Source organism: Pseudomonas sp. GL-R-19, assembly GCF_019956375.1.
In the GTDB taxonomy this organism is placed as follows: Bacteria; Pseudomonadota; Gammaproteobacteria; order Pseudomonadales; family Pseudomonadaceae; genus Aquipseudomonas.
Genome location: NZ_JAHBDJ010000006.1, coordinates 1 through 115343 on the forward strand (window position 1 = coordinate 1; position 115343 = coordinate 115343).

Sequence of the window (115343 nt, forward strand, 5' to 3'; positions counted from 1 at the left end):
GGACACTTTTCCCCGGGGGTTGGGGGGATGGTGGGGAAATTGCCCCGAACGCCGGTCAGGCATCGAGCAATCGGGTCACCGCGTCCAGTGCCTGGAAACGGCGTTCGGCCCAATCTCCCTGCAGTACTTGAACCGGTTGTGCGTGGCGCTCGAGCCAGGCCAGGGTCTGCTCGAAAAATGCCTGGCGCTCACTCAACCGGGGCTGGCAACGCTGGCCATCATCCTTCCAGTCGACCTGTTCCGGCGACAGCAGCAAGTGCAAGTCGTAATGCCGGGCCAGTAGCGCTTGTTCGATCCAGGCGGGGCAGTCGCCAAACAGGGTTTGGCTCCAGAGGATATTGCTCAGCAGGTGCGTGTCGAGGATCAGCAAAGACGGTTGTTGCGCCCGCGCCTGGTCTTCCCATGCCAATTGACCGCGGGCGATGTCCGGAATGTCGGCCAAGGTGGTGTCCCGCGGATTCTGCTCGATGAACAAGCGCACATACTCGTCGACCAGAATCCCGCCGAAACGCAGTTGCAACTCGGCCGCCAGCCAGCTTTTACCGCTGGATTCGGGGCCTGTGAGCACCAGGACTTTCATGCGTGCAATGCCGGATCGGCGCGCCATTCGCGCCAGCCCTGCACGGCGATCACGGTGAACAACCCGTACAGGGTGGCGGTCAGGTACAGGCCTTTATAGATGAACAACCCGACGAAAATCACATCCAGGGCGATCCACAGCGGCCAGCACTGGACACGTTTTTGCGCCATCCAGACTTGCGCCACCTGGCTGAATCCGGTCAGCGCCGCATCGAGCCAGGGTTGGGCAGCGTCGGTCCAGCGGACCATGACCGCCCCCAGCAACAGGCTGCCGAGTGCGCCAATGGCAAGGCTCAACGCCACGGACCGAGTGTCGAGCCGACTGACTTCGCGGCCATGGGTCGTTTCACCCATCCGCGTCCACTGCCACCAACCGTAAAGCTGCAAGGCGGCATAGACGACTTGCAGCAGCATGTCCGAATACAGCTTCACCTCAAAAAAGATCCAGCTGTAGAGCAACACCATGACCAGGCCGATGGGCCAGCACCAAGGGTTCTGTTTGACTGTCAACCAGACGGCAATGACACCGAGGGCGGCGGCAAACAGTTCAAGCCCGGACATGGAGGCTCCTTGGGAAAATCGAAAAGGGCACGGATTGTAACCGGATCGGCACGGAGATTCCTGTAGGGAGATGTGGACCTGTGGGAACTTGCTCCGGGCGGCGATCCGACGATGGACGCCAGGACGCCGCGGTTTGTCAGGTTCTGCGCATTATCGTTGGCGTTTTTTCGCGAGCGAGCTCGCTCCTACAGGAGGTGTTCATAACGCGGTCACTGCGGATTCTTGTTCCTGTCATAAACCATTGCCAGCATCCAGCCACGCGTTGCCGCACGCGCCTGAGCGAGCGGCGGCCGATAACGCGGCAGCGCCAATCGGACTTGTCTGGTAGGATTTCGGCCCCGCGCGGATAAACCCGAATCAGGATTGTTTTTTCACAGGATTTTTACGGTTCTGTGGTGATCCTTGATGCGTGGGGCTTCAGCTACGCTGATCGCAATCAAGGCTTTTGAAAAATACTAACGGGGCATGCCAATGCGCATAGCCTTTTGGGGGATTGATGGATTTTTGGACCGCCTTTCAGGCATTGATTCTTGGGGTTGTAGAAGGGCTGACCGAATTCCTGCCCATTTCCAGTACCGGCCACCAGATCATCGTGGCCGACTTGCTCGGCTTCGGGGGCGAGCGGGCGATGGCGTTCAACATCATCATTCAGCTGGGTGCCATCCTGGCAGTGGTGTGGGAGTTTCGACGCAAGATCTTCGACGTGGTCATCGGTCTGCCGACCCAGCCGGGCGCTCGGCGCTTTACCGCGAACCTGTTGATCGCGTTCTTGCCGGCCGTGGTGTTGGGCGTGATCTTCGCCGATTTGATCCACGAATACCTGTTCAACCCGATCACCGTGGCAACGGCGCTGGTCGTGGGCGGGATCATCATGTTGTGGGCCGAGCGCCGTCAGCATGAAGTACACGCCGAAACGGTGGATGACATCACTTGGAAAGATGCCCTGAAAGTCGGCTTCGCCCAATGCCTGGCCATGATTCCGGGCACTTCGCGTTCGGGCTCGACGATCATCGGCGGGTTGCTGTTCGGCCTGTCGCGCAAGACCGCTACCGAGTTCTCGTTCTTCCTGGCGATGCCAACCATGGTCGGCGCAGCGGTGTACTCGGGCTATAAATACCGCCACCTGTTTGTCCCGGCGGATTTCCCGGTGTTCGCGATCGGTTTCGTCACCGCGTTCGTCTTCGCGATGATCGCGGTCCGCGGGTTGCTCAAGTTCATCGCCAACCACAGCTATGCGGCGTTTGCCTGGTATCGCATTGTGTTCGGCCTGATCATCCTGGCAACCTGGCAATTCGGTTGGGTCGACTGGAGCGCGGTCAAGCCGTGAGTGACTCAAGCGCGCGCAATAACCCCGGGCGCCAGCCCGGGGGACAGATCCGCCATTCACGGTTGAAGTGGCTGGTGTTTGCAATCCTGTGCGCGTTGCCGCTGTCGGGTTCGGTGTCGTCATGGCTGCACGGGGAGTCGCTGATTCCCCTGGCGGCCTACGGCATCGTCAGCGTCGTGACGTTTTTGCTGTACTGGAGCGACAAGCGCAAGGCTCGCGCCGAGCAATGGCGCACGCCAGAGAATGTCCTGCATGCGCTGGAGTTCGCCGGAGGCTGGCCCGGTGCCTTGCTGGCCCAGCAAGCGTTTCGGCACAAAACCCGCAAAGTCTCGTACCAGTTGGTGTTCTGGATCATCGTGCTACTGCACCAGGTGTTCTGGATCGATCACCTGTTCCTCGGCGCACACCTGTTCGCCTTGTTCTGATCAACAAGGCCCTAAAGCAACAGTCCGACTTGAGTGCGCTTTGGCAGTCTGCTCACCACCAACTGGTGGGAACGCTGCAGCAATCCCTGTAGCTCTTCGCTACCGAGCGGGTAGGGCGTTTCCATGATGATCCACTGGGCGCGCGCCAGATAAGGCGCCGGATGAATCCCCGGTCGGTCGCAATGGCCGAGAAACAGATCCTTGTCGACCTTGAAGGCCAGGGAATCACCCCGCAGGCCCTGCAACGCGAACATCTTGTTCCCGGCAATCGAAAACACCCGTACGCCTCCCCATTTATAATCTTCCCGCGCTCCCGGCAGGGCGAGGCAAAACTTCGCGACATCCTCTTCGCTCATCCGTCCGGCTTTCATAACAATCGTTCCCCACAGGCATTGAAGGATTCGACCAAATGGTCAATCCAGGCGCGTACCGCCGGCATCACCCCGCGTCGATGAGGATAGACCGCTTGCAGCCAGCCACCGGGCAATGACCACTCGGGTAGCAACTGCACCAGCGAGCCGTTTTCCAGCTCCTGCTCGCAATACATCATGGGCAGCATCGTAAAACCCAGACCGGAGAGGGTGCTGGCCTTGCGCACGATAAAGTCATCGATACCCAGCCGGGCCTCGAGCGCGAGTTCACAACTTTTGCCTTTTTGATCCAGCAGGCGGATGTGCACCAGGCGGTCGGGCTCCAGGGCGCCGAGCACCGGCAGGCTTTTCAGATCCTCGGGGTGGTTGATCTCACGGCCAACGAGGAAACCGGGGCTGGCGACCATCAGCATCTGCGCCTGACGTAGCCGGCGGGTGACCAGCAGCGGGTCTTCGTCGCCCAGTTCGCGCACACGCAGGGCCACGTCAATGCCTTCGTTCACCAGGTCGACCCGGCGGTTGAGCAGCATCACCTCCAGCTGGACTTGTGGAAACCGTTCCAGAAAGTCGCTGATCACCCCCGGCAATATTTCGTGGGCCAGCCCGACCGGGCAGGACACCCGCAAACGCCCGCGGGGCTCGCTGGACATGCTGGCGACGGCCTCGTCGGCCATTTCCGCCTCCAGCAGCATCGCCTGGCAGTGCCTGAGGTAGCGCTCACCCACAGCGGTCAATTTCAGTTGTCGGGTGGTGCGTTGCAGCAATCGTGCGCCGAGGCGCTCTTCCAGTTCGGCGATGCGTCGTGACAATCGGGACTTGGGGATGCCCAGCAAACGCCCGGCTGCCGCGAAACCACCGGCTTCCACCACTTTGGCGAAGTAATACAGGTCGTTGAGGTCTTGCATGATGTGAACCTGATTGTTCTATCTGTGAGACGAACTATCGCATTATTGCCGTCTAATCAGCTATTGGTTTCGTCTGTAGGATTAGTCCCATCAGATCGCCCTTGTGGGCGATCCTCACTTGGAGATCCCACATGAAACTGCTGCATATCGATTCGAGCATCCTGGGCGACAACTCGGCTTCCCGTCAGCTGAGCGGCGAAGTCGTCAAAGCCTGGCAAGCCGCCGAGCCTACTGCCGTGGTGACCTATCGCGACCTGGCCGCCGACGCCATCAGCCACTTTTCCGCCACTACCCTGGTCGCCGCCGGCACCACCGCTGAACTGCGCAATGCCGCACAACAGCATGAAGCCGAACTGAGCGCCTCGACCCTGGCCGAATTCCTGGCTGCCGATGCCGTGGTGATTGCCGCACCAATGTACAACTTCACCATCCCGACTCAACTGAAGGCCTGGATCGACCGCATCGCCGTCGCCGGTCAGACCTTCCGTTACACCGAAGCCGGCCCTGAAGGCCTGTGCGGCGGCAAGAAAGTGGTGATCGTCTCGACTTCCGGTGGCATGCACGCCGGTCAGGCAAGCGGTGTTGCCCACGAAGAATATTTGAAGCTGCTGTTCGGTTTCATCGGCATCACCGACATCGAAATCGTCCGCGCCGAAGGCCTGGCTTACGGTGACGAGGTGCGCAACAAAGCCATGAGCGCTGCTCATGCGCAAATCAGCGAGCAATTGTTCGCCGCTGCGTAAGGCTTGCGTAAAGAACTCAACCGTTCCGGTACAGCCCAAAAAAACTCTGTATTCTGGTTACGCAAGTACCAGCTACGGAGTTTTTTGTTTCTGGTCGTTTCAGATTATGGCCCGACTTATGCAGTCAAGGGCTTACGTCTCAAGTCCGGTAACAGGTGGGGCATCCCATGGTGCGTCTTTGTGCAACTTTGCTGATTTGCCTGCTCAGCAGCCTGAATACAGTGCACGCCGCGCCTGCGCCGCATCCTCACTGGAGCGTCGGCTTCCATGAGATGACTTTTCTCGACCCACTGGACCTGCAGCCGATGCGCGCCATCGCCTTCTATCCGTCCAGTGATTGGGAGCACACCAGCAAGCTCGAGGGTTACACCGTCGAAGCCGGGGAGGACACCAAAGTCGCCCTTGGCCGGTTCCCGATGCTGATGCTGTCCCACGGTAACACCGGCACCCCCTTGGCCCTGCACGACCTTGCCACGTCGCTGGCGCGAAAGGGTTTTGTCGTGGTGGCGGTGATTCACCCCGGTGACAACTCCAGGGACCACAGCCGACTCGGTACCTTGAGTAACCTGTACGGCCGGCCGATCCAGATTTCCGAAGCCATTACCGCTACCTTGGGCGATCGTATGCTGTCGCCGTTCGTCAATGCCGAGCAGGTAGGGGTCATCGGTTACTCGGCCGGTGGCGAGACCGCATTGATTCTGTCCGGTGCGACCCCGGACCTGGATCGTCTGCGCCGTTATTGCCAGGAGCGCCCGGATGACCGCGATGCCTGCAACACCCAGGGTGAACTGATTGTCGACCGCGACGACCTGCAACCGGTGGCCGATCCTCGCGTCCACGCCTTGATGCTGATGGCGCCTTTGAGCCTGAAGTTCGGCCGCCACACCCTGGCCGATGTACATGTGCCGGTGCTGCTTTACAGCGGCGATGGCGACAAGCTGGTGGCTGTCGACAAGAACGCTGCGGCACTGGCGCGCAAACTGCCGACAGCGCCTGACTTCAAGCTGCTGGCCGGGGCAGGGCATTTCGTGTTCATGGCGCCGTGCAATGACGAGCAGATCGTGATCATGCCCGCGCTGTGCACCGATGCCGATGGCGTCGATCGGCAAGACATACACCGCAATTTGATCTCTGAAGCCGGAAGGTTCTTCTCGCGCACCCTGGGCAGAGCGACCCGGGCGGGGATGCAAACCGCCGATCAATAATGTGCGCGCGGCCCTGTAGGAGCAAGCTCGCTCCTACAGGTCACTGCGACGCTTGAGTAGCAGGGTCAACCCCAACCCCGTCACCGACAACAACGCCGCACTGAAGAAAATCCACACATAACCCAGGTTCAACGCCACTGCGCCCATCAACGGGCCGGCGATGGCCAGCGCCAGGTCAAAAAACACCGCATAAGCACTCAAGCCCGCGCCACGGCTGGAGTTGGGCACCTGTTTGATGGCCTCGACACCCAGCGCCGGGTACACCAGGGACAGGCCGAACCCGGTCAGGCCGGCGCCAATGAGCGCATACGCGGTCGAAGGTGCCAGCCATAGCAGTACCAGGCCAACCGTCTCGATGCCCATGCAGGCAATGGCCGACGTGAACCCGCCGAATCGGCTGATGGCGGAAATGAACAGCAGTCGCGACAGAATGAAACACACGCCAAACACAGTCAGGCAGTAGGCCGCGCCGGTCCAGCCGCGATTGAGATAGTACAGGGTGATAAAGGTCGTCAGGGTGCCGTAGCCAATGGACGCCAGGCTCAGGCTCGCGCCAAACGGCGCAATACGTCCAAACACCGCCCAGAACGGCAGGCGCTCACCGCGTACCACCGGCACCGAAGGCTTGTTGCGAATCAGCAACAGTGCGGCCAGGGCCAGCAGCGACAGGGCAATGCCCAGGCTGGCGAAACCGAGCTGTTGCACCATCACCACACCCAGCGGCGCACCGATGGCAATCGCCCCATAGGACGCGATGCCGTTCCAGGAAATCGACCGCGCGGTATGCTCGGCACCGACCTGGCCCATGCACCAACTGATGGTGCCGACGCCGATCAATCCTTGGGCGATCCCCAGCAACAGGCGCCCGGCGATCAGGATCAGCAGGCTGAGCAAGGGAAAGCCTTGCAACAGGGTCGACAGCAAGGTCAGCACGCCGCTGAGCACAATCCCCGACAAGCCGTAGATGATTGCGCGCTTGGTGCCAACATTGTCGGACATCCGCCCGGCCATGGGCCGGCTGAGCAGGGTGGCGAGGTATTGCGAGCCGATGGTCAGCCCGGCCACGATGGCGCTGAACCCGAGCTGCTCGTGGACATAACCCGGCAGTACCGCAATCGGCAAACCGATGCAGAGGAAGGCGATGAAGGTATAGAAGACGATGGAGACGATCTGCAGCGTGATCGCCATGGAGCTTTGCGGGGCAATTTGCTGCACAGACATGAGGGCTCGTTCGCGGGCGGCGGTGGGAGACCTGCATCATGGCGCGGCGATGGGATAAAAGGAAGCAGGCTAACTAAATGTCGCTGTTCTTGAGGGCCTCTTCGCGAGCAGGCTCGCTCCCACATGTTGGAATGCATACCCCTGTGGGAGCGAGCCTGCTCGCGAATGATTTAGCACCAACCAAAAGTTGGACTCTAAATGCAAAAAGCCCCGTCACCAGGACAGGGCTCTTCAATTGAAGCTTGCCGCTAAAGGTTTGTAGCTACCCTTAGAACACCACACCCTGGCTGCGCAGGTAGTCGTCGTAGGTGCCGCTGAAGTCGGTTACGCCGTTAGGGCTCAACTCGATGATGCGGGTGGCCAGGGACGATACGAACTCACGGTCGTGGCTGACGAAGATCAGCGTGCCCGGATAGTTCTCCAGCGCCAGGTTCAGCGACTCGATGGATTCCATGTCCAAGTGGTTGGTCGGTTCGTCCATCACCAGTACGTTCGGCTTTTGCAGGATCAGCTTGCCGAACAGCATGCGACCTTGTTCACCACCGGAAATCACCTTGACCGACTTGAGGATCTCGTCGTTGGAGAACAGCATCCGGCCCAGTGTGCCGCGAATGATCTGCTCGCCCTGGGTCCACTGGCCCATCCAGTCGAACAGGCTGACGTCGTCTTCGAAGTCGTGGGCATGGTCCTGGGCGTAGTAGCCCAGCTCCGCGCTTTCGGTCCATTTCACGGAACCGGCGTCCGGGGTCAGCTCGCCCATCAGGGTGCGCAGCAGGGTGGTCTTGCCGATACCGTTCGGGCCGATGATCGCCACGCGCTCGCCGGCTTCGACGGTGAAGCTGAAGTTCTTGAACAGGGTCTTGCCATCGAAGCCCTTGGACATCTGCTCGATGGTCACGGCCTGGCGGTGCAGTTTCTTGGTCTGTTCGAAGCGGATGAATGGGCTCACGCGGCTCGATGGCTTGACTTCGGCCAGCTGGATCTTGTCGATCTGCTTGGCACGGGACGTGGCCTGCTTGGCTTTCGAGGCGTTGGCCGAGAAGCGGCTGACGAAGGTCTGCAGTTCGGAGATCTGCGCTTTCTTCTTGGCGTTGTCCGACAGCAGTTGCTCGCGGGACTGGGTCGCCGCGGTCATGTACTCGTCGTAGTTGCCCGGGAACAGGCGCAACTCACCGTAGTCCAGGTCGGCCATGTGAGTGCAGACGCTGTTAAGGAAGTGACGGTCGTGGGAAATGATGATCATGGTGCTGTTACGCGCCTTGAGGATCGTTTCCAGCCAGCGGATGGTGTTGATGTCCAGGTGGTTGGTCGGTTCGTCGAGCAACAGCACTTCCGGATCGGAGAACAGTGCCTGAGCGAGCAACACCCGCAGTTTCCAGCCCGGAGCCACTTCGGACATCGGACCGAAATGCTGTTCCAGGGGGATACCCAGGCCCAGCAGCAGTTCACCGGCACGGGATTCGGCGGTGTAGCCATCCATTTCGGCGAACTCGGTTTCCAGCTCGGCCACGGCCATGCCGTCTTCTTCGCTCATTTCCGGCAGCGAGTAGATGCGGTCGCGCTCGGCCTTGACCTTCCACAGCTCTTCGTGACCCATGATCACGGTGTCGATCACGTTGAATTCTTCGTAGGCGAACTGGTCCTGGCGCAATTTACCCAGGCGCACGTTCGGTTCCAGCATGACCTGGCCGCCGGACGGCTCGAGGTCATCGCCGAGAATCTTCATGAAGGTCGACTTGCCGCAACCGTTGGCGCCGATCAGACCGTAACGGTTGCCACCGTTGAACTTGACCGAAACGTTTTCGAAGAGCGGCTTGGCGCCGAACTGCATCGTGATGTTAGCTGTAGAAATCAAAGGTTTTTCCTGCGAAGCATTCAGAGTAGCCAGGGTTGCGGCAGTACCGCGCTTGACCCGAATCAAAGTGCGCTGAAAGCGGGTTTTCCCGTCATCAGCGAAGAGGCACGTAAAGTTTGGCGGCAATTGTACTGGTCTGGCTCTTTAAACGATAGGGCGTTGAGACCACTGCAACGCTTTGGCGGATTTTGCGGACACATTTTCGCAGTTGCAGGTTAACCATTGGTTACAAACTGTGGCTAAAATGCCATCCATCAGCCGAAAACCGACCATCGGCAAGGCTTGATGGCACTAAGGGGCCGCTGTTTCGTAACCAGTCGCTGCACAAGACCCGGGAGGGCGCAGCTTGTTTACTTCCGATCTGTGACGATTTCCGTGAAACTCATCATTGCCGTTATCTACGTTGTCTGCATTGCGTATGTCCACCTGCGCGGTCAGGTGCGCCACAAGCTGGGCCGCCAGTTGAGTGATCACTCGACGTTTCTGGCGCCGATCAATTGCTTTCTTTATCTGTTTTCGAAAATCCCCAACAAGCCTTATCTCGACCCGGCCGACTTTCCCGACCTGAGCCCGCTGCAGGCGCATTGGGAAGAAATTCGTGCCGAAGGCCAGAACTTGCTTCGCACCGGCGAGATCAAGCGCTCGAATCAATACGATGACGTCGGTTTCAACTCGTTTTTCAAGACCGGCTGGAAGCGCTTCTATCTCAAGTGGTATGGCGACAGCCACCCGTCGGCGATGAAACTCTGCCCGCGTACCACTGAGCTGGTACAGGGCATTGGCTCGATCAAGGCGGCGATGTTCGCCGAGCTGCCCCCGGGCTCCAGACTGGTGCGCCATCGCGATCCGTACGCCGGTTCGTACCGTTATCACCTGGGCCTGGAAACCCCCAACGCTACCGGCTGCTACATCAATGTCGATGGCCAGAACTACCATTGGCGCGATGGCGAAGCGGTGATGTTCGATGAGACCTACATTCATTACGCAGAGAACACCACGCCGCACAATCGCATCATCTTGTTCTGCGACGTCGAGCGGCCGATGAAATATCGCTGGGTTGTGGCATTCAATCGCTGGTTCAGCCGCACAGTCATGTCGGCGGCAGGCGCGCCGAACGAGGCGGGCGACAGGATCGGCGGGCTCAATCGGCTGTTCAGCAGGATCTACAAGGTTCGCCTGCACGGCAAACAACTGAAAAAGCGCAATCGCACGCTTTACTACCTTGCAAAGTGGTCGATCTTTGCCGGGCTGCTGGCGGTCTTTATTCTGATTTGAGGGGGGTGTTCGGGCTGCTGATGTCATCGTCGGAACATCCAGCCTGTTACATCTTGCCGGGGAGGTTTTTGTTAACAAAACCGAACCCCGGGCGTAGCGTGGTATCGAAGTCCTTATCCACGCGACGTAGAGAGGCACCCCATGAACCGATACGTGTCTGGCGCCATTGTGCTGGCCTTGAGTGCCATATTGGGCTCTCTGGCCGATGCCTCTGCTGCGTTGCAATTGGCCCAGAACCTGCCGGGCCGCACCAACAACAATCCTTACAACAGTCCGATCCACCGGGCCAACCCCAACAGCATGCAAGGCACTCAACCCAGCGCCCCGGCCATACGCGGACCCAATACCGTGCCGGTCCAGCGCTCGCCGACACTGGACAACGGTGGCATCGGTAATCGCTATCCCGACCGGACCGCTCCCGCCAGCCCTCCGAAATTCATTCCCAATCCTGCCCCGCGAGACACCGGCAGCAACAACCGTTGAGTAGCAGGCATCACCTCTGCCCGCCATTTTTCACCAAACCTCATGTCTATCGGAAAAGGAATCCAGAATGTTGCGCAAAAACCTCTTGGCAACCCTCTGTGCCAGCGTATTGATCAGCACCACTGTTCCTGTGCTTGCCGCACCCGCCTGGACGATGAAAAGCGAAGCAGGCACCCTCGAGGTCACCCCCGTCGTGACGGGGCTGGAGCACCCATGGGCCCTGGCATTCCTGCCGGATCGTAAAGGCATGCTGGTAACCGAACGACCCGGCAACCTGCGATGGGTGACCGCCGACGGCAAGCTGTCAGCGCCGCTCAATGGCGTGCCAACGGTCTGGGCCAAGGGGCAGGGCGGCTTGCTGGACGTGGCGTTGTCACCGGATTTCAAGCAGGACCGGACGGTCTATCTGTCCTATGCCGAAGGGGGTGGTGAGGACAACAAGGCCGGTACTGCGGTGGGGCGCGGCCGGCTCTGCGACGATATGACGGCGCTCAAGGACTTCCACGTGATCCTGCGTCAGGAACCCAAACTCTCGGTGGGCAACCATTTCGGCTCGCGGCTGGTGTTCGATCGCGACGGCTACCTGTTCGTGACCCTGGGGGAAAACAACGACCGCCCGACCGCCCAGGACCTCGACAAACTGCAGGGCAAAGTGGTGCGGATCTACCCGGACGGCACGGTGCCCAAGGACAACCCCTTTGTCGGCCAAGCCAACGTGCGCCCGGAGATCTGGTCCTACGGGCAGCGCAATCCGCAAGGCGCGGCGCTCAACCCGTGGAACGGCACACTCTGGGAAAACGAACATGGCCCCCGGGGCGGCGATGAAATCAACATCATCGAGCGTGGCAAGAACTACGGCTGGCCGCTGGCGACCCATGGCATCAACTACTCCGGTCTACCGATTCCCGAAGCGAAGGGTGATACCGTCGAGGGCACCGTTGCCCCGAACCATGTCTGGGAAAAATCCCCGGGCCTGAGTGGCATGGCGTTCTACGATGCCGACCGTTTCAAGGCCTGGCAACGCAACGTGTTTATCGGCGCGTTGGTCAGCCAGGAACTGATCCGCCTGGAGTTCGATGGCGACAAGGTCGTGCACGAGGAGCGTTTGCTCGGTGAGTTGAAAAAACGCATTCGCGATGTGCGACAGGGGCCGGATGGCTATTTGTATGTGCTGACCGATGAGGAGAACGGTGGCGTTTACAAAGTCGGGTTGAAGTTGCCGGCTGACTAAAGGCATCTACAAAAACTTGCCATTGACTTGCTACCACCGCCCGGCTAATTTCGAGCCATGACTTCCACCGTATTGCGCTGCCAGCCAAGCATTATTACCGCCATTCCTCATTTGGCGGGCTAGCTCACGACTGCAGCACCCAACCCGCCCTTGAGGCGGGTTTTTACTTTCTGTCTCCCGGGCCCCGATCAACGTCAGGAGACGACCATGAGTTTTACAGCCGATCAACAAGCCCTGCTTGAGCGCTACGTGAAAAAAATCCTTGTCGCGCCGGTGTATGAACTGGCTGTGCGCACGCCGTTGCAAGCGGCGCCGGCCTTGTCTGTAGCCTTGGGTAATCAGATCCTGCTCAAGCGCGAAGACTTGCAACCGACCTTTTCCTTCAAGATCCGCGGCGCCTACAACAAGCTGGTGCAACTGAGCGAGGCGCAAAAGACTCGTGGTGTGGTCACGGCTTCTGCCGGCAATCATGCGCAGGGCGTGGCGCTGGCGGCACGGGAATTGGGGATCAACGCGACTATCGTCATGCCCTGCACGACGCCGCAATTGAAGGTCATCGGGGTGCGCAGTCGCGGCGCCGATGCGGTGTTGCACGGCGAAAGTTTTCCGTTTGCACTGGCCTATGCGCTGGATCTGGCCCGGGAAACCGGTCGCACCTTTGTTTCGCCCTTCGACGATCCGCAAGTGATCGCGGGGCAAGGCACGGTGGCCATGGAAATCCTGCGCCAGCATCAAGGGCCGCTGGATGCGATCTTCGTGCCGGTGGGTGGCGGGGGGCTGATCGCAGGCATCGCCGCTTACGTCAAATACTTGCGGCCCGAGGTGCGCATCATCGGCGTCGAGTCGGAGCATTCCGCGTGCCTGCAAGCCGCGTTGCTCGCCGGTGAGCGAGTGATCCTGCCCAGCGTCGGCACCTTCGCCGACGGGGTGGCGGTGGCGCAGATCGGCGCTTACGGGTTTGAGGTGTGCCGGTTTTGCGTCGATGAGGTGGTGACGGTCAGCAACGATGAGCTTTGCGCTGCGATCAAGAATATCTATGACGATACCCGCTCGATCACCGAACCTTCCGGCGCGCTGGCGGTGGCCGGGATCAAGAAGTACGTGGCACAGAGCGGCGCTCGTGGTCAGACCCTGGTCGCCATCGACTCGGGTGCCAACATCAATTTCGACAGCCTGGGGCATGTGGCCGAGCGAGCTGCGTTGAGTGGCGCTGCGGCATGAGTCTCGGGCAGGCCGACAGCGGGCGCCGCAAGCGGGCGCCGGATGGCCGGGTTATTCCTGAGTGGCTTTCTCGACCTTGTTCGACGCCGACCAGATTCGGTAGCGCACTTCGATGTCCTTGGGTACGTACAGCACGAGCGGCAGCTTGCTGTTGTAACGCAGCAGGAAGCCGTCACCGACCACCGGTACAAAGTCCTGCTTGCGCGTGCCGTTCGGGCAGGCCATCAGCGTGCTCATCGGGCCAATGACGTTTTCCAGGCGATAGAACGGGTAGCCCCAGCCTTCGAGGTTCTTCTCCTCGAGAATACCGCCCAGACGCGGGTTATTGCAGTCGACGGTCATCATCTTGCCGGCCAGGATCTCGACCTGGAAGTCGTTTTCCCGGGGCTGTGGCGCGAGGTGGATCACCTGGCGGGTAAACCCGCTTTCGGCCTTTGGATAGGGCGCGGTGTCTTCGAGTTTGGCGGCGTGTGCCAGGCCCGTCAGTCCGAGAGCGAATAACCCGAGTGTCGCGTGTGCAGTCAAAGAACTCATGGTTGCCTCCTTGCTTGAAGTGAAGGGCGGCATTCTCACTGCCGTGTGCAGTGAAAGCAAACCTGCAGCGCCCAGCATGCAAATTGCACGGTCACAAGGGGGGCTTTTTTGCAAACTGCATGACAGGTTCAACGGGTGAATTGCCTAAACCCTTGAATTGCCGATGAGCTGCACGGCGAAATTCAGGGCATGCCTTATGCTGTAGCTGTCCTTGAGGCTTGCCGGGATTTCATATGAGCGAGCATTGATCGTTTTTGGCAGTCTCACATAGGAGGGAGTCGCCATGTTTCTTTCTGCCTTGGAACTTCGCAACATCATCGAAAGCAGTTTTCTGCCCAAACGCTGCCAGTGCACGCTGTCACCGGATCTGTCGATGACCGTCAAGGTCTATGCCGACGGGCAAACCGATCACCTGGATCTATTGGTCACTGGCATTGATGCTTCCGGGCTCAATGGTTGCCGGGAAATCAACGAGTTGATTACCCAACTGCGTTCCAGACAGCATCACGTAGAGGTCGAGCCGCACTCGATGCTGGGCAAAGCGCTTTAACCTGCGGTTTCGAGTTGCACCGACACGCGCCGGGTCTGGAAGAACGCCAGGCCCAGTGCCAGCTCAACGGCAGCCGCCAGCAAATCAGACTTTTCGGTCAGCCCTGATTCTCGCAGGCGTCGGAAAGTTTACGGTAGGTAATTTCTGCGGGTTTTCCTGTGTCATCGATGTACTTCATCTCGGCATTTACCACTTTGCACTCAAGGGTGTCCGGCTCGGTCAGTGAAATCACTTTGCTGACATGCAATGGCATGCCGTAGTGATAGGGCACGGCTTGAGAGTCAGTGGTGTCATTGGCCTGAGCCAGGCCGGCAAACGCGGTGCAGGCGAGGGCGGCGGTAACCAGCAGGGTGCGAGTGTTCATCAGCGATCTCCGGTGCGGACGGAAAGTCAGTTCGATGTGTGGCTTGTCGAACCTGCCGCACTGGGCGTCAGAACAGTCTGAGGGCGTGCGGTCCAGTGAAGTGTTGGACCGCACGGTTAAACGAGGGTTAACCCGGCTTAAACGCCGCCTGTCGCGGATGCGCGATCCTGTGTATCAGTTAAGACCATCGGGCGCCTGATGGAAAGTCATCGCGAACAAGGGTGGACACAAATACAGTGAGCGACCCGCAACCCTGTGGGAGCGAGCTTGCTCCGGGCGGCGATCCGACGATGACGTCCTCGAACTCAACGCAAATCCAGTTGCTTGCGATAAGGCAAATCCGGCCCGGTCTTGCTGCACGTCAGCGCCGCCGCCTGGACCGCGAACTTCAGCATGCGGTCGATCTGCTCGCGGCCAAGTTGCTTCACACCCTCCACTGAATCCAGCTGCTGTTCGGTCAGCCAGGTAATCAGCGCCGCCTGAAAGGTATCGCCCGCGCCCACAGTGTCGGCGATTTTTACCTCACAGGCAGAAGCCGACCACGAACCGTGAGCCTGGCTGAACACGCTGGCGCCTTCGCCACCCCGGGTCAGGAACACCAGCTGACAACGGTGCTGCAACCAGCCTTCGATCACCCGCGCCGGGTCCTGGTCGGGATACAGCAAATGCAGGTCCTCGTCGCTGACCTTGATCAGGTCAGCCAGCTCCACCAGCGTCGCGATCCGCGCACGCCACAGGTCAATGTCCGGCTGCGGATTCAGGCGCACGTTCGGATCGAGGCTGATCAGGCGCTTGCCGCTTTCCCGGCGCACCAGCGCCAATAGGGTGTCGGCAATCGGCTGCACCACCAGGGAAAACGAGCCGATATGCAGGCCGCGCACCTCAGGCCCGAGTGCCGGCAGGTCCTGCGGTTGCAATTGTCGATCCGCGCAGCCTTCGCCACGGAAGCTGTACTGCGGCGAGCCATTGGCCCCCACGGCGACCATCGCCAGGGTGGTCGGCGCGGCAAAATCCAGCAGGTAGTCCTGGCACACGCCTTCATCTTGCAACACTTGCAGCAGGCGCCGGCCCAGGTAGTCGGTGGACAACCCGGCCAACAGTGCCGCGTCCACGCCCAATCGGCGCAAGCCCACCGCCACATTGAACGGCGAACCACCGGCAATGGCTTTGAAGTTCACTTTGGAAGCCAGACCGCTGGCGTCGTTTTCACTGAAAAAATCGAACAGCGCTTCGCCACACACCAAGTACATAGTTGTTCACTCTTCAAAGGGTTGCGACATGCTGTCGATAGCGTTCATACGCCTGCTGACAGGCGTGTACATTGTCGGCGACCGGCAGGGTTTCACTGGCCGGATCGAGTTTCACGCAGCGCTCGCACAAGTCCGCCAGGCTGTGTTCGTGCCGGTTCGCCCGGGATACACACCAGGCCGCCTGGATCGCCGCACCGAGAGCCGCGGCCTCGCTTTGTTCGGTGCAGATCACCGGGGTGTTCATGGTGTCGGCGACGATCTGCCGCCACACCGCGCTTTTCGAACCGCCGCCGATCAGCCGAATGCTGCGAGTTTGCAAGCCATTGCGGCGTAGCAGGTCCAGTCCGTAACGCAAACCGAACGTCGTGCCTTCGACCACCGCGCGGCACAGGTTGGCCCGGGTCAGGTTGGTCATGGTCAGGCCCGACAGGCTGCCGCTGGCGTGGGGCAGGGCGGGCACCCGCTCCCCGTTGAAAAACGGCAGCATGCAAACGCCTTCGGCACCGATCGGCGCCTGGGCAACGAGCTCATTGAACTGGTCGATGTCGAGGTCCAGCAGGTCACGAATCAGGCCGGTGGCATTGGTCAGGTTCATGGTGCAGATCAAAGGCAGCCAGCCACCGCTTGAAGAACAGAACGTGGCGACTGCGGCATCCGCAGCGACGTTCGGTTGATCGGCATAAGCGTACACCGTACCCGACGAACCGAGGCTCATGGTGATCACTCCGGGCTGGATGTTGCCGGTGCCAATGGCGCCCATCATGTTGTCGCCGCCGCCACTGGACACCAGTGCCCGCGGGTTGATGCCCAGGTGTTCGGCAATGCCCGGCAGAATCGTGCCGACCGCTTGGTGGGCATCGATCAACTCCGGCAGGGCGGCTTGCAGGCGTCCGCTCGGGTCGATGTCCCGCAACAATTGCAAATCCCACTGGCGCGTACGCACATTGAAATACCCGGTGCCCGAGGCATCGCCGTACTCGCTGCAACTGCGGCCGGTGAGCCAATGGTTGAGGTAGTCGTGGGGCAGAAGGATGCGGGCGATGCGGGAAAATACCTCGGGATGCTGCTCTTTGGTCCATAGCAGTTTGGACAGGGTGTAGCCCGGCGCGATGACCACGCCGAGGCGTTCCAGCGAAGCTTTTTCGCCACCCAGATGGGCCAGCAGGCGGTCATTTTCCGGGGTGGTTTCGGTGTCGCACCAGAGCTTGGCTGCACGCAATACCTTGCCCTGATCGTCGAGCAGCACCAGGCCATGTTGCTGGCCGGAGACGCCAATGCCGAGGATCGACTGGCCGTCGACTTTAGCCGCAAGCAAGGCGCGGCGGGTGGCGGTGGTGAAGGCTTCCAGCCACTGCTGGGTGTCCTGTTCACGGCGGCCATTGGCGCCGCTGATCATCGTGTGGGCGGCCGCTCCCTGACCGAGCACTTCGCCACTGGCCGCGTCTAGGATGATGGCTTTGGTGCCCTGAGTGCCGCAGTCGATGCCGAGGAAGAGTTGTCGGGTTGTCATGCAGGATCCTTCGATATCAGTAAACCCTCTTCGCGAGCAGGCTCGCTCCCACAGGGGGCTGAGGTGATCATCCGTTTTGCGGTTGAAACACAGTCAATGTGGGAGCGAGCCTGCTCGCGATGACGGCAGTTGCTACACCACCGACCTCAAGCCAGCACCCGTTCCAACGTCCGCGATACACCCACCTCGCGCAAACTGTTGCAACACCACTCGAACGCCGCGACAAACTCCGCCGAGCGGGGAATCGCCGTACCAAAAATCTCCTCGACCGCCAGCAAACGCTGGGTAATCAACGCATCATCGGCCACCAGCGTCTGGCAGAACGCTGCGCGCGGGTCCGGTATCGAATAGGTCTCGCCATGCTCATCCACGCCCTTGAGGTATAACGCCCACGCCGCCACCACCAACGCCGCTCGCTTGGTCTCGCGGCCATCGGCGATCAAGCGGTTGATGGTTGGCACGGTGAATTTCGGAAACTTCGACGAGCCGTCCGAACACACCCGTTCAAGTTGATCGGCAATTGCCTGATTGGAGAAGCGCGTCACCAGGGTGTTCTTGTACTCGGCCAGGTCAATTCCCGGCACCGCCGGCAGCTGCGGCGTCACATCCAGGTCCATGCAGGCGCGCATGTAGCGCACGAACAGCGGGTCGTTCATGGTCTCGTGAACGAAGCGATAGCCCTTTAAAAAGCCCAGGTACGTCAGCGCCAGATGACTGCCGTTGAGCAGCTTGATCTTCATTTCTTCGTAGGGCGTGACGTCGTCGGTGAACTGCACGCCAACCTTTTCCCAGGCCGGGCGACCGTTGACGAACCTGTCTTCCAGCACCCATTGCAAAAAGGGTTCGCAGACCACCGGCCAGGCATCGTCCAGCCCATGCTGGTCGGCCAGTTGCAAACGGTGTTGGATGCTGGTCATCGGCGTGATGCGGTCGACCATGGCGTTGGGGAAACTGACGTTGGCGTCGATCCAGTCGCGTAATTCGCCGTCGTGCAAGGTGGCGTAGGCCAGCAGAGCCTTACGGGTGACGGCACCGTTGTGCGGCAGGTTATCGCAGGACATCAGGGTGAAGGCCGGCGTGCCGGCGGCGCGGCGCCTGGCCAGTGCGGCACAGAGGAAACCGAACACGGTTTTCGGCGCCTCCGGGTGCGCCAGGTCATGCTGGATCTGCGGCAAGTGCGCCATGAACTCGCCGGTGCTGTCGTCGATGCAGTAACCGCCTTCGGTGATGGTCAGCGAGACGATGCGGATCTCGGGGCTGGCCAGTTTGTCGATCAACGCCTGGGCATCGTCCTCTGCCAGCAACATTTCGCGAAGGGCGCCAATCACTCGCACTTCGGTGTCGTCGTTATCACCAAGCTCGAACAAGGTAAACAGGTAGTCCTGCTCCTTGAGATCGTCACGGGCGCGGCGGTCCTCGGCACGCAGGCCGACACCACAGATTGCCCAGTCCAGCGCCTCTCCGGTGTTCATCAGTGCATCGGTGTAAAACGCCTGATGGGCGCGATGGAAACCGCCGACGCCGATGTGCGCGATGCCTTGGCGGGTATCGCCCAACGCGTAGGCGGGCAGGACCACTTCAGGCGCGAGGCGGTTGAGGTTCTGTTTGTTCAGTTTCATCTCAGGCTCTCTGAAATCAGGCAGCAGCGCGCAGCGGGCGGGTCAGTGCCACGCCGTCGGCATCGAATAAATGGCAGTGTTGCGCATCCAGGTGCAGGTTCAGGGTTTCGCCATAACGGCTGGCCAGATCGCCGCGAACGCGCAGGGTCAGGGCTTCGCCGGACGAAGTCAGGACGTGGCAGAAGGTGTCGCTGCCCAGGCGTTCGCTGACATCGGCGGTGACCTGCAAGGTGCAGTCGCCGGGTTTGGCCAGTTCCAGATGCTCGGGGCGGATGCCCAGCGTCACCGCCGCCCCGACGCTCAGATGCCTGCCGCTCAAGGGCAGGCTGATGCGGGTACCGGCGTCCAGTTGCACTTCGCAGCCCTGGCTGTCGGTGCGTGTGACCTTGCCTTTGAGAAAACCCATTTTCGGCGTGCCGAGGAAACCGGCGACGAACAGGTTGGCCGGTTGGTGATAGAGATCCAGCGGCGAGCCGACTTGCTCGATCTTGCCGCCATTGAGTACGACCACTTTGTCGGCCATGGTCATCGCTTCGACCTGATCGTGAGTCACGTAGATCATCGTGGCTTGCAGTTCTTTGTGCAGGCGCAACAGTTCCAGGCGCATCTGCACGCGCAGGGCGGCATCGAGGTTGGACAACGGTTCGTCGAACAGGAAGATTTTCGGGTTGCGCACGATGGCGCGGCCAATCGCCACGCGTTGGCGCTGACCGCCGGACAGTTGCTTGGGCTTGCGCTCCAGCATCGGCCCCAGTTCGAGGATGCGCGCCGCTTCGCTGACCTTTTTCACCACCTCGGCCTTCGCCACGCCGGCCAGGTCGAGGGCGAACGACATGTTCTTGCGCACGCTCATGTGCGGGTACAGGGCGTAGGTCTGGAACACCATCGCCAGGTCGCGCTTGGCGGGGCTCACTTCGGTGATGTCGCGGCCATCGAGTTCGATGGTGCCGCCGCTGACTTCTTCCAGCCCTGCGATCAGCCGCAGCAACGTGGATTTGCCGCAGCCCGACGGGCCGACGAAGACCACGAATTCCTTGTCGTTCACTTCCAGGTCAATGCCCTTGATGATGGAAAAGCCTTCGAAGCCTTTTTGCAGATTCTTGATTTTCAGGTTGGCCATGGGAATGGGCCTCCTTTTATTTTTCTGTAGGAGCGAGCTTGCTCGCGATAAATTTGTAGGCGGCGCGTTCTTCCTGTCGGCACGCGTTATCGTTCACGTCCATCGCGAGCAGGCTCGCTCCCACAGGGATCGCATCAGGTCGGCGATCTTCATTTCACGGCGCCGAACGACAGGCCGCGTACCAGTTGTTTCTGGCTGATCCAGCCGAAGATCAGGATCGGCGCACAGGCCAGGGTCGAGACGGCCGACAACTTGGCCCAGAACAGCCCTTCGGGGCTGGAGTAGGAAGCGATCAATGCAGTGAGCGGCGCGGCTTTCGACGAGGTCAGGTTCAGCGACCAGAAGGCCTCGTTCCAGCACAGGATCAGCGACAGCAGCACCGTGGACGCCAGACCGCCCTTGGCGATCGGCAGCAGCACGCGAACCATTTCCTGCCACAGCGTCGCACCGTCCAGGCGCGCGGCTTCGAGGATGTCCTTGGGGATGTCCTTGAAGTAGGTGTAAATCATCCAGACCACGATCGGCAGGTTGATCAGCGTGTAGATCACGATCAGTGCAACGCGCGTATCGAGCAGGCCGAAACTCTTGGCCAGCAGATAGATCGGCATCAGCACGCCCACCGGCGGCAGCATCTTGGTCGAGAGCATCCACAGCAACGTGCCTCTGGTGCGTTGGGTTTCGTAGAACGCCATGGAGTAGGCCGCCGGCACCGCGATCAGCAGGCACAGGGCTGTGGCGCTGAAGGAAATCACCACCGAGTTCCAGGCGAAACTGAAATAGTCGCTGCGTTCGTTGATGTGCAGGTAGTTTTCCAGCGTCGGCATGAAGATGAACTGCGGTGGCGTGGCGAAGGCATCGATTTCGGTTTTGAAACTGGTCAGCACCATCCAGAAGATCGGGAAGAAGATCAGGATCGCGATGGCCCAGGCCAACGTACCGAGCAGCAGGCTTTGCAAGCGACGGGATTGTTGAAGAGTCATGGCAGGCCTCAGGCTTTGTCGGTCAGGTTTTTGCCGATCATTCGCACCAGAATGATCGCGGCGATGTTGGCGATGACCACGGCGATCAAGCCGCCCGCCGAGGCCATGCCAACATCGAACTGCACCAACGCCTGGTTGTAGATCAGGTACGCGAGGTTGGTCGAGGCGTAGCCGGGGCCGCCGTTGGTGGTGGTGAAGATTTCGGCGAACACCGAGAGCAGGAAGATGGTTTCGATCATCACCACCACCGCAATCGGCCGTGCCAGGTGTGGCAATGTCAGGTGCCAGAAAATCGCGATAGGCCCGGCACCGTCCAGGCGCGCGGCTTCTTTCTGTTCCTGGTCGAGGGACTGCATGGCGGTCATCAGGATCAGGATCGCGAAGGGCAGCCATTGCCACGAGACAATGATGATGATCGACAGCAGCGGGTAGTGCGCCAACCAGTCCACCGGTTGCGCGCCGAACAGCTTCCAGACGTAGGCGAGAATCCCCGACACCGGATGGAAAATCAGGTTCTTCCAGATCAGCGCGCCCACCGTGGGCATGATGAAAAACGGCGAGATCAGCAGCACCCGCACGATGCCGCGACCGAAAAACTCACTGGCCTCCAGCAAAGCACTGATCAGCACGCCGAACACCACGCTGATCAGCAGCACGCTGCCCACCAGCAACAGCGTGTTGCTGGCGCCGGGCAGGAAGCCCGAGTCCGTCAGGAAATAAGAGAAGTTCTCTAGCCCGACAAATTCGTTTTCACCCGGATTGAGCAGGTTGTAGCGGATGGTCGAGAAGTAGAGGGTCATGCCCAGGGGCACGATCATCCACAACAGCAGCAATGCCACCGAAGGGCTGACCAGAAACCAGCCTGGATTGGTCACGCGGCGTTTGCGCTGCGGTTGGGCAATGTCCATGTGAGCTTTGGCAGTTGATGTATTCATGGTGTTAAACCGATTGGAACGAACAATGAAGATCCCTGTAGGAGCGAGCTTGCTCGCGATGGAGTGTCAGGCACGACGGCGTCAACTGACACACCATCGCGAGCAAGCTCGCTCCTACAGAGGGCGTGCGAAATTACTTGGGATAACCCGCGCGCTTCATTTCGCGTGCAGTGGTTTGCTGGGCCGCCGCCAGGGCCTGGTCGACCGTGGTCTGGCCGATCAACGCCGCAGAGAAGGACTTGCCGACCTGGGTACCAATGCCCTGGAACTCGGGAATGGTCACCAACTGGATGCCGATGTACGGCACAGGTCTGGCGCCCGGCTTGCTCGGGTCCGCGGCCTTGAGTGAATCCAGCGTGACCTTGGCGAACGGCGCAGCGCTCATGTACGCCTCGCTGTAGGTCGAGGCCCGGGTGCCCGGCGGCACGTTGGCGATGCCGTCTTTTTCCGCGACCAGTGCGCTGTATTCTTTGGAGGTGGCCCAGGCACTGAAGGTTTTCGCCGCGTCCTTGGCCTTGGAACTGGTGGGAATGGCCAGCGCCCAGGAGTAGAGCCAGGCCGAGCCCTTGTCAGTGACCTGATTCGGCGCATAGGTGAAACCGACGTGATCGGTGACCTTGCTCTGGGCCTTGTCGGTGACGAACGAGCCGGCGACGCTGGCATCGACCCAGATTGCGCATTTGCCGCTGTTGAACAACGCCAGGTTTTCATTGAAACCATTGCTCGAGGCGCCCGGCGGGCCAGATTTCTTCATGGTGTCGACGTAGAAGTTCAGCGCGTTTTTCCACTCGGGGCCGTTGAATTCCGGCTGCCACTGTTCATCGAACCAGCGAGCGCCGTAGGCGTTGGCGACGGTGCTGATCAGCGCCATGTTCTCGCCCCAGCCGGCCTTGCCCCGCAGGCAGATGCCGTACTGTTCCTGCTCGGGTTTGTTCAGTTTGGCGGCGAATTCACCGATCTGCTCCCAGGTCGGGCGCTCGGGCATGCTCAGGCCGGCGTCCTTGAACAGGTCGGTGCGGTAGTAGGTGATCGAGCTTTCGGCGTAGAACGGCAGCGCATACAGCGAGCCTTTGACGGACAGGCCTTCGCGCACCGACGGGAACACATCGTCGAGGGCGTAGCTGGCCGGCAAATCCTTCATCGGCTCCAGCCAGCCCTTGGCGCCCCAGAGTGCGGCTTCGTACATGCCAATGGTCAGCACGTCGAACTGGCCGCCCTGGGTGGCGATGTCGGTGGTCAGGCGCTGGCGCAGAACGTTTTCTTCGAGCACCACCCAGTTGAGCTTGATGTCCGGATGCTCGGCCTCGAAGGTTTTCGAAAGCTTTTGCATGCGGATCATGTCGCTGTTGTTGACGGTGGCGATGGTCAGGGTCTGGGCGCCGAGACTGACGCTACTGAGGGTCATGCAGGTGAGGGCAAGCAGAGCTTTTACAGAAGGTTGCATCGTGCACTCCTTTTCTGCACCCAATGGGTTACAGAAGGACAGTTATTGTTTTTGTGTCTTCCTGCGCAGGGAAGAATCTGTGCTGATTACAACCTTCAACGGCGGGCGAGACAAATCATCCATCGCACTTTGATCGATACTTTTTTGCACTCGAGTTTAGGGCGGTAGACACAAGGAAGGGCTTTTCAGCGAAGGAGGGGTATTGAATCCGTACAGGTTTTATAGCTTTTAGCAGAATTTGATTTTTAACCCAGGTTTTGCTCGGTCAGTCGCTGCACCACCAACCGCCGGTAATGCGACGGCGTCATGCCCTTGAGTTGCTGGAAGCGCCGGTTGAAGTTGGAAATATTGTTGAAGCCCGACTCGAAGCACACGTCGGTCACCGGTTTGTCGCCATCGGCCAGCAACTCGCAAGACTTGCTGATGCGCAGGCGATTGACGAATTCGATGAAATTGCGTCCCGTGGCCTGCTTGAATACGCGGCTGAAATAAGTCGGTTTCATGCCCAGATGATCGGCGACTTCTTCCAGCGTCAAGTCCCGGGCGTAGTGGGCAAAAATGTAATCGACCGCCCGGTTGGTGCGGTCGATGTTGTGCTCGTCGGCCAGTTGTGGCGTCGTGGCGCCAGAGAGCAATTGGTAATCGTCGGTGGCGGCGAGCAACTCCAGCAGGATGAAAAAGTGCCCGAGCCGGGTGACGCCGCTGGTATCGGCGATGCGCTGCATCAAGTCCATGACCTGGGCGATGGTGTGCTTGCAGCGAAACTCGATGCCGTATTGCGCGCGCTCCAGCAGCGGCGCCAGGGTCTTGAGTTCGGCAAACACCTGATAGCCGCTGTCGAACAACTCGTCGGTGAAGTTGACCAGCATGTCGCGCTTGGGCACCACTTCGTCCTCGGCCACCTGGCTGATCCAGTTGTGGGGCAGGTTGGGGCCGGTCAGGAACAGGGTTTGCGGATAGAAGTTGCCGATGTAATCGCCAATGAACACCTTGCCGGAACTGGCGACGATCAGGTGCAACTCGTATTCCTTGTGGAAATGCCAGCGCACCAGCGGGCAGGGAAAGCCATGCTGGCGGTAGATGATGGACAACCCGTTGTGGTCGTCCATCAATTCATAGGACGGATCGGTGACTCTGGCGGTGCGGGTCATGTCAGGGCGCTTGTGTAGTTATCCCGCCCTGATCATGCCTCCAGCCGGATGGATAACGCTACTACCGCCTGCGCCTACTCCTGATTAAGCCGATTCTTCACCTCGATCCATTGCGCCATGTATTGAGTACTTTTGTGATGGTGATGGCGCAACATGCTGCCGGTAAAGTTATCTCGCCGAATGTCGGACAGGTGCCGCTGACAAGCAACCAGCCGTTCAATCAACGCCGGGCCATGAATGGACGGTTGGTAGCGACTGGCCAACAAATCGCGGGCTTGATTCTGGGCGCTCAACCACAGGGCCTTGTCGTTGTGCAATTGCACCGCGCGGGCTGCGAACTCTTGAGCCGTACAGGTCACGGCTCCGGGCCAGCTCTCCTCGTCATGCATGGCCTCGGCACCGATAGGCGTCGTCACGTTGGGCGTGCCACAGAGCATCGCATCGACGATTTTGCCCTTGATACCTGCGCCAAAACGCAAGGGCGCCAGGCACACCCGCGTCGCCGACATCACCTGCAAGGCGTCCTCTGCCCAGTTCATTACGTGGAACCCCTGCGCAGCGTTATGTAGCGCAGTGGCCTTGGGTGGCGTGTAGGCACCATAGATATGCAATTGAGCGCTGGGCAATTGCTCGCGAATCAGCGGCCAGATCGCGGTTTTCAACCAGAGCACCGCATCCCAATTGGGCGCATGGCGAAAGTTGCCGATATGCAGAAAGTGCGCCCGGTCTTCGAACGCTACCGGCGCATTGGCCGCAGGTTCGACCATCAATGGGCACCAATGCAACAAGTTGCGGGGAATCCTGAACTGCTCGACCAGCAATTGGATTTCCACTTCGGAAACCATCAGCGTCAAATCACAACGATAAAATGAGGCGATCTCGCGCTTTGCCAGATCGGTGTTGGCCATGTGTTCAAATTCTTCACGCGCCGCCTGGGCGAACAGGCCGCTGAAGTCATTGTTGTCGTCACTGGTTTTCAAACGCTCCTTGAGGCGTTGATGCCGGCCATGCCTGAGGCTTTGCAGGTCGCAACTTTCGAGCACGCGCAGGGCATCGGGACAATGCTTCTCGACCCGCCAGCCGAACTGTTCCTCCATCATGAATTGATCGAACAACACGATGTCCGGCGCCAGTTCGCTGATGAACTCATCGAAACTGCTGTTGTTCAGCTCGATCGGCACTTCGCGAATGCCCAACGCCGTCAGGTCTGCGCGTTGTTCGCCGAAGCCCGCCGGGCTGCTGAACGTGATGTCCCAGCCTTGTTGCAGGAAAACCTCGAGGATTTGCATGACATGCCCGCTGGCCGCGGAAGAGCGGGGCTCGGGCCAGACGTAACCAATGACCAGGACTTTGGTTGCGCGGGGCTGAATCATTGGCGGGAATTCCTTGAAGCGGATGCAGGGCAGGGATGAAAAACGCGGCGCATTAAACCACAGCAGGACGCGGGGTCAGGCCGAGGATGCTGTTAACTTTGTCGCGCAACTGATCGATGGAGAACGGTTTGCCGATCACGTGCATGTCTTGAGGCACTTCGATGGTTTCGGCATAACCGCTGGCAAACAGGATCGGCAAGGCTGGACGTAAAACACGTGCTTCATTGGCCAGTTCGCGTCCATCCATCTCTGGCAGGCCCACGTCGGTCATCATCAGATCAATCTGTTGGGTCAAGTCCTTGAGCTTCTCCAGCGCCGGTTCGCTGCCATCGGCCTCAAGCACCTTGAACTCCAACTCCTCCAGTACGTCGACGATCAACATGCGCACGATGGCATCGTCTTCGACGACAAGGATGGTAGAGCCGTTGGCAGATGACATAGTGAGATTCCCGATAAAATTGGCATTGCCGGTCGCTGGAAATCACCGTCCTCTTACATGAGTGAGTGGCGGATCCCGACAAGTTCCCAACGCGATGCAAAAAAGAACCGGGCGCAGGTCAGGCAAGGATAACCTACCACTTTGCGTGGGCGCAGCAGAATGTAGGACCTTGCGCGAAACCATGTCAGAAAATTGGATCAAGGCGCCAGTTCTGGGGCAAACTCCTTGCACTTTGACAGTTCGACAAGGCCTGACCCATGCCCTCCGCGTCCTCGGTTGATGAGCAACGATTTCGTAAACTCCTGAGCCGCAACATCGGCCTGCCATTGGGTCTGGGTCTTATCAGCGCGGTGTTCTTCGTTTCGCTGATCAGCTATTTACTGTTGACGATCCAGTGGGTGCAACACACCGACCGGGTGATCAATAACGCCAATGAAGCGCTCAAGCTGACCGTGGACCTGGAAACCGGGATGCGCGGTTTCCTGCTCAGTGGCGACGAACATTTCCTCGATCCCTACGAAACCGCCAAACCGCGAATCGCCGTGGCCCTCAACACCTTGCTCGAGCTGACCGCCGACAACCCGCTGCAGACTGACCGCGTGCTGCGGTTGCAGGCCTTGCAGCTGGAATGGGCCAGCTACGCGCAATCGATGATCGATTTGCAGCGCAGCAGCGGTGACTATCGCGCCGTGGTCAAGGCGGGGCGCGGCAAACGCCTGACCGATGAAGTTCGCAAGCAATTCGAGGACGTGATCGACTCCGAGCAACAACTGCGCACCGCTCGCAGTGAAGACGTGCGGCGCACCACAGTCTGGAGTATCAGCCTCTATCTGTTGTTCATTGCCGGCGTCAGTGGCTTGCTGGCGTATGTCGGGCGCCGCGATTTGCTCAAACTTTCGCAATGCTACGGCGTCAACCTCGCTGCCCAACAGGCCAGCGCCCATCGCTTGGAACAGCAAGCCTGGCTGCGCAACGGTCAGACTCAACTCGCCGGGCAGGTGCTGGGACAGTTGAGCCTGAGCCTGCTGGGACGCAATATTCTGCAATTTTGTGCGCAGTACCTTGGCGCCGCCGTGGCAGCTATTTATGTGCGCGAAGACCACGGCGGCCTCAAACGCATCGCCACCTACGGGTTTTCCCGTGAGCAAGAAGAGCGCGAGCAGCAGATTTACAGCGAAGAAGGCATTGTCGGCCAGGTGGCGCAACAGGCGCGGTTGATTCGCCTGGACGAGGTACCGGTCGATTACTTCAAAGTCAGCTCCGGCCTCGGCGAAGGTTTGCCACGCAGTGTGCTGGTGGTGCCAACCAGTGATGACGAGCGGGTCAATGGCGTGATCGAACTGGGCTTTCTGCGCTCACTGACGGACCGTGATGTTGAATTGCTTGAGCTGATTGCCGGCAACATCGGCACCTCGATCGAGGCTGCACGCTATCGTCAGCGTTTGCAGGAGGTGTTGGCCGAAACCCAGCAACTCAACGAAGAATTGCAGGTTCAGCAGGAAGAGCTCAAGGCCGCCAACGAAGAGCTCGAAGAACAGTCACGGATTCTCAAGGAGTCCCAGGCACACCTGGAAATCCAGCAGGTGGAGCTGGAGCAGACCAACGAACAACTCGCCGAACAGGCACAAGCACTGGCCGAGCAACGCGACGCCATGGAGCTGAAGAATACCGAGCTCAATCAGGCCCGGATCCAGCTCGAAGAACGTGCCGTAGAGTTGCAGCGCTCGAGTCAGTACAAGTCCGAATTCCTCGCCAATATGTCCCACGAGTTGCGCACGCCGCTGAACAGCTCATTGATCCTGGCCAGGCTTCTGGCGCAAAACCCGGAGGAAAACCTCAGCGCCGAGCAGGTCAAATTCGCCGAATCGATCTACTCCGCCGGCAATGACTTGCTCAACCTGATCAACGACATTCTGGACATTTCCAAGGTCGAGGCCGGCAAGTTGGAGATCCGTGCGCAGAACACCAGCGTGGCGCGTCTGGTCGAAGGCCTGCGCGGTCTGTTTCAGCCGTTGGCGTCGGACAAACAGCTGGATTTCCAGGTGGATGTGCAGGACGGCGCGCCGCTGATGCTGTTCACCGACCGCCAGCGCCTGGAGCAGGTGCTCAAGAACCTGCTGTCCAACGCCGTGAAATTCACTGAAAGCGGTAGCGTGTGCCTGTCCGTCGCCACGGTGCCGAACGACGGCATCGCGTTCAGCGTCCGTGATTCCGGAATCGGCATTGCCGCGCAGCAGCACGCCAGCATTTTCGAGGCGTTCCGGCAGGCCGATGGCACCACCAGTCGGCGTTATGGCGGCACCGGGCTGGGCTTGTCGATCTCCCGTGATCTGGCGGCCTTGCTCGGCGGCTCCATCAGCGTGAGCAGCACACCGGGGCAGGGCAGTGCGTTTACCCTGGTACTGCCGCAGCAGTACAGGGAACCGGGTGAAGTACCTGTCGCACCGATGCGCGCCGAGACGATGGCGGCGGTGCCGAACGTAATGCCACCCGCGCTGTCGCCACTGCTGGCCGAGGTCAACATTGCGCGGTTCGACGACGATCGCAACAACGGTCCGTTCACCAGCCGCTGCATTCTGGTGGTGGAAGATGAGCCGAATTTTGCGCACATCCTCTACGACCTTGCTCATGAACTGGGTTATCAGTGCCTGGTGGCCCATGGTGCCGACGAAGGCTACGACCTGGCCAAGACGTTCATCCCCGACGCGATCCTGCTGGACATGCGCCTGCCGGATCACTCCGGCCTGACCGTGCTGCAACGCCTGAAGGAACACGCCGAAACCCGGCACATCCCGGTGCACGTGATTTCGGTCGAGGACCGGGTTGAAGCCGCGATGCACATGGGCGCCATTGGCTATGCGGTCAAACCGACCTCCCGCGAGGAACTCAAGGACGTTTTTGCGCGAATCGAGGCCAAGCTGACCCAGAAGGTCAAGCGCGTGCTGCTGGTCGAGGACGACGACTTGCAGCGCGACAGCATTGCCCGCCTGATCGGCGACGATGGCCTCGAGATCACTGCCGTTGGCCTGGCGCAGGCGGCACTGGACCAGCTGCGGACCTCGGTTTTCGATTGCATGATCATCGACCTCAAACTGCCGGACATGCTCGGCAATGACCTGCTCAAGCGCATGTCCACCGAAGACCTCTGCTCCTTTCCACCGGTCATCGTCTATACCGGGCGCAACCTGACCCGGGATGAAGAGGCTGAACTGCGCAAGTATTCGCGTTCGATCATCATCAAGGGCGCACGCTCGCCAGAGCGGCTGCTGGATGAGGTGACGCTATTTCTGCACAAAGTCGAATCGCGGTTGTCCCATGAGCGGCAGAAGATGCTCAAGGTCTCTCGCAGCCGTGAAAAGGTCTTCGAGGGCCGCAATGTGCTGCTGGTGGATGACGATGTGCGCAACATTTTTGCCCTCACCAGTGCGCTGGAGCAAAAAGGCGCAGTAGTAGTCATTGGTCGCAACGGCCGCGAAGCGATTGAACGATTGAATGAGGTGCAAGACATCGATCTGGTGTTGATGGACGTAATGATGCCGCAGATGGATGGTTTCGAAGCCATTGTTGAAATCCGCAAGGACCCGCGCTGGCGCAAGCTGCCGATCATCGCGGTGACGGCCAAGGCCATGAAGGACGACCAGGAGCGCTGCCGGCAGGCCGGCGCCAACGATTACCTGGCCAAGCCCATCGACCTGGATCGCCTGTTTTCGCTGATTCGTGTGTGGTTACCGAAGGTGGAACGTATCTAGTGAAGCGCAATTTTTCAGTGGAGCGAAACAGCGAGATCGAATTGCGCTTGTTGATCGAGGCGATCTACCTCAAGTACAGCTACGATTTTCGCGATTACTCCGGCGCTTCGATCAAGCGCCGGGTCAACCATGCGTTGAGTCAGTTCGAGTGCAATACCATCTCGGCGCTACAGGAAAAAGTCCTGCGCGACCCCGCCGCGTTCATGCAATTGCTGCAATTGCTGACCATTCCGGTCAGCGAGATGTTCCGCGATCCTTCGCACTTCCTGGCCATCCGCAAAGAAGTGGTGCCGCTGCTGCGAACCTACCCTTCGCTCAAGATCTGGATCGCCGGATGCAGCACCGGTGAAGAAGTGTATTCGATGGCCATTGTGCTGCGCGAAGAAGGCTTGCTCGACCGCACGGTCATCTACGCCACTGACATCAATCCGCGCTCGCTGGAAAAGGCCAGGCAAGGGATTTTCTCGATGGAGAATGTCCGCGCCTACACTGCTAATTACCAGCAGGCCGGTGGCCAGTGTTCCTTTGCCGACTACTATACGGCGGCCTATGGGTACGCAATTTTCGACAAGACCCTGCGCGAGAACGTAACCTTCGCCGATCACAGTCTCGCGACGGACAGCGTTTTTTCAGAAACCCAATTAATTTCATGTCGTAACGTACTGATTTACTTTAATAAAAAACTTCAGGATCGGGCATTCGGATTGTTTCATGAGTCTCTTTGCCATCGCGGTTTCCTGGTGTTGGGCAGCAAGGAAACCCCGGAATTCTCAGCCTTCGGCCATCAGTTCGAGCCGCTGGTCAAACTGGAACGGATTTACCGAAAATCATGAAAAGTGCAACGAACTCGCCGGCGATCGTAGCGATCGTGATCGGTGCCTGGGCCGGTGGCATCGGCCGTCTGCCTGTCGAGCTGGAACCAATCGCATGCTGAGTAATATGCAGGCCAATCTGCTGATCGTCGACGATCTGCCGGAAAATCTGCTGGCGCTCGAAGCGTTGATCAAGCGTGAGGACTGCATCGTGTACAAGGCACTGTGTGCCGACGAAGCCTTGTCCCTGCTGTTGCAGCACGAATTCGCCATGGCCATCCTCGATGTGAAGATGCCCGGCATGAACGGCTTCGAGCTGGCCGAGTTGATGCGTGGCACGGAAAAAACCAGGAATATTCCGATCGTTTTCGTCAGCGCTGCCGGACGTGAACTGAACTACGCGTTCAAGGGCTATGAAAGCGGTGCCGTGGACTTCCTGTACAAGCCGCTGGACATCCTTGCGGTCAAGAGCAAAGTCAATGTGTTCGTCGATCTGTATCGCCAGAGCAAGGCGATGAAGGAACAAGTGCTGGCCCTTGAGCAAAGTCGCCACGAACAGGAGACCCTGCTCAAGCAACTGCAAAACACCCAGCTGGAACTGGAGCAGGCGGTGCGCATGCGCGATGACTTCATGTCCATCGTCGCCCATGAAGTGCGCACGCCGCTCAACGGCCTGATCCTTGAAACCCAGCTGCGCAAGAAGCACCTGGCCCGGGACAACGCCGCCGCCTTCACCCTGGACAAGATGCACGCCATGGTCGACCGCGACGAGCGGCAGATCAAAAGCCTCATACGCTTGATCGAAGACATGCTCGATGTCTCGCGCATTCGCACCGGAAAGTTGTCGATTCGGCCAACGTGCTTCGATCTTTCGGCACTGGTGAGCGAGTTGTTGCAGAATTTTTCCCGGCAGATCGACGCCGCCGAGGCGTCGGTCACGCTGGATGCCGAGCAACCGGTGATCGGAAATTGGGATGAATTTCGTATTGAACAGGTGATTTCCAACCTGTTGACCAACGCCTTGCGCTACGGGGCCAAGGGCCTGGTCTCGGTGAAAGTCTACAGTGAAGAGGGTCGGGCGCTGGTGGACGTGCAGGACCAGGGGATCGGTATCAGCGAAGAAGACCAGGAGCGGATTTTCCAGCAGTTCGAACGGGTATCGGCCAAACATATCGGTGCCGGACTGGGCCTGGGATTGTTTATTTCAGAACAGATTGTCGCCGCCCATGGCGGTACTATTACGGTCCAGAGCAGGATTGGCGAAGGCGCCTTGTTTCGCGTTTGTCTGCCGCTGCAGGAAAACAGCCAGATAAACGCAACCTCTGATCGACCCCACGGTCGTATCAGCAGCAATTGACCGAGCAAAGGCTTCCCATGAGCGAAGATGCACAAGATGTAGTACTCGTCGTCGAGGACGATCCCTCGATTCTGATGGTGCTGTCCGCTTATCTGTCGGGCGAGGGTTACCGCGTGTTGCAGGCGGAAAACGGCGAGCAGGCTTTTGAAATCCTCGCGAGCAAACCGCACCTGGACATGATGATCACCGACTTTCGCCTGCCCGGCGGCATCTCCGGCGTGCAGATCGCCGAGCCCGCCGTGAAGCTGCGACCGGAACTCAAGGTGATTTTCATCAGCGGCTATGCCCAGGAAATCCGTGAGACCGACAGCCCGATTACGCGCAAGGCACCGATCCTGGAAAAACCCTTCGATCTGGATAAATTGCAGGAATTGATGCAGGACATGCTTTCGTAAGCATTCAGGCGCTGATCATCTCCCAGACCTTCGCCGTCAACAGATCGAAGGTAAACGGCTTGGCAGATCATCTGCATGCCCGGATCGAGAAACCCGCCGCGCACTGCCGCGACGGTCTGCCTGTTGCACTTGACCCTCGGCCGGGACGACGGTTAAACGAAATGTCAGTCGAGGTCAAAGCCCCTGCTGCAACGCCGGATCATCGGGGTTCATCTGTTCGAGTTGGGCCAACAGGACCTGTACGTTTTGCAGTTGGCCGCTTTCCTTCCAGTAATTGATCAATAGCACCCGGGCCTTGCGGTCGTTCGGGTGGCGCTGGACGATTTCCTGTAATTGTTTCTGCGCCGCTTCCAGTTCCTGCTCACCGTGTAATGTGGTGGCCAGGTCGTAGCGGTAATCGCGGTTATTGGGCTCGAGTTCAACGGCTTTGGACAGGCCGAGCAGGGCGAATTCACTTTGGTCGTGATGCAGCAGCCAGAGCCCCAGGGCATGTTGCAGGTAGGCCGAATCGGGTTGTGCCTGGAGTTGCCTGGCCAACAACTGCCGGGCGGCGTCGTTTTGGCCCTGTTTATCCAGTACTTCGATTTGCAGCACCAGCGCCGGCAGGTTGTCCGGTGCCAGGCGCAGGGTATTGTCCAGCGCCTGTTGCGCTTGCTTGAGCTCGGCGTTGTGCAGGTGCAGCCGGGCCAGTTGGTATTGGTTTTCGCCGCTTTGCGGCTCGCTCTTGAGCACTTGCTCCCAGGCATCGATGGCTTGCTCCAGCGGCCCGAAATACAAGCCGAGTTCATCCGGGGACAAACCCAGCAGTGCGTTGATGGCGGCCAGCCGCACGCTTTGTTCGCTGTCATCGAGCAATGGCCCCAGCAGCAGACTGCGCTGGCCGCTCGGTACCAGGCCGCTGATACTCCTGATCGCAGCGATACGGACCTCGGGCGATTCGTTCTGCAGGTCGGCATTCGCCAGTTTCAGGGCCACCGAGCTTGGATAGTTGGGCAGCTCGGCATGCAACCAGACACGACGCTTGGGGGACAGGTCCGGACGGCCCAATTGCTGATAGAGCAGCCGTGCGGCACCGGGTTGACCACCCCGGGCTGCTGCCAGTGCTTCGCTGTAGCCATGTTGTATGGCTTCGGGAACCACCGGGGCGGTATCGCGCAGGGGAACCCACGCAAGACCGATGACGAGCAGGGCGAAGAGGCTGATAAACAGATAGCGGCGGGACTTGGGCATGCAGGAATCCGGAAGCTGGCGAGCTTTTGCAAAGGTCGCCAGCTTCGGTCAGGCCAGGCTTTGAGTCAAACCTTGACGACGCTCACTGACGATTCAATGGGCCTGCAAACGGTGTCGACAGCAAAACCTGTCGAGGCCCCGTAGCAGTGACTACGCTTGCTGGAGGTGTCTCGACGAGTGTTCCCATGCAAGCGTTGCTGCAGTACTTCAAGGCCATGCTCAACCCCGGGCCCGGGGTGTTGCTGTTTGCCCTGCGAACCATCGCGGCCGGTTTGTTGACACTGTATCTGGCGTTTTTGTTCGATCTGGATCAACCCAAGTGGTCGATCATGGCCGTGGTCATCATCAGCCAGCCACTGGGCGGCATGGTGCTGGCACGCAGTTTTGGCCAGGTCATCGGTACCACCATGGGGGCGGTCGTGGCCGTGGCAATCATGGCGATATTTGCGCAGGCACCGTTGCCGTTCATCACCACCCTGGCCCTGTGGCTGGCGCTGTGCACCGCCGGTGGCACGCTGTTGCGCTACACCAGCTCCGGAGCATTCGTGCTAAGTGGCTACACCGCCGTGGTCATCGCATTGCTGGCGATTCCCGATCAGGACGGCACCTTTTTGCTGGCGGTGACCCGCCTCACTGAAACCTTGCTGGCGGTCGCCTGCGTGTGCGTGGTCAGCCTGCTTACCGCCAGGCCCGAAGCCGTGGCACGGGACTATTTCGCGAAGATCGATCAAATCACCCGGTTGCTGGCCACCCATGCCAGCGCCGTCATCCGCACCGAAGAGAGCGAAGCGGATTTCCAGCAGCGGCAAATGCAGCTGTTGGGGCAAATCAGCGGCCTGGAAGGCGTGCGCCGGCACATGTATTACGATGCACCGCGCTTGCGCAGTGCCAACGGACTGGTGCAACTGTTGGGCAATCAATTGGTGTTGTTGACCGCGCGGTTGACCGCCTTGCGCCACCAGCGGTTGTTGTTGACCGAGCGCTGGGAGGGCGAGTTGCCTGAAGAAATTCAACGGCTGCGTGCAGAAGAACTGGCCTTTCTCGATGAACTGGCGCGGGAGGGGCGTTCGCTGTCCAGTGAAAAGCGCCATCATTTCACGTCGCTGCAACAACGCTTCGATGAGCTGGCCTACAGGGCCGAACAGTTGACCGAACCGCTGCCGGCCACCTTGCGCTCGCTGGCCTGGTCGTTGCGCTGGGAGCAAGCTCGCCTGCTGCAGCAGCTTGAGCAGATTCTGGAGTTGAGTGATGCCATCCAGAGCGGTCGACCCGCGAGCAGCGTGTTTCGTGGGCGGGAAAACCCGCTGCACCTGGACTTCACCCTGGCGACCATGAATGCCGTCCGGGCTTTTTCCGCGCTGTTGATCGCCGGCCTGATCTGGATCGAAACCGGCTGGGACGGTGCGCGAGGCGCAATGGTGCTGGTGGGCATCCTGTGTTCGCTGATGTCGACGTTTCCCCGGCCGCTGCTGGCCGTGCAAAGCTATGCGCGGGGGTTCGGGCTGGCGCTGGTGGCCTCGGCACTGCTTCAGTTCATGTTTGTGCCGATGATCAGCAATTTCGAGATGCTTGCCTTGTTGCTGGCGCCCTTGCTCTACGCCGTTGCGGTGGGCCTGGCCAGTCCCGCCACTACGGGTACCGGCATTGGCCTGGGGCTCACGACTTTTCTGTTGCTCGGCCCGTTGAACGTGGGGATTGGCCAGAACACCGCGATCCAGTGGTTCGAGTTTGCCGGGGCTTATACCTGCGCGACCGTGCTGGCGTTGAGTGTGTATGTGTTGATCTTTCCGTTCATGCCGGATTTGCGCATGCGCCGGCTCCACAAAGAGAACTGCGAGCAGGTGTACGCCTTGCTGAAAACCTCGGCGACCGATGAACAGCAGTTTGCCTTCGAGAGCCGGATGGTCGATCGCCTGACCATGATGCTGGGGTTGCTGCCGGCGACCCGGGAGCCACAATCGCGTGAGCGGTTCCAGGTCAGTCTGGCCTGCATGGCACTGGGTATCGCCTTGAATCAGCTCAGGCAGCAGGGGCAGAACAACGCTCTGCTAAGTCCGGATCTGCAAAGTCGCCTGTTTTCGACAGTGCGGGAAACGGGGAGGCTGGTCGCCGGTCGGCCCGGGGTCGAAGTGGCGCAGGTGCTCGATAGCCTCCACACCCTGGGCGACGAGCTGGATGCCCTGCATACCGATGTTCATGAGCACTTGTGGTCGGTGTTCCGTATGCGCGTGGCGCTGTTGATCGTGGTGTCGTTCGTCGAGCGCTATCGTGGCTACTTTCAACCCGCAGGCCTTGAAGGAGACCCTGTCCTTGCCCATTGATCTGGAAGTGGGTGGTGCCTACCTGCCCCCGATTGCTCAGGCGCTGCTGCTGGGCGTGCCGATTTTTCTGCTGCTGGACTGGACGTTGCGGCGCCTGGGTGTGCTGCAGTTTGTCTGGCACGAAGCGCTGTTCGAAGGCGCGCTATACGTCTGCGTCTGCGCCACGTTGATCCTGGTGATGGGAGTCTGATGCCTTGAAGAACATCCTTTCCCGACTCACGACGCTGGCGGTGGTACTGCTGGCCGTTATCCTGGGCTGGTTCGCGTGGGAGCATTACACCCGCGCCCCCTGGACCCGGGATGCCCGGGTGCGTGCCGATGTGGTGACCTTATCCGCCGACGTTTCGGGGCGAATCGTCAGCCTGACCGTGCAGGACAACCAGCATGTGAACAAAGGCCAGGCGCTGCTGGAGATCGATCCGGCGCGTTACATCCTGGCGGTGGAGCATGCCAAACGTGCCGTTGAGGTGGCGAAAGCCTCGCTCGGGCAGGCCCAGGCGACCATTACCGCCAGCGAAGCGTTGCTCAAACAACGTCAGAGCGAAGAGCATCGGCGGCGCACGCTCAAGGATCGCTCGGCAATTTCCGGCGAAGAGTGGGAAAAAGCCAGCACCGATGTGTCGGTGGCCCAGGCTGACTTGCTGCGTAATCAGGCCAACCTGGTGTTGGCCCAGGCTAACGTGCAACTGGCCATTGCGGCCTTGACCCAGTCCGAGCTCGATTTGCAGCGTACCCACGTCATCTCCCCGGTGACCGGATATGTCACCAATCTGCTGACCAGGGAGGGCGACTACGCCTCGGCCGGCGGTCCATTGCTGGCGTTGGTGGACAGCGATTCGTTCTATGTCAGCGGTTACTTTGAAGAAACCAAGTTGCCGCGGATCGGGGAGGGCGACCGGGTCAGGATCGAGTTGATGAGTGGCGAGACGTTCGGCGGCAAAGTGCAGAGCATTGCCTTTGCCATTGCCGACCGGGAGAACCTGCCGGGCGGCCGCTTGCTGGCGAATATCAACCCCAGTTACACCTGGATCAAACTGGCGCAGCGGGTGCCGGTGCGGATCGAGATCGATGCCGGCTATGCCGGTAAAGACAAATTGCGCGCCGGGACCACCGCGACGGTGACCGTCCAGGAACACCCCTGATCCCTGTAGGAGCGAGCCCGCTCGCGATGGTGGTCAACGATGACGCGGGCAGCCTGAATTAACGCGGTGTTCTCTGGTTCTTCGCGAGCAAGCTCGCTCCTACAAGGGATTTACGTTGCCTGGAAAAGGCAAAAAAAGCCCCGCGACCGGACGCAGGGCAAGGAAATTGGTTGGTTGCGGCCAACCAAAGGAGCATCTCAAAACATCGGGTCAGTTGCTGGCGACCGTCTCCGGCTGCCAGCCACCGCCAAGGGCCTTGTAGATCGCGACGATGCCGCGATACAGGTCGACTTCAGCCTGGGCCTGGGTGTCTTCGGCCGCCAGGCGTTCCCGTTGAGCGTCGAGCAGCACAAGGAAATCGGCTGTGCCTTCGCGGTAACGGATCTCGGCGAGATCGGCTGCGGAACGGCTGGACTCGCTCTGGCGAATCAGCGAAATCAGACGCTGTTGGCGTTTGCCGTAGTCGCTGAAGGCGTTTTCCGATTCTTCCAGGGCCAGCAACACTTGCTGCTCGTAGGTCGCCAGGGCGCCTTCGGCATCGGCGTCGGCGCCGCGCAAACGGGCCTTCACACTGCCCAGGTCAAACGCCGCCCAGGTGATGCTCGGGCCGAGCGCCCAGGCGTTGGCCGCCGAGGAGCCGATCTGCGAACCGCGCCCGGCCGTAAAGCCAAGAAAGCCGCTGAGGCTGACCCGCGGGAACAGATCGGCCTTGGCCACGCCGATACGCGCCGTGGCCGAGGCCAGTTGGCGTTCGGCACTGCGAATGTCCGGACGGCGTTGCAACAGTTCACCCGGATCACCGATCGGCAATGCCTTGGCAATCGCCGGCAGGTCTTTCGGGCTCAGGTCCACGGTCAGCTTGTCCGGACGTTCACCCAGCAGGGTGGCGATACGGTTTTTCTGCCGAATCTGCTCGGCCTGCAATTGCGGCACGCTGGCTTCGACCGATGCCAGTCGCGCATCGGCACGCTCCACATCGAGCTGATCGCCGACGCCGGCATCCCGCAGGCTGATGGTGATCTTGCGCGACTCCTGCTGGTTCTCCAGGTTGGCCAGGGCAATCTTCTCCCGCAGTTGCGCGCCGCGCAGTTGGCCATAGGAATCCACCAGTTCGGCAATCATGGTGACTTGCAGTTGGTACAGATCGGCCTCGAACGCCTGTTGCTCGGCGTTCGCCGACTCCAGGTTGCGCTGGATGCGGCCGAACAGATCGATCTCCCACGCCATGTCCAGGCCCAGGTCGTAGCGTTCGCTGTTGACCCGGTCGGTGGTCTGGCCGGGAATCTGGCCTTTGCCCAAATCACTGCTGACGCGGCTGGTGATGGTTGGCATGGCGTCGTTGCTGACGTCATCGCGGATCGCCCGCGCCGCTTTCCAGCGGGCGAAGGCGACGCGCAAATCGCGGTTGCCTTGCAGCGATTGCGTCACCAACTGGTTGAGGGTCGGGTCTTCGAACTGTTGCCACCAGATGCCTTCGAAACGCGAGCGGTCAAAGTTTTTCTGGCCGGCGGCGCCATCGGTGGCGGCCGTGATGTGGGCCGCCTCGGTGGTTGGCGTCTTGTAGTCCGGGCCGACGGCACAGGCACTCAGGGCCAGTACCAGCAGGCTCGGCAGGAAGGCTTTCAAACTCATCAGTGCGACTCCAGCTTCAGGGCGGCCTTGGCGGCTTTGCGCGTTTGGCCGCGCTCGACAAAGTTACGAATCAGTACGTAGAACACTGGCGTCAGCAACAGACCGAAGAAAGTCACCCCGAGCATCCCGGAGAACACCGCCACACCCATGGCGTGACGCATTTCGGCACCGGCACCGCTGGAGAACACCAGCGGCACAACACCCATGATGAACGCGAAGGAGGTCATCAGGATCGGCCGCAGACGCAGACGGCAAGCTTCCAGGACCGCCGCCAGCGGGTTGAGGCCTTCCAGTTGCTTGTCCTTGGCGAACTCGACGATCAGGATCGCGTTCTTACAGGCAAGCCCCACCAATACGATCAAACCGATCTGGGTAAAGATGTTGTTGTCGCCACCGGACGCAATCACCCCGGTGATGGCCGACAGCAGGGTCATCGGTACGATCAGGATCACCGCCAGTGGCAGGCTCCAGCTTTCGTATTGAGCTGCCAGTACCAGGAACGCCAGCAGCACGCAGAGCGGGAACACGAACAGCGCGGTGTTGCCGGACAGAATCTGCTGGTAGGTCAGGTCGGTCCATTCGTAGGTCATGCCGTTGGGCAGTTCTTCCTTGAGCAGTTTCTCGATGGCTTTTTCGGCCTGGCCGGAGCTGTAGCCGGGGGCTGCCGCACCGTTGATTTCAGCGGTGATGAAGCCGTTGTAGTGCATCACGCGGTCCGGGCCCGAGGTGTCGCTGACCTTGATGAAGGTCGCCAGCGGGATCATCTCGCCCTTGTTGTTACGCACCTTCAACTGGCCGATCTGGTCGGATTCGAGGCGGAACTGTTGTTCGGCCTGAACGTTGACCTGATAGGTGCGCCCGAAGCGGTTGAAGTCGTTGGCATACAGCGAACCCAGGTAAATCTGCAGGGTGTCGAAGATGTCGCTGACGGCCACGCCGTGGGTCTTGGCTTTTTCCCGGTCGATGGCGGCATCGACCTGGGGCACGTTCACCGTGTAGCTGGTGAACAGGCCCGCCAGTTCCGGAACGCTGTGGCTCTTGGCAATGATGTTCATGGTTTCCTTGTACAGCTCTTCGTAGCCCAGGTTGCCCCGGTCTTCGATTTGCAGGCGGAAACCACCGATGGTGCCCAGGCCCTGTACCGGCGGCGGCGGGAAGATCGCCATGTAGGCTTCCTGGATGTTCGCGTACTGGCCGTTCAAGGCACCGGCGATTGCCCCTGCGGACATGCTCGGGTCTTTACGCTCGTCGAACGGTTTGAGGGTCACGAACACGATGCCGGCGTTCGGGCTGTTGGTGAAGCCGTTGATCGACAGGCCCGGGAAGGCCACCGCGCTTTCCACGCCCGGCTGTTTCAGGGCGAGGTCGGACATGCGCTTGATCACGTCTTCGGTACGGTCCAGGCTCGAGGCATCCGGCAGTTGCGCGAAGGCCACCAGGTATTGCTTGTCCTGGCCGGGGACGAAACCGGTCGGGGTGCTGGAGAAACCGAAGAAGGTCAGGACCATCAGGCCGGCATACAGCAGCAAGGCGATGCCGCTTGAGCGGATCACACGGGCAACGGTGCCGACATAACCATGGCTGGCTTTTTCGAAGAAACGGTTGAACGGACGGAACAACCAGCCACCGAAAATCTTGTCCAGCACCTTGGAGAAGCGGTCTTTCGGTGCGTCATGGCCCTTGAGCAATACCGCGGCCAGCGCTGGCGACAGGGTCAGCGAGTTGAAGGCCGAGATCACCGTGGAAATTGCAATGGTCAGGGCGAACTGCTTGTAGAACTGGCCCGTCAGACCGGAGATGAACGCCGCCGGAACGAACACCGCACACAGCACCAGCGCCGTGGCAATGATCGGGCCGGTCACTTCACGCATGGCGCGTTTGGTGGCCTCGACCGGGGTCAATCCGAGTTCGATGTTCCGTTCGACGTTTTCCACCACCACGATCGCATCGTCCACCACGATACCGATCGCCAGCACCAGGCCGAACAACGACAGGGCGTTGAGCGAGAAACCAAACAGATGCATCACGGCAAAGGTACCGATCAGCGAAACCGGCACAGCCACCAACGGAATGATCGAGGCGCGCCAGGTTTGCAGGAACAGGATCACCACCAGCACCACGAGGATCAGCGCTTCGAAGAGGGTGTGAACCACCGCCTCGATGGAGCCGCGCACGAAGATCGTCGGGTCATAGACGATGCTGAAGTCCATGCCTTCGGGGAAGCCCTTCTTCAGCTCGGCCATCTTGGCCCGCACTTCGTTGGAGATTTCGATGGCGTTGGAGCCAGGGCGCTGGAAGATCGGGATCGCCACCGCCGGCTGGTTGTTCAGCAGCGAACGCAGGGCGTACTGGCTGGAACCCAGTTCGACGCGGGCGATGTCTTTGAGGCGAGTGATTTCACCGTTGTCGCCAGAGCGAATGATGATGTTCTCGAACTCTTCCTCGGAGACCAGACGGCCCTGAGTGTTGACCGACAACTGGAAGCTTTGCGCATTCGGGGCAGGGGGCGCCCCCAAGGCACCGGCAGCCACCTGGCGGTTCTGTTCGCGGATGGCCGTCACAACGTCGGTCGCGGTCAGGTTGCGCGAAGCGGTCTTGTTCGGGTCGAGCCACACACGCAGCGAGTAATCGCCCATGCCGAACAGTTGCACGTCACCGACACCGCCCAGCCGCGCCAGTTCATCCTTGATGTTCAGGATCGCGTAGTTGGACAGATAGAGCATGTCGTAGCGTTTGTCCGGCGAGGTCAAGTGCACAACCATGGTCAGGTCGGGCGACGCCTTGTCCACGGTGATACCGATGCGCGTCACTTCCTCGGGAAGTTTCGGCTCGGTCCGGGTCACGCGGTTCTGCACCTGCACCTGCGCGTTGTCCAGGTCGGTACCCAGGGCAAAGGTGATGGTCAGGGTGATCTTGCCGTCGGCGGTCGACTGCGAGGACATGTACAGCATGTTCTCGACACCGGTGATGGCTTGCTCCAGCGGAGCCGCCACGGTTTCACCGATGACTTTCGGGTTGGCGCCCGGAAAGTTGGCGCGAACCACCACGGTTGGCGGCACGACTTCCGGGTATTCGCTGATCGGTAACTGGAACAGCGAGATCGCACCGGCGATCAGGATCAGCAGCGACAGCACCGCTGCGAAGATCGGACGCGAAATGAAGAATTGGGAAAAATTCATCGTAAAAATCCCTTAACCGCGTGGGGTCGTGGCAGCCAGTTTCACAGCCGTGCCCGGCGCAACCCTGGCAGGCGCGACTTGGGGCAGGTTGCTGGCTTCCAGCGCTTGACGTTGTTGTGCGAGTGCCGCGAGGGTTTGTTCGCTGGCCATCGGAATCACTTCAGGGGTGACCGGTGAACCAGGGCGTACCCGCTGCAGGCCCTTGACGATGATGGTGTCGTCCTTGTTCAGGCCGTTGCGCACGATGCGCAGACCTTCGATCTTCGGACCCAGTTCCACCGCGCGGTAGGCGGTCTTGTTATCGCCATCCAGCACAATCACGAACTTCTTGCCCAGGTCGGTGCCGACCGCTTCGTCGTTGATCAGCATGGCGCTGTAGGTGCCGCTGCCCACCAGTTTCAGGCGTGTATACAGGCCCGGGGTGTAGCTGCCATCGCTGTTGTCGAACACGGCGCGACCACGGATGGTGCCGGTTTTCGGGTTGACCTGGTTGTCGACGAAGTTCATCACGCCCTGGTGCGGGTTGCCGTCCTCGTTGGACAGGCCCATGTAAACCGGGGTGGTAGCGCCGCGCTTGCCCTGGCGAGCGAGCTCGGTGTACTTGAGGAACACACGCTCATCTGCGTCGAAGTAGGCGTACACCTTGTCGGTGGAAACCACGCTGGTCAGCGGGGTGGTGTCGGCCGTCACCAGGTTGCCGGCGGTGATTTCGGCACGGCTGACGCGGCCGCTGATCGGTGCGGTGACGCGGGTGAAGCTCAGGTTCAGCTTGGCCAGGTCCAGTTGCGCTTGCAGGGCACCGACGGCGGCACGTGCTTCCTGGGCGGCGCTGGTACGCGAATCGGCCAGCTCGGCGGAAATGGCGTTGCTGGTGCGCAGGCGCTCACCGCGCTGGGCTTCGTTTTCGCTGCGGGTAGCATTGGCGCGCGATTGTGCAACCAGGGCTTCGAGGCGGCGGACCTCAGCCTGGAACGGACGCGGGTCAATCTGGAACAGCAGGTCGCCTTTCTTGACCAGGGCACCTTCAGTGAAGGCCACTTCATCGATCTGGCCTGAGACCCGTGGACGAATCTCGACGGTTTCCGGTGCTTCGAGGCGCCCGGTGAATTCGTCCCACTCGTTGACCGGTTGTTCCAGCACCTTGGCCACGCTGACCTTGGCCGCTGGCATGCTGGCGGCGGTCTCCGGGGCCTTGCCGCAAGCGCTGATCACCACTACGGCCAACAAAGCCAACGGGAAGCGCAAATGTTTGAATGACTGTTCCATGGATGCATCCGCCAATGTGTTGAGATTGGCGAATGATGCGCGGCGGGTTTGTATCTCACGAATCGAATGGGGCGAAGGTAACTATCATTCGGAATGATATGAGACCCCAAGTTAGCTCTCTAGCCTGCACCTTACGCAGAGGTCTATCAATCAGGTCGATGGCAATTCTTTGTTGCCGAAAAAGCATCAATCAGTCTTGAAACAGAGGTGTGGCCTTCGCGAGCAGGCTCGCTCCCACACTGGATCTCATTAGCCATTGGTTTAACGGGGTCCAACTGCCTGCGCTGTGCCAATTTCGTCACCGCCAATGCCCAAACCCATCAAGTCATAACGCCTCGGATAGACCACTCTGACCGGTCTGTCCAAGGAGATGACCATGATCCGACTGACCCTGATCGAAGCCCGTGAGTTGGCCGAATCGATCTTGTTGCACAACGGTTTTAATCTGGCCCATGCACAAGCGGTGGCGGCGACGGTGGTTGTTGGCGAACGTGATGGCTGTGCCTCCCACGGTTTGTACCGGATTCTGGGGTGTGTGAATTCCCTGCGGGCCGGCAAGGTGTCAGCCGATGCCGAGCCACAGGTGATCGACCAGGCGCCGTCGATCGTGCGGGTGGATGCTGGCGGTGGGTTTTCACAGTTGGCGTTTCAGGCGGGGTTGCCGTTGCTGGCGCAGAAAGCCCAGGCCAACGGCATTGCCGCGTTGGCAATCAACCGCTGTGTACATTTCTCGGCGCTGTGGGTGGAGATCGAGCAATTGACTGCCGCCGGTCTGGTGGCACTGGCGTGTAATCCGAGCCACGCCTGGGTGGCGCCGGCTGGAGGACGACTGCCGGTGTTCGGCACTAATCCCATTGCCTTCGGTTGGCCGCGTGCGGGGCAAGATCCGTTTGTGTTCGACTTCGCCACCAGCGCGATTGCCCGTGGTGATATCGAACTGCACCGGCGTGCCGGCAAGGCGATTCCCGAAGGTTGGGGCGTCGACGCCCAAGGCCAGCCGAGCACCAACGCCAACGTGGTGCTCGACAGCGGCGCGATGCTGACGTTCGGCGGGCACAAGGGTTCGGCGCTGGCGGCGATGGTGGAGTTGATTGCCGGGCCGCTGATTGGTGACCTGACCAGTGCCGAGTCGTTGGCTTACGACGCAGGCAGCAAGTCGTCGCCGTACCATGGCGAGTTGATCATCGCCCTGGACCCTCGGCGCTTTCTGGGGGACGCCACTGAAGAACATCTGGCCCGGGCTGAAACGTTGTTCCAGGGCATTGAAGGGCAGGGCGCACGCTTACCGTCGCAACGACGTTACGCGGCGCGGGTACGCAGCCTGGTGGAAGGCGTGCAAATTCCCGAGGCGCTATACAACGACCTGAAAGCACTGCTGGCTTGAATGGAGTGGGTGCGCCCACTCCTGTGGGAGCGAGCCTGCTCGCGATGAGGGCATCAGATTCAACATTTTCGTCGACTGACACACCGCTATCGCGAGCAGGCTCGCTCCCACAGGAGGTCGTGTTGTTAAACCGGCTCGCGTTGGCTGCTGCCATCCACCAGCCGTGCAATGCCCAGTGGATTGGCGTTTTTCAAGGCGTCGGGTAGCAAGGCGTCCGGGCAGTTCTGGTAGCACACCGGACGCAGGAATCGCTCGATGGCCAGCCTGCCAACCGACGTGCCACGGGCGTCGGAGGTTGCAGGGTAAGGCCCGCCATGGACCATGGCATCGCAGACTTCGACCCCGGTGGGGTAACCGTTGAACAGTACCCGGCCGACTTTTTGTTCCAGCAGGATCAGCAGGTCCGCATGGGTCTGAAGATCCGATGCTTCGCCAATCAATGTCGCAGTCAGTTGCCCGTGCAAGCTGTTCAACGCCTGCCGCAGCTCAACCTTGTCCGCCACTTCAACGACAATGGTGGTCGGCCCGAACACTTCTTCCTGAAGCAGCGGATCGCCATTGAGCAGCAGGCTGACGTCGGCCTTGAACAGTTGCGGCCGCGCCTGATTGCCCTGCTGGTCGTGGCCCGCCAGGTGCGTCACGCCCGGATGCTCGAGCAAGGCCCGTACCCCTTTTTCATAGCTGCCGAGGGTGCCAGCATTGAGCATGGTTTGCGCCGGTTGTTCGGCCATCAGGTTGCTTAGTCGCGCAGTGAAGGCCGTCCATTCAGGGGCGCGAATACCAATGACCAACCCCGGGTTGGTGCAGAACTGCCCGCAACCCTGGACCACCGATGCCACCAGTTCACCGGCGATTTTTTCGCCCCGCACACGCAAGGCTTCGGGCAATACCAACACTGGATTGATGCTGCTCATCTCGGCGAACACCGGGATGGGTTGTTGCCGTGCGGCGGCCATGTCGCAAAGGGCACGGCCACCTTTGAGCGAGCCGGTGAAACCGACAGCCTGAATCGCCGGGTGCTTGACCAGCGCTTCACCGACACCCGCGCCGTAGATCATGTTGAACACACCCTTGGGCATGTCGGTCTGCTCGGCGGCGCGCAGGATCGCATTGGCCACGCATTCGGCGGTTGCCATGTGCCCGCTGTGGGCCTTGAACACCACCGGGCAACCGGCGGCCAGGGCCGCTGCGGTATCGCCGCCAGCAGTCGAAAAGGCCAACGGAAAATTGCTGGCGCCGAACACTGCCACCGGGCCGACGCCGATCCGGTACTGGCGCAGGTCAACCCGTGGCAGCGGCTGACGCTCCGGCAGGGCACGGTCGATGCGCGCGCCGTAGAAATCGCCCCGACGCAGGACCTGAGCGAACAGACGCATCTGACCGCTGGTGCGGCCGCGCTCGCCCTGAATCCGGGCGCTGGGCAGGGCGGTCTCACGGGTCACCAGGGCAATGAACTGGTCATCCAGGGCATCCAGTTGCGCGGCGATGGCTTCAAGGAATTGCGCCCGGCGCGTCGCCGGCAAATTACGGAAGGCTGGATAGGCGGCCGTAGCGGCTTGGGCGGCCGCGTCGACTTCTTGCGCGGTGGCTTGCACGAAAGAGTAGGGCAGTGCTTCGCCGGTGCTGGCGTCATGGCTGTTCAGGATGATGCCGCCGACGGCGCTGCGCGCTCCGCCGATGTAGTTGTGGCCAAGGATTTCAGACATCAAAAAAGCTCCTTTCGAAAAATGGGGCAGCAACACAAAACCTCTGTGGGAGCGAGCTTGCTCGCGAAAAACGCAAGGACAACGCTTCCATTCAGACAACACGCGTTATCGTTGACGTCCATCGCGAGCAAGCTCGCTCCCACAGGAATTTACTCAGGCCAGAGAATCGGCCCGACGTGGGCTAGTCGGGGCTGGGTCCAGCGCAGCAACCCGCGCCGCCGACTCGGCATCCACCTGGCGCAATGACTTGCCACGGGTCTCGCGGGTCAGGCCGACAGCCACCACGGAAATCAGCGCGGCGCCCACCAGATACCAGGCGATCGGAGTCGAGCTGTGGTACTTGTTGAGCAAGGTGATGGCGATCAGCGGCGCCAGGGAGCCGGCGAAGATCGGCGCCACCTGGTAGCACAGGGACAGAGCGGTGTAGCGTACGTGGGTCGGGAACAGTTCAGCCATCAGCGCCGAGTAAGGTGCATAAGTCATCGACTCGATGGCCAGGCCCAGGGTGATCGCGGCCATGATCAGCCAGTTGTTGCCGGTGTCCATCATCGGGAAACCGATGAAACCCCAGAACGCTGTGAGCACCGCGCCGGTCAGGTACACCGGCTTGCGCCCGACGATGTCCGACAGATAGCCCATCAGCGGGATCAGGAAAAAGTGCACCAGGTGTGCGCCGAACATCAGCAGCAGAATTTGCGAAGTGTCCTTGTGCACCACCAGTTTCAGATAAGTAATCGAGAACGTCACCACGGTGTAGTAGAGGATGTTCTCGGCAAAGCGTGCACCGATTCCCACCAGCACCGAACGCCAGTGATGACGCAGCACCTCCACCACACCGAGTTGTTGCTGTTTGGTCTGTGCCTGGCGGGCCTGGGCTTCCTTGAAGATCGGCGCGTCATCGACGCTGGTGCGAATCCAGTAACCGATCAACACGACTACCGCCGAGAACCAGAACGCCACGCGCCAGCCCCAGGCAAGGAACTGTTGCTCTGACAGGTTCGACGACAACAGCAGCAGGGCGACCGTGGCCACCAGGTTGCCGGCCGGCACCCCGGCTTGCGGCCAACTGGCCCAGAAGCCCCGACGATTGTCCGGGCAGTGTTCGGACACCAGCAGAATCGCGCCGCCCCATTCGCCGCCGAAAGCGAAGCCCTGGATCAACCGCAACAGCACCAGTAGCACCGGCGCGGCGTAACCGATCTGGTCGAAGCCAGGCAGGCAACCCATCAGGAAGGTGGTGATGCCGACCACTACCAGGCTCAGTTGCAGCAGGCGTTTGCGGCCGAATTTGTCACCGTAGTGACCGAATACCAAACCGCCCAACGGCCGGGCGAGAAAGCCCACCGCGTACAAGGCGAAGGCGGCGATGATGCCGTCGATGGGGTTGTCGGTCTGGCGGAAGAACAGCTTGCCGAAAACTAATGCCGAGGCGGTGCCGTAGAGAAAGAATTCATACCATTCGGCGACGGTGCCAGCCATGGCGGCGGCCACTACGCGTTTGAGTCCCGAGGGTGTGGTTGCGCTTTGCGTGTATTGAGGATTCGACATGCTGACGTACCTTGTTAAGGCGCAAAAAAAACGGGCAGCCGGGTCGGGCCGGTAAAGGCCCGCCCGGCAATCACTCAGAGACCGACGTCCGGCAGTTCCGGGCGGTTGGCCAACGCCTTGGCCATGATCTGCTCGACGAATACGCGGTCGGCTTCCGGCAGGGCCAGGCGTGGCGGACGGGTCAAGGCGCTGCCGCGACCGGCGATGGCTTCACACAGCTTGATGCACTGCACCAGGTCGGCACGGGCATCGAGGTGCAGGATCGGCATCAGCCATTCGTAGATCGGCATGGCTTCGGCGAAACGACCGGCCTTGGCCAGGCGGAAGATGGTTTCGCCTTCTTTCGGGAACACGTTGGACATGCCCGAGACCCAACCTTCGGCACCCACGGCGATGCTTTCCAGCACCACGTCGTCGAGGCCGGCGAACAGCACGAAACGGTCACCGACTTCGTTGCGCACGTCGATGAAGCGGCGGGTGTCGCCGGAAGAATCCTTGAAGCACACCACGTTGTCGCAGTCGGCCAGGGAAATCAGGATGTCCGGGGTGACGTCGTTCTTATAGATAGGCGGGTTGTTGTAGACCATCAGCGGCACGTCGGCGTTTTTCGCCACGTAGCGGTAATGCTCGGCGGTCTCGAACGGTTTGGAACCGTAGACCAGCGCCGGCATCAGCATCACGCCATCGACGCCGACCCGGCGTACGGCATTGGCAACCTTGGCCGCTTGTATGCTGGTGAACTCGGCCACGCCACAAATCACCGGTACGCGACCACGGGCGGCATCGACAGCGACCTCAGTCACGGCGATTTTCTCTTCGGCAGTCAGCGAGGTGTTTTCACCCACCGAGCCGCAGACCACCAGGCCAGACACGCCGTCGCGGATCACGTTGGAAATCACCTGATGGGTTTTTTCCAGGTTGATGGAAAAGTCATCGTTGAATTGAGTGGTCACCGCTGGGAATACGCCACTCCAGTTAATGCGCTTGCTCATTGTTGCCTCCGATTCGTTAATTGTATTTCGTATACGATATTAAAAATGACAATGCTCGGCTAGTGCTTTTTTTGGTTTTCAGGGGTTTTTACTGGCCGTTGGTCTGGGGGTTCAGGGATTGCGTGATCAGGCGCCGGGCCAAGTGTCGGACAGGCGATAGCCTTGTGGCCACGGATCGCTTGGGTCGAGCAGCAATTGGTGGGTGCCGGTGATCCACGCCCGGCCGGAAATGCACGGGTAAATCGCGGCGCGGCCGGCGACTTCGGTCAGCGAATCAATGCGGCAGTGGAACTCGGAACCGATAATCGAACGGCCGACAAAGCGCTCGCCAACCCGCATCAAGCCTTTGGCCTGCAACACCGCCATGCGCGCCGAGCAACCCGTGCCGGTGGGGGAGCGGTCGATCTTGCCCGGTTGAATCACCACCGCATTGGCGCCGGTGGCGATGCCGTTCTCATGGACGATGGGCGCGGCGATCTGGCAGAAGGAAATGTGCGACCACTCGGGATTCAGCGGATGCACGAAGCCCAGTTGTTCGTTGGCCGCTCGAGTGATTTTCAGCCCGACCGCCACCAGATCGGCCGCTTCATCCGGGCGGATGGAGAAACCCAGGCCTTTGGCATCGGCAATCACAAAACTGTCGCCACCATAAGCGGTGTCGACCTTCAGCGAGCCGATGCCTTCGACTTCAATCCACGCATCCAGTCGATCAGCGAAGGACGGCACGTTTTTCACTTCCACCCGTTGCACCTTGCCATCCCGGCAGTCGGCCACGGCTTCGATCAGGCCGCCGGGCGCTTCCAGCACCAGGCGGGTTTGCGGCTCGGTCATGGGCAGGATGCCGCTGTCGAGCAATACGGTGGCGACGCACAACGAGTTGGAGCCGGACATCGGCGGGGTGTCCGCCGGTTCCATGATGATCCAGGCCATCTGCGCCCGTGGGTCCTTGGCCGGGACCAACAGGTTGACGTGGCGGAACACGCCGCCGCGGGGTTCGTTGAGGACGAAGTTGCGCAGGGTTTCGTCCCGGGCGATCCAGCGCGACTGTTCCCACACGGTGGCGCCGGGCGGCGGGGCGACACCGCCGACGATCACGTCGCCGACTTCGCCTTCGGCGTGGCAGCTGACTACATGAATGACTTTTGATGAACGCATGGTTTGATCCTTGTTTTGTCTGTGCGGGCCTCATCGCGAGCAGGCTCGCTCCTACACTCTTCGATAGGCACCGCTAACCCTGTAGGAGTGAGCCTGCTCGCGATTGGGCCGTTAGTTATTTCACCGATTTGAGAAACGCCGCTGTTTCCGCACGCATCGGATTGCCAATCACCTGATCCGGCGAACCAATCTCATGCACCAGGCCATTGCGGAAGAACGCCACACGGTCGGACACGTCCCGGGCAAAGCGGATTTCGTGGGTCACCAAGACCATGGTCATGCCGTCTTCGGCGAGCATGCGCATGGTGTCCAGCACTTCACCGACCAACTGCGGGTCGAGGGCCGAGGTGGCTTCGTCAAACAGCATGTAGTCCGGTGACATGGCCAGGGCGCGGGCGATGGCCATGCGTTGTTGCTGTCCACCGGACAGCTTGCCAGGGAAAGTCTTGAGCTTGTCGCCCAGACCGACGTGGGTCAGTTGCTTCACCGCTAGCTCTTGCGCTTCCGCCTTGCTTTTGCCCAGCACTTTGCGCGGCGCGAGCATGACGTTTTCCAGCACCGTCAGGTGCGGGAAGGCATTCCATTGCTGGAACACAATGCCGATTTTCTGCCGCAGGCGATTGAGGTCGGTGGCGCTGTGATGGACCTCGACGCCGTCAACGCGGATGTTGCCTTTCTGGATCGGTTCCAGGCCGTTGATGCACATCAGCAAGGTCGATTTGCCGGAGCCGGAGCCGCCGATGATCGACACCACTTCGCCCTTGTTCACCGTCAGGTTGACGCCCTTGACCACTTCGAGGTTGCCGAAGGATTTATGTACGTTGTCGATCTCAATCATTTTCTTGCCACCTTCTTTCCAGACGAGCGCCCAGGCGTGCGACCACCAGGCTCATGACGTAGTAGATAAGGCCCGCGATGCACAGCACCAGCAAGGGTTCCTGGATGCGGGTGACGATGGTTTGCGAGGCGCGCAGCAGTTCGACGATGCCGATCCACATCACCAGCGCGGTGTCTTTCATTACACCGAGCACCAGGTTCAGCCAGCCGGGGAACGCGACTCGGGTGGCCATGGGCAGGACGATCCAGCGCAAGTCCTGCAAGAAGCTCAGCCCCAACGAACGGCTGGCCCGGCGCACGGTAAACGGCACCGCCAGCACGCCGGCACGCACGATCTCGGTGAAGTACGCCGCAGCGTAAACCCCCAACACAATGCAGCCGACGCTAAAGGCGCTGATGTTCAAACCGATAATGCTTTTGAGCGAGTTGAACAGCACGAACTGGATCAGCAACGGCACGCTGCGAAACACGTCCAGCACCCAGGCCAACGGCAGGCTGGCCCGTGGCAACAACGCCCGCAGCAGGCCGAACAACAACCCGGCCAGGGAGCCGAGAATGATCGACCAGAACGTCAGTTGCATCGTGACCCACGCACCGTTGAGCAGGAACATCAGGTCATTGGAGGAAAAATCGGTGGAAAACATGGACAGCTCCTCAGTAACGGAACAACCGCCAGGCCATCAGCCGGGCTGCCGCGACGATCGCCTTGGCAATCAAGTAATACAGCACCGCTGCGATGGCGAAATACTCGAAGGTGCGGAAGGTTTTGACGTTGTATTCCTGGGTCACACCGGTCAGGTCATTGTTTAGCCCGACTATCACCCCCAGCGACGTCATCAACACCGCCCAGACCATCTGATTGGTCAGCGGGTAGAACACGATCCGCAGCAGTTGCGGGACGATGATCATGCGGTAGGCCTGGAAGGCACTCATGCCGAGGGAACGCGCCGCACGCACCTGCGTGTCAGGCACGGCCTTGAGGCCGCCGCGAAAATTCTCCGCCAGATACCCGGCATTGTTGAAGGTGATCCCGGCCAGCAGGGCGAACCAGGAACTGACGTGCAGGTTCAGCGAGCCGAGGCCGAAGTAGAGGATGTAGATCTGGAACAGCGACGGGGTGTTGCGGGCAATCGATACCCAACCGTTGCTGAACCCGCGCAGTAATGGGTGTTTGGCCTCGCGCATCACCGTCAGGGCCAGGGCGATCAGCACGCCGAAGATCATCGACAGCGCGGCGGTTTCGAAGGTGACGATGGCACCGGCAAGCATGTCCGGCAGGGCGCGCAGGGCGGAGCGCCATTGGAAGCTGTAGTCAAACATGTGCAGGGCTCTCCGGTAGGGCAACAGGTTGTAACCAGGCCGGCAAACGTCCGCTGGCCGTTGCGGTGCAGGCCGCGTCGACGCATTCGGCAAGGCTGGCGAAGTGCACCTTGCGGCCGACCAGGCCCGGTGCGTAGTGGGCGTATTTGCCCGAGTTGGTCATCAGGGTTTCAGCCGTCAGGGGGATTACCGGTTCGCCGAGCATGCACCAACAGGTGTCGGTGACCAGGGTCGCGCCAAACGCTTGGATCACGGCGATGTGCCCGGCCTCGCGGGCCTGCTCCAACACGGCACGGCCGCAGGTGATGGCAAGCACCACATCCGGGTGTCTTTGTCGTCCCCGGCACAGTCGCGCCAGGTGAGCGAACTCGCTGAGGGAAAAGTGCGGGTTACCCAGCGACACCACATCCACCCGGTTATCGCGAGCACTGTTGAGTTCGCGCCAACTCGACAGCAGGTCCTCCAGGCGGATTTTTTCCACGGCAATGCAAGTGTCCGCATCCAGCACCTGCGCCGGGTCAATGGCCTCCGGGGTGACCCCGGCGATGTGGAACAGTGGCGCCGCAGAGGTGGTGGCGAAGGCCGCGCCAAAGGCTTTGAGGTCGTCCAGGCTCGGCTTGCGTTTTTCCAGTCCCAGCACCAGCGGCACGCGACTGCCGGCCAGGGCACCAATGTGGTAACCCAGCAGCGGGTAGAAGGCATCGTCCAGTTCACCGAGGGCAGGCAATTCGATCTGCAGCCGGGCCTTGCGTTGCGCGTCCAGGTGGCAGCCGATCAGCGGGGCGCGACCGGTGAGGGCGATGCAGATGTCCAGGTAATCCGGGTATTTCAGGGTGCGTGCACCGAGCACGCTGTTGGCGTAGACCACTGCGTTGGATTCCGCCCAGACGATTTGCTCGCCAGCCTTCGGTGCAGTGTCGAGCAGGTACGGCGCGCAGGTGAAGCTGAGCTGTGCGCCCATCGCCATATAGGCATCGCCCAAGGCACTGGCCGGTTCACCCAGTGCCGGGTCGATACCCAGTTCGCGCCATCGGCGCGGGTCGACGGAAATTGAATTGAGGGTGGTGGGCACTCGCACTTTTGCTCCCCATTGCACCAGTTGCCGAGCAAAGCGCAGGCTCGCAGGTCCCGTGTAAATGCAGCCGTCGATGTGTGCTTGAGTGACATCCACCAAGTGGTCGGCACCCTGCAGTTCGGCCATACGCAGGACGATCTGCATAGCCATTTGCGCGGCCTTGCCATGCCGGCCATCGAGCAGCGCCCGATCGTGCTCGGTGAGCCTGATCGAGGCGGTGCTGTCAGTGTCTGGTAATGGGCTGTCGAGCGCCTGCCAGGCGTCGCCCGGCAGGTGATCGAACAGGCTCAGCGTTGTATTTTCGACCCGGGCGAAGGCCTGGCCGCGCAAGGCGGCGAAGGCCTCCGGACCGATGCACAGCACCGGCAGGGAACGGGCAAAAATGGTCTGCGCCACCAGCACGCCCAAGGTCAGGATCTCGTCGGCTTCGGCCAGCACCAATGCCGCCGGTGCATGGCCGTTGCTGATCAGTTCCATCAACACACTGCTGCCGGTGCACGAGCCGCGACCACTGGGAATCGCCAGCACGCGGCCGGCCAGGTGTTGGCCGCTGAGCGGGTGATGGCGGTCGATGACTTCACCCGTGCAGGGATCGACTCCGCCCCAGAAACTCAAGCCGACATCGGCGAACAGCAGGGCGCCTTGCGCGGCACCCGCCACCAGGCTGCGCCCGGTCAGAGAAATTGGCCTAGGCATGCCGGACATATCAGTAGTAGACCTGAGGCACGGTCAGGTTGGTCGGCGGGATCTCGGTGCCGACCCATTTAACGAACAGCTCCTTGTAGCGACCGGTGCGTACCTGTTGGTTGACGAACAGGTTGAGGTAGTTGAGCAGGCCGAACTCGCTGCGCTTGGCACCCAGGGACACGTAGTCGATGACGTACGGGGCGTTACCGGCGACTTTCAGGTTTTTGTATTTGCCCGACTTGAGGGTGGCGGCGGCCACGGTGTTGGTGACCACGGTGGCATCGATGTGGCCTTGGGCGACGGCTAGCAGGGTATCGCTCTGCGACTGGTAGGCCCGGAAACTGCCCGCGCCCCAGTTCTTCACGTCTTTCTCCAGGGCGATGGCCTCATAGGTGCCGCTGGTGTTGCCCACCGCTTTGCCCTTGAGGTCGTCGAAGCCGTTGATTCCGGTGTCGTCGCGGGTCAGCACCACCATCTGGAAGGCAAAGTAGGGCACGGTGAGGCCAACGGTCTTGGCGCGTTCGAGGGTGTCGGAGGTGGACGCGACGATCACGTCAGCCCGCCCGGAGACCAGTGCCGGAATACGATCCGGGAACGGCGTTTCCACCACTTCGGCCTCGACCCCTAGGATCTTCGCCAGGTCGCGGCAATAGTCCACATCGAAGCCGGCCGGCGAGTTGCTGGCATCGCGAAAGCCCATGGGCGGGAAGTCCAGGGTCACGGCGCAGCGCAGCTTGCCCGAACCTATGATGTCGTCAAGCTTGTCGGCCTGGGCAGTGGCGATGAAGGAGGTACTGAGGACAGCGCTGAGGGCTACGGCAAATGCGGGGTTTTTCATAGAGGCCTCGTTGATGTGAAGTGCTGTTGGATATCGTATTGGGGATTTCGTATACGATATTAACAATAGCAATCAACGTGCCTATTTCCAGTCCGAGGGGTGAATTAGTTGTCAGGCCTTGGCGTAGAGGTTTTGTAACGGAGCAACCGGAGGTACGGTGACGCCAAGGTATCGGGGGCAGGTGTTACATATGGGAGCAATGGTTGCGCGGGCGCCCCTTTAAGGAACACTGGTCAATGCTGTGTGCGGCCTTGAACCAACGATGTCAGAACGATCACTGAAGATCAAAAGATCGCAGGTTTCGCCAGCTCCTACACCGACCGCGTACAGCTGCTATTAACGGACATACGCCAATTCCTGCGGAAGAAACACGACGATGATCGCGATCAGGCCGGCCGGTAGGCCGCCTCGGGTGCTGTTGCGGTGTACGCCCCCTCGAGAGGCCGAGAGGAGGTTCTGCGTAGTGGGCAACCCGGCATGGATGCCGGGTTAGCCGCCCCCGGCCATGGATGGCCGATGGCGGCGGGCCCACGGAGCAGGACCGGAGCGAGGGCATGCCGAGCCTAAGCGAGGCACCGAACGTCAGGGGCAAAAGCCCTTGGTTACTTGGGGCTCTTCCAAGTGACCCGCTGTAAAAGCGGAACCGTAAGTGGCCGTTACCGCAGCAACGGATATGCCCCCAAACCTAACGCTGATTATCGCGATACTGACTCGGCGACAAACTGGTCAGCGCCCGAAACTGCCGGCTGAAGGCGCTGTGGTCGGTGTAACCACAGCGCAAGGCAATCTCGGTGATCGGCAACTCGGTGTGCAGTAACAACCGCGAACCTTCTTCCAGGCGCGCCTTGTGAATCATTTGCCGTGGGGTGAGCTGGAACACCCGTTTGCAGTGCCGCTCCAATTGCGCCACGGAATAACCAGCGATGGCGGTCAGTTCGGCGAGGCTGATGGAGCGGGCGAAGTGGCGGCGGATATGGGCATCCACGGCGGCGAGTTTCTGGAAGGCCGGATGGTTCGACTGCGGCGATTGCAGGTCGCGGGAGATACCGGCCAGGCCCACGATTCGACCCTGGTCATCCTTCAAGGCGAGTTTGTGGGTCAGGCACCAGATCGGCTGATTGCCATAATACAAATGCAGCTCCAGCTGATCGGCCAGTTCGCGACCGCTGGACAGCACTCGCCGATCCTGCTCGGTGTACAGCGGACCGAAGCGTTCCGGGAAGACCATTTCGGCGGTGCGCCCCAGCAGCTCGTCCCTGTGTCTGAAACCACAACGCCGGGCCAGGGTCTGGTTGACGAAGGCGTAGCGGGCCTCGCAGTCCTTGATGAAAAACACCACGTCCGACAGGGTATCGAGCAACGGCGCGATGGGCTGAAGGCTGTTCAGCAGCGTCGGCAGATCGCAAGGTTCAAAGGTGGTGAGCGAGGGATACATGGCGCCGGGGGACTGAGGGTGACCCCCGGGATCATAGAGACTCGGCAGCGTGGCCGAAACCCCTGGCGTGGTCATCACGCTGGCGGGGTATCGTCCAGGGACATCAAGGTTTCGATCCGCGCCGGGCTGAAGGGGGGGCGCGGTGCTGAGGGCTGCCAACCAAACAAATGCTGCACTGCGCCGCCACACACCCGGCCCTGGCAGGCGCCCATGCCGCAGCGACTGGCGAGTTTGGCTTCGCGCCAGTCAGAGTGACCGGTCAATGCCGCGTAGGGCACGTCTTCGCAGCGGCAAACGAGGGTGTCGGGTTGGGCCAGGGACTTGAGTCGCGGGTCAAGGGCGAACGCGCTGTTCAGCGCCTTGGCGAAACCCTGCCAGCGCGCCCGGCGCGGCCACAATTGCCTGGCGGCTTGCAGATTGCCGACCGCAGCGTGGCCGGCAATCGCACCTTCCACCAAGGCCAGCTCACTGCCGCCGAACCCTGTGCATTCGCCCGCCGCATAATGATCGGCGCGGTTGCTGGCCTGCCAGGCATCCACCGCGATGGCTTGATCTTCGATGGCGCAACCCAGTGCCTGACCCAACTGGATATTCGCAATCAACCCGAAACCACAGGCCAGCCGGTCACATTCCAACTCAACGATGTTGCCCTGTTGTTGCAGGCGCACGCCTTCCACTCGGTCGGTGCCAAGCGCCGCCAATACGTGGGTGGCGGTGCGGTAGTGGTGGTCGAACAGGCTGAACGATTGCAGCCATTTGCCGGGCCAGCGCGGCAGTTGCGCGGCGAAACCGGCGACGGCGCTGCGGCTGGCTTGTTCGGCGATGCGTTGCACTTGCGCGCCATGCTGTTTGGCGGTGGCGGCACTGGCCAGTAACAGCGGGCCGCTGCCGGCGATCACCACGCGCTCGTTCTGCACCGGCAAACCGGCCTTGATCAGTGCCTGCAAACCACCGGCACCGGTGACACCCGGCAGGGTCCAGCCGGGGAAGGGCAGCAGCAATTCACGGGCGCCGGTGCACAGAATCAGTTTGTCGTAGCTGATCAACCAGCCATGGTCGTCATCTTCCACCAGCAGTTGTTTCGCGCCGGGGGCGGCGATCACCCGAGTACCGGCGTGATGGCGGATGTTGTCGCACGACGCCAGACGCTCGCGCAGGCGCCGGGCCGGACCTGGCACGTTGGCTTGAGGTCCGTCGCGCCAGATTTGCCCGCCCGGCAGCGGGTTGTCGTCGAGCATGACAATGCGGGCGCCGCTGGGGGCGGCGGCAAGGGCGGCGCTCATCCCGGCAGGGCCCGCGCCAATGATCAACAGATCAGCATATTCATTCATGGGCGGGTCTCCACCTGCATGCCGTTACGGCACAGGGTCTGGCAAGCCAGGCGACGCCGGCCATCGATGGTCACCCGGCATTCCTGACAAATGCCCATGCCGCACAGCGGCGCACGGCGCTGACCGCTGACCGAGGTGCGCGCGCAGCCGTCACTGGCCAACGCCAGGGCCGCGGCGACGCTGGTGCCTTCGGCGACTTTCAGGGCGTGGCCGTCCAGCAACAATTCAGGCATAGACCGGTTCTCCGAGAAAGCGCTGGGGCAGATAAGGTTGTACGGCCAGTGGCGGGGTTTCGTTGAACAGTTGCGCCACCAGTAGATCGGCGGTGCCGGGGGCGGTGGTTACGCCCAGACCTTCGTGACCGACTGCCAGCCACAAGCCTTGCCGTTGTGGATGTTGGCCCACCAGCGGCAAGCCGTCGGGGCTGGCGGCGCGAAAACCGGTCCAGGCACGGATGCCGTTGAGCCGGGCCAGCCCCGGCATGTACTCGGCGGCACGCTTGAGCATTTTCGCGAGCATCCAGCCTTCGACCTGCGGGTCGGTGGTGCCGAATTGCCGCGAGGCGCCAATGAACAGTTGCCCGGTGGGGCGCGGCTGGATATTGCAGGCGGTCGACGGCCCCGTGGCGTTGTGGGCACTGGTGACGTAACCCAGTTCCACCAGCGTATGGGTGACGCTGCCGGGGTAGCGGTCAGTGATCAGCAAGTGGCCTTTTTTCGGCTCGATGGGCAATTCCGGGCACAGCTCGTTGGCTTGAATACCGTTGGCCAACACCACGGCATCGGCACTCAACCAGTGACCATCATCGAGGCAGACGCGGTTGCCATCGACCGCACTGACCCGTGCCCGGCGCTGGCGGATGTTCGGTGTTTCGAGCATCCATCCGGCCGTCGCCGGGGCGTATAGAATGCCGTCACCATTGATCAGCAAGCCGCCTTCCAGTCCTTCTCTCAGTTCCGGTTCGCGCTGGCGCAGGGCACTGGCGCCGATCAGTTCGCAAGCCACGCCCTGGGCTTGCAGGTTCAGGAATTTGCTGTGGGCCACCGCCATTTCTTCGGCATTCGCCGCCAGCCACAGCGTGCCGTTGCAGCGGTAGGCACAGCTATCGGGCAGGTCCGCGCCCAGTTCGCGCCAGCGCTGCAACGAATATTGACTCAGGGCCAGTTCGGCGGGGTTGTCGTCGAGTACCAGCAAGTGGCCCATGCCGGCGGCCGTGGCGCCGTGCAGGCCGGCGTCCAGCACCAGCACCTGCAAGCCGCGACGGGCCAGCGCCTGGGCACAGGCGGCGCCGATAATGCCGGCGCCGATCACGATCACATCGGCCACCAGGCCCTCGTTCATGGGCGGATGCCCCAGGCGAACGGGTCGTCCTGTTCGATGATCAGGCTCGCCTCGGCACTGATGAACGCGCGACCACGAATGGTCGGCACGATGCGCTCATCCTGCAGTTCGTAGGATCCCTCGAACTCGCTGCCGATGACGCTGGCCTGGCGCCAGATCTGCCCCGGTTGCAACTTGTCGTCGGCCGCCAGGCATGCCAGTTTGGCACTGGTGCCGGTGCCGCAGGGCGAACGGTCATAGGCTTTGCCGGGGCAGAGCACGAAGTTGCGGCTGTCGGCGTGATCGTCATCGGCGAACAACTCGACGTGATCGATCAAGCCGCCGTCTTCACCGCGAATGCCTTGGGCTTCCAGTGCTTGCTGCACGGCGAAGGTGTAAGCGGTCAGCGCTTCGAGGTTGTCGCCGGCCACCCGCAGGCCATGCTCGGCGATCAGGAAAAACCAGTTGCCGCCCCAAGCGATATCACCGACTACCTGGCCGATGCCCGGCACCTGCACCGCCAGCGCCTTGCGATAACGGTAGGCCGGCACGTTGCGCACGCTCACCGAATGGTCCTCGTGCAGGGTTGCCTGCACCGTGCCCACCGGCGTTTCGATGCTGTGCACGCCGGGGCCGATCTTGCCCAGGTGCGCCAACGACGCCACCAGGCCGATGGTGCCGTGGCCGCACATACCCAGATAACCGGTGTTGTTGAAGAAAATCACCCCGGCACAGGCGCCTGGGTCCACCGGCGTGCAGAGCAGGGCGCCCACCAGTACGTCACTGCCCCGTGGTTCCAGCACGCAGGCGGCGCGCCATTGATCATGCTGTTGGGCTAATACTTTGCGCCGTTCGGCCATGCTGCCGGTGCCCAGATCAGGAAAGCCGGCGGTCACCAGGCGGGTCGGTTCGCCGCCGGTGTGGGAGTCGATCACTGAGATGCGTTTCATGGGAGGGCCACGTCCATTCGGTTGAGTGAACGCAAGAGTGGCCCGTGTGGCGGGGTGTCGGCTTGATGGATTTAGTCTGTGTCGATGACGAAATCGGCACAGCATCCGCAGCTGTCAGTGGGTGTGGGGCAGGTGCTCGAACAGGGTCGTGCAGACGCCGGCAATGTGCTCGTCCAGAAGCTTCACCGCCAGGTCCACATCCCCGGCACGGCAGGCCGCCAGGATCTCGCGGTGTTCGTGATCGGCCCGTTCCTTACCGGCCGACAAGCTCATCTGCATGCGTAGATAACGCTCTAGCTTGTCGTTGACCGAACGGATCAGACTCACCAGAAACGGTCGCTGCGCCGGCTCGTACAGGCAGGAATGCAGCTCCCAGTTGAGCTCGGCCCAGCGCCCCACGTCGTCCTCGCCGATGAACTCCTGACAGATGCGCTCGGCACGGGCGAAGGTCTCTTCGGTCATGTTCGGAATGGCCAGGCGTAGAATCTTGTCCTCCAGCAACATCCGCACTTCGAACATCTGCGCCAGTTCCGCATCGGAAACACGCGTGACCATCGCCCCGCGATTGCGCTGGAACATCACCAACCCTTCGGCCTCCAGCCGTTTGAGGGCTTCGCGCACCGGGATCTTGCTGACATTGAACTGGCGGGCAATGTCGTCCTGGCGGATCGGCTCATCCTCGGCAAAATGCCCGGCGACAATCGCATCCCGCAGGTGGCGGGTGATGATTTCCGAAGTCGAAGGCGTGTTACCAAGGTCGGGTGCGTTGAGTTTGGTCAGTTTCACGGCGGCGGTCGTTTGGAATGAGATAGCGCTAGGGTATACGAAATTCTTTTACTGATCTTCCCCGGTTCGACGTGGATGCACCCGATGTCGGTCATGCAACCCGCGACAACAAATCGGGCATCTGCCAAGGCGCCCGTTTTCATTCAGGCCTGCGCCGAGCCCACTTCACCGTTTGCCATGGTTTTACGCTGGACGGATTGGGCCGGTGCATAGCCGATCAGGCAGCCAATCTGGCTCTGTCAGTGACCTAACGCGAGCGTCACTGAGTTTAGGTCTAGGAGGGCTCTCATGGTCCGCACTCATGGTTGGGGGGCATCCTTTTTTGAGAAGGAGAAAGCTGCCCAAAATATGGTTCTTCACGGAGTTCCGGGGAACACATATAACGAAATATCTGTAGGGGCTGCCGAACCTTTGGCAGCTCCTACATGGGTCCGCTGCGACCGTCATTTTGCGCGTATACGCAAAACCCGTAGGAGCTGCCGCAGGCTGCGATCTTTTGACTTTTAATGCCTGCGCAACCACTCGATAAACAGCGCAAATGCTCACGATAGCGGTGGGGATATGGTTGCTTTTGCCCTGGCGCACGTAAAAAAAGCGTGGGCACGCTCCATTTGTAGGAGCTGGCTCGCCAGCGATGGTCGATAACGATAACGCGTGTGAACCGGATAAACGCGGCGTACTTGAGTCCATCGCCAGCAAGCTGGCACCTACAGTTTCCCGGGATTGCGTGAAGAACCAAAAAAAAGCCGGGGTCGGTTGCCCGAGCCCCGCGCTGTCAATCGATGCAATACCTGCGTTATAGCCTCAAATACTCGGGCTGGACTGCCCCTGCAGGGGCTCTTTGGGCATGTTGAGCATCAGCATCTGAATCAGCCCCAACGCAACGATGACGACAATCGAAACCAGGATCAGGTAGTTGCTCAGCCATCCTGCTTCCGGCGTGCGCGGCCACATCAGGTTGATGATGGAGGCAATGCCGAAAACCAGCGCAATCACTTTAACCACAAGGCCCGCAGATCCCAGCTTGAAATCCCCATCGGCACGCCACCCGCGAAGACTGGCCAGCAACGATGCGATCACTACCATCTGGAAGGACACATAGACGCCGGTTGTTGCGAAGCTGATGATTTGAGTGGCTGCGTTACTGGACACGAAACCAATCGACAATATCAGGATGGTCAATGTGGCAGTGACCCAGAGGGCAGTGATAGGCAGGCGACGAGGACCTTTAAGCGTGCCTAGCAGACTGGCCCCGACAATCATCTTGTCCCGACCCAGGGAGAAAAGCAGTCGGCTGGTAGACGCAATCACCGAGGTGACCGCACTGATAACCACGGCCAGCAGGCAGACCAGCGTTATCTTCATTCCCACCGGGCCCATGACTTGCAGAACCGCAGCGCCTGCCGGGTCGGCCAAGGTTCCATCCACTGCGCTTTGCATGTCCGGCAGTGCGAACAACAAGCCCAAGGTCATCAGCAGTGCAGAACCACCGCCGCAGATGATGGTCATCAACATTGCACGAGGTACTGCTTTCGAGGCACCACTGACTTCTTCGGCCAAGTCCCCACAGGCTTCGAATCCGTAGAAAATCCAGACGCCGATCAGGCTCGCGAAGAACAGTGCAGAGGTGTAGTTACCTTCGCCACGACCGAAGCTGTCCCACAGCACCGACACCGGTTGCACGTGACCAAATACCAGCATGTATCCGCCACAGATGGCCAGCCCGATCAAACCAGCCCACACTCCGATTTCAGTGGTGCGAGCCAGTATCCTGGTGCCTGCGAAGTTAGCCAGAATGGCGATCAGCGCAATGGAAATACCGGCTATGGCGTTGAATTCCGGTGATGGCTGCACACCCAGAAGTACCGACAGAAAGGGTGCGCCGCCGGCCGAGATGCCAGCGCCTGTGCCAATCAGTGCAAACAGGTAGATCCAGGCCGTCAGGAACCCCCAGCGTTGTCCGCCCAAGCGTCGGGCCCATTGGTAGATGCCGCCGGCGATTGGATAAGCGGAGGCGGCCTCGGCGAAAACCAGGCAAACGAACAGCTGGCCCAGCAAAACGACAAGCATGGTCCAGAAGAAGGGCGGGCCCACGGCGACCAATGCGGTAGCAAAGAGCGCGAACATCCCCGCCATGGGGCTCATGTAGGAATAGCCCAGCGAAAAGTCGGCAAACAGCCCGAGTACGCGATTGAATTCGGGACGATAACCCAAGGCCAGAAGGCGGGCGTCCTCACTTGCGTCTTTCCCTGAACTGGTTTCAGTGTGCTTTGACATTTTGAACTCCCCTCATTTTTTATAATGCCGTGGGCGAAGCTGATTCAGCCTTTCGAAGCCCAACCGTTGTCGACATAGAGAGCGGCGCCGTTGACGAAGCTGGCTTCATCGGACAATAAAAAAAGTGCCGCGGCGGCCGCTTCTTCGGCCTCGCAGATTCGGACTTGGGTGGCTGACAAGCCGGCTTCTTCCCAGGTTTGGCCTTGGGCATCGAGTTGGTCGAGTTCACGCAAGCCGTGGGCAGTGCGCACAAAACCTGGACAAATGGCATTGCAGCGAATGCCATGTTCGCGGTATTCCGCAGAGATCGAGCGGGCCAATTGCAGCACGGCGCCCTTGGTCATGCAGTACGCACTCTCCAGAGCGAAACCCTTTTCCCCGCCGATCGACGACGTAATCACGATGCTGCCTTTGCCTCTTTTCAGCATCCCTGGCAGCACCGCTTTGCAGGTAACAAAGGCGGATCGGGTATTGATCGCCATCAAGCTGTCATATTCTTCGAGCGTGGTTTCATGAAGTGCTTTAACGACGATGGTGCCCGCATGATTGAAGAGGGCGTCGATCCAGCCCAACGCTGAGGTAGCCGCCTCGATGGCCGCAATGAGTTTCGGCGCATCACTCACGTCTGCCTGGAAAAACGTTGCCCGCCCGCCCAGAGCGTTGATCGTTTCGGCTACCTCCATGCCAGCAACCGGATCCCGGTCGATGATGGCGAGGTTCGCCCCCTGTTTTGCAAACAGCATGGCTGCTGCTCGGCCAATACCTCCTGCGCCCCCGGTGATAAGTACGTTTTGATTGTCCAATCTGGGTTTGTTTGCCATCTAGCGCATGCCTCTGTTGTTATAAGTTCTGGTCTAAAGGTATTTAATAAATACCAATAGACCACGGCGAAAAAAGGCTGTCAAACGCCGTCAGTCGCCATGTCGCGATCAGGTATCCAAGGCTGCTGCACCTACCTGGTGCGGCAGTGCAAGAGACTGAATATAAAAGGAAATTATGGGGAAACGCTAAAAGTGCGTCGTTGCCGCTCAGGCAAAACCGACAATGTCACGAAGACGGATTCGATCCGTTGTGATGAGCTCGCGTGCTGCTCGTTCGGCTTCGTCGCCTTGCCGATTTCGGATGGATTCGAGCAACAGCTGAGCCGCTTCGATGTTCAAGTTGCGCTTGCTGCGATCCTGCGTTAAGTCCGGAAGCACGAAAAGCGCAACCAGGGCGTCTTCGATTGACTTGTACAGAAGCGGATTGTGCGATGCGGCGCCAAGCGCCAGATGAAACATCGACTCGGCACGGCGCAGGGTGGCGGAGTTGTCTGCGCACTTTATCGAGCTGAAGGCCGATTCAAGCGCTGCGATATCCGTGGGGGTGCGGCGCACGGCAGCATGGCGAGCGGCCTGAGGCTCATTGGCTTCTCGAAACTCCAGAACCCGCATCACCATGGATGGATCTCGACTGATGCGTCGAGAGGACAACTCTCGCAGCGCGTCGATCTCGTTAAGGAAGACACCCCCGCGCGCGCCTCGGCGCACCACAAAGTAGTCTTCGGTTTCCATGACCCGCAGTGCTTCGCGCAGCGTCACCCGAGACACGCCCAATTGAATGGCGAGAGCCCGTTCGGGTGGCAACTGCTCACCCGGGAGCAGCAGCCCGAGATGAACATGGCGGCGCAGTGCTTCGACGGTCAATCCGTAGGCTGATTGCTGTTCGACTGGTTGAAGACCCCAAAGCATCTGTCAAACCGCCGTAAACGTATTGTCCACGAAAATTTCAGCGCCGTTGATGAAGCTGGATTCTTCACTGGCCAGGAACAAGGCGACATTGGCAACTTCTTCAGGTTCGCAGATTCTGCCCTGCATGATGTTCACATCCTGTTCGGAAGCAAAAATGCCATAAGCGCGCAATTGGGCAATTTCATGCTCGCCATGGCGCGTGCGAACAAAGCTTGGGCAAATTGTGTTGCTGCGAATGCCCTTGTCGCGGTATTCGACCGCAATCGCCCGGGCCAATTGGTGCATGGCGGACTTCGAGGCGCAGTACAGGGATTCAAGGTGAGTGGCAGCGCGCACGGCAGAGGAACTGGTGCTGATAAGAACGCCGTAACCCCGTTTCAGCATGCCCGGCAGCACAAGTCGGGTCATGAGGAATGCGCTTTTGGCGTTGTTCTCCATCATCTCGTCCCACTCCTCGATGCTGAATTCAAGGAAAGGTTTCACGATGATGATGCCGGCATGATTGAACAGAATATCGATGCAGCCGAACTGCTCGATCGTGGCTTTTACGGCGAACTCCGCTTCATCGGCTTTGGACACATCGGCGCAAACGAAGAACGCGCTAAACCCTTGCGAGTTAAGTTCCTGTTCCAGCTTGCGACCGGCTTCCACATCGCGATCGACAATGGACACCTTGGCAGATTCGCGCGCAAACAATCGGGCAGAGGCTGCCCCTGCGCCGTTGGCGCCGCCAGAGATAATTGCTACGCGACCGGCGAGTCGACCTTGAGGGGAGGGCATGCATCACCGCCTTGGAGGATGGAGCGAGCCATGGTACGCGCGGGCTGATAGACGATCAATACAAGCTTGGGTTACCTCGGGCTTTCGAGCTGCATGGCGTTTAGGACGACGTCAAAGGGATGCATGGTGATCTCGGACGATTGGTTATAAATCCCATACTCCAGGCGACAGCGTCATGAATGCTGAATTACGACCGCTCTGATCGTCCGCCAGGGAACACCAGATCCGCTGAAGTTTTGCGTTCACGAATGGGCTGTGACAACTCGTTTATCAGTCCCCATAGTGCTAGCAGCGGCTTGTGGGTAGACCTCATCGAATGGACCGCCGATGACGGGTTGAACACCACTCCGCCAGGCCCCGGACTCCACCATCCGACATCTTCCCGGTACCAATCGCCTTCTGATAAAACGACGTAGAACTCTGCAGGGGGATGCGTATGGAACGGGTAGCACACGTTGGGCGCCATCACAGCCAGACCCACTGTCATCGTTGAGCATTCGAACAGAGCACCTTCTCCGAGAATCAATGCATGCCGATGTTTTTCTTCAAAGCCGGCATCATCCCCTTCAGTAGCGAATCGCTTTATCCAACGGCTATTGCGTAGAAGGGGTTCAAGCGCTGTTAGCAGAGTCTTGAAGTCACGCTCAATTCTGGGCGCGTCAGACAACGCCTGTGAGGCCGTGGAGTGCAAGGACGAGGGCAGGGGATTGCCCTTGAAGGGAGGCAGGCCGACGTTCAAGTGGGCATCAGCCAAGGAGCGAACACAGGCTTCAGTATCCCCGCCGTCGATCCCGCAAAGTGGGGATTGACGGGCAAGGATTCGCAGGAGTGCCTCCCGCATGATGACTCCATGCATCAGGAGTTCTTGCTCCGACACATTGCAGTTGGATTGCATAGCCCTTTACCTCTCGAATAGACAGCGCGGGTCGCCGTGGGAAACGCCTTTGATTTACCAAGGCTTGGGCACCTTACTCACGGCCAGCGAGCAGCTCTTTCATACAGGGTGTTTCCCTTGCCGCGCTAGAAAAGATTCGGTTAATTGCGAAGCAATCGAGCTGTTGCACTGACAAAAACCAGCAGAACAATCAGGCCGCCCAGAGCGAATGACAAGGTGCTTAGATGGGCGACCGCCCCAATGAATACGGGACCTATCAGAATGCCCGCGTAGCCCATCGAGATGACAGCGGGGATGGCTACCGCCTGTGACATTCGTTGTTGCCGGCCTACAGCGGTAAAGATCACCGGGACAATGTTCGAGCAGCCAGCCCCGACCAGGGCGTAGCCGACCAGGGACGCGGGCCAGCCATCGATTCCAAGCGACACGAGCATGCCTGCGGCTGCGCAGAGCCCGCCTAGCGCAACTACGCGCACGCCGCCCAGCTTGCTGACGATGGCGTCTCCCGTCAGGCGGCCCACCGTCATTGCAGTGGCGAAGGATGCGTAGCCCAAGCCGGCGATGCTCGGCTCTAACCCTCGGTTCGAGACAAGGAAGACCGCGCTCCAGTCAAGCATTGCACCTTCAGTGAGGAAGACGATGAAACAGAGCGTCCCTAAAAACAGCACGATACCCCTGGGCACCGCGAACAATGGCCCGCCCCGTTCAGTGCCATAAGTCAGCAAAGCAGGTGCGGCCTTGTAAAGTGCTCCCAAAACGGTGGCAACGATGCAGAGCGCAGCCATCAGTGGATCCAGGCCGAAGGTCAGCAGAGCGGTCATCGCCCCGGCGCCCAATATACCTCCGACGCTGTAAAGGCCATGGAAGCCGGACTGAAGTGCCTGCCCGCTGTTTTTCTCGACGATGACGGACTGTATGTTCATGGCGCAATCAAGCATGCCCATGCTGGCACCGAAGACAATGACCGCTATGACCAGGCCTGGTAGCCACGCCACGGTGCTCAACAACGCAAGAGCGGCACACAAGACAATCGTCGCCCAGATGACGACCGGTCGGCATCCATAGTGCGCAGTGAGGTATCCAGCGAAGGGCATAGCCACAATAGATCCGCCGCCAAGGCCGAGAAGCAGCAACCCCAAGCCACCGTCGTCCAAGCCTGCGCGGGCTTTGACCAATGGAACCAGAGGCGCCCAAGCGGACATGAGCAAGCCCGCGATGAGGAAGGCAATGCGTGTAGACATCCGCTCGCTATAGTTAGCCGTGGGTATCAGCACTGGAGATGGAGCATTCATAATTCCTGGTAATCCTTATCGATGATGCTAGCCATCATTTGCTCGGCTTAGATTTTGCCGGTTTTTTTTGGGGGGGGGGCGCTTCGGGAAACTAACGCCTGCGCTCATACGTCGCTCTATAGCTGCTTGGCGCTACGCCAAAGAAGTCACGAAAGCGCATATGGAAGTTGGCGAAACTGCAAAAGCCGGTCGCGATCGCGATATCGGTGATCGGCCGGTTGCTCTGCAGAATAAGCTGACGCGCTCGAGTCAAGCGCAGTTCCAGGTAGTAACGGGTAGGGGTGGCGCCAACGAAACGGCAGAAACGGCGCTCCAATTGTCGGCGGGAAATGTTCACGCATTCGGCCAGTTCGTCGATGGATAGCGGCTCTTCGATGTTCTTTTGCATAAGCTCTAAAGCGAGCTTCAGGGTTTGTGGCAAGGTGGGGTCAGAGTCAACGATGACAGTCGATATCCCAGAGACTTCAGGGGTTTGATCGCAACTGAGTATTTCCTCGACAGCATGGGTCAGCGACACGCCTTGTTTAGCGGTGATGAGTTCCAGCATCATGCGCAACGAACTACTGGCGCCGGCGCACGTGATGCGATTTCTATCTATTACGTGAGTTCGGCAAGAGACCAGGACTTTGGGGAAAACATCCTCCATCATCGCTCGCCCATCTGGATGGAAGGCACACTCGACACCGTCCATTAACTGCGCTTCCGCCAGGAAAAATGCGCCGTTCCACAAACCGCCCATGGTCGCACCAAGAGAGGCGACGTTACGTAGCTTGCGCCGTAATATCGGATCGCTGATCAACTTCACCCGTAAACCACCCGCGACGATGAGAACGTCGATACGATCTGGCAATTGGGATAACTCCAGGTCTGCTGAAATTGCAATTCCCAGATCGCTCATGACCAGACGGCTTTTGATACCAACGGTTAACACTTCGAATGCCGGTGTCTCGCTGATCAGGTTGGCGGTCACCAGCGCATCGATAGCGCCGGTGAACGACATCATCGAGAAATTGTTCAAAAGCACGAAAGCTACACGAGTCACCGCCTGCGGCTTCAATGGTTTCTCAGCCGTATAGGAGTACCCCATGTTCTTGTCTTTAAGCACGCTCTCGAAGACGAATGACATAAACCCTCTTTGACACCTGAACGAATAGCCAAGAAACCATTGCCGGATCTAGACAGTGGTTTTTGCAGCGGACAGCAACAAATCAAGGAATGATTGGCAGTCACCACTGTCAGGCAATGCTTCAACACTGTTCTTGATTGCATTGCTGAGCGTGGTTCCCAAGCTGTCATCAGCCAGCAGATGGTATTTAGCAGTGAGTTCGTCATTCGACATAGGATTGCCGGGGTCGCCCTTGGCTGTCGCGGTTGGACTCGTAAGACGAGTGCCGTCTTTCAGGGTAACCGTGACGCGGGACAGAATTTCCTCCGGGAATCTGGCGGACAGGTCAGGTGCCTCATGCAGGGTTATTTTCTCGCTGATGCTCAAGATGTCCGGCGCATGAATGGAATCCCCGGTAACTTCGTCAGGGCCCAGCTTTCCGCGAACGATCAAGGCGGCCAGTGGGAACGCTAGCGCATACTGGGCCTCGTCCGCATTCTTCGGAAAATGCCCTTGCAAGCACACAGACTCGTGGAATGTCTCGACATCGATGGTCTCGATCAACTCGGCAGTGATGACTGGATGCGCTCGCATCAAATCGGTCATGGCCGTGAGTGCCGGTTGCGCCCAGCGACATACCGGCCACGGTTTGAAATATTGCTCGTCGATCTCCCAGCGGGTTCCGATGTCCTGCCAGAAAGTGGAGATCTCCAAAGGTTCAACGGTGGCGGCTGGAGCGCCAGTGACACCTGTCTGTGCCATCAGTAGTGCGTTCAGTCCGGCATACGCTCCTGCGCCGTGGGCATCACGCAACATCGTCGGAAAACTCACCAGGCGCATCATCGGGCACCTCGGGCCAAAGTATTCCGCGATCCCCAGCGCATGACGGAACGTCGTTTCATCAAGCTTCAGCAGGCGGGCACCGGCGCAAACGACCCCGATTCCGGAAAATGCACCTGAAGCATGATATTCCGGGGCAGTGGCCATCAATGCCTGACCCGCACGCAAGGCCGTCTCATAACCAATGCACAGTGCGCTGAGGAACTCCTCGCCGCTGATGTCTTTGCCCTGACTGCGATACGCGTCTACCAATGCAACAATGGCCGGGACTACGGTTGCACCCGCGTGCCCCTTGGAGGTGAAGTGACCTTCGTGTGCGTCCAGGCTATCAACGCTGAAGCCGCCTGCATAAGCGGCGCCCAATGGATGTACGGCTCTGCCGTCGAACCAAAGGCGGCTGGACAGCTTGTTGGCAGAGTAGTGGGTGTCAGCGTAGGTTTTGAGCATCACGCTGGTTTGATTGTCACGAGCACCGGCAGCCACACCAATGATGTCGAGCAGGCAAGTTTTAACCAACTCGCGTGTATGCAGGGGCGCGTCCTTGTAACTGAAATTCTGGACGAATGAATACAACTGCATTTCATGATTCCTGAATGATGAACACCGAAACGGGAAAAAAAGTTGCCCGGCGAAGGGCAACCTTTTATGCAAAGTTATAAGAAGAGACTAGTTCTTTGCGGTGGCGGTATTTGCCGCGGCGCGTGCGTCTGCCAGCCAGCTGTCGTATTTCGCGCGATGGGCCGCGATCCATTCTTTGGCGTGCCGGGTAATATCAGCTGCACTTTTTTCACCGTTGTGCATTTTCAGATTTTGCGCGCTTTCATCGTCGGTAGTGATCTGCATGTCAGACAGAAACTTCACCGCAGCCGGATTTTTCTCGGCAAACTCTTTATTGATTACCGCTTTGACACTGTCTACCGCGAAACCAAGGTTTTTACCATTGAAGGTAGTGTTGACATCGTTTTTGCCACCGGGAAGATCCGTACGTGGCACGGTTAACCACACAACATCTTTACCTTCGACCAGAACACCGGAGATCCATTGAGGTACCCAAGTGTAATAGAGAATCGGCTTGCCTTCTTTATAACGAGCAATGGTGTCGGCCATCAGGGCAAAATAGGAGCCCTGGTTATTTGTGACAGTTTTTTCCAGGCCATAGGCTTTCATATGGTGGGCAATGATCAACTCACAGCCCCAGCCGGGGTTGCAACCTGTCAGGTCGGCTTTACCGTCGCCATTACTATCGAACAGCTTGGCGATCTCTGGTTTTTTCAAATCATCGATAGAGGTGATGTGATACTCGTCAGCCGTTTTCTTATCGATCATGTAGCCCTGTAGTACGCCCGGCATAATAGCGCCGGTTTTCACCATCGTCTCATCGCCGCCGGCCTTCTCGTAGAAAGATTTGTGTAGCTCCTCCCACAGATGAACCGAGAAATCAGCGTCACCATTGGAAATTGCAATCATCATGGTGGAGTACTCGGTTTCCTTGGGAGTCTCAACGTCGTAGCCCAATTCCTTGAGGCCCGCCATTGCAATCTCTCCGCGGAATCGCTCTTCGGCAATTGACGGGAAAATTGGGGTGATCGATACCCCTTTCCCGGGCTCCTGCGCCGTGGCGGCTGATGCGAAAACAGGGGAAACCGCTAGTACTAAAAGCGCCACAGAGTGAATGAATTTCTGTTTTATTCCGAATGTTGTGAAGTTCATTATCGATTGCCTTGGCTGGATTAAAGAAGTTGGCATTTCTTTCGGTTCACGACGCACCGCTTAGCGGAGTTAACTCTCTTTGGGACTGACTTTTATTTGCGTAGCAGCGTTTTTTTTCTTCAGGCGATAAATGACACCGGCCGGGCCTGTCTGGTACCAGTGCTCACCTTTGGTTGCCCTGTTACTGCGTTCGCCCATTGCCTGGGTCAGTCGGTCGAGGAAAATCGCCAGCAATACCAGCCCCAATCCACCGACGGTTGCCAAGCCCATATCAAGGCGGCCGATCCCGCGAAGTACCATCATCCCCAACCCGCCAACCGAAATCATTGATGCGATCACCACCATGGAAAGTGACAACATCAATGCCTGATTCAGACCCGCCATGATCGTCGGTGCAGCTAAAGGAAGTTGAACCCGCCTCAGCATCTGGCGTGGGGTGCATCCGAAAGCCCGGGCTGCTTCAACCTTGTCTTCCGGCACCTGGCGAATTCCCAGATTGGTGAGCCTGACCAGTGGTGCTACCGAAAAGATGATCGTGACCAGTACCCCCGGTACGTTACCGATACCAAACAGCATCACCACGGGTACCAGATAAACAAAAGCAGGCAGTGTTTGCATTGCATCGAGCACCGGCCGCAGAAGCATCTCAAGCCGGTCACTCCGGGCACACAGGACGCCCAGCGGTATGCCAATAACTGCACAGAAAAACAGTGAAGTGAGTACCAGGGCGAGGGTGATCATGGCGTCATTCCATACGCCGATCACTCCTAAGAGGGTGAGGGTGACGAAACAAAGTATGCCTATCTTTTTCCCTCCTATCTGCCAGCCGAAGAGCGTTGCAATAATAATGAATATTGACGGAGGAATAGCCAACAATCCGAACTGGATGCCATTAAGTACCTGGTCGATTGGCCACCTGATCGAGCGAAATACCTCGCGGAAATTATGAACCAGAAAATTCAGGGCAACTTCTACCCATTGGCCCAAAGGGACGTTGATGGATTGAAATGGGTCTAGAAAATTGAATTCGTTCATGTCATTACCTGAATGTCCTTGCCTGGCAAGCCAGCAAATAGAGCCTATTAGTGTCGGCTCATTGTCTGAAGCAGTAGGCTCTTGGAGATCGTGCCTTTGAACACACCCTGGCGATCCAGCACGGCAACCGGATTAACGGCATCAGCAACGATGTGAAAGACGTCCTGCAGGAGTACATCGTCGCGCAGCGTAGGCGTGGATTGATCCACGGCGTACGGATGTTCTGCACAAATCCTGGCAACATCGCCAGCCTTCAGGATCTTCGAAGCATCGAAACCTTTGAAGAAAGCCCTGACGTAATCGTTCACCGGGTTGCAAAGCAGCTCTTGCGGGGTACCGATCTGTACTACCCGGCCACCCTCCATGATCGCAATGCGATGGCCGATGCGAATCGCCTCGTCAATGTCATGGGAGATGAAGATGATGGTGCGATGCTGTTCTGCCTGCAGGCGGATCAGTTCGCCCTGCATTTCGTGGCGAATCAACGGGTCGAGTGCCGAGAAGGCTTCGTCCATCAGCAGGATGGCGGGATCATTGGCCAGCGCTCGGGCCAGGCCTACTCGCTGTTGCATACCGCCGGACAGTTGGTGCGGATAGCTGTAGGCGTGGCCATCGAGCCCCACCTGTTTGAGTGCCTCGAGTGCACGTTTATGCCGTTCACTTTCCTCGACACCCGAGATTTCCAGACCGAAAGCAACGTTGTCGATCACACTCATGTGTGGCATCAGAGCAAACGACTGAAACACCATACTCATGTCTTTGCGACGAACGCTGAGGAGATCAGCATCCGACAGACCGGTAATTTCCTGTCCGTTAAGATGGATCGTTCCGGAGGTTGGCTCGATCAGTCGATTGAACAAGCGGACCATCGTCGACTTCCCGGAACCGGAAAGCCCCATGATGACGAAAATCTCTCCACGTTTTACGGAGAAACTGGCATCAAAAACGCCAACGACTTGACCGGTTTTGCTGAAGATTTCATTCTTGTCAGCACCGCGAGCCAGCATCTCCATCGCGAGCTTCGGCTGAGGGCCAAAGACTTTGTAAATGTTTTTTACCGAGAGTATCTCGTCACCAAGACTCATAACCCCTCCTGCTGCAATTACGATGTAAGACCAAGAATTCAGGTGTACGTGTCTTGATCAGTTCAGACGGTGCTTGTGGGGGCAGTCAAGCTGGGAGAAAGGTTGGGAAATAGTCATTGTGACCATCCTCTTTATTATGTGATGTTTATTATTTTTGTTTTATCGGCGCTGAATTAAGCAGTACCGTTGAGAACCAAGTTATTACCTAATAGAGTCAGCGTCTAACAACATTTATTCCAGCCAATCAATAACGTCATGTTATCAATAATTTAATTATGTCCATTTGCGACTGTGACAGCGCCAGTTGCGCAGACGACTGCGGCTGGCCCTGTCTTAGGCCCTGCGTTTGAGCTACGCTCCAGCGTAGGCTCTAGGTGGAACCCTCTCGCCGATCTCGTCCCTAATGGCCCTCCGAAGGGCCCCGAACCGGATATTCAATACTCTAGGTTATGGTTAAGCACATCGATCCAGACATGACGCTGCTGAAAATGCCGTCTCTGAAAGCAGTGAAGTCATTCGTAGCCGCCGCAAAATATCAGAGCTTTACGCGTGCGGCAGAAGCACTGTGCGTAACTCAAGCGGCAATCAGCCGTCAGATTCGGGAACTTGAGGCGTACCTTGGGGTGGATCTCTTCAAGAGAGTGGGGCGAGCAGTCGAGTTGACGGAAGCTGGAACCATCTTTTTTGATGCGGCACAGATATCTTTCGTCAACATTTCCCAGGCGGCGGAGCGCATTCGTACCAACAATGCAGGCAAGCGCACGTTGACGCTTTGCTGTTCTCCCGCGTTTTCAGCCCTCTGGCTCGCAGCGAAGCTGCCGGGGTTTTTTACCAAAAACGCAGATATCGACCTCAATCTGGTCACCACTCAAAACTTTTTGTCGATGGAGCCGGGTGTAACTCCGGACATCTTCATCACAAAAATGGCCAGGATTCAGGATGGCTACCGCAGTTATCCGTTGTTTCATGACGTCATCTACCCGGTGTGCACTCCTCGTTACAAAGAGGAGCACCCTGAGCTGTCCAGCCTGGAGGCACTGCGCGACGGGGTTTTGCTAAACCTCAGTCCCTATGGCAGATCCCAGGTAGCGGAGCACGTTGACTGGGGCGTTTGGCTGGCTTATCACGATGTCGATATCGAGAAACGTCCCCACGACAGCCCTCACGTTTTCAACGCGAACGACTACAACCTGGTAATCAGCATGGTGTTGACCCATCAGGGCGTAGCCCTCGGATGGAATCACCTGGTTGCAAACCTGATCGAAAACGGCACGCTGATTCGGCCGATCGAAGAGGAAGTGGTTCTCCATGAAAGTCAGCACTATCTGACATTTCGTGAAGACCGGATCAATGACGACGCCTGTTGCCGGCTACGCGACTGGATTCTCGCCCAGTTTTCCTGAGCTGTTTAGAAGACATGAGTACTGACCGAGCAGTGACCCGGGGTGCGAGGAGGGGAGAAGTTTGGGTATGCCGGTGGTGATCATTCGTGGTTCTCACCACCGGCAGTGTTGCACTTAGCCGACAGATCTCAACGGGATCGTGTCATTGAGCTGCTCAAGCATCGTTTTGCAGTACCAGTCATCAAACTGGCACACACCGATTTCGCTGGCCACCGACAACGGGCCCGGCTCGTAAGCAGGGGAGCTGACGCCGACCTGTGCGCCTTCAACCAAGGTGCGATCCTGGTCATTGGTTGCAAGCCAAACCTTGGTCAGGCGATCGATGTCGTAGTCGACACCTTCCTGCGCGTCCTTCTTGACGATCCATTTTGTAGTGACCAACGTCTCGCCCGGACCGATGGGCAGAACGCGGAAGCTCAACGCATGATCGCCCAGAAAGTGGTTCCAGGTTGATGGGTAGTTGAAATAAAGCAGCGCACCGATGTTGGCTTCACCGGTTGTGTCCAAGCGGCCGGCAACCGCAGGCTTGCCATCCATTGTGTAGCTGACGGCCCCGGAAAAAAGGGGGATGCGCGTCATGCGGAAGCGACCGTCTTCGTCCATGACCAATCGGCTGGGCAGGCCTGCCGCTTCGCAGCGATCCCAATGCTCTTTGAGTTCAAGATCCTCATCGCCGCCGGCGCCACCCACTGATGGGTTGTCGACGAATGAGTGCATCAATTCCGGGTGAGTAAAATCGCAGTGGTAACACTCGCGGTTGTTCTCGAAAACCAGTTTCCAGTTGCCCTTCTCGATGATGTTCGACTCAAACGCGACTTTGCAGTCGTCCAGGTTATGAGGCGCAACGAAAGGCGTCAGAGATTTTCTGAATGACGAAAAGTCAGGAGCCACATCAGCGACGCACACATAGATATAGGTTTCAACGACCTCACAATGCACGGACTTCAACCCATGCTGAGACTTGTCGAAATCGTCCCCCATGTTCCCGGCGAAAAGCAGTCTGCCGTCCAGCTCGAAGGTCCATTTGTGGTAAGGGCACACCAGTTTGGCGACTTTGCCGCTAGCTTGCGGGCACACCTTGGAACCGCGATGACGGCAGGCGTTGTGGAATGCACGAATCTGCCCGTCTGCGCCACGGACGATAGCGACAGGGTAATCGCCGATTTGCAGCGACAGGTACTGACCCGACTTCTCCAGCTCAAATGTGTGCCCTGCGAAGATCCAGCTTTTGTGCCAGATCTGTTCCAGATCCTGCCGGTAAACATCTGGGTCGCTATAGAGGGCACCTGGCAGCGCGTGGTCAGGCTTGCGCTGCGCGATTAGATTTGAAACTGCCGATTTAGTGCTCACGGTCAACACACTCCAAAATACCAAAGGGACGACAAAAGACCATTGTTTGCATCAATCTCGAAATTGGATAACGCCATTTCGCCGGTAAAATATCGCTGTTGTAAAGACTACGTCTGCAATCACACCCCAACAAGAAACTTTTACGCTTATCAATGCATAAACAAATGTTATCGATCGATAGCGTAGCTTTAAGCTGTTATTCATAACAAGCTGATTTTAAAGGATAAATATTTTTCGATTCTGTGCGCTATATGGCTTTAAAGATGTCTGCGCGAGGAAGACACGCTATTGACCACTCTGTTGCCCCATGCCAGTCTGGATTCAACAGCTAACGGTACTTAGTCAGTAAAACAACCTCTGGCGATCTCGTGTTTGAGCATTGGCAACAGTCCCGTGAAAACATGGGGATTTTTATCGTGTTCAAGGCATCAAGGATGACGCGCTCACTGATCTTCCACCTAACTCGCATTTGGAGCATTTATCTTGAAATTTGAAGGTATCTATACGCCAGCAGTAACTCCTTATAATTCTGATGGAGATATTGACTGGAATGTGTACTCGCAAGTTTTGGAGTCGCTGATTGAGGCGAAGGTGCACGGCATTATTATCGGCGGGTCGACCGGCGAGTACTATGCGCAGACGTCGGAAGAACGCACCGAGTTGGCGGCCTACGCCAAAGATGTGATCGGCACTCGGGTGCAACTGATCGTCAGTACCGGGGCGATTCGCACCGAAGATGCGGTTCAGTACGCCAAGGATGCGAAATCGATCAAAGCAGACGCGATTCTCGTCACGTCCCCGCCTTACGCGCTGCCAACCTCACAGGAAAACGCGATTCACGCGCTCACTATCGATCGCGCAGCGGACTTGCCGATCATGCTTTACAACTATCCGGGGCGCATGTGCGTTTCGATGGATGAAGAATATTTCACGCGTGTCAGCCAATCGAAAAACGTCGTCGCCATCAAGGAAAGTTCCGGCGACATGGGCCAGGTGCATAGGCTGGCCCGGCAGTTCCCCAACATCGCCTTGTCCTGTGGATGGGATGACCAGGCCCTCGAGTTTTTTGCCTGGGGCGCCCGCAGTTGGGTGTGCGCAGGGTCCAACTTCCTGCCCAAGGAACACGTTGCGCTTTATGAAGCCTGCGTGATCGAAAAGAACTTCGACAAAGGCCGTCAAATCATGTCGGCAATGATGCCGCTGATGAATGCCTTGGACGGTGGCAAGTTCGTGCAGTCGATCAAGTACGGCTGCGAAGTTGCCGGATTGAAAGTCGGTAACGTGCGCCTGCCATTGCAGCCACTTGAAGCGGACGAAAAGCAGAGTTTCGCGTCGGTCATTGCTGAACTCAAACGTAACGTAGCCAACATTACTTCGGGAGCCAGCCATGGGTGATCTTCTGAGCAAGGCCGAATACGCCGCTCTGGCCAAAGACATTTCGTTGCCATCCAAGGCGTTCATCAATGGAGCGTTCAAGCCCGCGATCTCGGGCAAAACCTTCGCCACGAACAATCCGGCGACGGGTGAGTTTTTGACTGACGTCGCCGCCTGTTCGTCCGAGGATGTCGACTTTGCGGTGAGCAATGCCAAAGAGGCCTTCGAGGATGGATGCTGGAGATCGATTTCTCCCAGAGAGCGCAAAGCGGTTCTGTTGAAGTTTGCAAACCTGCTTGAAAGCCATCAATACGAACTGGCCGTCCTCGAGAGCCTCGATAGCGGCAAACCGGTCAGTGAATGTCAGTTGGTCGACATCCCCGACACCATCCACACGATCCGCTGGCACGCAGAACTGATCGACAAGATTTACGACAACACCGCCCCGGTTGGCAGCGACGCGCTGACCATGGTGGTCCGGGAGCCGATCGGCGTGGTGGGCTGCGTATTGCCCTGGAATTTCCCGCTGCTGATGCTGGCCTGGAAAATCGGCCCGGCGCTCGCTGCGGGCTGTTCGGTCATCGTCAAACCTGCCGAACAAACGTCGCTGACCACATTGCGTGTCGCTCAGTTGGCGTTTGAAGCGGGCGTTCCCGCTGGCGTCCTCAACATTGTGACCGGCACGGGCAAAGAGGTCGGCGAGCCCATTGGCTTGCACAACGACGTCGATATGGTGAGCTTCACCGGCTCCACCGCGACCGGCCGCCGTTTCCTGCATTACGCCGCCGATTCGAACCTGAAGCGCATCGTCCTTGAGTGCGGCGGAAAAAATCCGGCCGTGGTGATGGACGATGCCCAAGACCTGGACCTCGTTGCTCAGCATGTCGTCAATGGCGCGTTTTGGAACATGGGCGAAAACTGCTCCGCGACTTCACGTCTGATCGTCCACGCCTCTGTTAAAGACGAGCTGCTGCAGCGCATGGGCGCCTACATCAGCGAATGGAAGATGGGCGATCCGCTCGATCCGCAGAACCGCGTAGGGTCGCTGGTCAGCCCTGAGCATTTCGCAAAAGTGAAGTCGTACCTTGAGCACGCCGCCGCCGGAAAGCTTGAAGTTGTCTACGGAGGCGCGACCAAAGACGGTGCCTTTGTAGAGCCAACGGTGATTGACGGAGTTGGTCGAGACAACCGGCTGTTCCAGGAAGAGATCTTCGGCCCGATTCTTTCGGTCACCACCTTCAACACGATCTCCGAAGCCATTGCGCTGGCCAATGACACGGTGTACGGCCTGGCGGCCTCGGTTTATACCGGCAGCCTGCGCCGGGCGATCAAGTTGTCGCGGGAAATTCGCGCCGGCATCGTCACCGTGAACTGCTTTGGTGAGGGCGATGCCTCGACGCCATTCGGCGGCTACAAAGAGTCGGGCTTCGGTGGTCGGGACAAATCCATTTTTGCCCATGACCAGTACACCGAAATCAAAACCATCTGGATCGATGTGTCTGATCGGTCGGATGAAGAGACCGAAAAATGAGCACCCATACCATCAAGCGCCTACCGGTAGACACCGGGGTTTCAGGTTGGGAGGCGATTTCCGCACGCACTGCGCCTGTCCGCATGCTTGATGGAAACGTGACGGCGGATTGGCTGATTATCGGTGCCGGTTTTGCCGGCCTGTCCGCCGCTCGCAGACTTTCACAGTTACACCCGGGTGACAGCATTGTTGTGGTCGATGCTCATGAAGTCGCCAAGGGGCCGGCAGGCAGGAACTCTGGCTTCATGATCGATGTGCCGCACAGTCTGTCGTCCGGGGAATATTCCGTGGCGAGTGAGTCTGCAACGGCACTGGAAATCACCCAAAATCGTTTTGCGATTGCTTTTGCCGCTGAAGCCGCGCGGGAGTACGGCATGTCTGCCGAAACGTTCGACCCTTCCGGGAAGATCAACGCGGCCGCCACTGAGCGGGGATTGAAGCTGAACGTCAATTACGCTCAATCCCTTGAGCGCATCGGCGAGAAGTTCGAGATGTTTGATGCCGCGCAAATGCGCGAAATCACCGGGTCCACCTATTACCACGGTGGGATCTACACGCCCGGCGCAGTGTTGATTCAACCCGCGCAATACATTAGAGACCTGGCAGCAGGGCTGGAAGGGAAAATCACGCTGTTCGAACGCTCTCCGATTATTGAATTGACCAAGCGGGGAAGCGGCTGGATCGCTCGATCTCATAACGGGACGGTGCACGCACCCAAGGTCATTCTTGGGGTTAACGGGCACATTGAAGACTTTGGTCATTATCAAGGACGCCTGTTGCACGTCTTCACTTACGCCTCCATGACGGCCGCGTACAGTGATGATGCATTCAAGAAAGACGTGCCGGGTAGAGCCAAGTGGGCATTGTTGCCAGCTGATCCAATGGGAGCGACTGTTCGTAAAATCTCTACAGACGGTCTCTCGCGTATCGTCATCCGGACAAAGTTCACCTATGACCCGAGTATCCAGGTCACGCCAGAACGTGTAGCGGCGGTGGCCAAGGAGCAGCGACACTCCTTGGACGCCCGCTTTCCGGAATTGAAATCCACTGCGTTGGAATTCAGTTGGGCCGGCCGTCTGTGTCTGAGTCGTAACAGCGCCGCTGCATTTGGCGAGATCGAAGAAAACCTGTATTCGGCTTGCTGCGAAAATGGGTTGGGAACGGTCAAGAGCACCCTGGCAGGTGTAATGGCGGCGGAGTTGGCTTCGGGTACACGCTCTGATTTTCTGGACAGTTTCAGTCATGCACCAGGGCCCAGCAGGTTACCCCCCCAAATAATAACGAAGCTGGGCGTCAGTTCGGTTATTCGTTGGCATGAGTTTTGGGCCGGGCGAGAAGGTTAATAAGTTAAGTCGTCGGCTTTCTATAAAGGCCGTTTAACAAGTCACTAATAAGAACGGAACAATCCATGAGAAATATCTGGAAGGCATTCTGCGCGCTCGCGTTTGTGGGCATGATGAGTTTGCAGGCACAGGCTGAAGAAAAAAACATAGTAATGGGGACCATGTCCTGGGAGGATTTGGTGCCCATTACCGGCATTACCAAGAAGGTACTTGAGAACGCCGGGTATACCGTAAAAGTCGTGGAGTTTTCCGAGTGGGGTATCGCCTACGCTGCACTCAGCAAAGGGGATATTCAGGTGTTGGCCTCCCAGATTGATTACGCCGCCGCCGATTATTGGAAAAAGAACAAGAACAAAATCGAGAAGCTGTCACCGGTCTCCTTTGGTCTTTATCAGGGCATGGCAGTACCCGGTTACGTAGACATCGACTCCATCGAACAGCTGAATGCAAACGCGGACAAGTTGGGTAACAGAATCATAGGCATCGAGCCTGGTTCGGGTTTGATGAGTGACGCGAACAACGTGGTCAAGGCGTACGACATCAAGCTCAAGCTGGTCGAAGGCAGTACTTCGGCAATGACCGCGGCTTTGAAGTCGGCAGTCGACCGAAAAGAATGGGTGGCGGTAACCGTCTGGGATCCTTCCTGGATGACCAAGAAATTTGATCTCAAATTCCTGAAAGATCCAAAAGGGGTCTTCCCGCCATTGCAGGGTTATTACTGGATCGGACACAAAGGCTTCGCTGAAGCCAATCCGCGTGCGCGTGAACTGATGGCCAGCGTTTATGTGCCTATCACCGACATCACCGCAATGAATGCTGAAGTCAAGGATGGCAAGACCATGGACGAGGCTATCAAGGGCTGGATAGATAGCCATACAGATCTTGTAAATCGTTGGGGAAATATCAAGAACTATTGAGTTTTGTTTGTTTGCCACTGCCGCCCTTTGATTAATTATAAAACCAGCAAACAACTGGTTCGATGGATTGCGAAATGACGATGGCCACAATTAATACTGACGAAGTGCTGGTGGATTGCCAGTCGGTTTGGAAGATCTTCGGTAAAAATGCACCGACAGCCATGGATGCGGTTGTTCAGCAGGGTCTTTCAAAGACCCGGATCCTGCAAAACTATGGCTGTGTGGTCGGGGTTTCCGATGTCAGTCTCCAGGTTCGCCGGGGGGAAATCTTTTGCATCATGGGTTTGTCCGGCAGTGGCAAATCCACCCTTATACGGTTGTTGAACAAGCTGATCACCCCGAGCTCGGGGAAGGTGCTGGTCAAAGGCAAGGACGTTTCATCCTTGTCGCCGGCACAACTGCGAGAGGTGAGGGCGCGTCACATCGGTATGGTCTTTCAAAGCGTTGCCTTGCTGCCTAACCGTACGGTTCTTGAGAACACCGCGTTTGGCCTGGAAGTGCAGGGTGTGGGCAAGGCTGAACGTTACAAAGTGGCCGAGCAGGCGCTGGCGAAGGTTGGATTGAGCGAGTGGACTTCACGCTATCCGAGCGAGCTGTCCGGTGGCATGCAACAACGGGTCGGACTGGCGCGTGCACTCACTGCCGACCCGGAAATAATCTTGATGGATGAGCCGTTCAGCGCGCTTGATCCGCTGATTCGCCGACAGTTGCAGGATGAGTTCCGCCAGCTGACCAAGGAGCTGGGCAAGTCCGCGGTGTTTATTACACACGACCTGGACGAGGCCATCCGCATCGGTGATCGCATTGCGATCATGAAGGATGGCGCCATCATTCAGGTTGGCACCGCCGAGGAAATCGTGCTCAACCCGGCTGACGACTACGTGGCGGAATTCGTCGCCGGCATTTCCCGATTGCATCTGGTGAAGGCGCACTCGGTCATGACGTCGGTCCAGGTCTACAAGGCAGCACACCCGACATGCGACATCTCCAGGCTGACCAAAACCTCGCTTGACGCCGATATCGATGAACTTATCGGATTAACGATGAAGTCCGAGCGTGACGCGCTCGCCGTCGTCGATAACGGCACAGTGGTGGGGATCATTACCCCGCGTGATCTGTTGCGGGGCGTGCAAGGTATTCCCAATGAATTGGCGCCCGTAGCAACTGCCAATGCGATGGAGGCGTCCGCATGAGCACGCCGGTTTTTTCCAGTCAGTTCGATGCATCCATTGATACGGGGCTGGAATGGCTTTCAGATAATGGCGAGTTCGTGTTCGATGCCGTCAATGCGGTGCTCAATGGCATTTACGAAGGCGTGCTGTGGTGTATCGCTTATCCAGCGCATTACGTCGTGGCGATTGTCCTGGCGTTGATTGGCTGGCGTGTGGCTGGCGTTCGCTTCGCGATTCTCTCAGGTCTGGCATTGTTGCTGTGCGACCTCATCGGGTTGTGGCCGGAGACAGTCAGTACGCTTGCACTGGTGCTCACTGCTACCGTGTTGGCACTGGCGGTCGCCATTCCGCTGGGAGTCGTCGCGGGCCTGGCGCCGGCCTTTGATCGTGTGGTTGATCCTTGTCTGGATTTGATCCAGACGATGCCGCCCTACATCTACCTGCTACCGGCCATTGCACTGCTCGGCTACGGCCCCGCCACGGCGCTGTTGGCGACTTTTATCGTCGCGCTTCCCCCTGCGCTACGACTGACCTCCCTGGGTATTCGCATGACGCCCAAGGAGTTCATCGAGTTGGGAGATGCCAGCGGCGTGACGGGTATGCAGATGTTTTTCAAGATCCGCTTACCGTTCGCCATGCCCAGCATCATGGCCGGCGTTAACCAAAGCCTGATGATGGCATTCGGTATGGTCGTCATCGCCGGCATTGTGGGGTCGGGCGGTTTGGGCGAGGCGATTTACGGTTCCATCCGTACGTTGGATATCGCCAAGTCGATCAACGCAGCCATTGCTATCGTTATCCTGACCATGATCCTGGATCGTCTGGCGCAGAGTGCTGCACAGGCGCGGGTGGGGGCTTCTCAATGACATCGCACATTCAATTTTCTCCAGGCGATTACCTGGCGCCTGCCGTTGATTGGCTGAACACGAATTTACATGGTTTGTTCAAAGGAATCAGTCAGGTCGTTGAGGCGGTACTCGGTGCAGTGGAGGGAGCGCTGCTGGCACCCCATCCGTATTTGTTCATCGGTATTGTCGTCGTCGTGGCGTTCTTTTTTGCCAATAAGCGGGTCGCTGTTTTCGCTGCGGTGATGTTGGCTTTCTGTTTGTTTGCGGGCCTTTGGGTCGCGTCCATCCAGACAATTGCGCTCGTCAGCGTGTCGGTCCTGATCTCGGTGGCCATCGCTTTCCCGTTGGGGGTTCTGGCGGCCCGGGTGAAGCGTGTAGATGAAGCGTTGCTGCCGATTCTGAACATCATGCAAACCGTGCCGCCTTGGGTTTACCTGATTCCCGCCGTGATGCTGTTCAGCTTGGGACGGGTGCCCGCGATCATCGCAACGATTGTTTACGGCATCCCGCCGATGCTCAGATTGACGACCCTGGCCTTCAAACAGCTGCCCAAGGATCTCCTTGAGTTGGGCCAGGCGTCCGGTGCTTCACCTAAAGACATTCTGTTCAAAATCGAACTGCCGACTGCCGCACCGACGCTGTTGGTAGGCCTGAACCAATGCATCCTCATGTCGCTGGCGATGGTGGTGCTGGCCGGTCTGGTGGGGGCGGGCGGTCTGGGGGCTGAAGTGACCCGAGGCCTTTCCAGGATGGAGATGGGCTTGGGGCTGCGAGCAGGTTTGGCCATTGTCGCTATTGCGCTGCTGCTGGATCGACTGTCACGGGGCGCGTTGCAGCGTCACTCCCCCAGCAAACTCCTTTGAAAGGGCATCAGTATGAGACGCAGCTTTTTTTGCATTGATTCGCACGCGTGCGGCAACCCGGTTCGGGTTGTAGCGGGCGGAGCGCCGCTGATGCCCTCCGTATCGATGGCCGAACGTCGCGATATTTTCGTGCGTGACCACGACTGGGTACGCACCGCATTGATGTTCGAGCCTCGGGGACACGACATCATGTCTGGCGTCATTATTTATCCATCGGTACGTGATGACTGCGACTTCGGTGCGTTGTTTATCGAAGTCAGCGGCTGCCTGCCGATGTGTGGAGCGGGCACCATCGGATTATCGACCGTGGTCATCGAAGAGGGCCTGGTGACACCTCGTGAGCCGGGAAAACTGGCGATTGAAACACCGGCGGGACGGGTCGATGTCGAATATACCCTGGGCGGCGAATTTGTTGAGTCGATTCGCTTGTTCAACGTAGCCAGCTACCTGCACAGTGCCGATGTGGTGGTGGAAGTACCTGGTATTGGTACGTTTACGGTGGACATCGCCTACGGCGGGAATTTCTATGCGGTGGTCGAACCACAGGCGTGCTGGACTGGTTTCGAAGGGCAGACGACAGCTGACATCGTGGGGTTGAGCCAGAAGCTGCGCGCAGCGCTCTCGGCCATTTGTGACCCTGTACATCCAGAGAACAGTAGGATCAGTGGTGTTCATCACATCATCTGGTGTGACAAACCACAGAGCAGAACCGTGCATGGCCGCTGTGCAGTGTTCTACGGTGATAAAGCCATTGATCGCTCTCCCGGCGGTACCGGTACCTCGGCACGGATGGCTCAGCTCTTCGCAAAGGGGCAGCTGAACGTCGGTGATATTTACCGACTTGAAAGTCTGATCGGTACAATCTACGAAGGAAAGGTTGAGGCGTCGGTAAAAGTCGGAACCTTCGACGCAATGAAGCCAAGTGTCAGCGGCTGGGCTGAGGTGATAGGTCACAACACTATTTTCGTCGATGACAAGGACCCTCTGGCCCACGGGTTCCAGCTCGCATAAACAGTGCGTTCGTTAGAGTAAACAAGCGAGGCGTAAAGTGATCGAACGACGAGATTTCAGCGGGTGTATGAAAGGTAAAAACCTGCGTTATCTGGAAGAGACTCGGAGTGAGCCGACGACTCATGCCCGGGCAGGTTTTTTACTGCTCGAGCACTTCTCGTTGCCTGCATTTACGCAGGCGCTCGATACGATTGTCACTGCCAACCTTTTGCGGCCTGCGTTGTTCTCTTCACGAACCTTCGGGTTGCAGGACGGAGAGGTTGCCAGCGACCTTGGCCTGATCATTCGACCGGATGCGCGTTTGGACGTGGCAGCACTCAAAGACCTTGATTTGCTGGTCATATGCGGCGGCTATCGCACCGAACTCAAAGTCAATCACGAGCTGATCAGCATCCTTAAAACGGCATCGGAACTGGGTATCACCCTGGCCGGGCTGTGGAATGGGGCGTGGTTTTTGGGCGTGTCAGGTTTGCTTGAGGGGTATCGTTGTGCGATTCATCCCGAACACCGACCTGCGCTCGCAGAAATTTCAAAAGTCACGCATGTCACCAGTGAAGCATTTGTCATGGATCGAGACCGGCTCACGGCTTCGAGTCCGGCGGGTGCTTATCATATGGCTCTCGAGTGGATCAAAGGGCTGCACGGCAAGGCGCTTGTCGAGGGCATCGAAGACATTCTGTCTTTCGAGGAGTCGCGGTATCGGCGTATCAAACCGACACAGAACATCTCGTTGAGCGCCCCCCTCAAAGAGGTGGTCAAGCTGATGGACGCCAACCTGGAAGAACCGTTGCAAATGGAGCAACTGGCGGTCTATGCCGGACGTTCCCGTCGACAAATAGAGCGCTTGTTCAAAGAACAACTGGGTACCACGCCGCAACGGTATTACCTGGAATTACGCATTACCGAAGCACGGCGATTGCTTCAGCACACAGACCTGTCTCAGGTTGATGTGCTGGTCGCATGCGGCTTTGTTTCGCCGAGCCATTTCAGCAAATGCTACAGCTCGTATTTTGGTTACCGGCCTTCGAGAGAAACGCGGCTGGTGAAGTAAAGAACGCCTGTTGAAACCTTTGTGATTGGTGGTGTTTACCGCGACGGTGGGCTAACGACTTCGTGGCGTGGCTGTTTGTGCTGGATGCGTTAGTGAAACGCTTCAAAACCTGATGTTGCTGACACGCTAAGGAGGAGGGCATGACCGAAGTGCGATTGAAGAGCGATCAAACAAAAAACACGGCGTACTTGACTACGCCCACCGTTGCCGCTGGTCCTGGGGTCACAAGGCCCCAACTCGGGATTTTCCTATGCCTGCTTTCAATGCTTATCTTTGCGAGCCAGGACGGAATAACCAAGGTGCTTGTCAAAGACTTTCCGGTTGCCCAGCTGGTCATGGTGCGTTATTGGGTGTTTGTCGTTTTTGCCTTCGGGTATGCCGCCTACCAAGGTAGGGTCAAGGAACAGTTTCGGAGCAAGCATCCTTGGCTCCAAATCATTCGAGCGCTGTTAGCCGTGGGTGAAATAGTACTGTTCGGAGTCGGGCTGCGTTATTTAGGCCTGGCTGAAATGCACGCTCTCTATGCGGTATTCCCTCTGATGACTTTGGCATTGGCGGGGGGGCTGCTGGGAGAGTTTGTCGGGCTACGACGCTGGATCGCTGCTGCCATAGGGTTCATCGGGACACTGATTATCCTGCGACCAGGCGCGGGCGTCTTTGAACTCGCAGCGCTGATTCCCCTGCTGTCTGCTTTGGGGTTTGCAGTGTTCAATGTACTGACGCGCCGAATTAGCCAGCACGATTCCTTTGCGACGAACATGCTTTTTATGGCAAGTGTGGGTGCCCTGACGATCACATTTGTGGGGCTGCCCGCATGGGTTTCTCCGACGCCGGTCCAGGGCCTCTTGATGGGGATCCTGTCATTGACGGGAGTAGTCGCTCAGATACTGCTTATTCAAGCGCTGAAATATGCGACCGCTTCTACCCTGCAGCCTTTCAACTATGCGCTTCTGGTGTTCGCCACGTTGATTGGGGTGATCGTTTTTGCCGAGCGCCCTGATACCTGGGTGGTTGTCGGAGCAGCGTTGGTGATTATCGGTGGGCTGTATGCGATTAAAGCGAAGGTGTGAACGTACCTGAGTGTATGAAGTAATCAATGTGTGGTTGGTTTCCTGGATGGACACGGTCCTAAAAAAGGGCAGCTGAAAGCTTAACGCCGATCAGTTAAGGCGTTGAACGCCGCAATCCTTGTGGGAGCGAGCCTGCTCGCGATGACGGTGGCACAGTCAACACTTGCGTTGCCTGGCAATCCGCCATCGCGAGCAGGCTCGCTCCCACAGGTTTTGCACCTTGACTGATCGGCATTAAGCTCAAAGCTGCCCTTTTCCCAAACTGCTCCTTAGGCCGCGATAAACAGCTTGTGCGGATCCATGACGAATTTCTTCGGCGCTCCGGCATCGAACTCGTGGTAACCGCGCGGCGCGTCGTCCAGGCTGATCACCTGCACGCCGACGACCTCGGCAATGTTGATCCGGTCCCACATGATCGCCTGCATCAGCTGACGGTTGTACTTCATCGTCGGGGTCTGGCCGGTGTGGAAGCTGTGGGACTTGGCCCAGCCGAGGCCGAAACGGATGTTCAGGCTGCCATGCTTGGCGGCTTTGTTGACCGCGCCCGGGTCTTCGGTGACATACAGACCGGGGATACCGATATTGCCGGCGACCCGCACCACGCCCATCAGCGCGTTGAGCACATCGGCCGGGGCCTCGTGCTGCGCGCCGTCATGGCCGTGGCCACGGGCTTCGAAGCCGACAGCATCGACCGCACAATCGACTTCCGGCTCACCGAGCAGGTTGGCGATTTGCTCGTGCAGCGGAGCGTCCTGGGTCAGGTCGGCGATCTCGAAGCCCTGGGCCTTGGCATGCGCCAGACGCAGCGGATTGACGTCACCGACGATCACCACCGCCGCACCCAGCAGACGGGCGGAGGCGGCAGCAGCCAGTCCGACCGGACCGGCACCGGCGATATACACGGTGCTACCAGGGCCGACACCGGCGGTCACCGCGCCGTGGTAGCCGGTCGGCAGGATATCGGAGAGGCAGGTCAGGTCGCGGATTTTCTCCATGGCCTTGTCGCGGTCGGGCAGCTTCAACAGGTTGAAGTCGGCATACGGCACCAGCACGTATTCGGCCTGGCCGCCAACCCAGTCGCCCATGTCCACATAGCCATAGGCACCGCCGGGGCGCGCCGGGTTGACCGTCAGGCAGACGCCGGTGTGCTGCTCCTTGCAACTGCGACAACGGCCGCAGGCGACGTTGAACGGCACCGAGACCAGGTCACCGATCTGCACGTTTTCCACGTCACGGCCCCTCTCGATCACTTCGCCGGTGATCTCATGGCCAAGCACCAGCCCGACCTGGGCCGTGGTCCGGCCACGCACCATATGCTGGTCGGAGCCGCAGATATTGGTCGAAACCACGCGCAGGATCACGCCATGGTCGATGCGCTTGCCGCGCGGGTCTTCCATTTTCGGATAGGGGATGGTCTGCACCTCGACCTTGCCTGCGCCGAGATACACGACACCACGATTACCAGACATGATTTCACCTCGCTTTTGTTGTTGTGAGAACACGGCCCTTGTACTGCGAAGGGGCCTGCGGCCTTACAGTGCAGTGGTATATGTCTTGCGTTTGCGCGTGAATGCAGATTGGTTGGAAGTCACCTTCCAACGACGCGTGATTAGCAGTTATCGTATCGATCCTACGCCTGGTATCAGCACCCGGCGAGAGCATTTAGTCCCTGTTGAGTCTCTCTTTCCCCTCAATTTCCATGGATTCAGGGCTAACCCCGGACGATAGGAGCAAGTGCGATGATTGCGGACTGGACTGGTCAGGTAGCGCTTGTCAGTGGCGCCGGTAGTGAGCGAGGCATTGGCATTGCGATTGCGAAGCGACTGGGCAGCCTGGGCGTTAAGTTGATAATCACAGGCAGCAGCGCTCGCATTCATGATCGGGTGGAGGAGTTACGAGCCTCAGGATTTGAAGCGCAAGGTCGTGAGGCGGACTTGAGTGAAGAGGATCAAGTCCTTGAACTTACCACTTGGGCAGAATCGGTATGGGGGCGAATCGATATTCTGGTGAACAATGCCGGGATGGCTGCGCAGGGTCATCCGGAGCCTTTTGCCGGTCTGGCGGACATGAGTGTCGATAGCTGGAATCTTTCAATTGCTCGAAATCTGACAACCGCCTTTCTGCTGACCCGTGGAGTTTTGCCGGGGATGCGCAACAGACACTACGGCCGTATCGTCAATGTCAGCTCCACGACTGGCACTCGGGCAGGTAATCCAGGAGAGGCGGCTTATGCTGCGGCCAAAGCGGGAATGGTGGGTATGAACATGAGCCTGGCCCTTGAGGTTGCGCGCTATGGAATCACTGTGAACTCGGTCGCGCCGGGCTGGATCGCCACTGGGTCAAGTACCCCAGAGGAAGTGAATGCAGCGAAGTACGTCCCGGTTGGCAGGGCCGGTCGTCCGGAAGAAGTGGCTGCTGCCGTTACGTTCCTGGCCTCACCTGAGTCCAGTTACATTACCGGTGAGTTACTGGTGGTCGATGGTGGCAATTGCCTGATAGAAAACAAAGCGCCCAAGTAATGAATGCGTGTCCGCTGCAAAATTTTGCAGCGAGCCAGAGTCTGGCTCCACGCAACCTGCGACGGAGGTGGGTAAGTGATTCCCTCCAATGATCCCGATGCGGCTAGTGTGCATTCCTTTGAAATGTGTGGAGAAGCAGGCGTGCTCAGGCTACGAAGTCAATAAAATGTACTTGGGTGTACATTTGATTGAGCATCAGAGTACATTCGCGTTACGCATTGTTGAAGAAGGTAAGCGAGATGTCCCAGTTAGGGAAGGCACGTGGTAAAGCCCAGGATGCAGGTTGGCGCGGCTCCCCGGAGGGTTGGCTCGAAGCCGCCTACGAAGCCCTGAAGGAGTCGGGCATCGATGCCGTTCGGGTCATGCCGCTCGCCAAGCGCCTGGGCTTGTCACGCACCAGCTTCTACTGGTTTTTTGAGGATCGTGAACAGTTGCTCGCCGCCTTGCTTTCACGCTGGCGGGAGACCAATACGGGGGGCTTGATCCGGCAAAGTGAAAGCTATGCCGAAAGCATCTCCGAGGCGATCCTGAATGTGTTCGAGTGCTGGCTCAACCCGCAACTGTTCGACTCGCAATTCGAGTTCGCAGTGCGCAGCTGGGCGCTTCAGTCAGCTGAAGTGGCTCAAGAGGTCGCTACCGTAGACGAGCAGCGCATGAATGCCCTGGCGAGCATGTTCAAGCGCTTCGGCTATGACAGCCAGGGCGCTGATGCGCGAGCCAGAACGATTTATTTGACCCAGATCGGCTACATCACCATGAACACGACTGAGTTGATCACTGTGCGCTTCCAACGCATTCCTCATTACGTGAGCATCTTCACCGGGAAAGTACCCAAGCAGCGCGAGCTGGATCGTTTTTACGGGAAATTCGGCTACGCCGAAAAAGAGCCCGGGGTTTTCGTGCCCTTGACAGATACCTTCGAGGAGACGTCTGCAGATGCTCAATGAGACGCTAGGCATTATTGGAGGAACGGGGTGGTTGGGCGCAGCGATCGCCAAGGCAGTGCTGGCAAAGACGTTGGTGCCGACGGGCAATCTGATCATTTCCAACCGCACGGGCAGCCATCCATTGGCACAGCAAGGCGCTTGCCTGGTCACAGATAACCAGGGCCTGGTGGATCGCAGCGACGTAGTCATCATCGCGGTTCGCCCCGAGCATTTCGCCGGCCTGAACATCAATGCGACGGGCAAAACAGTCATTTCACTGATGGCCGGGATTACAGCGCAGGCGATTGCTGAACAGACATCGGCTTCGGCGGTCGTGCGGGCGATGCCCAATGCGGCGGTGGACATCGAGCAGTCCTTCACGCCCTGGTATTGTTCGCACGCGGTAGAGGCGACAACGAAAAGCCTCGTGCAGCGATTGTTTGAATGTGTGGGCACTGCTGCCGAGGTCCAGAAAGAGGACTTCATCGATTACCTCTCTGCACTCTCAGGCACCGGCCCGGCCTTTCCGGCCTTGTTGATGACGGCGCTGGCCAATCAGGCGATGCTGGCCGGCATACCGAGAGACATCGCGCAGCTTGCCGCGCAAAATGTCGTGGTCAACAGCAGCCAACTACTGGCGGGCCGTGACGCCCAGCAGATGATCGACGCCTTGGTGGCCTACCGTGGTGTGACAGCCGCTGCCTTGCAGACGATGAGCCAGGGGCATTTCGAAGAGCAGATTGGAAGGGCGTTGCAGGCAGGTGCCGCCGTTGCTCGCAAAGGGCTTCAGGCCGGATAACTGAACCACCGCCATCGCGAGCACATTCAGCATCTTCATCGACTGTGATACCGCTTTCGCGAGCAAGCCCGCTCCCACAGGAGAAGCGCGTTCACTTCAAACCAGGCATGCCGAGCCTAGGCGAGGCACCGAGTGGTGGGGCATGAGCGTTTTGCTTACTTTTGCGCTTCTCAAAAGTGAGTCGCTGTAAGAGCGGAACCCTAAGCAGCCGTTACCGCAGCAACGGATATTCACCCCCATCCCCAGATAAAAAAACAAAAAAAACGGCACTCCTCCAGAAACGAAAAGCGCCGCTCTCCTTAACCCAACACCACGTCCTATTCAGCCTTGAAGCAATACACCGCCAGCTTGTTCCCATCCAGATCCCGGGCGTAGGCAGCGTAGGCATTGTCCGCCCAGCCACGTGAGCCTGGCAGGCCTTCGCAAACGCCACCGTTTGCCAATGCAGCTGTATGGAAGGCATGGACTGCAGCGCGGTTCGGTGCTTCGAAACTGACGGTGACACCATTGCCGACGGTGGCCGGATTTCCATTAGCCGGATTGAGTACGAAGAACGAAGGCTTATCGATGCCCCAGATGGAGCCGGCCTCATCGAGATCGGCAACGCGGTTCAGGCCAATTTCCTTCAAAACAACATCATAGAATGCGCGTGCTTTTTGCAGATCTTTAGTGCCGACGGTGACATGAGTAAAAACAGACATCTTTGTTTCCTTACTGTTGGTGGTGATTGGGCTGCCGACGGATCAGAGACCCGTCGGATATCAGAAATGAATGACGGTGCGAATGCTTTGCTGTGAAAGTTGCCCCTGATGTTTGAGATCAGGGGCATGACTTCAAATATCCTTCAACAGCCGCAGCGCATCGTAGATGGCGGCGTGGGTATTGCGCGCCGAGACCGCATCGCCGATCCGGAACAGCTGGAAGCGGCCTTCAGGGTTGGTCACGATGTTCTGGGTTTTGCCAGCGATCAGATTGTGCTGCTCGACTGCGCCGTCATTGCTCGAATGGGGTCGCAGATCGAAGTACAAATCGTCCAGGGGCAGGGTGCCATGGTTGATCACGACTTGATCGACCACTCGCCGTTTATGCACCTGGCCATAATCGCTGCCGAAGTTCGCAACCAACTGCCCGTCGCGCTTCTCTACGGAATCGACCCGATACGTGACGGTAAAGGTGACGTCCAGATCCTGCAGGCTGCGCATGTAAGGCACCAGGTTCATCGCCATCACCTCCGGCGAAAACGACCGGTCAGGCGTGACGATCTCCAGTTTTGCACCGCTGTTGGCGATGACCTCTGCTGCTTGTAGCGCCGCATGGTCGCCAGCGTCGTCAAAGATCAGCACGTTCTGGCCGGGCTTGACGTCGCCGGAAATGATGTCCCAGGTGGACACCACCAAATCGTTACCCTGTTTGAGCACTTCGGTGTGCGGCAAGCCGCCCGTGGCAACGATCACCACATCCGGCTCTTCAACCAGCACCGTCTCGGCCTCGGCCCATGTGTTGAAGTGGAACTTCACACCCAGGCGTTCGCATTGCGCCATGCGCCAGTCGATGATGCTGATCATCTCGCGGCGCCGTTCGCTGAGCGCAGTCAAGCGGATCTGCCCGCCGGGCTGGTCGGCGACTTCGAACACCGTGACGTCGTGGCCACGTTCACCGGCGACCCGCGCCGCCTCCAGACCCGCGGGGCCGGTGCCGATCACCACCACCTTGCGCTTGGTCGGCGCCTTGGGAATTTCGTGGGGCATGGTGGTTTCACGCCCGGTGGCGGCGTTGTGGATGCAATACGCAGCACCGCCCTGATAGATACGGTCCAGGCAGTAGTTCGCACCTACGCAGGGGCGGATGTCTTCTTCGCGCTTTTCGATGATCTTGCGCACGATGTGCGGATCGGTCATGTGCGCTCGGGTCATGCCGATCATGTCTACCTTGCCGGAGGCAATGGCGTGTCGCGCCGTGGCGACGTCCGGAATCTTGGCCGCATGGAAAGTAGGGAAGCCGGTGGCCGAGCGGATCTCGCCGGCAAAATCCAGGTGCGGAGAGTTGCGCATGCCCTGGATCGGAATCACATCGGTCAGGCCGGCATCGGTATCGATGTGCCCGCGTACGACGTTGAGGAAGTCGACCAGGCCGCTGTCCTTGAGCATGTGAGAAATCTGCATGCCGTCCTTCGCACCGAAGCCACCGGGCAGGTCCTCATCGCCGGTGTAGCGGACCCCGAGCAGGAAGTCTTCGCCACAGCGTTGGCGGATACCGCGCAGGACGTCAAAGGTGAAGCGCAGTCGGTTTTCCAGCGAGCCGCCGTACGGGCCGTCAAGATCGTTGGTCAATGGCGACCAGAACTGATCCATGAGGTGACCGTAAGCCTGCAACTCCAGACCATCGAGGCCCGCCGCCTTCATGCGTTCGGCGGCATCCACGTAGTCCTTGATGATTCGATCGATGTCCCAGTCTTCCATCTTTTTCGGAAAGGCCCGGTGGGACGCTTCACGGCGATGGGACGGCGAGACGACCGGGAGCCAGTCAGCCTTGTCCCAGCGCGTGCGCCTTCCCAGGTGGGTCAACTGAATCATCACCGCCGCACCGTGTTCGTGGCATTCGTCGGTCAGATCCTTCATCCATTTGACCACCTCATCCTTATACGCCAGCACGTTGTTGAACACCGGCGGGCTGTCGCGGGAAACAGCGGCGGAGCCTGCGGTCATGGTCAGCGCCACACCGGCCTTCGCGCGCTCAACGTGATAAGCGCGGTACAGATCCTTTGGCATGCCGTCGACAGGATAGGCGGGTTCATGGGAGGTGGTCATGATCCGGTTTTTGAGAGTCAGGTGCTTGATCTTATAGGGCTGCAGCAAGGGATCGCTGGACATGGTGTTGCGCTCCGGGAACAGAACATCAGGCTTGGTTTGACATGACGGTAGGTCGAATGTTCACTTGTGTCAATGGGTGAGACACAGGTGTACATTTTTCTTGCGCGGTGGAAAAACCAGGATTAAGATCGATTCGAACAGGGGGGATCGTCAGGGGGTCTTTCTGAACCCGCTGCCTTAATATGATTTTTAAAAGGAGAGCCTACGTGACAGCGTTATCCGATAGTCGTTTGGCGAGCAGGCAAACAGCTTTTACTGAAATTCCAATCATAGATGTGTCGCCACTTATCAACGGTAATAATCCACTGCAGGTGGCAAGCCAAATAGGTGATGCATGCGAAAAGGTGGGTTTTTTTTATATTAAAAACCATGGTGTTGCGCAGCAGTTGATAGACAACATGTACAGGCTGAGCAAGGATTTTTTCAAGCTTCCATATGAGGAGAAAAACGAACTTAATGTCGTCAACTCCGGGCTGACGCTGCGCGGCTATATACCGATGTATGCGGAGAACGTAGACCCTGCCAACACCCGCGACTTTAAAGAGTGTTTTGATTACGGCGCTCATTACGATGATATTTCTCCATTTTTTGGCCCTAATCAAATGCCTTCCGCACTGCCACAATTCGAGAAGGTTGCCGACGCTTATCATGGCGCTGTATTGGCGCTCGCGAGAACGCTCATCGGCGCAATTGCGCTGAGTTTAGGTTTGCCACAGGATTACTTTGAACGTCTTCAGCGCAAGCCCATCACTATTCAGCGAATTTTGCGTTACCCGCCCCAGATGGGTAGGGTTTCCCAAGAAGAGATTGGTATTGGGGCTCACACGGACTACGGTTTCCTGACAGTCCTGTCCCAGGATGCAGTTGGCGGTTTGCAGGTCATGAATCGTGCAGGGGAGTGGGTTACTGCACCACCGGTTGAAGGCACGTTTATCGTCAACATTGGTGATCTGGTTCAAACCCTGACCAATGATCGCTACACATCGACAATGCATCGCGTCATCAATACCAGCGGCCTGGAACGTTATTCCATACCGTTCTTTATTGATTTGGATTTCGATGCGGTTGTTGAGCCTGTGTCAACCTGCGTGAGTGAGACTTTGCCTGCGAAGTATGAAGCGTACACGTGTGGCAAACACAAATTTAAGCGATTTGTTGATAGCTATGCGCACCTGAAAGAAATCGAGAAGGCATGATCGTTCTTCTGGCTACGAAGATGCTGATTGGAGGTCAAAGTCGCCAGCCTGCGAACGAATGTTCCACCAGAACCACAAGAAACGCCTTGGCGTGTCTTGTGGTTTTTTTCAAGCGATGTTTGCCGATGTAACAGGCTCCCACGAGATTGCGCGTGCAGCCAGGAAGGCAAGAACAGCCGCCACGCCCAGCAACGCGGCGCTCAACTCGAAGGTCGCTCGATAGCCGCTCGAGTCAAACACCAGCCCGCCGACGGTTGCACCCGAGGCAATGGCCAGTTGAATGATCGCCACCATTAAACCGCCACCCGCTTCAGCTGCCTCCGGCAATGTCCTCGCCAGCCACGTCCACCATCCCACCGGCGCCGCAGTCGCAACCAGTCCCCAGAGACCCAGCAAGACAGTGGTGGTGGCCGCCGAACTGCCGAATGAAACCAGCGCCAGTGCGATCACCGCCATCAAGATCGGGATGACGATGAGGGTGCGATGCAGGCCATTTTTCAAGAAGGCTTCAATCAGGAAGGTTCCCGCGAGGCCCGCCAGACCGAGGACGAGCAGCATCAGCGAGAGCATGGAAACACTGACATGCGTGACGGCTTCAAGGAACGGTCGCAAATAGGTAAACAGCATGAACTGACCCATGAAAAAGACACTGACCACCAACATGCCTAACGCGACGGGCAGGCTTTTCATCAACTTCAAGACATTTCCAGTGCCTGAAACGCTTTGCGATTTCATCGCAGGAAGGCTGAACAAAAGGCAGACACTGGCGGCTACCGCGACCGGAATGACGCACATAAACGCACCGCGCCAGCCGATCAAGGAACCGAGGAAGCTGCCCAAAGGTGCTGCAATCACCGTCGCCAGAGCGTTGCCGCCGTTGACGATTGCCATGGCGCGAGTGATCTGGTCTTCAGGCACCAGGCGCATGGCGGTTGCCGCCGACAACGACCAGAAGCCACCTATCGCCACACCGATCAATGCGCGGCCGACCATGAACACCCAGTAGTTCGGCGCGCACGCGACGACTGTTCCCGAAATGATCATCAGCACAGTCAGTGACATCAGCAGAGGCTTACGGTCGACCCGCGCCGCCACCGCAGCGATCAGGAGGCTGGCGAACAGCGCAAACAGCCCAGAGACAGAAATGCCCTGGCCTGCTTGCCCTTCGGTGATCTGCAGATCGGCGGCAATCGGCGTCAGCAGGCTGACGGGCATGAACTCCGATGCCACCAGCACGAAGGCAGCGAGCGACATGGCGAATACGGCGCCCCACGATGGTTCCGCTTTCCGGGGGGCGTGGAGGGAGTGGCTGGTCATTGATTGAATCCTGTAATGCGAAGCGTCGCGGCCCCGTGAACGGGGCCGCGAGAGAGAACCGGTGCCCGGTCAGGGGCACCGCCAAATTACTTCAGGTTTCATTCGCCAAGTTGACCTCGTTCTTCGCTTCGCCCGTCAATGTGGCGTTGTCGATAACGAAGCGATACTTGACGTCGCCCTTGAGCATCCGCTCGTAGGATTCGTTGATCTGGTCGGCTCGAACGAGCTCGATGTCGGCGACGATGCCGTGCTCCGCGCAGAAATTCAGCATCTCCTGCGTTTCGGCGATGCCGCCGATCATTGAGCCGGCAATCGTCCGGCGCTTCATGATCAGGTTGAACACGTTGGGCGACGGATGTGGTGAGGCGGGCGCACCGACCAGGGTCAGCGCCCCGTCTCGCTTGAGCAGAACCAGGAAGGCATCGAGATCGTGCGGGGCTGCGACGGTATTGAGGATGAAGTCAAAGCTCTTGGCATGCGCAGCCATTTCTTCAGCGTTGCGCGACACCACAACTTCATCGGCACCCAGTTGTTTTGCTGCTTCGCGCTTGGATTCAGAGGTGGTGAACGCCACGACGTGAGCACCCATCGCATGGGCCAGCTTGATGCCCATGTGGCCCAGCCCACCGATACCGACCACGCCGATTTTCTTGCCCGGCCCGGCGTTCCAGTGACGCAGCGGGGAGTACGTGGTGATGCCCGCGCACAGCAGCGGCGCGACGGCGGCCAGTTGCTCCTCCGGGTGGCGGATGCGCAGAACATAACGTTCATGCACCACAATGTTTTGCGCGTAGCCGCCGAGCGTCCAGCCGGGTGCGTCCGGGGTCGGGAAGTTGTAGGTGCCGATCATGCCGTCGCAGTAGTTCTCCAGGCCGGTTTCACAGTCGTCACAGTGTTTGCAGCTGTCGACGATGCAACCGACACCGACCAGGTCTCCAACAGTGAAGTCCGAAACGTGCGCACCCACCGCCGATACACGGCCGACAATTTCGTGCCCCGGTACGCAAGGAAACTGAGTGCCTGCCCATTCGGCACGCACCTGATGCAAGTCCGAATGGCAGATACCGCAGAAGGCGATATCAATCTGAACGTCATGGGCGGCGGGGTGACGGCGGCGGATCTGCAAAGGCTCAAGGGGTTTGTCGCCCGCATGAGCACCATAGGCTTGTACAAGCATGGGAGAGACCTCAAAGAATTTGTCGGATGGACATTTTCCCGTTCTGACAAGGCTCTCAGTAGTGCAATCCGCTGGATTACTTGCCTGATTCTATGAGTCTTCGTTCTATCGCAGGACGGTTGCGGGCGGGCGGGTTAGAGTTCAGCGAAGAGGTATGAGACGTTCATGATGACCCAACACGAAACCGCCACATCGCCCCAGGAGGCGCTCGCCCAGGTCATTGGCTCGCGGGTCTTGAAACCCGGTGACTACGCAACCTCGATTGCAGGCCTCGGCTTCTTCAGGCGCGAACACCCGTCGCCGCCCGTTGTTTGCATGGTCGAACCGAGCATCATTCTTGTCGCCCAAGGCGAGAAACAGCTGTGGGTAGGCGGTGAGGGTTATCCGTATGACGCTTCGCGTTTTCTGGTCACCTCACTGGATTTGCCGGCCAACTCGGAGGTGCTCGCGGCGAGCCCGGAACAACCGTGCCTCGGGCTGACGCTCAAGCTCGATTTGCGCATGCTGGCAGAGCTGATAGCGCAGAGTGACCTGCCGCCCACCCGTGAACGTTCGGTCGCGAAAGGGGTGGGCATCGGTTCAGTGACCGCAGCCATGCTGGCGTCGTTCGAGCGCTTGTTGGCGCTGCTCGATGAACCGGAAGCCATTCCTGTTCTCGCCCCTTTGATCCAGCGTGAAATTCACTACCGTCTCTTGAAGAGTGATCAGGCGGGCAGGTTGCGACAAATCACGTCTGTCGATGGTCAGGGCTATCGGATCGCCAAAGCCATCGATTGGCTGAAATTGAATTACGCCTCGGCCCTGCGGGTCGATGACCTTGCCGGCCGGGTGCAAATGAGCACGCCGACCTTTCACCACCATTTCCGCCAGCTCACTGCAATGAGCCCGTTGCAGTACCAGAAATGGCTACGGCTAAACGAGGCGAGGCGCCTGATGCTCAACGAGCATCAGGATGTATCCAGCGCGGCGTTCAAAGTCGGCTATGAAAGCCCTTCGCAGTTCAGTCGCGAATACAGCCGACTGTTTGGAGTGCCGCCTAAACGAGATATTGCGCTGTTGCGAGGGGCAGGGTAGCGACAGGGTGAGGTCATTCAAAAATGGTGGTTGGTCCACGTGCGGGACGCAACGTCTCCTCGGCGGCCAACCGTCAGTCAGTCACGGAACCCTGCGGTATTCTCCCGGCGAAACTGTCCACCAGGCTCGCCACCACCATCTCTCCCATCCGCGTGCGGGTCTGCAGCGTCGCACTGGCGCGATGGGGCTGCAGTACCACGTTCTCGTTGCCGAACAGTGTCTCGGGGACGTTCGGTTCATCGACAAACACATCCAGCGCCGCACCCGCGATCTCACCAGCGGCAAGCGCCGCCACCAGATCGACCTCGTTGACCAGCTTGCCGCGCGCCACGTTGATCAGATACCCGTCCTTGCCCAGCGCCTGCAGCACCTCGGCATTGATGATGGCTTCAGCCTTGTCGGCAGCGGCGGCGAGAATCAGCGCATCACTGTTGCTGGCCAGCTGCTTCAGATCGGCGATGAAAGTGTGGTTCACATCGCTCATCGGCTGCAGATCGGTGTAACTGATCGGGCAGCCGAACGCTGCGGCCCGGGTCGCCACGGCACGGCCGACCCGGCCCATGCCGACGATGCCGATGCGCATGCCCGACACCTGACGCGCCAACGGCAACGGGGCCAACGGTGTCGGGCTATGGGGCCATTGCCCCGAACGCACATAACGATCACTGGTGCACAGACCCCGGCACACGGCAATCAACAAGCCGATGGCCAGGTCGGCGACATCTTCGGTCAGCGCGCCGATGGTTGCGGTCACGCGGATCCCGCGATCCCTGGCGTAAGCCAGATCCACCGCATCGGTGCCAACGCCATTGACCGCCACCACTTCCAGTTTGGGCAATTGCGCCATCAGCGCCTGGCTGATTCCGGTGTGGCCGCCGGTGATCACCCCGCGAATGTTCGCGCCGTGTTCCTGCAAATAAGCCGGCTTGTCGGCCTGCTGGAAGTAACGTCTGACGGTAAACAGCTCATCGAGCCGCGTGTTGATTTCGGGGATCAGGATCGGGCTGAGCTGCAAGACTTCTGGCTTCATGTAAACCTCGCGTAACAGAATAAAAAGTCCGGTTTAACCGCGACCGGCAAACGGCATGGCACTGGCCATGACGGTCATGTTCAGGACGTTCGCCTCCAGCGGCAGAGCGGCGATGTAGCGCACGGCATCCGCCACATGCTTGACGTCCACCATCGGCTCCACCGCGATGGTGCCGTTGGCCTGGCGCACGCCTTTGGTCATGCGCACCGACATCTCGGTGAGGGCGTTGCCGATGTCGATCTGGCTGCAGGCGATGTTGAATTCGCGGCCGTCCAGGGCCAGGGATTTGGTCAGTCCCAGCACCGCGTGTTTGCTGGCGGTGTAGGCGCTGCTGAACGGGCGTGGGGTATGGGCCGAGATCGAGCCGTTGTTGATGATGCGTCCGCCTTGTGGCTGTTGCCGGCGCATCAGTCCGAAGGCACCACGGGCACAGAGGAAAACGCCGTTGAGGTTGGTGTCGATCACGTTGCGCCACTGCTCGAACGTCAGCTCATCGAGCGGCACCGCAGGGGCGTTGACCCCGGCGTTGTTGAACACCACGTCGAGGCGTCCGTAGACCTCGGTGATGGTGGCAAACAGCGCATCGACACTGGCCGGGTCGCGCACATCAGTGGGCACCGCCAACGCTTCGTGTCCTTCGCTGAGCGCCAATCCGACCAATGCCTGTAAAGGCTCTGGCCGACGACCAGCCAATACCAGGGTAAAGCCGTCGGCCATCAGAGCCAGGGCCACGGCGCGGCCGATTCCGCTACCGGCGCCGCTCACCAGAGCCACTTTCAAAGGACTGTTCATGTTGTTATCTCCTTCTTCAATTCACGAGGGCGTAAGCCGGGTTCAAGGTCGCTGACCGACGCGCATTTCCAGTTGGCCGATGCCGTCGATCCCGGCGTTGATGATGTCGCCCGGCTGCAGCACATCAACGCCAGCCGGGCTGCCGGTCATGATCAGGTCACCGGCCCGCAGCGCTACCGACTGCGAGATGCGGCTGATGATTTCACTGACTGACCAGATCTGGCTGTCGAGGCTGTCGCGCTGGCGCTCTTCGCCGTTGACGTTCAGCCACAAATCGCCGTCCGGGTGTCCGGCGCGAGTGACTGGCACGATGGCGGTCATCGGCGCGGCGCCGTCGAACACCTTGGCACCTTCCCACGGCAAACCATTGCTTTTGGCCGAGCGCTGGACATCACGACGGGTCAGATCCAGCCCGGCGGCGTAGCCCCAGACATAGGCCAGCGCCTGGCGCTGCGGAATATTGGCGCCACCTTCACCGATGGCCACGACCAATTCGATTTCGTGGGCAAACTCTTCGGTCAACGGCGGGAACGCCACTTCACCCGCCGCATCTACCACGTTGCTCGCCGGTTTCATGAAGAACACGGGCGGCTGGCGGGACTGGCCCTGGGTGTCTGGCCACGGGTAGTTGCGGCCGACGCAAAATACCCGGCCAACGGGGAAACGCTGCTGGCTGCCGGCAACCGGCAAGGTCACGGGCAGATCCGGGGTAAACACATACTCGGTCATCATCATTTTTGTAGTAGTCCTGTTAGAAGCGTCAGCGTACGGCGGCAATCTTTTGCGAAGTTGGACGAATGCCGCCTCATGTTGGAGAAATACGGTTTTTTTGACTCAGCGCACCTTGAGTTCTATGCGGTACAAGCGACCGAGCAGCAACGAATAGGACAGGGTGCCAATCAGCGCCACGCCGCCAATGAACCAGAAGGCGTAGGCAAACGAGCCTGTCGCGTGGACGATGCCGCCAATCACGATCGGAGTGACGATCCCGCCGATGTTGGCGGCCAGGCTGGTAATCCCGCCGGTCAGGCCGATCAGTTCCTTGGGCGCGACTTCCGATACGGCTGCCCACGATGACGAGGCAATCCCTTGGGCGAAGAAAGCAATGGTCAGCACGGCAATGCAGATCACGTTCGAGTCGGTGAAATTCACCAGGACGATCGACATGCCCAGCATCGATCCGACCACCAATGGCAACTTGCGCGCGAAGGACATTGAGTAGCCGCGTCGTATCAGCAGGTCGGAGACGATGCCGGCCAGCAGAATGCCGACCGTTGCCCCCACGAACGGCAGCACCGCGAAGATCCCGGCCTTGATCATGGTCAGTTTGCGTTCTTCGATCAGGTACGTCGGGAACCAGGTCAGGAAGAAGTACAACGCCGAGGTGCTGGCGAACTTGCCGATGCAAATCGCCCAGATCTGCCGATAACTGAACAGCTCGGCGATCTGCCGCCAGTTGAACCGGGTGCGTTCCTGACTGCTCTTGACCAGTCCACCCCCGGCTTCGATGTACTTGAGCTCTTCCTGGCTGACGTTCTTGCAGTTCAACGGATCGCGGTACAGGTACAGCCAGATCACACCGAACACAATGCCAAGTATCCCGGTGCTGTAGAACACGTGTCGCCAGTCATAGGTCGTGGCCAGCCATAACAGCGCGCCGGTAAACAGTGCCGTGCCCAGATACTGGCCGCACACGTAGATGCTGCTGGCCAAGCCCCGTTCGCGGGCCGGGAACCATACCGTCACCGCTCGGCTGTTGGCCGGAAACGCTGGAGCTTCCATGGCGCCGACGGCCAGGCGCAGCCCGAACAGCGAAGCGAATCCTGTGGCAAAGCCTTGGCACACGGTGACCGTCGACCAACTGATTAGCGACACCCCGTAAGTGAACCGGGAACCGAAGCGATCGGCGATGAACCCGGCGGGGACCAAGGCCAGTGCGTAGGTCCAGGCAAACGCGGAAAAAATCAGGCCCATTTCGATCTTGTCCAGGCCCAGATCCTTGGCCATGAACGGTGCGGCAATCGAGATGTTCACGCGGTCGATGTAGTTGATGATGGTTGCAATCAGCAGCAACGACAGCATGAACCAGCGCCGACGTGTCGGCAGGCGCTGAGACAGTGCGGCGTCCCGGGCGCCGGCGCTCACCGACGGCGCGGTGGACGAGGAGGTGTGCGAGTTCGACATGAGTAGACCTTTTTTGTTGGAAGAATCGAGATGTTCGCGCACAGCCGAAGCCGTGCCCCCAGTGCCGGGGCAGAGCAATCGCTACTGGAAGGAGAGGCGCGGACAGCCGCTGTCAGGCGCTCAGATACGCCTTCGGACAGGTTCGGTCGGGGGAGGGTTGGCGAGAGAAAAAAGCAGGTTCATGAGTGCACACCTTTTGATTGTTTTTGGAAGGGTCGGGCTGCATTGCCTGCCACAGTGGTCGTACAACCATGCAAAATCAACGGAGGCGTTAGATCGTTTTTTCTCCTGAAAAAAGCGATTGATGCAGGTGTCCAAGAAAAATCAAATCAGCTCATTTCCTTGGTTATGCTTAATGTGTTTCATAAGATGATGTTTTTAAAAGATTAATGATTTTTGTGTGCTCGTGGTTTTTTGGACAGACGACACATCACACACGGATACAATTAATTCTCTGTATTTCATTGTCATCCTATGACGTGTTGAACCCAGCGGTGTCTGCCATCACAATCACCGCGGTCGCCGCCGGCATCGCGGCGCGACGACAACCTGTCCATGTACCTGTCGAGGATCCTCAGGCGATGTCGTCACCGAGTCGAGTACCCACTTACGTCATGCAGCAACGCAGCGAATTGACGGACTTCTACATCCGCGACAAAAAGGGACGGCGCGCCGAAACCAGCCCGCATCGCCACGAGTATTTCCAGATCCAGGTCAACCTCGGTGGCGATACCGTGCAGCACATCGGCAACGTCGAACGTCCGTTTCCGCGCAATACGCTGGCCTTCATCCTGCCGCATCGCGTGCACGTGATTCCGCATCCGGCAGACAGCAACTTCATGGTGATCAATTTTTCCCAGACCTTCCTGCTGCCGCATTTGCAGTGCGACCCGATGGACCTGGAGGAAGTCTCGATTCTGCTGGCGCCGGAGTTGTCGCCGTTCCGCTTTCAGGAGCATCTGGATTTCATCCTGGCCGATGAGGATTTCAGCAAAGTCTGTGGCTTGATCGAGCAGATGCGCGTGCTCGATGAGAACCGTCAGTTTGGCACCCGCGAGATGCTCAAGGGGTTGTTGCTGCAACTGCTGGGGAGCGTTTGTGCCTTGTATGCCGAGCCGCTCAAACGATTGGCCGAAGAGAATGCCGCCGAAGTCAGCCGGCGCAACGCGCTGAGCAGGATGTCCGAATACTTGCGCAAGAATATTGCCGACCCCGATCTCAATCTGATCAAGGTGGCTGCTGCGACTTACCTGTCACCAACTTACCTGACGCACTGGTTGCGCAAGGAAATCGGCAAGACTTTCACTGAGCTGGTGCTCGAACGCCGGATGCACGCGGCACGCAATTATCTGCTCAATGGGACACGACCGGTGGGGGAGGTGGCGAGGTTGTGCGGTTTTGCTGACGAGGCTTATTTCTCCCGACGCTTTCGCCAGATACATGGCCAGCCACCCGGGCAATTCAGACGTCAGCAACTCAACCCCGATACTCCGCAATCACCGTCCAGCACGTGATCGACAGCTGTGGGTGATGTGGCGGTAGATACCGAGGTCGATCCGGGTGCAGCGCATTGGCCGAAACCGGACTTGCCGGCGCGTGCCAACGGCTGCCAGAGAATGTCCATCCGCCAGGTCAAAGTCCTAGCGCGTTGAAAGATTGAGATGTGATATTTCTTTTGGGGGCTGTAAGTATTCAGTCAATCCCTGGAACCACATCACCTCCACGAAATTACCACTGATGCTCAGGTCTTCTGTACGCAAGCCTGTCAGGAATGCATCTTTACTGTTTTTTGCAGACAAGATGGCGAAACCCTTTTCTGCATCTTTAAACGTCAGGGTGAATGCTGGCTTTTCAGTCAAGCCGGCGGAGGATTTTATCTTGCCGTTTGTGATGGTGAAGTAGCGACCCACTCCACCCTCCGTTCGAATTTGAAAGACCAGCTCCTTGCCTCTAACGTACTTTGCGCAGCCAGGGCTTTTTTTGATCGCTCGCTGTAACAGCTTGGTCAAAGCCCATAACAAAAATTTAAACTTCAGCATGGTGAGCTTGCTCCGTAAGTTATTACTCGTTGAGGAACTGAATAGCATGTTTCAGAAAACGCTCAGGGCATTGGAATTGAGCGCCGTGGCCAGCATCCGGGTACAGGAATAGCTGGGCGTTCGGGATGTTCTGAGCCATGTACCAGGAGTTGACCGTTGGAACCATAACGTCATTCATGCCATTGAGAATGAACGTCGGCTGTTTGATCTCGCGCAGATGTTTGAAAGGATCGTTCGGGTCCAGCTTTGGCAAATAGTGCATATTCGCTTCGATCTGGGCCTGTATCACTTCAGGAGAGCTGGGTGGGTCCTGGTCGACACGCTGATGACGGCGCTCCCAGAAATCACGTCCGGCCTGCTGCGCCGCCGCGGATCGACCGAAGAACAGAAACAGAAAGTCTTCCAGGGTCGGAACGGGGCGCGGTGCAGCTTCCAGCACTCCAGGGTCTGAATCCGGATTACCGCCACGAGGTCCGGTGCCGAGCAGCATGAGCTTGCGCACGAGGTCGGGATGGCGTCGTGTCAGGTCCTGGGCTTGAAAACCACCGAGTGAGAAACCTAGAACATCGACCTTGGACAGGCCCAGCGCGCGGATCACCGCAGCCGCATCGTCGGCCATCTGTTCGATCCGGGTGCGCGGTTTTCCGGATGAGGAGGCAATCCCGCGACCGTTGTAGAGGATGACCTCGCGCCCCGCAGCCAGGCCATCCGTCATGAGTGGATCCCAATGATCCATACCGCCGCGAAAATGTTGAAGAAAGAACAGGGGAGGCTGGCCTGTCGTATTGTTGCCCCAGCGGCGATAGGCAAATTGATCACCATCAACTTCCACGAAGCGGGTAGGGGTGGTGAAATGGGTGTCGGTCATATTGAAGTCTTCCAGGTGGTGGTTGTGGCGATCTGTGCGAGCGAGCCTCGGGCTTAGGCCCGCGCCCGCATGCGCCGCGTACGGAACGTGCCCCAGCCACTTTTCATCACTGATTTCGAAAATGCCCACAGCCCACTTTCGTTGGGACGCGGATCACCGCCATTGGCGATTCGTTTGAGCTGCAGCGTGTACCAGAAGATTTCCATGACGCCCATCTGATCGATTTGCTTGATGCCTGTGATGATCGGCCGTACGCGTTGCGAACTGTCCTGCCCTTGCAGCAGGGCCGCCGGTGCCTCGGGATCAATGGCCAATAGCCGCGCGAGGCCAATGACATCGAGCGCTCCGCAACGCAGCGCAGCGTTCATGGCGGCGGCACTGCGAAAACCGCCAGTGACCATCAAAGGCACCTTGATCGAGGCGCGCACCTTTTCAGCAAACTCAAGAAAGTAAGCCTCACGCGCTACGGTGGATGCTTTCTTCGTCTCCTGGAGCCCACCGCTCATGGCTGGTGCCTCATAGGTGCCCCCCGAAATCTCAATCAGGTCGATGCCTGCTTCGGCAAGTGCATGAATCGTCGCCATCGATTCCTCTTCGGTGAAGCCGCCGCGCTGGAAATCTGCGGAGTTGAGCTTGATGCCGACGGGAAATTCGGCGCCGACCTGGCGGCGAATCTCGGCGTAAACAGCCAACACGAAACGTCGACGTTTTTCCGGGCTGCCACCCCATTCATCCGTACGCCGATTGTGGTGTGGCGAGAGGAACTGGTTGATCAGATAACCGTGCGCGCCATGGATTTGCACGCCGCTGAAGCCGGCCTCCTTGCAGATGGCCGCGCTGCGTCCAAAGCGCCGGATGATGTCTTCGATCTCGGCCGTGGTGGCTTCGCGTGGAGTCTCGAAGAGCGCGGCCATGTCCTCGCGAAAGGGCACGGCCGATGGCGCGAGGTTGCTGGCATTCAAGCCTTTGGTCGACTGCTTTCCGGGGTGATTGAGCTGCACCCAGATCGCCGCTCCCTGCTCGGTTGCCGCACGAGCCCACTGGCGTAGCACAGGCAGGTCCGCTTCATCCTCGATCACCACGTTGCCTGGTTCACCGAGCGCACGGCGGTCGATCATCACATTTCCGGTGATGAGCAAACCAATGCCCGAGGCGGACCAGCGCCGGTACAACTCGACCAGTTTCAACGTCGGGTGATTGTTGTAGGTGCCCAGCGTTTCGCTCATGGACGCCTTGGCGAGGCGATTGCGAAAAGCGCTGCCGTTCGGGAGTTGCAAGGGCTGGTTCAGCAGATTTTCTTCAGGCGAGGCGGCGGTCATGGTGAGTTCTCTATAAGGGCTGATTCAAGATTGAAGGGTGTGCAGCGGGATGGCGTTCGATACCCGCTTGTTTTTCACTGGGATGTACGACATGGCATGCTCGGTCAGCGCGGTAATCGTCAGGCTTGGATTGACCCCGAGATTGGCGCTGAGCATCGAGCCGTCGCAAACCAGCAGGTTCTGATAACCGAAGACCCGGTTCTGTACGTCCATCACGCCGCGCTCCGGCGAGTCCGCCATCGCACAGCCGCCCATGCAGTGGGCCGTGGTCGGGATGTTGAATAAAATCTCGGAGAGAAAAGTGGTAGGTATGCCACCGAGCGCCTTTGCGCCCTTTTCAGCAAAGGCATTCGCCTCTGGAATGAAGGTGGGGATGGGACCGCCTTCGCTGGCGAGCTGTTTCGCAAACGGCCAAAACCAGCGACGCCTGAGCCGCATGTCGAGAGACGCGTCCGCTGTCTGCATCACCAGCAGTAACATGGTCTGACGGGCGAAACCTGCGGGGTTGTGCACGAGCAATGCTTGCAGTGGATGTTTGAGCAGCGTCCATAGCCAGGTCAATATTCGCGTCCACCCCGGGCGCCCGCCGCATAGCAAGGTCATCATCAGGCCTATCGCATCCGAGCCTTCCGGGTAGCGCACGACTCCGATATGGGTGTGCTCATCGAGATAGATGCTGCCGCCCCCCGCCAGTCCCGGCGACATGCTCTTGTCCGCTGCCGGAAAGCGTATGCCGATAAGGGATTCGGCATTGGTGCGCACACGTTTTCCGAGGTCGTCGCTGATGCGCGGCAATGACCCGTTTTGCTTGAGCCGGAACAACAATTCCATGGTGCCCAACGACGAGGCGGCGAAGATCACGCCGCGGCAGCGAAAACTGCGGCGCTGTTTGGCGAACCAGGCGGTCGAGCATTCAGTGAAGACTTCATAGCCATCACTGCCGTCTTCTTTGCCGTTGAGCGGTCGCACGTCCACCACCTTGGTCTCGGCAAAAACCTGGGCGCCACGCTTTTCTGCGAGATAAAGGTAATTCTTGTCGAGTGTGTTCTTGGCGTTGTGCTTGCAACCCATCATGCAGCCACCGCACCCGGTACAGGTTCCGCGCGCCGGGCCTTCACCATTGAAGTAGGGATCCGGGTAGGTCTGGCCGCCTTCTTCACCTTCGGGAGCAAAGAAGGTACCAACGCGTGGAAGGTGAAACGTGTGGCCCACACCTTGCAAATCCGCCATTTTCCTGAGGCGCAGATCAGCCTCGCCCATGATCTTGCTCTCTGTCACGCCCAGCATCTTTTCCGCCGTGGCGTAGTACTGCGGCATGATCCGTTTCCAGTCCGCCAGGCCGGCCCAGGAACCCTCATTCCATACGTTATCGCGCGGTGTCAGCAAGGCGTTGGCATAGGTGATGGATCCGCCACCGACAGCGTTGCCGCTGACGATCATCACGTGACGGAACAGGCGCATGTTGTAGAAGCCGAACATCTTAAGCCCAGGTCGCCACATCCAGCGCCGCGCGTCCCAGTTGGATTCTGGAAAGTCCTCGGCCGTCCAGCGTCGGCCCATCTCCATTACGCCAACGCGGTAGCCCTTTTCTGTCAGCCGGAAGGCGGACACGCTGCCACCGAATCCGGAGCCAATCACGACGTAGTCGAAATCGAAAGATGGATTCATTGCGTGCTGCTCAGGCAAGCACTGCGATCAGGCGTGAAAGCACGGGTCATGCGGTGTCTCCTTGTTTTTGTAAGGGTGCTGCTGACACTGGTGGCAGGAGTGACTCCTGTCAGGATTACTATACCATTCGTATATTTATATCGCTATACGAACAGTATAGTATTATCAGTCTGTAGCCGTAGTCGCAGGAAGGGTCAAGTCAGAAACGGTAGGTTATCTGCGTACCTATAATGTGCGCGCTGTTGTCGTATTTTGCGTTGTAGCCGGGCTGTACGCCGGTTGTATTTGCCTGGCTGACGGAGGTGGTCGATTCCCATAGATAGCCGTAAGCCAAATCGATGGTCAGGTCGGTGTCGGGAGAGAAACCTATACCCAGCGTCACGGCTTTTCGGTCGCCCACGGGGAGTCGGACGTTTCGATCGGCGTTGCGGGCAGGTGATGGATCGTAGGCGAAGCCGCTGCGCAACAGCCATTGCGGGGAAAGCTGGTAAGAGGCCCCAACGGCCATCGACCAGGTGTCATGTAATTTAAAGTCATCTCCGAAGCTGCTGAAACCCAGTTGCTGGCCCAGCGGCGGTATACCACTATTGACCGCTTCGATCCTCTGAACGCGGCTCCATCGGGTCCAGGTTGCGCCCAGGTAGCCAGTCCAGCGGTCGTCAAAGTGATGGGTAAACGATGTGTCCAGCGACTCTGGCAACGTGATGTCTATTTTATTGCTGTATTTGCCATCGAGACCGAAAGCACTTGGCGAGTTGCTCACCTGCGTATGGCCGTTGACATGAAAATCAAGTTTTGAATGATAGGTGACGCCCCACGTGGTGGAGTCGTTCAGGTCGACCATCAGGCCGAAATTATAGCCAACGGCGTTATCGTTACCCTTGATAGTGATCTTCGTGTCGGTGCCCCCATTGAGCTGCCCTGTGGCCAAATAGGTTTGCATATTGTTTTCGATACGGTTCAATGTCAGCCCGCCTCCGACAGAGACATGATCATTGATGCGATAAGCAACAGCGGAGTTCAGGGTTTTAACTTGAACCTTGCTATAGGAGCCATGGTAGCGTCCCTGAAACGAACTTTCGTAATCGTTCACAAGACCATAGAGAGCGTACAAGCCCAGGCCGAAAGTGAAGCGTTCGTCAATCGGTATGGATAAATAGCCAAAAGGGATTGTCGTCAGGGGTACGGAATCTCCTTTGTTGGTGCCTGGCGCATCGCCATGAGCATTTTTAATATCGCTATTGACCTTGAACAAGGCGAACCCTGCGCTCACTTCCCTGCGCTTTAGCTTGCTCAGGCCGGCCGGATTTCCATAGACAGTACTCGCATCCAGGGCCGCGGACGAACGCCCGGCATAAGCAGTTCCGGCGCTGCTGACGCTTTGCTCGTTAATGGATAAACCATTGGCTGAAGATAAAGTTGCCTGCCCACAGAGAGCCAATGACAGAGTGAATATGAACAACGCTTTGCTTGACTTGAGTGTCGGGGTTGACCCTGTCTCAAGATGACGTTTCAAACGCAGTACTGAATTCAGGGAAGGGCGAGGCTCAGAAAGATATTCATGGTTCATCTGGCGGTACCTGTTGTTGTTGTTGTTGTTGTTGTTGTTGTTGTTGTTGTTGTTGTCGGGATGAATAGAAATCGTGGGCGGCCGTATACATCAACAGTCCCGGCTGGGCTGGAGTAGGAGAGTGTTAATTGGGTCTTGCAGATATGTAGTTGTTTTTTAGTTGCAGAGCCCTCTCTGGAATATCACGTGCTCAGGCGATCGCCGTATTTATATATTTGGGGGTTGCAAGTTGGGGCCAGACTGAGCCGCGTGCGGTTACAAGGATGCGGGCAGCGCGCAGGTAAGAGGTAATGGCGGCTGTCCCCCTCGACTCGCATGAAGCGAGAGAAGGGGAAAGGGAGAGGACCTGCAGTCCTAGGGCTTGTATTCGAGTACTTTGCACACTCGTGTGAAGGCTGGCCGATCCCCTTGCAACAGCTTTGCATGACCTTCGCGAAGTGCGCGAGTTGGCGTGATCTGGCGCAGGACTAACGCAATGAAGGTTTCCATGTCGCATTGTATTTTGACGTCGATGGGCTCTTCGCTCGGCCCGGAGCGTGCCAACAGGTTCCCGTCGTTGACTCGAATATGGAAGACTTCCGCCCCCACCTGGAACTCGTACAACTCCTGCAAACCGGCGCTCGCTGCCGAATCGTTCGAGCCTGTCAGGCACAGGGCTATGAGCTCCGCACGAGCACTGGACGGATCGATGCGTTCGTCGATCGGCAGGCTCAGCCCCCAGAAACCCAGCGCGATCACCGGCTTGCGTAGTTGCTCGCCCAAGTCCGTCAGCTCGTAAGCTGGCGTGGCGGAAGGTGTGTGCACGGTGACTTGTTGAATGACGCCGTTCTGCACCAGCATGGCCAGGCGTTCGGACAGTCGGTTTGTACCCATTGCAGGCAGGATCGCGAGCAGATCCTTGAAACGCTTCGGACCTAACAGGAGTTCGCGAATCAAGAGCAGCGTCCAGCGATCTCCGAGTACGTCGAGCGACCGGGCTAAGGGGCAGAGTTGACCGTAGGTTTTGTTTGTCATGGCGCATTGTACAAAATTCCGCTCAGTTGAAATACAGTGAAAAGCCACTGCTGCCTCAAGTCGAAGGCATTGGGCGTTGTTCCAGTCCCTTGGACGGCTGATCTCACGGTCGCTTTCATGTATCGCTCACTGAACAGGTTGAGTCATTCTTATTGATTTCACTATACCGTCCGCTTAGTCATTACGCTATATAAAACGTATAGCTACACTATAAACCTGTCCGTTATCGCGCAATGCGCTGGACGACCCAGCGGGTGAGAGCCGCAGGCGCGAGACGTGTAGCGAACGACAGGAATCCGGCTTGCCTGCCGACTGTCCAGTGGGTCTTGTGGATTCGTCGTTTCGACGTCGCGCAAGCCCACACGGTCGATGCGACGTCGTGCGAGGTGAGCCGGATACCCAGCGATCTGGCGCTGGGGATACGACCGTAGTCATCAGCCATTGCGGTCTTTACGAAGCTCGGCCAGATATCGCTCACGCGAATACCGAACTTTCCCCATTCGAGGTCGAGCCCTTCGGTGAATCCGCGCACGGCGAACTTGCTCGCCGAGTAGGTTGCAAGTTCGGGCTGGCCGTAGATGGCGGTGGCGGAGGCCATATTGATGACATGAGAGCAGGGCGTGCCTCGCAGGTACCGGAAGGCGCTGTGACAGCCGGTGATCATTCCCAGAACGTTCACGTCAAGCATTGCCTGGTGTCTGGTCAAGGGTACGGCTTCAAATTGCCCGGCAGCGAGAATCCCGGCGTTATTGAGCAACACGTCAAGCCGCTGGCCGCTGTGTGCCCAGAAATCCACAAGCGCTCGCTTCCATGCTTCGGGATCGCTCACGTCGAGCGCTCCGCAGACGGCATTGCCCTCTCCCAGGGTCGCGGCAACCGCGGCGACACCCTCTGAATCGATATCGTATAGCCCCACGAACCAACCGCGCCGCGCAAACAACTCAGCGCAGGCGCGACCGATTCCCGAAGCCGCGCCTGTGACGAAGATCGCTGGTCTCCATTCAGGAAGAAGGGATTGAGTCGGGTTTCTGGCTGTTTGATTGCTCTGTACCACAGTGATGTGCGGTTTCATTTCAGAGGTTCCCTTCAGGAGCTGAGCATTCAGGTTTTGTGTGCAGGTCAGTGCATATTGCGAGAGTAATATAACGGTGTTATGTTTTGCAATAACAGTGTTATCCAGCTCTCCGACTGATCCGATGACTGGTCAGGAGGTGGAAATACTGATGGGAGCGCTTGCTCTCTACGTTTGTCACCGGAGGATCCAAGAGATGACGAAGATGCATGCACCGCCCGAGTACCTTGATATGGAGTCCCGTGGCTCTGTGTTGATTGCGCGGCTGGATGGAGGTCCACACGGGCTGATGGGGTTGGACATGGCCAATGAGCTTGCGGCGCTACTGGACAAGCTGGAGTCCGATACCGCGGTAAAAGCAGTTGTGCTCACCGGAACTCATCCTGAGCGTTTCATCGGTCATGCAGACGTTCGTTGGCTGCAGGAAGGTGGAAAGAGTATCCCGTCGGTCGGGCGCGGTATGGCCTCGGCGATCGCTCGAACCGCCAAGGCCGTTCGCGGTATTGCGCCATTGGCGGCAGCGGCGTCCCTGACACCGCTGGATGGCGGGATGCAACTCGACAAGCTGCACGACACTTTTTTACGGATGAACCGCAGTGGCGTCATTTTCGTCGCCGCGCTGAATGGATCTGCGCTGGGACTGGGCAGCGAGCTCGCGCTAGCGTGTGACGTGCGCCTGATGGCGGATGGCGATTTCTTCATCGGGCAGCCCGAGGTGCTGCTTGGAATCCTTCCTGGTGGCGGAGGCACTCAGCGATTACCACGACTGGTCGGCGCCCATCGCGCGCTGATGCTGATGCTTGAAGGTCGGCCGGTGTCGCCACAGAAGGCGCTCGAAATAGGCTACATCGACGAAGTGGTTGCTCCGGATGCGCTGCTTGATCGCGCCATCGAGTTGGCCGGGTATCTGGGTTCCCGACCCAAAGGGGCGATTGAGGCCGTCAAGCGAGCCGTGTACTTCGGCGGGTCAGCCACCCTCGACGAGGGGCTGCATAGGGAGCGTACCGAATTCATCAGGATCTCGCCGACCGAGACGGCGCAATCGCTGATGGTCGAATACCTTGAGCGCACCGATCGGGACGGCAACGCGCCGTTCTACAACCCGGCCATTTTCGAGCAAACCCTTGAGCAAGGCTCTTTGCCCCTGCAAAACGGGGGAGGGAGGAAATGAATCAAATGTCACCGCTTACCTATCAGTTCACTCGCCAGGACGTTCAATTTGACTCGGGTGAAACCTACTGTTCGGCCTGGCTCTACCTGCCGGTTGGCGTGGAGAAACCGCCGATCGTAGTGCTCGGACACGGACTGGGTGCGGTTCGCGAGATGCGCCTCGATGCCTTTTGCGAACGATTCGCCGCTGCGGGAATCGCTACATTGGCCTTCACCTACCGTTATTTCGGAGACAGCGGTGGTCGGCCCAGGCAGTTGATGTCTGTGAAGCGGCAACTGGCTGACTGGGATGCCGCGTTGGACTTCGTCAAAGGCTGCGCGGAGGTCGATGGGCGCCGGGCTGCCGTATGGGGAAGCTCGTTTGGGGGAGGGCATGCGATTACCGTGGCCAGCCGGCATCCCGAGTTACTGGCCGCCATCAGTCAGTGCCCTTTCACCGATGGCCTGGCTTCAACTGCCGCACTGGGTGTGAAGGGATCGCTGCAGGTAATGCCGGTGCTCCTGCGTGATTTTGCAGCCAGGCTACTGGGTCGCCCGCCCGTGATGGTGCCAATCGCTGCCGCTCCCGGTCAGCCAGCCTTGATGAATGCGCATGACGCGCTGCCGGGTTATCTGGCCTTGGTGCCGAAGGGCATGGTGTTCGTCAATCACGTCGCCGCACGGGTGCTCCCGGAAATCATGGTTTATCGGCCCGGACGCTCGGCCTCCAAGGTGAAGCTCCCCATCCTGTTTTGCGTCAGCACCACTGACACCGTCACGCCACCGGAACAGACGATCGCCTTGGTGCGCAAGGCGCCGCATGGAGAAACCAGACTCTACGCGGCGGGGCATTTCGAGTTCTACATGGGCGACGCGTTCGAAGAGCTGGTGACGGATCAGACCCAATTTCTGACGAAGCATCTACTCGGCTCTTCAGCCAACTGATTCAAGCGTTTTCGT

Annotated in this window: 101 protein-coding genes; 36 read left to right on the forward strand and 65 right to left on the reverse strand. The window is 58.8% G+C overall.

All coding sequences use genetic code 11. The annotated features are described in order from the left end of the window. Positions 1–55: 55 nt before the first annotated feature. Positions 56–580, reverse strand: coding sequence for an AAA family ATPase (locus KGA83_RS03415; RefSeq protein ID WP_223528558.1), 525 nt, complete (start codon positions 578–580; stop codon positions 56–58). After that, the gene (gene pnuC, locus KGA83_RS03420; protein ID WP_223528400.1) at positions 577–1140 is read right to left on the reverse strand and encodes a nicotinamide riboside transporter PnuC; all 564 of its coding nucleotides are present in this window, start codon (positions 1138–1140) and stop codon (positions 577–579) included. The genes KGA83_RS03415 and pnuC overlap by 4 nt, the downstream gene beginning before the upstream one ends. 496 nt (positions 1141–1636) lie before the next feature. On the opposite strand from pnuC, the gene KGA83_RS03425 reads away from it, so the two are divergent. Both KGA83_RS03425 and KGA83_RS03430 read left to right on the forward strand, forming a co-directional pair. Further along, on the forward strand, positions 1637–2467 hold the full coding sequence (locus KGA83_RS03425) for an undecaprenyl-diphosphate phosphatase (RefSeq protein WP_115948166.1): 831 nt from the start codon (positions 1637–1639) through the stop codon (positions 2465–2467). Next, complete coding sequence (locus KGA83_RS03430) at positions 2464–2892, forward strand: DUF1294 domain-containing protein (RefSeq protein WP_108217506.1); 429 nt, start codon at positions 2464–2466, stop codon at positions 2890–2892. Before KGA83_RS03425 ends, KGA83_RS03430 begins: the two co-directional genes overlap by 4 nt. An 11-nt stretch (positions 2893–2903) precedes the next feature. Here KGA83_RS03430 and KGA83_RS03435 read toward each other — a convergent pair whose 3' ends face one another. Together KGA83_RS03435 and KGA83_RS03440 are read right to left on the reverse strand one after the other, a co-directional pair. Then, positions 2904–3263 (reverse strand): MmcQ/YjbR family DNA-binding protein, encoded by a 360-nt coding sequence (locus KGA83_RS03435; protein WP_108217507.1) that lies wholly within the window; start codon positions 3261–3263, stop codon positions 2904–2906. After that, positions 3260–4168: a LysR substrate-binding domain-containing protein gene (locus tag KGA83_RS03440; protein WP_108217508.1), complete on the reverse strand. Its 909-nt coding sequence runs from the start codon at positions 4166–4168 to the stop codon at positions 3260–3262. The genes KGA83_RS03435 and KGA83_RS03440 overlap by 4 nt, the downstream gene beginning before the upstream one ends. Positions 4169–4299: 131 nt before the next feature. Here KGA83_RS03440 and KGA83_RS03445 point away from each other — a divergent pair, with 131 nt between their 5' ends. After that, complete coding sequence (locus KGA83_RS03445; RefSeq protein WP_108217509.1) at positions 4300–4911, forward strand: FMN-dependent NADH-azoreductase; 612 nt, start codon at positions 4300–4302, stop codon at positions 4909–4911. A gap of 167 nt (positions 4912–5078) precedes the next feature. Further along, positions 5079–6116, forward strand: a complete 1038-nt coding sequence (locus KGA83_RS03450; protein WP_115948165.1) for an alpha/beta hydrolase family protein — start codon at positions 5079–5081, stop codon at positions 6114–6116. A gap of 33 nt (positions 6117–6149) precedes the next feature. Here KGA83_RS03450 and KGA83_RS03455 read toward each other — a convergent pair whose 3' ends face one another. Together KGA83_RS03455 and KGA83_RS03460 are read right to left on the reverse strand one after the other, a co-directional pair. Continuing rightward, the gene (locus tag KGA83_RS03455; RefSeq protein ID WP_108217511.1) at positions 6150–7337 is read right to left on the reverse strand and encodes an MFS transporter; all 1188 of its coding nucleotides are present in this window, start codon (positions 7335–7337) and stop codon (positions 6150–6152) included. A gap of 268 nt (positions 7338–7605) precedes the next feature. Further along, positions 7606–9192, reverse strand: coding sequence for an ABC-F family ATPase (locus KGA83_RS03460; protein ID WP_108217586.1), 1587 nt, complete (start codon positions 9190–9192; stop codon positions 7606–7608). 375 nt (positions 9193–9567) lie between these two features. Here KGA83_RS03460 and lpxO point away from each other — a divergent pair, with 375 nt between their 5' ends. The 4 genes from lpxO to ilvA all read left to right on the forward strand — a co-directional run bounded on the left by lpxO (position 9568) and on the right by ilvA (position 13402). After that, entirely contained in the window at positions 9568–10467 is a 900-nt protein-coding gene (gene lpxO / locus KGA83_RS03465) for a lipid A hydroxylase LpxO (protein ID WP_223528415.1), read from the forward strand. A gap of 141 nt (positions 10468–10608) precedes the next feature. Next, positions 10609–10950 (forward strand): hypothetical protein, encoded by a 342-nt coding sequence (locus KGA83_RS03470; RefSeq protein ID WP_115948164.1) that lies wholly within the window; start codon positions 10609–10611, stop codon positions 10948–10950. A 67-nt stretch (positions 10951–11017) separates the two neighbouring features. Then, the gene (locus tag KGA83_RS03475) at positions 11018–12181 is read left to right on the forward strand and encodes a PQQ-dependent sugar dehydrogenase (RefSeq protein WP_108217513.1); all 1164 of its coding nucleotides are present in this window, start codon (positions 11018–11020) and stop codon (positions 12179–12181) included. A gap of 207 nt (positions 12182–12388) precedes the next feature. Further along, on the forward strand, positions 12389–13402 hold the full coding sequence (ilvA, locus tag KGA83_RS03480) for a threonine ammonia-lyase, biosynthetic (protein ID WP_115948163.1): 1014 nt from the start codon (positions 12389–12391) through the stop codon (positions 13400–13402). A 51-nt stretch (positions 13403–13453) separates the two neighbouring features. On the opposite strand, the gene eco is transcribed toward ilvA, so the two are convergent. Continuing rightward, positions 13454–13936 (reverse strand): serine protease inhibitor ecotin, encoded by a 483-nt coding sequence (gene eco, locus KGA83_RS03485; RefSeq protein ID WP_115948162.1) that lies wholly within the window; start codon positions 13934–13936, stop codon positions 13454–13456. Between the two features lie 283 nt (positions 13937–14219). Here eco and KGA83_RS03490 point away from each other — a divergent pair, with 283 nt between their 5' ends. Further along, entirely contained in the window at positions 14220–14486 is a 267-nt protein-coding gene (locus tag KGA83_RS03490) for a DUF1652 domain-containing protein (protein ID WP_108217516.1), read from the forward strand. Positions 14487–14583: 97 nt separating this feature from the next. On the opposite strand, the gene KGA83_RS03495 is transcribed toward KGA83_RS03490, so the two are convergent. The 11 genes from KGA83_RS03495 to KGA83_RS03545 form a co-directional block, all read right to left on the reverse strand. Then, a complete protein-coding gene (locus KGA83_RS03495; protein WP_115948161.1) occupies positions 14584–14850 on the reverse strand; it encodes a DUF2790 domain-containing protein in 267 nt (88 codons plus the stop codon). Between the two features lie 305 nt (positions 14851–15155). After that, positions 15156–16100 carry a carbohydrate kinase family protein gene (locus KGA83_RS03500; protein ID WP_223528418.1) on the reverse strand — a complete coding sequence of 315 codons (945 nt, stop codon included), beginning with the start codon at positions 16098–16100 and terminating at the stop codon, positions 15156–15158. A gap of 13 nt (positions 16101–16113) precedes the next feature. After that, positions 16114–17610, reverse strand: coding sequence for a xylulokinase (gene xylB, locus KGA83_RS03505; protein WP_223528421.1), 1497 nt, complete (start codon positions 17608–17610; stop codon positions 16114–16116). A gap of 146 nt (positions 17611–17756) precedes the next feature. Next, positions 17757–19229, reverse strand: a complete 1473-nt coding sequence (locus KGA83_RS03510; RefSeq protein ID WP_223528424.1) for a mannitol dehydrogenase family protein — start codon at positions 19227–19229, stop codon at positions 17757–17759. 16 nt (positions 19230–19245) lie between these two features. Beyond that, positions 19246–20349 (reverse strand): ABC transporter ATP-binding protein, encoded by a 1104-nt coding sequence (locus KGA83_RS03515; RefSeq protein ID WP_223528426.1) that lies wholly within the window; start codon positions 20347–20349, stop codon positions 19246–19248. 149 nt (positions 20350–20498) lie between these two features. Further along, positions 20499–21329, reverse strand: a complete 831-nt coding sequence (locus KGA83_RS03520; RefSeq protein WP_115948157.1) for a carbohydrate ABC transporter permease — start codon at positions 21327–21329, stop codon at positions 20499–20501. 8 nt (positions 21330–21337) lie between these two features. Next, a complete protein-coding gene (locus tag KGA83_RS03525; RefSeq protein WP_108217523.1) occupies positions 21338–22264 on the reverse strand; it encodes a carbohydrate ABC transporter permease in 927 nt (308 codons plus the stop codon). 133 nt (positions 22265–22397) lie between these two features. Beyond that, positions 22398–23708: an ABC transporter substrate-binding protein gene (locus tag KGA83_RS03530; protein ID WP_115948156.1), complete on the reverse strand. Its 1311-nt coding sequence runs from the start codon at positions 23706–23708 to the stop codon at positions 22398–22400. Between the two features lie 245 nt (positions 23709–23953). Next, positions 23954–24859, reverse strand: coding sequence for an AraC family transcriptional regulator (locus KGA83_RS03535; protein WP_115948155.1), 906 nt, complete (start codon positions 24857–24859; stop codon positions 23954–23956). A gap of 74 nt (positions 24860–24933) precedes the next feature. Beyond that, positions 24934–26232 carry a glycosyltransferase gene (locus KGA83_RS03540; RefSeq protein ID WP_115948154.1) on the reverse strand — a complete coding sequence of 433 codons (1299 nt, stop codon included), beginning with the start codon at positions 26230–26232 and terminating at the stop codon, positions 24934–24936. Between the two features lie 52 nt (positions 26233–26284). Further along, positions 26285–26671, reverse strand: coding sequence for a response regulator (locus KGA83_RS03545; protein WP_108217527.1), 387 nt, complete (start codon positions 26669–26671; stop codon positions 26285–26287). A 257-nt stretch (positions 26672–26928) separates the two neighbouring features. Here KGA83_RS03545 and KGA83_RS03550 point away from each other — a divergent pair, with 257 nt between their 5' ends. The 4 genes from KGA83_RS03550 to KGA83_RS03565 all read left to right on the forward strand — a co-directional run bounded on the left by KGA83_RS03550 (position 26929) and on the right by KGA83_RS03565 (position 32984). After that, on the forward strand, positions 26929–30420 hold the full coding sequence (locus KGA83_RS03550; RefSeq protein WP_223528429.1) for a response regulator: 3492 nt from the start codon (positions 26929–26931) through the stop codon (positions 30418–30420). Next, the gene (locus KGA83_RS03555; RefSeq protein WP_223528432.1) at positions 30420–31253 is read left to right on the forward strand and encodes a CheR family methyltransferase; all 834 of its coding nucleotides are present in this window, start codon (positions 30420–30422) and stop codon (positions 31251–31253) included. The genes KGA83_RS03550 and KGA83_RS03555 overlap by 1 nt, the downstream gene beginning before the upstream one ends. Positions 31254–31347: 94 nt before the next feature. Beyond that, the gene (locus KGA83_RS03560; protein WP_108217530.1) at positions 31348–32589 is read left to right on the forward strand and encodes a hybrid sensor histidine kinase/response regulator; all 1242 of its coding nucleotides are present in this window, start codon (positions 31348–31350) and stop codon (positions 32587–32589) included. A 17-nt stretch (positions 32590–32606) separates the two neighbouring features. Beyond that, the gene (locus tag KGA83_RS03565; protein ID WP_007983728.1) at positions 32607–32984 is read left to right on the forward strand and encodes a response regulator; all 378 of its coding nucleotides are present in this window, start codon (positions 32607–32609) and stop codon (positions 32982–32984) included. 174 nt (positions 32985–33158) lie between these two features. On the opposite strand, the gene KGA83_RS03570 is transcribed toward KGA83_RS03565, so the two are convergent. Beyond that, entirely contained in the window at positions 33159–34214 is a 1056-nt protein-coding gene (locus KGA83_RS03570; protein ID WP_108217532.1) for a tetratricopeptide repeat protein, read from the reverse strand. A gap of 185 nt (positions 34215–34399) precedes the next feature. On the opposite strand from KGA83_RS03570, the gene KGA83_RS03575 reads away from it, so the two are divergent. From KGA83_RS03575 to KGA83_RS03585, 3 genes are read left to right on the forward strand one after another with little or no spacing between them, the layout of a single operon-like run. Next, complete coding sequence (locus KGA83_RS03575; protein WP_108217533.1) at positions 34400–36535, forward strand: FUSC family protein; 2136 nt, start codon at positions 34400–34402, stop codon at positions 36533–36535. Then, positions 36525–36725 (forward strand): DUF1656 domain-containing protein, encoded by a 201-nt coding sequence (locus KGA83_RS03580; RefSeq protein ID WP_115948152.1) that lies wholly within the window; start codon positions 36525–36527, stop codon positions 36723–36725. Before KGA83_RS03575 ends, KGA83_RS03580 begins: the two co-directional genes overlap by 11 nt. 4 nt (positions 36726–36729) lie before the next feature. After that, on the forward strand, positions 36730–37677 hold the full coding sequence (locus KGA83_RS03585) for an HlyD family secretion protein (RefSeq protein WP_115948151.1): 948 nt from the start codon (positions 36730–36732) through the stop codon (positions 37675–37677). A 210-nt stretch (positions 37678–37887) separates the two neighbouring features. On the opposite strand, the gene KGA83_RS03590 is transcribed toward KGA83_RS03585, so the two are convergent. From KGA83_RS03590 to mexE, 3 genes are read right to left on the reverse strand one after another with little or no spacing between them, the layout of a single operon-like run. Continuing rightward, the gene (locus tag KGA83_RS03590) at positions 37888–39309 is read right to left on the reverse strand and encodes an efflux transporter outer membrane subunit (RefSeq protein WP_108217536.1); all 1422 of its coding nucleotides are present in this window, start codon (positions 39307–39309) and stop codon (positions 37888–37890) included. Beyond that, positions 39309–42488, reverse strand: coding sequence for an efflux RND transporter permease subunit (locus KGA83_RS03595; RefSeq protein WP_108217537.1), 3180 nt, complete (start codon positions 42486–42488; stop codon positions 39309–39311). Before KGA83_RS03595 ends, KGA83_RS03590 begins: the two co-directional genes overlap by 1 nt. Positions 42489–42500: 12 nt before the next feature. Then, on the reverse strand, positions 42501–43754 hold the full coding sequence (gene mexE, locus KGA83_RS03600) for a multidrug efflux RND transporter periplasmic adaptor subunit MexE (protein WP_223528435.1): 1254 nt from the start codon (positions 43752–43754) through the stop codon (positions 42501–42503). A gap of 376 nt (positions 43755–44130) precedes the next feature. Here mexE and KGA83_RS03605 point away from each other — a divergent pair, with 376 nt between their 5' ends. Next, the gene (locus KGA83_RS03605; protein WP_108217539.1) at positions 44131–45138 is read left to right on the forward strand and encodes an Ldh family oxidoreductase; all 1008 of its coding nucleotides are present in this window, start codon (positions 44131–44133) and stop codon (positions 45136–45138) included. 125 nt (positions 45139–45263) lie between these two features. On the opposite strand, the gene KGA83_RS03610 is transcribed toward KGA83_RS03605, so the two are convergent. From KGA83_RS03610 to KGA83_RS03735, 26 genes are all read right to left on the reverse strand, one after another. Then, positions 45264–46844, reverse strand: coding sequence for an aldehyde dehydrogenase (NADP(+)) (locus tag KGA83_RS03610; RefSeq protein ID WP_223528438.1), 1581 nt, complete (start codon positions 46842–46844; stop codon positions 45264–45266). 153 nt (positions 46845–46997) lie between these two features. Next, positions 46998–48392 carry a fosfomycin efflux MFS transporter AbaF gene (gene abaF / locus KGA83_RS03615; RefSeq protein WP_223528441.1) on the reverse strand — a complete coding sequence of 465 codons (1395 nt, stop codon included), beginning with the start codon at positions 48390–48392 and terminating at the stop codon, positions 46998–47000. Between the two features lie 74 nt (positions 48393–48466). Continuing rightward, entirely contained in the window at positions 48467–49384 is a 918-nt protein-coding gene (locus tag KGA83_RS03620; protein ID WP_007997732.1) for a dihydrodipicolinate synthase family protein, read from the reverse strand. 126 nt (positions 49385–49510) lie between these two features. Continuing rightward, positions 49511–50539, reverse strand: a complete 1029-nt coding sequence (locus tag KGA83_RS03625) for a trans-3-hydroxy-L-proline dehydratase (RefSeq protein ID WP_108217542.1) — start codon at positions 50537–50539, stop codon at positions 49511–49513. A gap of 115 nt (positions 50540–50654) precedes the next feature. Continuing rightward, positions 50655–51377: an amino acid ABC transporter ATP-binding protein gene (locus KGA83_RS03630; protein WP_108217543.1), complete on the reverse strand. Its 723-nt coding sequence runs from the start codon at positions 51375–51377 to the stop codon at positions 50655–50657. Next, complete coding sequence (locus KGA83_RS03635) at positions 51370–52020, reverse strand: amino acid ABC transporter permease (RefSeq protein WP_095966737.1); 651 nt, start codon at positions 52018–52020, stop codon at positions 51370–51372. The genes KGA83_RS03630 and KGA83_RS03635 overlap by 8 nt, the downstream gene beginning before the upstream one ends. A 10-nt stretch (positions 52021–52030) precedes the next feature. Then, positions 52031–52696: an amino acid ABC transporter permease gene (locus KGA83_RS03640; RefSeq protein ID WP_108217544.1), complete on the reverse strand. Its 666-nt coding sequence runs from the start codon at positions 52694–52696 to the stop codon at positions 52031–52033. Further along, the gene (locus KGA83_RS03645; protein WP_223528444.1) at positions 52689–54467 is read right to left on the reverse strand and encodes an aconitase X; all 1779 of its coding nucleotides are present in this window, start codon (positions 54465–54467) and stop codon (positions 52689–52691) included. The genes KGA83_RS03640 and KGA83_RS03645 overlap by 8 nt, the downstream gene beginning before the upstream one ends. A gap of 10 nt (positions 54468–54477) precedes the next feature. Continuing rightward, on the reverse strand, positions 54478–55296 hold the full coding sequence (locus KGA83_RS03650; protein WP_108217545.1) for a transporter substrate-binding domain-containing protein: 819 nt from the start codon (positions 55294–55296) through the stop codon (positions 54478–54480). A 685-nt stretch (positions 55297–55981) separates the two neighbouring features. Next, positions 55982–56731: an AraC family transcriptional regulator gene (locus KGA83_RS03655; protein WP_115948147.1), complete on the reverse strand. Its 750-nt coding sequence runs from the start codon at positions 56729–56731 to the stop codon at positions 55982–55984. Positions 56732–56805: 74 nt separating this feature from the next. Then, positions 56806–58062, reverse strand: a complete 1257-nt coding sequence (locus KGA83_RS03660; protein ID WP_108217547.1) for an FAD/NAD(P)-binding oxidoreductase — start codon at positions 58060–58062, stop codon at positions 56806–56808. Continuing rightward, positions 58059–58295 carry a 2Fe-2S iron-sulfur cluster-binding protein gene (locus KGA83_RS03665; protein ID WP_108217548.1) on the reverse strand — a complete coding sequence of 79 codons (237 nt, stop codon included), beginning with the start codon at positions 58293–58295 and terminating at the stop codon, positions 58059–58061. The genes KGA83_RS03660 and KGA83_RS03665 overlap by 4 nt, the downstream gene beginning before the upstream one ends. After that, positions 58288–59403, reverse strand: coding sequence for an NAD(P)/FAD-dependent oxidoreductase (locus KGA83_RS03670; RefSeq protein ID WP_108217549.1), 1116 nt, complete (start codon positions 59401–59403; stop codon positions 58288–58290). Before KGA83_RS03670 ends, KGA83_RS03665 begins: the two co-directional genes overlap by 8 nt. Further along, positions 59400–60332, reverse strand: coding sequence for a 4-hydroxyproline epimerase (locus tag KGA83_RS03675; RefSeq protein WP_108217550.1), 933 nt, complete (start codon positions 60330–60332; stop codon positions 59400–59402). The genes KGA83_RS03670 and KGA83_RS03675 overlap by 4 nt, the downstream gene beginning before the upstream one ends. 114 nt (positions 60333–60446) lie before the next feature. Further along, positions 60447–61118 (reverse strand): GntR family transcriptional regulator, encoded by a 672-nt coding sequence (locus KGA83_RS03680; RefSeq protein WP_108217551.1) that lies wholly within the window; start codon positions 61116–61118, stop codon positions 60447–60449. Between the two features lie 804 nt (positions 61119–61922). Further along, positions 61923–63395 (reverse strand): amino acid permease, encoded by a 1473-nt coding sequence (locus KGA83_RS03685; protein WP_115948145.1) that lies wholly within the window; start codon positions 63393–63395, stop codon positions 61923–61925. Between the two features lie 44 nt (positions 63396–63439). Then, positions 63440–64216 (reverse strand): SDR family NAD(P)-dependent oxidoreductase, encoded by a 777-nt coding sequence (locus KGA83_RS03690; RefSeq protein WP_108217553.1) that lies wholly within the window; start codon positions 64214–64216, stop codon positions 63440–63442. A 207-nt stretch (positions 64217–64423) separates the two neighbouring features. After that, complete coding sequence (locus KGA83_RS03695; protein WP_108217554.1) at positions 64424–65125, reverse strand: FadR/GntR family transcriptional regulator; 702 nt, start codon at positions 65123–65125, stop codon at positions 64424–64426. Positions 65126–65128: 3 nt separating this feature from the next. Beyond that, entirely contained in the window at positions 65129–65905 is a 777-nt protein-coding gene (locus KGA83_RS03700; protein WP_108217555.1) for an SDR family NAD(P)-dependent oxidoreductase, read from the reverse strand. Positions 65906–66092: 187 nt separating this feature from the next. Beyond that, entirely contained in the window at positions 66093–66800 is a 708-nt protein-coding gene (locus KGA83_RS03705; RefSeq protein ID WP_223528447.1) for a dimethylsulfonioproprionate lyase family protein, read from the reverse strand. Between the two features lie 140 nt (positions 66801–66940). Next, on the reverse strand, positions 66941–68092 hold the full coding sequence (locus KGA83_RS03710; protein ID WP_108217557.1) for an MFS transporter: 1152 nt from the start codon (positions 68090–68092) through the stop codon (positions 66941–66943). Between the two features lie 91 nt (positions 68093–68183). Further along, positions 68184–69218 (reverse strand): GlxA family transcriptional regulator, encoded by a 1035-nt coding sequence (locus KGA83_RS03715; RefSeq protein ID WP_108217558.1) that lies wholly within the window; start codon positions 69216–69218, stop codon positions 68184–68186. 48 nt (positions 69219–69266) lie between these two features. Next, entirely contained in the window at positions 69267–70616 is a 1350-nt protein-coding gene (locus KGA83_RS03720; protein ID WP_108217559.1) for an MmgE/PrpD family protein, read from the reverse strand. A gap of 87 nt (positions 70617–70703) precedes the next feature. After that, complete coding sequence (proX, locus tag KGA83_RS03725; protein ID WP_177413300.1) at positions 70704–71747, reverse strand: glycine betaine/L-proline ABC transporter substrate-binding protein ProX; 1044 nt, start codon at positions 71745–71747, stop codon at positions 70704–70706. A 69-nt stretch (positions 71748–71816) separates the two neighbouring features. Further along, complete coding sequence (proW, locus tag KGA83_RS03730) at positions 71817–72782, reverse strand: glycine betaine/L-proline ABC transporter permease ProW (RefSeq protein ID WP_256594954.1); 966 nt, start codon at positions 72780–72782, stop codon at positions 71817–71819. 47 nt (positions 72783–72829) lie between these two features. Next, on the reverse strand, positions 72830–73867 hold the full coding sequence (locus KGA83_RS03735; RefSeq protein WP_108217561.1) for a glycine betaine/L-proline ABC transporter ATP-binding protein: 1038 nt from the start codon (positions 73865–73867) through the stop codon (positions 72830–72832). 449 nt (positions 73868–74316) lie between these two features. On the opposite strand from KGA83_RS03735, the gene KGA83_RS03740 reads away from it, so the two are divergent. Further along, entirely contained in the window at positions 74317–75270 is a 954-nt protein-coding gene (locus tag KGA83_RS03740) for a LysR family transcriptional regulator (protein WP_056724831.1), read from the forward strand. Between the two features lie 114 nt (positions 75271–75384). On the opposite strand, the gene KGA83_RS03745 is transcribed toward KGA83_RS03740, so the two are convergent. Next, positions 75385–76620, reverse strand: a complete 1236-nt coding sequence (locus tag KGA83_RS03745) for an aromatic ring-hydroxylating oxygenase subunit alpha (protein ID WP_223528450.1) — start codon at positions 76618–76620, stop codon at positions 75385–75387. Positions 76621–77103: 483 nt separating this feature from the next. On the opposite strand from KGA83_RS03745, the gene KGA83_RS03750 reads away from it, so the two are divergent. The 10 genes from KGA83_RS03750 to KGA83_RS03795 all read left to right on the forward strand — a co-directional run bounded on the left by KGA83_RS03750 (position 77104) and on the right by KGA83_RS03795 (position 87800). Beyond that, positions 77104–78015: a dihydrodipicolinate synthase family protein gene (locus KGA83_RS03750; RefSeq protein ID WP_223528453.1), complete on the forward strand. Its 912-nt coding sequence runs from the start codon at positions 77104–77106 to the stop codon at positions 78013–78015. Continuing rightward, positions 78008–79525, forward strand: a complete 1518-nt coding sequence (locus KGA83_RS03755) for an aldehyde dehydrogenase (protein ID WP_108217564.1) — start codon at positions 78008–78010, stop codon at positions 79523–79525. Before KGA83_RS03750 ends, KGA83_RS03755 begins: the two co-directional genes overlap by 8 nt. Beyond that, positions 79522–80868 carry an NAD(P)/FAD-dependent oxidoreductase gene (locus KGA83_RS03760; RefSeq protein WP_108217565.1) on the forward strand — a complete coding sequence of 449 codons (1347 nt, stop codon included), beginning with the start codon at positions 79522–79524 and terminating at the stop codon, positions 80866–80868. Before KGA83_RS03755 ends, KGA83_RS03760 begins: the two co-directional genes overlap by 4 nt. A gap of 65 nt (positions 80869–80933) precedes the next feature. Beyond that, positions 80934–81785 carry a glycine betaine ABC transporter substrate-binding protein gene (locus tag KGA83_RS03765; RefSeq protein ID WP_108217566.1) on the forward strand — a complete coding sequence of 284 codons (852 nt, stop codon included), beginning with the start codon at positions 80934–80936 and terminating at the stop codon, positions 81783–81785. Positions 81786–81859: 74 nt separating this feature from the next. After that, positions 81860–82978: a glycine betaine/L-proline ABC transporter ATP-binding protein gene (locus KGA83_RS03770; RefSeq protein WP_223528457.1), complete on the forward strand. Its 1119-nt coding sequence runs from the start codon at positions 81860–81862 to the stop codon at positions 82976–82978. Further along, the gene (locus tag KGA83_RS03775) at positions 82975–83823 is read left to right on the forward strand and encodes an ABC transporter permease (RefSeq protein ID WP_223528460.1); all 849 of its coding nucleotides are present in this window, start codon (positions 82975–82977) and stop codon (positions 83821–83823) included. The genes KGA83_RS03770 and KGA83_RS03775 overlap by 4 nt, the downstream gene beginning before the upstream one ends. Further along, positions 83820–84668 carry an ABC transporter permease gene (locus KGA83_RS03780; protein WP_108217569.1) on the forward strand — a complete coding sequence of 283 codons (849 nt, stop codon included), beginning with the start codon at positions 83820–83822 and terminating at the stop codon, positions 84666–84668. Before KGA83_RS03775 ends, KGA83_RS03780 begins: the two co-directional genes overlap by 4 nt. A gap of 12 nt (positions 84669–84680) precedes the next feature. Continuing rightward, positions 84681–85679, forward strand: a complete 999-nt coding sequence (locus KGA83_RS03785) for a 4-hydroxyproline epimerase (protein ID WP_223528462.1) — start codon at positions 84681–84683, stop codon at positions 85677–85679. A gap of 37 nt (positions 85680–85716) precedes the next feature. Further along, positions 85717–86730: a GlxA family transcriptional regulator gene (locus KGA83_RS03790; RefSeq protein WP_223528465.1), complete on the forward strand. Its 1014-nt coding sequence runs from the start codon at positions 85717–85719 to the stop codon at positions 86728–86730. A 140-nt stretch (positions 86731–86870) separates the two neighbouring features. Continuing rightward, positions 86871–87800, forward strand: a complete 930-nt coding sequence (locus KGA83_RS03795; protein ID WP_223528468.1) for a DMT family transporter — start codon at positions 86871–86873, stop codon at positions 87798–87800. A 269-nt stretch (positions 87801–88069) separates the two neighbouring features. On the opposite strand, the gene fdhA is transcribed toward KGA83_RS03795, so the two are convergent. Then, positions 88070–89269, reverse strand: coding sequence for a formaldehyde dehydrogenase, glutathione-independent (fdhA, locus tag KGA83_RS03800; RefSeq protein WP_108217573.1), 1200 nt, complete (start codon positions 89267–89269; stop codon positions 88070–88072). Between the two features lie 270 nt (positions 89270–89539). On the opposite strand from fdhA, the gene KGA83_RS03805 reads away from it, so the two are divergent. From KGA83_RS03805 to KGA83_RS03815, 3 genes are all read left to right on the forward strand, one after another. After that, a complete protein-coding gene (locus KGA83_RS03805; RefSeq protein WP_223528471.1) occupies positions 89540–90319 on the forward strand; it encodes an SDR family NAD(P)-dependent oxidoreductase in 780 nt (259 codons plus the stop codon). A 239-nt stretch (positions 90320–90558) separates the two neighbouring features. Further along, positions 90559–91266, forward strand: coding sequence for a TetR/AcrR family transcriptional regulator (locus KGA83_RS03810; protein WP_108217575.1), 708 nt, complete (start codon positions 90559–90561; stop codon positions 91264–91266). Beyond that, positions 91256–92044 carry a pyrroline-5-carboxylate reductase family protein gene (locus KGA83_RS03815; RefSeq protein ID WP_223528473.1) on the forward strand — a complete coding sequence of 263 codons (789 nt, stop codon included), beginning with the start codon at positions 91256–91258 and terminating at the stop codon, positions 92042–92044. The genes KGA83_RS03810 and KGA83_RS03815 overlap by 11 nt, the downstream gene beginning before the upstream one ends. Positions 92045–92361: 317 nt before the next feature. Here the strand turns inward: KGA83_RS03815 and KGA83_RS03820 are convergent, their stop codons facing one another. Further along, positions 92362–92745, reverse strand: a complete 384-nt coding sequence (locus KGA83_RS03820) for a VOC family protein (protein ID WP_223528475.1) — start codon at positions 92743–92745, stop codon at positions 92362–92364. A 132-nt stretch (positions 92746–92877) separates the two neighbouring features. After that, entirely contained in the window at positions 92878–94914 is a 2037-nt protein-coding gene (locus KGA83_RS03825) for an NADH:flavin oxidoreductase (protein ID WP_223528478.1), read from the reverse strand. Positions 94915–95120: 206 nt separating this feature from the next. Here KGA83_RS03825 and KGA83_RS03830 point away from each other — a divergent pair, with 206 nt between their 5' ends. Further along, a complete protein-coding gene (locus KGA83_RS03830) occupies positions 95121–96110 on the forward strand; it encodes an isopenicillin N synthase family dioxygenase (RefSeq protein WP_115948034.1) in 990 nt (329 codons plus the stop codon). A gap of 108 nt (positions 96111–96218) precedes the next feature. Here the strand turns inward: KGA83_RS03830 and KGA83_RS03835 are convergent, their stop codons facing one another. Both KGA83_RS03835 and KGA83_RS03840 read right to left on the reverse strand, forming a co-directional pair. Beyond that, positions 96219–97427 carry an MFS transporter gene (locus KGA83_RS03835; protein ID WP_223528480.1) on the reverse strand — a complete coding sequence of 403 codons (1209 nt, stop codon included), beginning with the start codon at positions 97425–97427 and terminating at the stop codon, positions 96219–96221. A 91-nt stretch (positions 97428–97518) separates the two neighbouring features. After that, positions 97519–98604, reverse strand: coding sequence for an NAD(P)-dependent alcohol dehydrogenase (locus KGA83_RS03840; protein ID WP_223528483.1), 1086 nt, complete (start codon positions 98602–98604; stop codon positions 97519–97521). 165 nt (positions 98605–98769) lie between these two features. On the opposite strand from KGA83_RS03840, the gene KGA83_RS03845 reads away from it, so the two are divergent. Then, positions 98770–99678, forward strand: coding sequence for an AraC family transcriptional regulator (locus KGA83_RS03845; protein WP_108215488.1), 909 nt, complete (start codon positions 98770–98772; stop codon positions 99676–99678). Positions 99679–99751: 73 nt separating this feature from the next. On the opposite strand, the gene KGA83_RS03850 is transcribed toward KGA83_RS03845, so the two are convergent. The 4 genes from KGA83_RS03850 to KGA83_RS03865 all read right to left on the reverse strand — a co-directional run bounded on the left by KGA83_RS03850 (position 99752) and on the right by KGA83_RS03865 (position 103684). Continuing rightward, entirely contained in the window at positions 99752–100708 is a 957-nt protein-coding gene (locus KGA83_RS03850; RefSeq protein WP_108215489.1) for a 2-hydroxyacid dehydrogenase, read from the reverse strand. Between the two features lie 33 nt (positions 100709–100741). Then, the gene (locus KGA83_RS03855; RefSeq protein ID WP_108215490.1) at positions 100742–101500 is read right to left on the reverse strand and encodes an SDR family oxidoreductase; all 759 of its coding nucleotides are present in this window, start codon (positions 101498–101500) and stop codon (positions 100742–100744) included. Positions 101501–101542: 42 nt separating this feature from the next. Next, entirely contained in the window at positions 101543–102235 is a 693-nt protein-coding gene (locus KGA83_RS03860; RefSeq protein ID WP_223528486.1) for a fumarylacetoacetate hydrolase family protein, read from the reverse strand. 99 nt (positions 102236–102334) lie between these two features. Continuing rightward, positions 102335–103684, reverse strand: a complete 1350-nt coding sequence (locus KGA83_RS03865) for an MFS transporter (RefSeq protein ID WP_108215492.1) — start codon at positions 103682–103684, stop codon at positions 102335–102337. A 581-nt stretch (positions 103685–104265) separates the two neighbouring features. On the opposite strand from KGA83_RS03865, the gene KGA83_RS03870 reads away from it, so the two are divergent. Beyond that, positions 104266–105198 (forward strand): helix-turn-helix transcriptional regulator, encoded by a 933-nt coding sequence (locus tag KGA83_RS03870; RefSeq protein WP_223528561.1) that lies wholly within the window; start codon positions 104266–104268, stop codon positions 105196–105198. A gap of 126 nt (positions 105199–105324) precedes the next feature. Here the strand turns inward: KGA83_RS03870 and KGA83_RS03875 are convergent, their stop codons facing one another. The 7 genes from KGA83_RS03875 to KGA83_RS03905 all read right to left on the reverse strand — a co-directional run bounded on the left by KGA83_RS03875 (position 105325) and on the right by KGA83_RS03905 (position 113234). Beyond that, positions 105325–105723, reverse strand: coding sequence for a helicase (locus tag KGA83_RS03875; RefSeq protein ID WP_223528489.1), 399 nt, complete (start codon positions 105721–105723; stop codon positions 105325–105327). A 22-nt stretch (positions 105724–105745) separates the two neighbouring features. Further along, the gene (locus KGA83_RS03880; protein ID WP_223528492.1) at positions 105746–106591 is read right to left on the reverse strand and encodes an alpha/beta fold hydrolase; all 846 of its coding nucleotides are present in this window, start codon (positions 106589–106591) and stop codon (positions 105746–105748) included. A 53-nt stretch (positions 106592–106644) separates the two neighbouring features. Next, positions 106645–107910, reverse strand: a complete 1266-nt coding sequence (locus KGA83_RS03885) for an NADH:flavin oxidoreductase/NADH oxidase family protein (protein WP_223528495.1) — start codon at positions 107908–107910, stop codon at positions 106645–106647. Positions 107911–107934: 24 nt separating this feature from the next. After that, positions 107935–109578 carry a GMC family oxidoreductase gene (locus KGA83_RS03890; protein ID WP_223528499.1) on the reverse strand — a complete coding sequence of 548 codons (1644 nt, stop codon included), beginning with the start codon at positions 109576–109578 and terminating at the stop codon, positions 107935–107937. A gap of 199 nt (positions 109579–109777) precedes the next feature. Next, positions 109778–111148 (reverse strand): outer membrane protein transport protein, encoded by a 1371-nt coding sequence (locus tag KGA83_RS03895; RefSeq protein ID WP_223528502.1) that lies wholly within the window; start codon positions 111146–111148, stop codon positions 109778–109780. A gap of 354 nt (positions 111149–111502) precedes the next feature. Beyond that, positions 111503–112162: a winged helix-turn-helix transcriptional regulator gene (locus tag KGA83_RS03900; protein ID WP_108215500.1), complete on the reverse strand. Its 660-nt coding sequence runs from the start codon at positions 112160–112162 to the stop codon at positions 111503–111505. Between the two features lie 223 nt (positions 112163–112385). After that, positions 112386–113234 carry an SDR family oxidoreductase gene (locus tag KGA83_RS03905; RefSeq protein WP_223528505.1) on the reverse strand — a complete coding sequence of 283 codons (849 nt, stop codon included), beginning with the start codon at positions 113232–113234 and terminating at the stop codon, positions 112386–112388. Between the two features lie 196 nt (positions 113235–113430). Between KGA83_RS03905 and KGA83_RS03910 the strand changes: the two genes are divergently transcribed. Together KGA83_RS03910 and KGA83_RS03915 are read left to right on the forward strand one after the other, a co-directional pair. After that, positions 113431–114405: an enoyl-CoA hydratase/isomerase family protein gene (locus KGA83_RS03910; RefSeq protein ID WP_223528508.1), complete on the forward strand. Its 975-nt coding sequence runs from the start codon at positions 113431–113433 to the stop codon at positions 114403–114405. Then, positions 114402–115328, forward strand: a complete 927-nt coding sequence (locus tag KGA83_RS03915; protein ID WP_218279787.1) for an alpha/beta hydrolase — start codon at positions 114402–114404, stop codon at positions 115326–115328. The genes KGA83_RS03910 and KGA83_RS03915 overlap by 4 nt, the downstream gene beginning before the upstream one ends. Positions 115329–115343 lie beyond the last annotated feature (15 nt).

Bases quoted from the DNA above. Each gene is read 5' to 3' on its own strand.
- KGA83_RS03620 (WP_007997732.1), bottom strand. From the start codon at position 49,384: ATGAGCAAGCGCATTAACTGGAGTGGCGTATTCCCAGCGGTGACCACT.
- KGA83_RS03590 (WP_108217536.1), bottom strand. From the start codon at position 39,309: ATGAGTTTGAAAGCCTTCCTGCCGAGCCTGCTGGTACTGGCCCTGAGT.
- KGA83_RS03845 (WP_108215488.1), top strand. From the start codon at position 98,770: ATGATGACCCAACACGAAACCGCCACATCGCCCCAGGAGGCGCTCGCC.
- KGA83_RS03630 (WP_108217543.1), bottom strand. From the start codon at position 51,377: ATGATTGAGATCGACAACGTACATAAATCCTTCGGCAACCTCGAAGTG.
- KGA83_RS03450 (WP_115948165.1), top strand. From the start codon at position 5,079: ATGGTGCGTCTTTGTGCAACTTTGCTGATTTGCCTGCTCAGCAGCCTG.
- mexE (WP_223528435.1), bottom strand. From the start codon at position 43,754: ATGGAACAGTCATTCAAACATTTGCGCTTCCCGTTGGCTTTGTTGGCC.
- KGA83_RS03525 (WP_108217523.1), bottom strand. From the start codon at position 22,264: ATGAATACATCAACTGCCAAAGCTCACATGGACATTGCCCAACCGCAG.
- KGA83_RS03565 (WP_007983728.1), top strand. From the start codon at position 32,607: ATGAGCGAAGATGCACAAGATGTAGTACTCGTCGTCGAGGACGATCCC.
- KGA83_RS03870 (WP_223528561.1), top strand. From the start codon at position 104,266: ATGTCGTCACCGAGTCGAGTACCCACTTACGTCATGCAGCAACGCAGC.
- KGA83_RS03435 (WP_108217507.1), bottom strand. From the start codon at position 3,263: ATGAAAGCCGGACGGATGAGCGAAGAGGATGTCGCGAAGTTTTGCCTC.
- proX (WP_177413300.1), bottom strand. From the start codon at position 71,747: ATGAACTTCACAACATTCGGAATAAAACAGAAATTCATTCACTCTGTG.
- ilvA (WP_115948163.1), top strand. From the start codon at position 12,389: ATGAGTTTTACAGCCGATCAACAAGCCCTGCTTGAGCGCTACGTGAAA.
- xylB (WP_223528421.1), bottom strand. From the start codon at position 17,610: ATGACAACCCGACAACTCTTCCTCGGCATCGACTGCGGCACTCAGGGC.
- KGA83_RS03875 (WP_223528489.1), bottom strand. From the start codon at position 105,723: ATGCTGAAGTTTAAATTTTTGTTATGGGCTTTGACCAAGCTGTTACAG.
- KGA83_RS03785 (WP_223528462.1), top strand. From the start codon at position 84,681: ATGAGACGCAGCTTTTTTTGCATTGATTCGCACGCGTGCGGCAACCCG.
- KGA83_RS03445 (WP_108217509.1), top strand. From the start codon at position 4,300: ATGAAACTGCTGCATATCGATTCGAGCATCCTGGGCGACAACTCGGCT.
- KGA83_RS03425 (WP_115948166.1), top strand. From the start codon at position 1,637: ATGGATTTTTGGACCGCCTTTCAGGCATTGATTCTTGGGGTTGTAGAA.
- KGA83_RS03820 (WP_223528475.1), bottom strand. From the start codon at position 92,745: ATGTCTGTTTTTACTCATGTCACCGTCGGCACTAAAGATCTGCAAAAA.
- KGA83_RS03700 (WP_108217555.1), bottom strand. From the start codon at position 65,905: ATGCCCTCCCCTCAAGGTCGACTCGCCGGTCGCGTAGCAATTATCTCT.
- fdhA (WP_108217573.1), bottom strand. From the start codon at position 89,269: ATGTCTGGTAATCGTGGTGTCGTGTATCTCGGCGCAGGCAAGGTCGAG.
- KGA83_RS03530 (WP_115948156.1), bottom strand. From the start codon at position 23,708: ATGCAACCTTCTGTAAAAGCTCTGCTTGCCCTCACCTGCATGACCCTC.
- KGA83_RS03475 (WP_108217513.1), top strand. From the start codon at position 11,018: ATGTTGCGCAAAAACCTCTTGGCAACCCTCTGTGCCAGCGTATTGATC.
- KGA83_RS03880 (WP_223528492.1), bottom strand. From the start codon at position 106,591: ATGACCGACACCCATTTCACCACCCCTACCCGCTTCGTGGAAGTTGAT.
- KGA83_RS03650 (WP_108217545.1), bottom strand. From the start codon at position 55,296: ATGAAAAACCCCGCATTTGCCGTAGCCCTCAGCGCTGTCCTCAGTACC.
- KGA83_RS03535 (WP_115948155.1), bottom strand. From the start codon at position 24,859: ATGACCCGCACCGCCAGAGTCACCGATCCGTCCTATGAATTGATGGAC.
- KGA83_RS03675 (WP_108217550.1), bottom strand. From the start codon at position 60,332: ATGAAACGCATCTCAGTGATCGACTCCCACACCGGCGGCGAACCGACC.
- KGA83_RS03795 (WP_223528468.1), top strand. From the start codon at position 86,871: ATGACCGAAGTGCGATTGAAGAGCGATCAAACAAAAAACACGGCGTAC.
- KGA83_RS03835 (WP_223528480.1), bottom strand. From the start codon at position 97,427: ATGACCAGCCACTCCCTCCACGCCCCCCGGAAAGCGGAACCATCGTGG.
- KGA83_RS03760 (WP_108217565.1), top strand. From the start codon at position 79,522: ATGAGCACCCATACCATCAAGCGCCTACCGGTAGACACCGGGGTTTCA.
- KGA83_RS03520 (WP_115948157.1), bottom strand. From the start codon at position 21,329: ATGACTCTTCAACAATCCCGTCGCTTGCAAAGCCTGCTGCTCGGTACG.
- KGA83_RS03655 (WP_115948147.1), bottom strand. From the start codon at position 56,731: ATGTATCCCTCGCTCACCACCTTTGAACCTTGCGATCTGCCGACGCTG.
- KGA83_RS03860 (WP_223528486.1), bottom strand. From the start codon at position 102,235: ATGATGATGACCGAGTATGTGTTTACCCCGGATCTGCCCGTGACCTTG.
- KGA83_RS03490 (WP_108217516.1), top strand. From the start codon at position 14,220: ATGTTTCTTTCTGCCTTGGAACTTCGCAACATCATCGAAAGCAGTTTT.
- KGA83_RS03840 (WP_223528483.1), bottom strand. From the start codon at position 98,604: ATGCTTGTACAAGCCTATGGTGCTCATGCGGGCGACAAACCCCTTGAG.
- KGA83_RS03825 (WP_223528478.1), bottom strand. From the start codon at position 94,914: ATGTCCAGCGATCCCTTGCTGCAGCCCTATAAGATCAAGCACCTGACT.
- abaF (WP_223528441.1), bottom strand. From the start codon at position 48,392: ATGTCGAATCCTCAATACACGCAAAGCGCAACCACACCCTCGGGACTC.
- KGA83_RS03635 (WP_095966737.1), bottom strand. From the start codon at position 52,020: ATGTTTTCCACCGATTTTTCCTCCAATGACCTGATGTTCCTGCTCAAC.
- KGA83_RS03805 (WP_223528471.1), top strand. From the start codon at position 89,540: ATGATTGCGGACTGGACTGGTCAGGTAGCGCTTGTCAGTGGCGCCGGT.
- KGA83_RS03470 (WP_115948164.1), top strand. From the start codon at position 10,609: ATGAACCGATACGTGTCTGGCGCCATTGTGCTGGCCTTGAGTGCCATA.
- KGA83_RS03765 (WP_108217566.1), top strand. From the start codon at position 80,934: ATGAGAAATATCTGGAAGGCATTCTGCGCGCTCGCGTTTGTGGGCATG.
- KGA83_RS03865 (WP_108215492.1), bottom strand. From the start codon at position 103,684: ATGTCGAACTCGCACACCTCCTCGTCCACCGCGCCGTCGGTGAGCGCC.
- pnuC (WP_223528400.1), bottom strand. From the start codon at position 1,140: ATGTCCGGGCTTGAACTGTTTGCCGCCGCCCTCGGTGTCATTGCCGTC.
- KGA83_RS03640 (WP_108217544.1), bottom strand. From the start codon at position 52,696: ATGTTTGACTACAGCTTCCAATGGCGCTCCGCCCTGCGCGCCCTGCCG.
- KGA83_RS03855 (WP_108215490.1), bottom strand. From the start codon at position 101,500: ATGAACAGTCCTTTGAAAGTGGCTCTGGTGAGCGGCGCCGGTAGCGGA.
- KGA83_RS03810 (WP_108217575.1), top strand. From the start codon at position 90,559: ATGTCCCAGTTAGGGAAGGCACGTGGTAAAGCCCAGGATGCAGGTTGG.
- KGA83_RS03540 (WP_115948154.1), bottom strand. From the start codon at position 26,232: ATGATTCAGCCCCGCGCAACCAAAGTCCTGGTCATTGGTTACGTCTGG.
- KGA83_RS03740 (WP_056724831.1), top strand. From the start codon at position 74,317: ATGGTTAAGCACATCGATCCAGACATGACGCTGCTGAAAATGCCGTCT.
- KGA83_RS03895 (WP_223528502.1), bottom strand. From the start codon at position 111,148: ATGAACCATGAATATCTTTCTGAGCCTCGCCCTTCCCTGAATTCAGTA.
- KGA83_RS03570 (WP_108217532.1), bottom strand. From the start codon at position 34,214: ATGCCCAAGTCCCGCCGCTATCTGTTTATCAGCCTCTTCGCCCTGCTC.
- KGA83_RS03710 (WP_108217557.1), bottom strand. From the start codon at position 68,092: ATGAATGCTCCATCTCCAGTGCTGATACCCACGGCTAACTATAGCGAG.
- KGA83_RS03910 (WP_223528508.1), top strand. From the start codon at position 113,431: ATGACGAAGATGCATGCACCGCCCGAGTACCTTGATATGGAGTCCCGT.
- KGA83_RS03715 (WP_108217558.1), bottom strand. From the start codon at position 69,218: ATGTCATTCGTCTTCGAGAGCGTGCTTAAAGACAAGAACATGGGGTAC.
- KGA83_RS03900 (WP_108215500.1), bottom strand. From the start codon at position 112,162: ATGACAAACAAAACCTACGGTCAACTCTGCCCCTTAGCCCGGTCGCTC.
- KGA83_RS03605 (WP_108217539.1), top strand. From the start codon at position 44,131: ATGATCCGACTGACCCTGATCGAAGCCCGTGAGTTGGCCGAATCGATC.
- KGA83_RS03665 (WP_108217548.1), bottom strand. From the start codon at position 58,295: ATGCCTGAATTGTTGCTGGACGGCCACGCCCTGAAAGTCGCCGAAGGC.
- KGA83_RS03775 (WP_223528460.1), top strand. From the start codon at position 82,975: ATGAGCACGCCGGTTTTTTCCAGTCAGTTCGATGCATCCATTGATACG.
- KGA83_RS03455 (WP_108217511.1), bottom strand. From the start codon at position 7,337: ATGTCTGTGCAGCAAATTGCCCCGCAAAGCTCCATGGCGATCACGCTG.
- KGA83_RS03780 (WP_108217569.1), top strand. From the start codon at position 83,820: ATGACATCGCACATTCAATTTTCTCCAGGCGATTACCTGGCGCCTGCC.
- KGA83_RS03545 (WP_108217527.1), bottom strand. From the start codon at position 26,671: ATGTCATCTGCCAACGGCTCTACCATCCTTGTCGTCGAAGACGATGCC.
- KGA83_RS03850 (WP_108215489.1), bottom strand. From the start codon at position 100,708: ATGAAGCCAGAAGTCTTGCAGCTCAGCCCGATCCTGATCCCCGAAATC.
- proW (WP_256594954.1), bottom strand. From the start codon at position 72,782: ATGAACGAATTCAATTTTCTAGACCCATTTCAATCCATCAACGTCCCT.
- KGA83_RS03890 (WP_223528499.1), bottom strand. From the start codon at position 109,578: ATGAATCCATCTTTCGATTTCGACTACGTCGTGATTGGCTCCGGATTC.
- KGA83_RS03550 (WP_223528429.1), top strand. From the start codon at position 26,929: ATGCCCTCCGCGTCCTCGGTTGATGAGCAACGATTTCGTAAACTCCTG.
- KGA83_RS03610 (WP_223528438.1), bottom strand. From the start codon at position 46,844: ATGTCTGAAATCCTTGGCCACAACTACATCGGCGGAGCGCGCAGCGCC.
- eco (WP_115948162.1), bottom strand. From the start codon at position 13,936: ATGAGTTCTTTGACTGCACACGCGACACTCGGGTTATTCGCTCTCGGA.
- KGA83_RS03885 (WP_223528495.1), bottom strand. From the start codon at position 107,910: ATGACCGCCGCCTCGCCTGAAGAAAATCTGCTGAACCAGCCCTTGCAA.
- KGA83_RS03515 (WP_223528426.1), bottom strand. From the start codon at position 20,349: ATGGCCAACCTGAAAATCAAGAATCTGCAAAAAGGCTTCGAAGGCTTT.
- KGA83_RS03670 (WP_108217549.1), bottom strand. From the start codon at position 59,403: ATGAACGAGGGCCTGGTGGCCGATGTGATCGTGATCGGCGCCGGCATT.
- KGA83_RS03755 (WP_108217564.1), top strand. From the start codon at position 78,008: ATGGGTGATCTTCTGAGCAAGGCCGAATACGCCGCTCTGGCCAAAGAC.
- KGA83_RS03560 (WP_108217530.1), top strand. From the start codon at position 31,348: ATGCTGAGTAATATGCAGGCCAATCTGCTGATCGTCGACGATCTGCCG.
- KGA83_RS03625 (WP_108217542.1), bottom strand. From the start codon at position 50,539: ATGCGTTCATCAAAAGTCATTCATGTAGTCAGCTGCCACGCCGAAGGC.
- KGA83_RS03815 (WP_223528473.1), top strand. From the start codon at position 91,256: ATGCTCAATGAGACGCTAGGCATTATTGGAGGAACGGGGTGGTTGGGC.
- KGA83_RS03705 (WP_223528447.1), bottom strand. From the start codon at position 66,800: ATGCAATCCAACTGCAATGTGTCGGAGCAAGAACTCCTGATGCATGGA.
- KGA83_RS03575 (WP_108217533.1), top strand. From the start codon at position 34,400: ATGCAAGCGTTGCTGCAGTACTTCAAGGCCATGCTCAACCCCGGGCCC.
- KGA83_RS03690 (WP_108217553.1), bottom strand. From the start codon at position 64,216: ATGGCAAACAAACCCAGATTGGACAATCAAAACGTACTTATCACCGGG.
- KGA83_RS03695 (WP_108217554.1), bottom strand. From the start codon at position 65,125: ATGCTTTGGGGTCTTCAACCAGTCGAACAGCAATCAGCCTACGGATTG.
- KGA83_RS03720 (WP_108217559.1), bottom strand. From the start codon at position 70,616: ATGCAGTTGTATTCATTCGTCCAGAATTTCAGTTACAAGGACGCGCCC.
- KGA83_RS03735 (WP_108217561.1), bottom strand. From the start codon at position 73,867: ATGAGTCTTGGTGACGAGATACTCTCGGTAAAAAACATTTACAAAGTC.
- KGA83_RS03905 (WP_223528505.1), bottom strand. From the start codon at position 113,234: ATGAAACCGCACATCACTGTGGTACAGAGCAATCAAACAGCCAGAAAC.
- KGA83_RS03500 (WP_223528418.1), bottom strand. From the start codon at position 16,100: ATGTACTTGGTGTGTGGCGAAGCGCTGTTCGATTTTTTCAGTGAAAAC.
- KGA83_RS03660 (WP_108217547.1), bottom strand. From the start codon at position 58,062: ATGAATGAATATGCTGATCTGTTGATCATTGGCGCGGGCCCTGCCGGG.
- KGA83_RS03685 (WP_115948145.1), bottom strand. From the start codon at position 63,395: ATGTCAAAGCACACTGAAACCAGTTCAGGGAAAGACGCAAGTGAGGAC.
- KGA83_RS03770 (WP_223528457.1), top strand. From the start codon at position 81,860: ATGACGATGGCCACAATTAATACTGACGAAGTGCTGGTGGATTGCCAG.
- KGA83_RS03415 (WP_223528558.1), bottom strand. From the start codon at position 580: ATGAAAGTCCTGGTGCTCACAGGCCCCGAATCCAGCGGTAAAAGCTGG.
- KGA83_RS03645 (WP_223528444.1), bottom strand. From the start codon at position 54,467: ATGCCTAGGCCAATTTCTCTGACCGGGCGCAGCCTGGTGGCGGGTGCC.
- KGA83_RS03495 (WP_115948161.1), bottom strand. From the start codon at position 14,850: ATGAACACTCGCACCCTGCTGGTTACCGCCGCCCTCGCCTGCACCGCG.
- KGA83_RS03510 (WP_223528424.1), bottom strand. From the start codon at position 19,229: ATGAAACTGAACAAACAGAACCTCAACCGCCTCGCGCCTGAAGTGGTC.
- KGA83_RS03915 (WP_218279787.1), top strand. From the start codon at position 114,402: ATGAATCAAATGTCACCGCTTACCTATCAGTTCACTCGCCAGGACGTT.
- KGA83_RS03595 (WP_108217537.1), bottom strand. From the start codon at position 42,488: ATGAATTTTTCCCAATTCTTCATTTCGCGTCCGATCTTCGCAGCGGTG.
- KGA83_RS03440 (WP_108217508.1), bottom strand. From the start codon at position 4,168: ATGCAAGACCTCAACGACCTGTATTACTTCGCCAAAGTGGTGGAAGCC.